This is a genomic window from Caulobacter sp. Root1455, from assembly GCF_001426905.1.
Classification (GTDB): domain Bacteria; phylum Pseudomonadota; class Alphaproteobacteria; order Caulobacterales; family Caulobacteraceae; genus Caulobacter.
This window is the reverse complement of the sequence record NZ_LMFQ01000001.1, coordinates 230,686-341,191: the sequence shown is the minus strand read 5'-3', so window position 1 is coordinate 341,191 and position 110,506 is coordinate 230,686. Positions and strand designations below refer to the sequence as shown.

The window sequence follows — 110,506 nt, the reverse complement described above, 5'->3', positions numbered from 1 at the left end:
GAGGCCAGGGCCTGGGCGCGGTGGGCGCGGGTCGAGTCGTCGTCGAGCAGGGCGCGCACCGCCTTGCCGTACCGCCACCCGCCACCGGTGTTCAGCAGGACCAGCAGCACCACGGCCAGCAGCAGGTGCGAGCCGAGCATGACGATCTCGACGGTCCGTAACGGGCTGTGCGGCGTCACATGGCCGCCGAAGAAGCTGCCCTGCCAGACGAAGAACAGGATCGAGAACACCCAGAGGATGCGGTTGCGCCGGCTTTGGGCGCGTTCGGCGATCTGGCTGTCGGAAAGGGCGGGGCTCATGTCTGAGGTCCTGGATGTCACCTATGGGTTACTTGTAACCTTGAGGTGACATTCCGTCAAGCCGACACCCAGACCGGGGTCTCGACCCGCATCGGCCGGCCGTCCGCCGTCAGCGCCGCGCCCTCGATGCGGTCCAGGCGCAGCAGGGCCATGGCCCGGCCGTCGCGGCCCGACAGCACCTCGCCGGCCCGAAGCTCGCCGGCCAGCACCTCGGTCCCGAAGGCGGGGGCGGGGCCGTCGAAGGCGATCGGCAGCATGCGGTTCTTGATCGTTCCCCGCCGCTTCATGCGGCTGGTGGTCTCCTGGCCGACGAAGCAGCCCTTCTTGAAGTCGATCCCGCTCAGCAGGTCGAAGTTCGCCTCGATCGGATAGGTCTTGTCCGTCCCCCAGTCGGCCGGGCCGGGGACGCCGAGCGCCAGGCGATGGGCGTCGTAGTCGTCTTCGGCGGCGTCGGCCTCGAGCTCATCGCCATAGGCGCGCCAGCCCAGTTCCGGCAGGCGGGGATCGGCGACGAAGCCGTCGATGTCGCGCGGATCGAAGCCGAAGAGCGCGCTCACCGGCATGTCCAAGGCCGTCAGCTCCACCTTGGCCCGCAGCTTGTACATCGTCAGGCGCATCACGATGGCGTCGCGACGCTCGGCGGCGACGTCCAGCAGCACGCCGTCCTCCACGCCCGCCACGAACAGGTCGTACAGCAGCCGGCCCTGCGGGCTCAGCAGGCCGGCGAAGCGCAGTTCGCCTCGCGCCAGCGTCTCGATCTCCTGGCTCAGCAGGCCGTTGAGGAAGCTTCTGGCGTCGGGGCCGGTCACGGCGATGACGGCGCGGCTGTCGAGGCGGGCGATGCGGGGCGTGTCCATGCCTGCACATGTGGCGCTAAGCACGCGCGCGCACCAGTCTCAATGAATGAAAAGCTGAGCCGCTATCGAGGGATGCTTCGACTCGCGACCGGCCTTATACAAGGACGGATGACACAGCGGGCCTTCCCGATTCTCTTCATCACCGCCACGCGGATCGGCGACGCCGTGCTGTCGTCCGGCCTGATCCGGCTCCTGGCCGACCAGATCCCCAACGCCCGCTTCACCATCGTCTCCGGACCCTTGGCCGCGCCCCTTTTCGCCCATGTGCCCGGGCTCGACCGGGTGATCGTCATGGAAAAGGGCAAGGGCAAGGGCAAGGGCCACTGGTTCAAGCTGTGGAACCAGGTGCGCCACAAGAAGTGGGGCCTGGTCGTCGACCTGCGCGGGTCGGGCACGGCCTATTTCCTGCGCCGCGAGAAGCGGGCCGTCTGGAAGCGCAACACCGGCGAGCCGATGCACAAGGTGGTCGAGGCCGCCAAGGTGCTGAAGCTGGAAGGCGATCCGCCCAGCCCGCACCTCTACATCACCCCCGAGGTCCAGGCCCTGGCCGACCAACTGCTGGTTCCGCGCCTGGGCGAGCCGACCGGGCCGATCCTGGCCGTCGGCCCGGCCTCCAACTGGGTGGGCAAGATCTGGCCGATCGAACGCTTCGCCCAGACCGCCCAGCAGCTGCTTGGCCCCGGCGGGGCGCTGGCCGGCGGGCGGCTGCTGATCCTGGGCGGTCCCGGCGACGGGCGAATGGTCGAGGAGCTGCGCATGGCCTCGGCCCGCGGCCGCTATGTCGACCTGACCGGCAAGGTCGACCTGCTGACCGCCTATGCGGTCCTCAAGCGCGCGGATCTGTTCATCGGCAACGACAGCGGCCTGATGCACATCGCCGCCGCCGCCGGTGTGCCGACCATCGGCCTGTTCGGCCCCTCGGACGAGCGCCGCTACGCCCCCTGGGGCCCCAACGCCCGCGCCGTGCGCGGCCCGCGCACGTTCGAGCAGTTCCTGGCCGTGGATCCGGACCTGTCCCAGGCCATCCGCCACATGAGCGACCTGCCGGTGGCCACGGTGGTCCGGGCGGCCAAGGCCCTGCTGGCCGAGGTGAAGGCGGCGAAGGACGCCGCGCCCGAAGTGGTGGTCGAGGAAGACGCGCCCGAAGCCACGGTCGAGGACGCGGCGGTGACGCCGGAACTTCAGGCGGTGGTGGAGGACGCGGCGCCGGACGCCGATCACGAACCCGCCCCGACCCTCGCCGCCGAAGACACGATCGAAGCGGATCGCACCTAAGGCGCGCTGTTCCGGTATTGAGATCTAGCCTTTAGATCCGCTCATCCCGGCGAATGCCGGGACCCAGATCCCACAGCGGTGTAGCGAATTGGAGAGGCTCAGCGCTCTTGGCGTCAGCCTCAAAGCCATTCCATCTGGGTCCCGGCATTCGCCGGGATGAGCGGAGAAAAGGGGGGCGTTCCTAGAACCTCGCCAGCCCGTCCATGATCGCCGTCAGGGCCAGCACGGTCTGCGCCTCCATGGCGCTGTGGCCGGCATTGGTGCGCACATAGGTCGCCGGTTTCGCGCCGACGGCCTCCAGGGCCGCGACCAGACGCGAGGCCTGGGTCAGCGGGCAGACCTGGTCGAAACGGCCGTGGACGATGTGGATCGGCAGTCCGGCGATCTTGTCGGCGTTGCGGGTGATGTAGTCCGGCTCCAGGAACAGGTTGTTGGCGAAGAAGTGGGCCTCGATCTGGGCGAAGCACAGGGCGAAGTCGGCCTCGCCGAACTTGCCGGGATCCTCCGCCTGCGGGATCATATTCGAGATCGCGCCCTCCCAGACCGACCAGGCCACGGCCGCGCGCAGCTGGGCCTGGCGGCCGGCGTCGTCGCCCGGCTTGGAGTCGAAGATCGCCTTGTAGGCCCCCATCATGTCGCCGCGTTTCTCCGGCGCGATGACCTCCACGAAGGCCTTCCACTCGTCGGGATAGGCCACATAGGCGCCCGGTTCGCTGAGGGCGTGGGGCGTCTTGTCGAACACCGCCGCGTTGCCCTGGTACATGTAGAGCAGGTCCTCGCGCGTCCCCAGGAAGATGCCGCGCAGGATCAGCGAGGCGACGTGCTCGGGATGGCGAATGGCGTAGACCAGGGCCAGGGTGCTGCCCCAGCTGCCGCCGAACACGTGCATCGGCCCGGTGATGTCGAGCGCGTCGCGCAAGGCGTTGATGTCGGCGACCAGATGGTCGGTGTCGTTGCGGGTCAGGGCGATCGCCGGGCCGTGCGAGGCCACGGTCGGCGTGCTCTTCCCGCAGCCGCGCTGGTCGAACAGGATCACCCGGTAGCGCTGGGGATCGAAGAACCGCGACATCACCGGCGCGCAGGCCCCGCCCGGTCCGCCGTGCAGGAACATCACCGGCTCGCCGTCCGGATTGCCGTATTCCTCCCAGTAGAGCTTGTGGTCGGGTCCCTGGTCGACCTGCAGCAGTCCCGTGCGGTTGGGCGCGCCTTGCGGATACTTCCACTCGCTCGTGACCTTGCTGGTGGTCTGGAGTTTGGAAAAGTCCATCGGGAGCCTCGTCGCGCTAAGGGAATGGCGGGGAGGTGCGCTCACCGCGCGCGGCGGTCAATGTCGGAAGCGGGCGATATTTGGTCTTGCGGCGGTTAGGGTGGGCTCCTAGACCGCCCTCCAACCCACAAAAGCCCCATCCGGAGCCGCCCCCATGACCCAGACCTTCGACCTGATCGTGCGCGGCGGCGAGGTGGTCAATCACGCGGGACGCGGCTTCACCGACATCGGCGTGCGGAACGGCAAGATCGTCGCGATCGGCGACCTGTCCCAGGCCAGCGCCGGCGAGATCTTCGACGCGAGCGGCCTGACCGTCCTTCCCGGCGTGATCGACAGCCAGGTCCACTTCCGCGAACCCGGTCTGGAGTGGAAGGAAGACCTGGAGAGCGGTTCGCGCGGCGCGGCCCTGGGCGGGGTGGTCGCGGTGTTCGAGATGCCCAACACCGAGCCGACCACCACCGATCCGGACGCCCTGGCCGACAAGCTGGCTCGCGCCAAGGGCCGCATGCACACCGACCACGCCTTCTATGTCGGCGGCACCCACGAGAACGCCACCTTCCTGGGCGAGCTGGAGCGCCTGCCCGGCTGCTGCGGCATCAAGGTGTTCATGGGCGCCTCCACCGGCACCCTGCTGGTCCAGGACGACGAGGGCGTCGAGAACGTGCTGCGGCACGTCAACCGCCGCGCCGCCTTCCACTCCGAGGACGAATACCGCCTGGCCGAGCGGCGCAGCCTGGCCCGTCCCGGCGACTGGACCAGCCACCCGGAGGTGCGCGACGCCCAGGCCGCCCTGCAGTCGACCCACCGCCTGGTCCGCATCGCCAAGAGCCTGGGCAAGCGCATCCACGTGCTGCACGTCACCACCCACCAGGAGATCGACTTCCTGGCCCAGAACAAGGACGTGGCCAGCGTCGAGGTCACGCCCCAGCACCTGACCCTGGTGGCGCCCGAGGCCTATGAGCGGCTGAAGGGCTTCGCCCAGATGAACCCGCCGATCCGCTCGGCCGAGCATGTGGCCGGGGTCTGGCGCGGCATCGAGACCGGTATCGCCGACGTTCTGGGCAGCGACCACGCCCCCCACACCCGCGAGGAAAAGGCCCGGCCCTATCCGGCCTCGCCGTCGGGCATGCCGGGCGTCCAGACGCTGGTGCCGATCATGCTGACCCACGTCGTCGACGGCAGGCTGTCGCTGGAGCGCTTCGTCGACCTGACCAGCCATGGCGTCAACCGGGTGTTCGGCCTGGCCGACAAGGGCCGCATCGCCGAGGGCTACGACGCCGACTTCACCATCGTCGACATGAAGGCCAGACGGACCATCACCCACGACTGGATGGCCACCCGCTCGGGCTGGACCCCGTTCGACGGCTTCGAGGCCAAGGCCTGGCCGGTGGCCACCATCGTGCGCGGGACCGTGGTGATGCGCGACGACGAGATCGTGGCCGAGGGGACGGGCGCGCCGGTGCGGTTCCTGGAGACCCTGGCGGGGTAGGCTCGCCCACTTGCCCCCACCTGGCGGCTTCGCCGCCTGTCCGCCCCCATAGGGGGCGGAGGACGCGCCTCTTCCCCCTGTGGGGGAAGACGATCGCGAAGCGATCCGTAGGGGGCAAGTGTTCACCGCACCGCCTCTCGACTTTTCCTCACGCCCCCTGTCGAATCCCTCCGACCTCGCGCGTCTTTCAGCGAGGGCGCGCGGCGCGCGTCGACGGAGGGTGCGATGAAATACCTGCTGATGATCTATTCCAGCGAAGCCGACTGGGCGCGGCCGGAGAACCAGGCCGCCCTGCCGGACATCATCGCGGCGCACGAGGGGCTGCAGGGCGAACTGCGGGCCGCCGGCATGGAATGGCTGGGCGCGCGCCTGGCCGACACGCCGGCCGCCCGCACCATCGCCCAGACCGCCGAGGGCCAGGTGGTCCACGACGGGCCGTTCGCCGAGACCAAGGAGCAACTGGCCGGCTTCTACCTGATCGAGGCGCCCGACATGGCCGCCGCCGAGGCCTGGGCGCGGAAGATCCCGCAGATCGTGGGCGGCAAGGTCGAGGTCCGGGCGGTGGTCTACAACCCCTGCTGAGCGCCGGCCAAAAAACTTGCGGGTGAATGTCGAGTCCGGCGAGGCTGCCCCGTCTCTGATCCGAGACCGAGGCGGCGCCTCCGCCGGCCTGGTCGTCGAGGAGGATCGATCCATGCAATACGCCCTGCTGATCTACGAGGACGAAGCCGTCTATCGCGACGAGAACGGCCGCGCCTGGCAAGACATCATCGCCCAGCACGAAGCTTTCGCCGCCGAGCTGGTCGAGAAGGGTCTGATGCGCGGTGGCGCGGGCCTGAAGACCGCCAACACCGCCACCACCGTGCGCCGGGCCAACGGCCAGTGCGGCCTGCACGACGGGCCGTTCGCCGAGAGCAAGGAGCAGCTGGGCGGCTTCTACCTGATCGAGGCGCCCGACCTCGACGCCGCCCTGGCCTGGGCCCGCAAGCTGCCGCTGTCGGGCGACGGCTCGGTCGAGGTGCGGCCGGTGATCGACGGGACGACGTAAGCATTTTCGAGGCAAGTGGACGCCGGTTCGCGTGAAGAAAATGCGCCAAGACAAAGCGCCGTCCATGGGCAAGGGTCTCCTCGACCAGGCGGCGCGGACGCACGGTGGGCGGGTGATCGCCGCCCTGGCCGCCAAGTTCCGCGACCTGGACCTGGCCGAGGAGGCGTTCGCCGAGGCCTGCCTGAACGCGGCCCAGGCCTGGCCGAAAGACCCTAAGGAAGGCGGGGGGGAGCCCCGCGACCCGGCCGCCTGGCTCTACAGCGTCGCCCAGCGGCGGGCGCTGGACATGCTGCGGCGGCGCGGCGTGCGGAGCCGGCTGGTCCCCGACCCGCCGCCGCCGCCCCCCAGCGCGGAGGACGCGATGATCGACGATGCGCGCCTGATCCCGGACGAGCGGCTGCGGCTGATCTTCGTCTGCTGCCACCCGGCCGTCGCGCCCGACGCCCGCGCGGCCCTGACCCTGCGCCTGGTCTGCGGGCTGTCGACCCAGGAGATCGCCCGGGCCTTCCTGGTGTCCGAACCGACCCTGGCCCAGCGCCTGGTGCGGGCCAAGCGCAAGATCGCCCAGGCCGGCATCGCCTTCGAGGTGCCCGGTCCGGAAGCCTGGCCCGAGCGGATCGGGGCGGTGCTGTCGACCCTGGAGATCGCCTACGCCAAGGCCCACGAGGACGCGGCCGGCGCGGGCCAGCACGCCGGCTACGCCCAGGAGATGCTGGACCTGACCGCCGTCCTGGCCGACCTGCTGCCCAATGAGCCGGAGTGCCTGGCCTTCGCCGCCCTGGTCCGCTACGCCGAGGCCCGCCGCCCGGCCCGGCTGGACGACAGCGGAGCGATGACGCCGTTGTCGGAACAGGATCCGGCCCTGTGGCGGTGGCCGCTGATCGTCGACGCCGAAAACCTGCTGCGCCGCGCCGCCCGCTGGCGGCGGCCCGGACCGCGCCAGCTTCAGGCGGCCATCCACGCGGCCTGGTGCTCGCGCGCCGGCCTGGACGAGCCGCCGCCCTGGCCCGCCGTGCTGGCTCTCTACGACGCCCTGCTGCGATGGCGCGACGACGCGGTGGTGCGGCTGAACCGCGCCGTGGCGGTGGCCGAGATCTCGGGACCCGCCCTGGCCCTGGCCGAGGTCGACTGGCTGGACTCGACCGCCTTTCGCGACTTCGGCCCGTTCCACGCCGTGCGCGCCGACCTGCTGGCCCGGCTGGGCCGCGGCGCCGAGGCCCTCGCCGCCTATGACCGCGCCCTGGCCCTGGACCCCGCCCCGGCCGAGCGGTTGTGGCTGGAGCGCAGGCGAGGGCAGGCGGCCCATCTCTAAAACCGCTCATCCCGGCGAATGCCGGGATCCAGATCCCGTAGCGGTGGGGCTGACGGGACGAGCTCAGAGCATTCTGGAGGCCATCTCAGCCTTTCCATCTGGGTCCCGGCGTTGGCCGGGATGAGCGGACAATGAGGGATGGTGGATTGCCACCCGCCACGGCCTGGTTAACACTTCGACTCATGGATGGGACGCAAGAGACCCAAGCGCCGTTCCGCGACGCCCGCTACGCGCCCCGGGCGCTTGACGTCGAACGACGCGGCGACGTCCTGATCCTGCGCAATCCCACGCCCTATTCCAAAACCGTCCAGACCGTGACCGCGCCGCTGGTCCGCTGGGCGTCGCAGACCCCGCACCGCGTCTGGCTGGCCGAGCGGCCGGCGGCCGGGGCAGAGGGCTGGCGAACCGTGACCTATGCCGAGGCGGCCGATCAGGTCGCCCGCCTGGCCGGCGGTCTTTCCAGGCTTGATTCGGGAAAGGGGGGGCTGTCGCGCGGCAAGCCCCTGCTGATCCTGGCCCGCAACGGGATCGACAACGCCCTGGTCGGCTACGCGGCCATGAGCCTGGGCGCGCCGATCGCCCCGGTCTCGCCGCAGTACGGCCTGAAGGGCGCGGACCTCTCCCGCCTGGCCTTCGCGGTCGAGCGGCTGAAGCCGGCGGCGGTCTATGTCGACGACGCCGAGGCCTTCGCCGACGCCCTGGCCGCGCCGTTCCTGGCCGGCCTGCCGGTCGTGGCCAGCCGCAACGCCCGCGATGGCGACGTGGGGTTCGAGACCTTGGCGGCCGGCGATCCGGTCCCGCCCGCCTGCCGGCCCGACGACGTCGCCAAGCTGCTGCTGACCTCGGGCTCGACCGGCCTGCCCAAGGCGGTGATCTGCACCCACGCCAATGTCGCGCTGAACGCCGCCCAGATCGCCGCCTGCTACGAGGACCCCGACCCGCCGGTGCTGGTCAATTCCGCGCCCTGGAGCCACAGCCTGGGCGCCAACGCCATCCTGCACATGGTGCTGCACCGGGGCGGGACCCTGTACATCGACGCCGGCCAGCCGGTGACCGGCCGCTTCGACGAGACGATCCGCAACCTGCGCGAAGTGGCGACGACCTATCACAACATGGTCCCGGCCGGCTGGGGCCTGCTGGTCGGCGAGCTGGAGCGCGACCACGCCCTGGCGGCCCGGTTCTTCGAGAAGGTGCGGGTGCTGCAGTACGGCGGGGCGTCGATGGCCCAGTCGATCCTGGACCGGGTCCAGGCCGTGGCGCTGCGCACGATCGGCTGCCGGGTGACCTTCGCGGCCGGCTACGGCGCCACCGAGACCGGCCCGACCGCCTGCAACATTCACTGGCTGAACGCCCGCTCGGGCATGGTCGGCCTGCCCACGCCCGGCACGGCGGTCAAGCTGGTCCCGGTCGCCGACGGTCCGCCCGACAAGTTCGAGATCCGGGTCAAGGGCCCGCAGGTCTCGCCCGGGTATCTGGACATGCCCGAGGCCTCGGCGGCGGCGTTCGACGAGGACGGCTTCTACCGGCTGGGCGACGCGGCCAAGCTGGCCGACCGGCTGAACCCCTCGGCGGGCCTGGTGTTCGACGGACGGCTGGTCGAGAACTTCAAGCTGGCCAACGGCACGTTCGTGGTGGCCGGCGCCCTGCGGGTGGCGGCGGTCTCGGCGATCGCCGGGGCGGTGTCGGACGCCGTGGTCTGCGGCGAGGGGCAGGCCGGCGTGGGGCTGATGCTGTTCCTCGACCCCAAGGCCTGTCTGCGGATCGGCGAGCCCGAGGCGGTGAAGGCGGCGGTCCGCGCCGGGCTGGAACGGCTGAACAGCCTGGCCAAGGGCGGCGGCAAGGTGACCCGCGCGCTGATCCTGGACGGCCCGCCCGATGCGGCGTCCGGCGAGCTGACCGACAAGGGCTACATCAACCAGGCCATGGCCCGGGAACGGCGGCCGGCGGAGCTGGCGCGGCTGTTCGCGGACGAGCCGGATGACGGGGTGATGGTGTTTTCCTGAATCAGGCCCTCCCCCTGTGGGGGAGGCGGCCGAAGGCCGGTGGGGGGAGTCTTAGGATCGTCGGTCCCGGACCCGGCCGTCATCCGACCGCTCCCCCCTCCGTCGGCTACGCCGACACCTCCCCCACGGGGGGAGGACCTTCCATGAGCGCCCGCACCACCCCCACGCAGATCAGCATCTGCCCGAAATAGTACAGCCCCCACACCGCCAGCCCGACCGTGAAGCTGTCCGGCCAGGGTCCGCCTCGGCCGAAGATCAGCAGGTCGGAGACCACGAACATCAGCGCGCCCGCGCCGACTCGATGGCGCGGGAACCGGCTGAGCCAGGCGGTCGCCGCCATCAGCGCCAGGCCCAGGCTGTAGAACGCCACGCCCGGCGCGCCAGCCCGGTCGGCGGGCAGCAGGAAGGCGACGGTCACCACGGCCGGAACCAGCACGAGCGCCAGGGCCAGTTGGCTGCGGGCGGGCTTCGGTCGCCGGTTGCGCAGATAGAGGCCGATGGCGACCAGGTGTCCGGCCAGGAAGGCCAGCGCCCCGACCGTCAGTCCGGCCGCGCCCAGCAGCACGTCGCCCAAGGCGCCGAAGGCCATCACCGCGACCAGCAGCCAGCCGTTCAGGCTTCTGGCGTTCAGGGCGGCGTAGACCGCCAGCAGTCCCACGCCCAGGCCCTTCCAGGTCAGTTCGACGACCTGCGGCAGGCCCCGGTCCCAGGCCGCGACATAGCTGACCCCGGCCAGGATCGAGGCGATCAGCACGGCCTTCGCCAGGCGTTCGGTCTGGTTGGTTGTTTGAGACATCGCTTCCCCCTGGGCCGGTCCGCTCTTCGGCGGCGCTTCGGCGCGGGCCAGACTGCGACAGGCGCCAGGGTCCGCGCAACCTTCCCTCACCGTCATCCTCGGACCAAGTCCGAGGATGACGGGGGTTTGGGTCGCGGATCTTCGTGCATCGAACCCGCAACCAGCGTTGGCGCGCCCGACGAAATGTCGGAAGCCACCCTGGCCGACAACGGCGTCACCGCCTGTTTCGCCAATCCCGGCACCAGCGAGATGCAGTTCGTCGCGGCTCTGGACCGCGAGCCGCGGATGCGCAGCGTGCTGTGCCTGTTCGAGGGCGTGGCGACCGGGGCGGCCGACGGCTACGGGCGGATGACCGGGACGCCGGCCTGCACCCTGCTGCATCTGGGTCCCGGCTACGCCAACGGCGCGGCCAACCTGCACAACGCCCGCCGCGCCTTCACCCCCACGGTCAACGTGATCGGCGACCACGCGACCCATCATCGCCAGTACGACGCGCCGTTGAATTCAGACATCGCCGCCCTGGCCGCGCCCAACGCCATCTGGGTCAGGTCGGCCGACAGCGCTGATTCGGTCGGGCCGCTGGCCGCCGAGGCCGTGGCCGCCAGCTTCGGCGCGCCGGGCGGCGCGGCCTGCCTGATCCTGCCCGCCGACAGCGCCTGGAACGAGACCGACACCGCCGGGCCGGTGATCGCGCGGCCGCGCTTCCGCGCCCCGGACCCGGCCGCCGTCGCCGCCGTCGCCAAGGCCCTGAAGGCCGCCGCCAAGCCGGTCCTGCTGCTGGGCTCGGGCGCGTGCGGCGAAGCCGCCGTCGCCGCCGCCGGACGGATCGCGGCCACCGGCGTCCGCGTGCTGACCGACACCTTCACCGCCCGCCAGGCGCGCGGCGAAGGGCGCTTCCGGCCCGACAAGCTGCCCTATTTCGGCGAGCAGGCCCTGAAGGACCTCGACGGCGTGGACCTGATGGTGCTGGTCGCCACCACCGAACCGGTGGCCTTCTTCGCCTATCCCGACCGGCCCAGCGTGCTGGTTCCCGACGGCTGCGCGACCTTGACCCTGAGCGACCGCGGAACCGACGCGGCCGCCGCGTTGGACGCGCTCGCCGAGGTGTTGGGCGCGCCGGCCGCCGGGGCCGTCGAGCCCTACGCCAAGCCGCCGGCCCCGGCCGGAAAGCTGGACGCCTGGGCGATGGGCGCGGCCATCGCCCGCCACATGCCGACGGGCGGGATCATCTCCGACGACGCGGTGACCGCCGGCTTGCCGATCTTCACCCAGACCCGCAACGCCCGGGCCCACGACTGGCTGTCCCTGACCGGCGGGGCGATCGGCCAGGGCATCCCGTTGGCCATCGGCGCGGCCGTGGCCTGCCCGGACCGCAAGGTGTTGAGCCTGAACGGCGACGGGGCGGGGATGTACACGGTGCAAGGGCTCTGGACGATCGCCCGCGAGAAGCTGGACGTCACCGTGGTGGTGTTCGCCAACCACGCCTACCGCATCCTCGGCATCGAGATGGTCCGCACCGGCGGCGGCGAGCCGGGCCCGGCGGCGTCGCGGCTGCTGGACCTGTCGGACCCGCGCATCGACTGGGTGTCGGTGGCGGGCGGGCTGGGCCTGCCGGCCGAGCGGGTCGAGACGGCCGAGGCGTTCGACGAGGCCATGGCGCGGGCGATGCGCGAGCCGGGGCCGCATTTCATCGAAGCGGCGATGCGGTAGGACGCCCCCTCCGTCGGGCTTTGCTCGCCACCTCCCCCGTTTCACGGGTGAGGAGAAGTGATCCGCGCCGTCCTTTCCTCACCCGTGAAAACGGGGGAGGTGGCGCGATGCGAATACGCATCGTGACGGAGGGGGCGTCCTGCTCTGCCCCGATCTAACCCGGCAACCTCAGCACCGCCCTCAGCCCGCCCATCGGCGAGCGCTGCAGCGTCAGCTCGCCGCCCAGCCCCCGCGCCATGTCGCGGGCGATGGCCAGGCCCAGGCCCACGCCCTTCTCGTTCTGGTTCCGCGACTCGTCCAGGCGGTTGAACGGGCGGAAGGCCTCCTCGTGGCGGTCGTCGGGGATGCCGGGGCCGTCGTCGTCGACGAAGATCCACACCCCGCCGGTCGGGGCGGCGGTGGAGGACACCCGCACGGTCTCGCCATGCGAGGCGGCGTTGTCGATCAGGTTGGCCAGGGCGCGCTTGAAGGCCTGGGGCCGAAGGGTGGCCGACAGGTCGTCGCCGATCGACACCTCGACCCTGGCGCCGGCCCGCTGAGCGCCCTCGCAGACGCCCTCGATCAGCGGCCGCAGCATGACCTGCCGCGCTTCCTCGCCGCCCTCGCCGCGCGCGAAGGCCAGGTACTCGTCAATCATGTGCTCCATTTCGGAGAGGTCGCGGGCCATGGCCTCCAGCTGCGGGCTGGGTTCGGCCAGGGCGATCTCCAGCTTCAGCCGGGTCAGGGGCGTGCGCAGGTCGTGGCTGACGCTGGCCAGCAGGGCGGTGCGCTGCTCGATATGGCGCTGGATGCGGGCCTTCATGGCCAGGAAGGCCGTCGCCGCCTGGCGCACCTCGCGCGCGCCGTGCGGCTTGAAGGCCGCCTGGTCGATGCCGCGCCCGAAGGCGTCGGCCGCGTCGGCCAGGCGCTCGATGGCCCGCACCTGGTTGCGGATGAACAGGATCGCCACCGCCGTCAGCAGCAGGGTGGCCACCACCATCCACAGGATGAAGATGTGGCCCTGGGTGGCGAAGGCCCGGTCGCGCGGGGCGATGATCCGCAGCACGCCCTCCTTGACCTGCACGCGGATGTCGACGTGGCCGGGATAGCGGGTGGTGTCGAACCAGAACGGGTCGTCCAGCCGGTCGTCCAGGGCCGTGCGCAGCGAGCGGTCCAGCGAGGCGAACAGCGACGGCCGCTGGCCGGTCGGCAGCTTGCGGCCTTTCTGCAGGGCGATCGACAGCGACATCGACTCCTCGGCCCGCTCGGCCATCTTGTCCAGCGCCTCGGGCGAGGGGTCGTCCTTGTAGGTCTGCACCGCCCAGGCGACGTCGCCGGCCAGGCCCTCGGACAGGCGGCTGGTGACGGTCTCCCAGTGGGCGTCGAAGAACGCCCAGGTGACGGCGATCTGCATCACCGCCACGGGCAGGACGATGATCAGCAGCGAGCGGCCGAACAGCGAGGTCGGCAGCCACCGCTTGATCTGGCGGGGAATGAAGAGGCGCGTGCGGAGCCGGAACATGACTAGGTCCTCCCCCCGTGGGGGAGGTGGCGCGCCTGTTCAAGAAGCCTGTCATCCCGGACGTAGCGCAGCGAAGATCCGGGACCGCCGGAAGCGCTGAGTTCACGCGTCGGTCCCGGATCGGCGCGCTGCGCGCTTGTCCGGGATGACAGGCTTTCTCGTGCGAAAACTATGTGGGGTGCTCCCATCAGTCCGGCGCCAGCCGATAGCCGATCCCGCGCACCGTCTGCAGATAGCGCGGATTCTTTGGATCCGGTTCGATCTTGCGGCGCAGGCGGGTGACCTGGACGTCGACGGCGCGGCCGGTGGCGTCGACGGTGTCGCGGGCCAGCTCCAGGCGGTCGACCGCGGCGTGGGCCGCCTTGGCCAGGCGGCGCAGCAGGGCGACCTCGGCCTCGGTCAGGCGGATCGGCTCGCCGTCACGGGTCAGCTCGCCGCGCTCGGGCTCGAAAGCGCAGGCCCCCAGGCTGAGCGCGCGCGGACCCGACGGCTTGGGCGCGGCGCGGCGCAGGATCGACTCGATGCGCAGCAGCAGTTCGCGCGGCTCGAACGGCTTGGCCAGGTAGTCGTCGGCGCCGTGGGTCAGGCCCTCGATCCGGTCGTTGGTCTGGTCGCGGGCGGTCAGCATCAGGATCGGCGTCTTGCCGGCCTCGCCGCCCCGGGCCCGCAGCCGCCGGGTGAACGAAAAGCCGTCCTCGCCGGGCATCATCACGTCCAGCACCAGCAGGTCGAAGTCCATCGCCCCGGTCAGCCGGTCGGCGTGGGCGGCGTCGGCCGCTGCGCTGACCCGGAAGCCGGCGCGGGTCAGGAACTCCTTGAGCAGGGTGCGGATGCGGTCGTCGTCGTCGACGACCAGCAGGTGGCGCTCGGCGCGTTCGTCTGGGGTCATAGCCCGTCCCGGCGGTTGAGACCGACACCTTGGCGCGGTCCGGCCAGGGCCGCCAGGATTCGGCGCGCCCCGGCCACCCCGTCCAGGCCGCCGGTGCGATAGGCGCGGCCCAGCAGGGTGCGCAGGCGCTCGGCCACCCGGTACTCGAAGGCGATCCCCTCGGGGGTCAGCTCGGCCGGCCGCCGGCGGGCGTCCAGGTCGCCGGCCGCCTTCTGGGCCAGGTTCAGGCGCTGCAGGTCCGACAGGGTCTTGCTGGCTGCCTGTTTGGACAGGCTGGTCAGCCTGGAAAGGTCCTGCACGCCGATGCCGGGCCGGCGGCGCAGCAGAAAGGCGGCGCGCCAGTGCGAGCGGCCCAGGCCCGGTCCCTCGCCCTCCAGCGCCGCGTCGACCGCCGCCCACAGGCCCGCCTCGGCCAGCAGCAGCAGCTCCAGGCCGCCGTCCAGCTGCTCTTCGCCGAGGATCAGGCGCGGATCGGTGGAGCCGCCTGCCATTCCGCCGGGCGAGACGCCCCCCATTGGGGTCCCCGGCGGGCCCGATGAATGCGGCCCGGCCATCAGCTTGCGTCCATTTTATTTGACCTTCCGCGGCTCGGAGCGTCTAAGAACCGGGTTCCAAATAAGGAGGTCTTGGACCGATGTCTCTCGTTCCCTTCGACGATCGCGATGGTTGGATCTGGCTGGACGGCCAGTTCGTCGCCTGGCGGGACGCGAAGGTGCACGTATTGACCCATGGCCTCCACTACGCCTCGTCGGTGTTCGAGGGCGAGCGGATGTATGGCGGCGAGATCTTCAAGCTGACCGAGCATACCGAGCGCCTGTTCAAATCGGCCGAAATCCTCGATTTCAAGATCCCCTTCACGGTGGAGCAGATCGATGAGGCGTGCAAGCAGACCGCGGCCAAGAACGGCCTGACCGACTGTTATGTCCGGCCCATCGCCTGGCGCGGCAGCGAGATGATCGGTGTTTCGGCGCAGCAGACCAAGATCCACGTGGCCGTCGCCGTGTGGGAATGGCCCAGCTATTTCGACCCGGCGACCAAAGCCAAGGGCATCCGCCTGACCTGGGCCAAGTACGACCGTCCCGCGCCGAACACGATCCCGACCGCCGCCAAGGCCGCCGGGCTCTACATGATCTGCACCATCTCCAAGCACGCCGCGGAGAAGGAAGGTTTCGCCGACGCGATGATGGTCGACTATCGCGGCTATGTCGCCGAGGCGACCGGCGCCAACGTGTTCTTCGTCAAGGACGGCGTGCTGCACACCCCGACCCCGGACTGCTTCCTGAACGGCATCACCCGCCAGACGGTGATCCAGATCGCCAAGTCGCGCGGGATCCAGGTGGTCGAGCGCCACATCGAGAAGCACGAGCTGGCCGACTTCACCGAGTGCTTCATCGTCGGCACCGCCGCCGAGGTCACCCCGGTATCGGAGATCGGCGAGTTCAAGTTCACCCCGGCGGCCCTGTCGCTGTCGCTGATGGACGAGTATGCGCGCCTGGTGCGGCGGGAGCTGGTGCCGGCGTAAGGCTGGCGGCTTTGGCTGAATGAAATGATCCCGGAGCGGCTTGGCTGCTCCGGGATTTTTTGTGTTTCGGCGGCTAACACTTGCCCCCTACGGGCCGCTTCGCGGCCGGCTTCCCCCACAGGGGGAAGAGGAGCGAGAGCGCGGCCTCCGCCCCCCATGGGGGCGGACAGACGGCGAAGCCGTCAGGTGGGGGCAAGTGGGTGAGCCTACCCCGCCACCTTCGCCTCAAGCTCCGCCAGCCGCGCCCGGGTCGAGGCCAGGTCCGCCCCGAACCGGGCCGGATCGGCCGCCGCCAGCCGGGCCGCCACGTCGTAGCTCTCGCGGTACAGGTCCAGGGCCCGCATCCGATGTCCCCGGTCCTCGCGCAGGTCGGCCAGGCGTTCCAGCGACACCGACAGAGCCCGGCGGGCGTTGGGGTCGGCGGCTTCGCGGCCGCCGTGCGAGCGGCGCAGGGCCAAGGCCTCCTCGAAGGCCGACAGGGCGTCGTTCAGGCGGCCCTCCATCTCGGCCACGTCGCCGACGCCCGACAGGGCGCTGGCCAGAAGTTCGTCGGCGGCGAAATCGTCAGGCTGGGCGGCGCGGACGGCGCGGGCGTAGCTGACGGCTTCGTCATAGGCCTCGGCGGCCTCGTCCAGCCGGCCCTGGCCGCGCGCGAAGTCGCCCAGGTCGCGGCGCGACAGGGCCTTCTCCCGATCATCGCCGGCCAGGCGCAGCAGGCGGTTCAGCGTCTGGGCGGCCTGGGACCAGGCCTCCTGGCGGCTCAACGCCACAAGGCGGGCGCGGAGGTCCTCGAAGGTCTCGACGGGCGCCGGCGCGGGCGTCGCCATGGCGGAGGCCGCGATGATGGGCGCGACGATAGGGGGCGCGACGATCGGCGCGTGTTCGGGTTCGGGCGCCGCAGCGGCCTCGACGGCCATGACCGGCGCGGCGACCAGGGACGGCTCCAGGTCGACCGGCGCCGGCTTGCGCCGCGACTTGCGCTTGGGGCGCGGGGTCAGGGCGGCGACGAGCAACACGGCCCCCGTGATCGCCGCCGCCCAGCCCACGAACGGGCGGTGTGGCTCGAAAGGCCCGAGATCGAGGTTCTGCGCCCAGTCCCCCAGGACGCCCAGACCCGCGATGACGTACCCCGATGTCGCCAGGATCACCCCGAGGATGATCCCTACGAGTCGAGCCATCATGTCACCCCCTTCATGACCGCGTTCGTAAGGAGCGGAAGGTCAGCCCAGCGCCGCCCCCGCGTCGAGGCGTCTCAACCGCCAGGGGAAGGCCCGGCGTGAAGCGACGCGTTTGCGGGCGCCACGCGACGTGGGCGCCTTGGAAACGGCCACGCTTAGCGGAAATGGGCGTCAGATCAACCAGGTGGTCGGCCGCGGATAGGCCTCGCCCTTCAGCAGATAGACCAGGCCCATGATGCAGCGGGCCGCGAAGAAGACGCCGATCGCGCCCATGATCGCGCCGCCGACCATCAGCATCGGGATGCCGATCAGCAGCACCGCCAGGATCAGGCCGAAGAAGAACATGGCCGCGCCGATCAGGAACCACCCGATCGACATCCAGAAGGTGCGGATGGCGAAGGTGTAGTGGCTGGCGTTGATCGGCCCGGCCGTCTCGCGATTGACGTAGGCGACGATCAGCCCGACCAGGAAGGTCAGGCCGTTGGTGAAGCCCAGCAGGTACAGGGCGTAGACCACGATCGGCAGGATCTTGTCTTCCTCGACCCGGTCCGAAGGCGAGGCGGGGGCGGTTTGGGCGGCGTCGCTCATCAGATCATCCAGTTGCGGGGCGTGGGATAGGGCTGAACCTTCAACAGCCAGGACAGGCCGAGGACGCATCGCACCGCGGTCCAGACCCAGACCGCCGGCAGGATCACGAAGCCTATCCCCACCGGGGTCAGCACCAGGCCGATCAAGCCGAACAGCAGCGACAGCCAGAACGTGCGGATCTGGAAGACGTAGTGGCTCCGCAGCCATTCGGGCGCGGCGTCCTTGCTGACATAGGCCAGGATCACGCCGACAAAGCCCGTCAGGCCGGCCGAGATCAGTCCGGCCAGATACAGGGCGTAGACCACCAGCGGCATGGTCTTGTCGTCCTGCAGGGCGGGCGGGACGGCGGGGTCGGCGGCGGGATCGGTCTGGCTCATGGAACGATGGTCGTCAATTCCGGCCCGCAACGCAAATGAAGGTGCTGTAAGGGGGGCAAAACGTTCGTCATCCTCGGCTTGTTCCGAGGATGACGGGTAGTGGGGAACGGTTGAGGAGCGCTACCCGCTGGGCAGCAGGTCGTCCGGCAGCGCGTGCGGGTCCAGGCCCTGGCCGCGCCCCAGCCAGGGCAGGGCGGCGGCCAGCAGGATCAGCAGGAAGGCCATGCGCGCGGCGATGGCGATGGCGACACCGCCCATGCCGGGACTGAAGGCGAACAGCAGCATCACCACCGTGCCGAAGCCCAGCAGCCCCATCACCCAGGTCAGGCTCTCGCGCGGGGCCATGACCCCGGCCAGTTCGAAACGGGCTCGCGGGGCCAGGTCGGCGGCCACCGCCGCCACGGCGCGGGCGAACAGCGAGAAACCGGCCAGCCGGTCGTCGAACCGGCCGGGGCCGAGATAGCTCTGGGCGGTCAGGATCGCCTTGCGGCGGCCGAACACCAGGGTCAGCACCCGGCGACGCCCGCCCTCGCGCGGCTTGGCCAGGCGGAAGGCGGTCAGGCCGGAAAGCGCGAAGCGCTGCTCGCGCGGGCCGCGGCGTTCGACCAGCTCCGCGCCCTCCAGGGTCCAGACCGTCTCGGGCTGGAACGGAGAAAGACGGGCGCTGTGGCCCAACCCGCTTTTTGGGGGCGCGCTCACCCCCGGACGGCGGTGATTTCCACCCCGGCCGCGGCGGCGTGGGGGGCGAGGGCCAGGGGCTTTTCGACCCGCACCCGGGCGCGGGTCACGCGGCTGTCGGCGAAGCTGGCTTGGGCCAGGCGTTCGGCGAAGGTCTCGACCAGGTCTATATGGCCCTCGGCGGCGATAGCTTGCGCGGCCTGCAGGATGGTCTCGTAATTGACGGTGTCGCCCAGCGCTTCGCAGTGGCTGGCGGCGACGTCGAGCTCGACATCGATGACCAGGGGCTGCTGGCGGCCGTGCTCGTGGTCATAGACCCCGATCCAGGCGTCGACCTTCAGGCCGCGCACGAACACCTTGGTGACGATCACCCGGGCCGAAGTTGGCTGGGGCGCTTCGTTCGGGGCTTTGAGGGGGTGAGCGGCCAAGGCGAGACTCTCAGGAACCGATGATGTCCGGCGTCCGCCAGCCCAGATGCTGACCCGCGTCGACCGCGATCATCTGGCCCGTGACCGCCGTGGCGTCAATGAGGTAGCGCAGCGCGGCCGTCAGGTCGTCCAGCGAAACGGGGCGGGCCAGGGGGGTGCCGGCCGCCTCGCGCTCGAACTCGCCGGGGGCCTGGTGGACCGAGGCCAGGGCCGGGCCGGGGGCAATGGCGTTGACGCGGATGCGCGGCGCCAGGTCCTGGGCCATCGTCCGGGTCGCCCACCAGAGGCCGGCCTTCGCCAGGCTGTAGCTGAAGAACTGGGGATTGGGCCGCAGCACGCGCTGGTCGACGATGTTGACGATCTGGCCGTCTCGGCCCTCCGGCAGGGCGGCGGCGAAGGTCTGGGCCAATACGATCGGAGCCCGCAGGTTGGCGTCCAGATGGGCGTCCCAGCTGGCGCGGCTGGCGGTGGCCAGACGGTCGTCCTCGAAGGTCGAGGCGCTGTTGATCAGCAGGGCGACGGGGCCCAGGGCCTGGGCGGCACGGCCGACCAGGGCGGCGGTCTGGGCCTCGTCCGTCAGTTCGGCGTCGAGGATGACGGCCCGGTGGCCCAGGGCCGAGATCTCGTCGGCGACGGCCTGGGCCTCGTCTTGAGCCGTGCGGTAGTGGACGGCGACGTCGAACCCGGCCCGCCCGGCCTCCAGGGCCAGGGCGCGACCGATCCGGCGGCCGGCGCCGGTGACCAGGGCCGCGCCGCGCGTGTCCATGGTCTTAGTCGAAACGGCCGAACTCGAACTTGTTGAGGGCCAGGATGACCACCAGGAAGATGGCGATGATGCCGATCGCGATCATGGGCGCGGGTCCGTATGTGAAGACTGAAAGATGATGCGGGCTTTAGCGGTGCGCGAGGCTGGCTGCAAGGTTGATCGAGGCCGGCGCCGTGCGTCCTTCGAGGCTCCGCTTCGCTTCGCACCTCAGGATGAGGGCATCAGCAGCGCCGCCCGCACAAAGTTCCTCATCCTGAGGCGCCCGCGCAGCGGGCCTCGAAGGACGCACGGCGCCGGCCTCGGGGATGACAGCCGAGGGGGCGAACCCTAAGCTCGACCCCATGCTCTGGCGTCGCCGTGTCGAACCGTTCACCCGCCCCCTGGTCTATGCGTGGTTCCGCTTCAGGCGCGGCCTGACGCTGGGCGTGCGGGGCGTGGTCACCGACGAGGAAGGCCGGGTGCTGCTGATCGAGCACACCTATGTCCACGGCTGGCACCTGCCCGGCGGCGGGGTCGAGCGCGGCGAGACGGCCGAGACCGCCGTGATCCGCGAACTCCAGGAAGAAGCGGGAATCCGGGTGATCGGGCCCATGACCCTGGTCTCGGCCCATAGCAACGAACGCCATCACCCCGGCGACCACGTGCTGGTCTACCGCGTCCACGCCTGGGAGCCCTGCGCTTCGAGCGCGCAAGGCGAGATCCACCGGGTCGGCTGGTTCGCCCTGGACGCCCTGCCCGACGACGTGACGCCGGGCAATCGGCGGCGGATCGCCGAGGTCTTCCACGCCGTCGACCGCGATCCCCAATGGTGAGATGAGAGATGACTCGACGATCAGGCCTTCCCCAGTGATCAACGATCATTAAAATGGATGTTTGAATGAGGGCCGCCGTCCGCCGGACGTGAACGGCCCCAGCCCGGAGGAGCACGGCATGCGCGACTACCTGAAGTTCTACATCGACGGTCAGTGGGTCCAGCCCAAGGGCTCCAAGACCGTGGACGTGATCAATCCGGCCACCGAACAGGTCGCCGGCCGGGTGACCCTGGGCACGGCCGAGGATGTGGACCTGGCGGTCCGCGCGGCCCGCAAGGCCTTCCCCAGCTACTCCCAGACCAGCCGCGAGGAGCGCGTCGATCTGCTCGAGCGGATCATCGCCGAGTACCAGAAGCGCTTCGAGGACATGGCCAAGGCCATCACCGAGGAGATGGGCGCTCCGTCGTGGCTGGCCCAGCGGGCCCAGGCGGCCATGGGCATCGCCCACGTCCAGACCGCGCTCCAGGTTCTCAAGGACTACAAGTTCGAGGAAGACCGCGGCACGACCCGGCTGGTCAAGGAGCCGATCGGCGTCTGCGCCTTCATCACCCCGTGGAACTGGCCGGTCAACCAGATCGCCTGCAAGGTCGCCCCGGCCCTGGCCGTCGGCTGCACCATGGTGCTCAAGCCCTCGGAAGTGGCCCCGTTCTCGGCCTGGATCTGGACCGAGATCCTGGCGGCCGCCGGCGTGCCGGCCGGCGTGTTCAACCTGGTCAACGGCGACGGCCCGACCGTGGGCGCGGCGCTCAGCTCGCATCCGGAAGTCGACATGGTGTCGTTCACCGGCTCGACCCGGGCCGGCATCGAGGTGGCCAAGAACGCCGCCCCGACCGTCAAGCGCGTGCACCAGGAGCTGGGCGGCAAGAGCCCCAACATCATCCTCGACGACGCCGACTTCCAGAAGGCGGTCGGCGGCGGCGTGGCCTCGGTGATGATGAACTCGGGCCAGTCCTGCAACGCCCCCACGCGCATGCTCGTGCCCCAGAAGCGCATGGACGAGGTGATCGCCATCGCCAAGGCCGCCGCCGAGGCTCACACGGTCGGCGACCCGAACGGCAATTCCAAGCTGGGCCCGGTGGTCTCCGAGGTGCAGTGGAACAAGATCCAGGGTCTGATCCAGAAGGGCGTCGACGAGGGCGCGACCCTGGTCGCGGGCGGCCCCGGCAAGCCGGAGGGCCTGGAGACCGGCTACTATGTCAAGCCGACGGTGTTCGCCAACGTCACCCCGGCCATGACCATCGCCAAGGAAGAGATCTTCGGCCCGGTTCTGGCCATCCTCGGCTATGACGGCGTCGACCAGGCGGTGGCGATCGGCAACGACACCGAATACGGCCTGGCCGCCTATGTCTCCGGCAACAACGAGGCCGAGGTGCGGGCCGTGGCGTCCAAGCTGCGGGCCGGACAGGTGATCCTCAACGGCGCCGGCCCCGACCTGATGGCCCCGTTCGGCGGCTACAAGATGAGCGGCAACGGCCGCGAATGGGGCGACCACGCGTTCGGCGAGTTCCTGGAGACCAAGGCCGTGCTGGGCTACGGAGCCAAGGCGGCGGCGGAGTAGCTTCCTTCTCTCCTTGCGGGAGAAGGTGTCAGCCGTAGGCTGACGGATGAGGGGGCGCACCGGCGGAAGCCGTGCGGCCCCTTCTTCGTCTGGCGTTTGAGAGACCCCTCATCCAACCTCCTTCGGAGGCCACCTTCTCCCGCAAGGGGAGAAGGGTCCTTCTAAAGCGCGTCGATCTGCTTCTGCAGGCGCTTGGCCCCGAGCTGGTTCAGCCACCAGACCCCGCCGAACACCAGGACGACGAAGGCGCTGGCCAGCAGGATGCCCAGGTGGTCCATGGCCAGCGACCGGCCCTCCACGTGCGACTGGAACCAGCGGCCCATCATCAGCAGCACCATGCCCGGCGCGAACGGCGCCATGTACCACCGGCCCACCGAGCGCAGGGCGTCGCGCTGGCGGATCAGCGTCTGCCGATGGAAGTCGCGCAGGGCCTCGCCGGCCTCCGGGATCGCCCCCATCCCGGTGCGCCGGTGCATCTGCCAGCCCACGAAGATCGTGGCCGCGATGATCAGCGCCGCGCCGGCCTGCATCATCCAGCTTTCGCGATGCAGCAGGACAGGCGCGAAGAACAGGATCACCACGACCGACGCGGCGTATTCCCGGACATTGCGCCAGAGAACCTTGCTTTTCAGGGTCCGCGCCTTCTGGTGGATTTCCGCGAGCGACATAGGTTCGTGCTCCTGAGCTTGGCTCTGCCACAGAGCCTGGGGATCAAAGGGGTCGAGGTCGGAGGGATCACCGCTCATCGGGATCTCCCTGGTTGAAGCGATTGGCCTGGTTGATGCGGCTGGCCAGAACGGCCTTGAGCCGGTGCAGCTTGGTGGCGACCGCGCCGGGCGACAGGCCGCAGACCTCGGCGACGGCCTTGGCCTCCAGGCCCTCGAGATAGAGCATCACGATCTGCCGGTCCGGCGGGACCAGGGCCCGGATCAGCGCCGTCAGCCGGGCCAGGGCGTGGCTGTCGGCGGCCCGCGCCTCGGGATCGGGCTGGGTCGGATCGCCCCGGACGGCCAGTTCGTCGAGGGTCAGCAGCTTGTCGGGCCGAGACCGCCGCCGCTTCTGGCCGTGCGAGATCGCCACGTTGTGGGCCACGCGATAGACCCAGGTCCGCTCCGAACAGCGCCCGTCATAGCGCGCGAAGCTGCGCCAGACGGCCAGGTGGATGTCCTGCAGCAGGTCCCGGCGCTGGTCCGCGTCGGCCTCGTAGGCCCGCGCCAGCCGCTCCAGCGCCGCGCCGAGGCTGGCCGCCGCGCGGGCGTAACGCTCGTCCTGAAGCGTCCGCGATGGGGGTTGGTTGGCGCCGTCCATATCCAGGTAGTCTCGGGCGGCGGACGGATCTTACAAGCCCGGCGTGGGTACAGGCGCATGCCGCCTGTCCCCGTTCCGTGATCGCTTTACGCTTGGGCACGCTTTACGCGGGCGTCAGGCCGCGTACGCTCTCGGTAAACAACGATAACCGACCGGGAGAGAGCGATATGGACGGCGTCGACAGTCTGGCGGCCGCGCGCGATCCGAGCACCGCGCCCTTCAAGCCCCTGCCGATGAAAGGCGCCGACATCAGCGTCGACCGCCGCGCCGACGGCAGCATCGTCATCACCTCCAACCATGCGCCCGGCGAGGGGCCGCGGACGATCAGCCACCTGCTGGCCGAAAAGGCCGCCGCCCATCCCGACCGGCCCTATCTGCGCCAGCGCGAGCCGGGCCACGGACCCTGGCGCGGCGTGACCTACGCCGAAGCCCTGCGGGCGGTCGAGGGCGTCAGCCAGTGGCTGCTGGACCGGGGCCTGACCGCCGACGACAGCGTGATGATCCTGTCGGGCAACTCGATCGAGCACGCCCTGATGACCTTGGGAGCCTACGGCGCCGGCGCGCCCGCCGCCCCGGTCAGCCCGGCCTACAGCCTGATGTCGGCCGACCACGGCAAGCTCAAGCACTGCTTCGACAAGGTCGCGCCCAAGGTGGTGTTCGCGCAGTCCGGGGTGATGTTCGAGAAAGCCATCGCCACGCTGCGCGCGCTCAAGCCGGATCTGCTGCTGGTCACCGCCGACGGAACCGGCGAGGGCGCGATCGCCTTCGACACGGTGGCCGCCACCGTGCCCCGCGACGTCGCCGCCAAGCGCGAAAGCCTGACGCCGGCCACCGTCGCCAAGTACCTGTTCACCTCCGGCTCGACCGGCATGCCCAAGGGCGTGCCCCAGACCCACGCCATGATGGCGGGCGTCATCGCCGGCCAGGAAGGACTGCGCGCCGACGAGCCCTCGGACGATGTGCCCAACAGCCTGGAATGGATGCCCTGGAGCCATATCTCGGCCGGCAACATCGGCTTCAACGGCGTGCTCTGGTCGGGGGGCACCCTGTGGATCGACGAGGGCAAGCCGCTGCCGGGCATGTTCGAGACCACGATCAAGAACCTCTACGAGGTCTCGCCCGTGGTGTTCGGCTCGGCGCCGATCGCCTTTTCGATGCTGGCCGGGGCGATGGAGGGCGACCCGGTGCTGCGCAAGGCGTTCTTCAAGAACCTGAAATACATGGGCTATGGCGGCGCCACCCTGTCGGACGACGTCTATACCCGCATGCAGGCCCTGGCCGTGGCCGAGACCGGCCATCGCGTGCCGCTGACCACCATGTACGGCGCGACCGAGACCCAGGGCGTCACCGTGGTCCACTGGCTGACCGAGCGGGTCGGGCTGGTCGGCCTGCCGCTGCCGGGCATCGCCCTGAAGCTGGCCCCGGCCGGCGCCAAGTACGAGGTGCGGGTCAAGGGGCCGACGGTGGCCAGCGGCTACCATAAGGATCCGGAGAGGACCGCGGCGGCCTTCGACGAGGAGGGCTTCTACAAGCTGGGCGACGCGGCGCGGTTCGTCGATCCCGAGGATCCGTCCAAGGGCCTGGTGTTCGACGGCCGGGTGACCGAGGACTTCAAGCTGGACAGCGGCACCTGGGTCAGCGTCGGGGTGCTGCGCCCCGACCTGGTGGCCGCCTGCAGCCCCTACATCCACGACGCGGTGATCGCCGGCCAGGACAAGCCGTTCGCCGCCGCCATGGTCTGGCCCTCGCCCGCCGGCCTGGCCGCCCTGGTCGCCGACGAGGGACCGGGCACGCCGCTCGAGAAGCTGACCGCGATCCTGCGCGAGCGGATCGGGGCGTTCAACGCCGCCGCCGGTGGCTCGTCGCGGCGCGTGGCTCGCGTGGCCATCCTGACCGAACCGCCGTCCATCGACGCCGGCGAGATCACCGACAAGGGCTATGTGAACCAGCGCGCGACGCTGGAGCGGCGGGCCAAGGTGGTCGAGGGGCTGTACGCGAAGGAGCCGGGCGAGGGCGTGATCGTGATCTAGCCTTCCGCCCTAACCACCGCTCATCCCGGCGAATGCCGGGATCCAGATCCCAAAGCTGGGTGGCTGATGGGATGAGCTCAGAGTTCGTGGAGCCCACCACACCGCCATTCCATCTGGGTCCCGGCATTCGCCGGGATGAGCGGATTTATTATTGGGTCTCGCTGTCCGTGAACGCCGGCCAGGCCAGCGCCCCGCGATCCAGCACGATGGTCTTGTCCGAATAGCCGCTGGCCATCAGGCCCGCCGGCTTGGCCGGGATCGTCGAGACGCCGCGCGGCCAGCCGTCGCGGATCTCGATCACCGCCACCTCGACCTTGCCGGCCGGTCGGGCGGTGAAGCTCAGCGTGACGCCGTTGGGATCGGGGGCGTGGTAGGACAGGCTGGTCCATTCGCCGGCCTGGGTCGGCAGGGCGATCGGGCGGCCGTTCAGGCGCGGTTCGTCAAGGTCTATGCTGGACCGCAGGCGCAAGGTCAGGACCTCGGCCCCCGCCGTCGGCACGGCGCGGACCAGCAGGCGGTCGCCGGCCCGGTCGATCGACAGCACCGGCCGCTCGACCGGCAGCACGGCGGTCGGGGCCATCCACACCGGTTCGCGGAACAGCGGCGGATAGGCCTGGCGCACCGGCTTGGCGTCATTGTCCGACAGCACCACCGTCGACCAGGGGTCCAGGCGCGGCGCGGGCGAGACCCGCCAGGCCGTGCCGGTCGACAGATCCGCCAGGTGGCTGGCCTCGGCCGGGCGCGGCCGGGTCGGGCCGCCGTCGCCCAGGCCCGCATAGGCCAGCAGCCCGATTCCCGCCGCCACGGCGACGCCGGCGAAGGCCGGGGCCCAGCGATAGGCGGCGAAGTCGAAGGCCAGGGGCAAGAGGGCCGGGGCGGCCAGGATGGCGAACGCCGCCAGCACCGCCGGCTCGGTCAGGCCCACCCCGGCGAAGGTCCAGGCCCCCCAGGCGCCCAGCTGGGCGACCACGGCGACGGCCACGACGCAGACGACCAGGGTCAGGGCCCAGGCCACCCGGCGGTCGCGGGTTCCGCCCACAGCCATGACCAGGGCGGCCACCAGGCTGGCGGCCAGCAGCGGCCAGGCCAGCATCACCGAGCCGCCGGGCGCCAGGACCTGGACCGTGACCGCCAGGGCCAGCACCACCAGCAGCGCGCCCAGCCAGGCGCCGAACACGCCCACGCCCTTGCCCAGGCTCAGCCAGGCCAGGACCACGACAGCGACGCCCAGGCCCAGTCCGACCTGATCGAAGCCGCCGACCAGGCTGCAGGCGCCGCCGGCGAGGAGGGCGGCCACGCTGATCCAGATCCGGCCCCAGATCCCGGCCAGGCCCCGCGCCTGCAGGGTCAGCACGGTCAGGCACATCCCGATCAGCAGGATCCCCGCGCCCGCCAGCAGGGCGTTGAACTGGCCCAGCACCGCGTAGTAGCGCTGCATGTCGGCGATGCCGATCAGCCGGCCGGCCAGGTGCAGGGCCAGGACCGCGCCGGCGGCCAGCAGCAGAAAGCCGGCGATCCCGCGCAGGATCTCGACGGCGGTCACGGCCTTGCCGCGCAGGGCGCGATAACCGGTGAAGACGATCAGCAGCCCGGCCACCGCCAGGATCGCCCAGCCGACATTGACCGGATAGGCCACCAGGCCCCGGGCCAGGACGTCGGAATAGATCAGGTCCGGCGACTTGGCCGGCAGGGTCGCGGCCATGGCCAGGGCCCGGACGGCGGACAAGGCCTGGTCGCCCAGGTTCTGCAGGCTGCCCTGGTTCAGGTGCTCGGGCGTGGCCAGCGGCGTGTGATAGGCCAGCTGGTCGTCGATGAAGGCGAAGTTCAGCCCCGGCAGGCCCTTGCGCAGGGCGTGGCTGAAGTCGGTGTCGTTGGGCATGCGCCGGTAGACGGCCGCGGCCAGCGAGTTGGCGGTCGGCTGGCGGGCGCTCGCGGCATAGAGGCGGATCAGTTCGCCGCTGTCGGCGCCGGTCTGGAACATGGCCGCGCGGCCAGCGTCGCCCCGGGCCTCCATGTTGACCACCACCCCGACGTGGTCGCGCAGCGGATCTCGGGCGAAGAACGCCTCGGCCCCCAGCAGGCCCGGCTCCTCGCCGTCGGTGAACAGGAAGATCACGTCGCGGGCCGGGGTCGGGCCGGCCTTCAGGGCGCGGGCGATCTCCAGGGCCGCGGCGACGCCGGCCGAGTCGTCGGCCGCGCCGGGCGAGTTGGGGACGGTGTCGTAATGGCTCATCACCAGCACGGCCGGGGCGTCGCGGTAGGTCCCGGGCAGGGTGGCGACGATGTTCTGCACCGCGCCGACGGCCATCGAGCGCGGCGCCCACTTGGCCGCGTCGCGCACGCCTTCGCCGGGCCGCACCAGCACCTCCAGCCCCAGGCCGTTGACCCGGCCCAGCAGATGGTCGCGAACCCGGACGATCTCGGCCGAGCCGATCGGATGGGGCTTCTGGCCGATGGCGCGGACGTCGGCCATGGCGCGCGTGGCCGAGAACTGGTCGGCGGGGGCGTTGGCCGGCAGCGGCGGGGGCGTTCGCAGGGCCAGGTTGGCGATCGCCAGGCCCAGCAACAGGCAGACCCACACGCCGAGCAGCCGGACGGTCTTCATGATGCGCCTCCGCAACGAATCCCCCGCCGCAGGGTGGGACGGTTCGGGATTCGTTGAAAGCTTGGCCGGGAACGAATTGGGCCCAAACGAAAAGGGCGACCCGGTCGCCCGGATCGCCCTTCAGGTCTGGACGGCGACGGCGGTGAGGCCGTCGCCGATCACATGCCGGCCTAGAACTTGGCCCGCAGGGTCACGCCGTAGGTGCGCGGCGCGCCGAGGAACGCATCATAGGTGATGGTGTCCAGGGCCGGCTTGTAGACCTTGTTGGTGGCGCTCAGGCCCGACGAGCCCTGCAGGGTGCCGTTGAAGGCGACCTGCTTGTATTCCTCGTCGAGCAGGTTCTGGGCCCACAGTTCGGCCGTCCACTTGTCGTCCGCGTCGCCCAGGCTGACGCGGGCGTTCACGACGGTGTAGGCGTCCTGCATCTTCGGCGGGAACAGGTCGGAGCCGGTGTTGTATTCCGACGAGTACTTCGCGCCGATGTTGAAGCGGGCCTTCAGGGTGTCGCCGACCGGGTGCTCATAGCTGAGCGATCCCGACAGCGAGTACTTGGGGGCCAGCGACAGGTTGCTGCCCGGCAACAGGGCCAGGGCGTTGCCCGGGTCGTTGGGGATCGGCTGGTCGCCGTACTTGGTGTCGGCGTAGGTGAAGCCGCTCTGCACCGACAGGCCGTGCACCGGGGTGAACCAGATGAAGTCGGCGTCGACGCCCTGCGAGGTCACTTCCGGGATCGAGCGCACCACGAACGAGGTGCCCAGGAAGGTGTTCAGCTGGAAGTCGCTGTATTCCTGATAGAACGCCGTCAGGTTCAGCAGCACCGTGCGGTTGAACAGGGTGTTCTTCATGCCGACTTCGTAGCTGTCGACGAATTCGCCCGGGAACGAGGTGTCGTGGATCGGGATGACGCCGTTGCCGCCGCTTTGCTGGCCGTTCGACGACTGGGTGCGGTCGAGGTTGAAGCCGCCGCCCTTGTAACCGCGGGCGTACGAGGCGTAGGCGAACACCTCGGGCGAGAAGCGGTACGAGCCCTTGATGGTGCCCGACCACTCCTTGTCCTCGCGGTTCTGGGTCGTGCCGCGGCCGTTGAACAGCGGGTTGGCCCAGGGCAAGCACATGTTGCCGGCGACGGTCGACACCAGGCTGGCGCCGGTCGGGTTGCCGGGGGCGAACAGTCCGGCGGGAACGCCGCGGGCGACCAGGGCGCCGGCGATCCGGGCTTGGCCGGCGGGGGTCAGCGCCGTGCCGCAGGCCACGCCGCCGTCGGTCGTGGACTGGTAGGTGTCCAGGTCCTTCTTGTCGATGCTGTAGCGCAGGCCGACGGTCAGGTCGAAGGCGTCGGTGACATGCCAGGTGTCGTTGGTGAACAGGGCGACGGTGGTGGCGCGCTGCTTGTACTGGTCACGCAGGCCTTGGCCGCCGGTGTAGCTGGTGCCGTAGGGACGGCCCGTGGCTTGCGAGATGAAGCCCGCGCTGCCGGCCTGGTTCAGCGTGATGCCGGCCGGGGCCAACGAGTTGGCGATGCCCGACAGCAGGATCGTGCCCAGATAGGCCTCGTAGTCGTTGCCGTAGAGGAAGTTGGCCTTTGAATCCAACCGCTCGTCGGCCAGGAACGCGCCGACCAGCCAGTCGAACCGGTCGGTCTTGCCGGCCAGGCGCAGTTCCTGGGTGAAGGTCGTGAACTCGCTGTAGTTGGTGCCGTCCTTGTTGCGATAGACCAGGTCGGCCGTGGTGAAGTCGGCGTCCTGGCCGTTGTCGGTGCGCCATTGGCGGATGGCCGAGATCGAGGTCAGGGCGCCGATCGGCAGGTCGATGTTGCCTTCCAGCGAAACGCCCTTGTCCTCGACCGACGACGGCGCGCCGCGGTTCGAATAGGCGACCCGGTCGTAGGGGTTGTCGGTCGAAGCGCCCACGCCCTTGCCGCCGGCCAGGGCGTTGATGATCGCCGTGGTCGGGCCGGGACGGATCTGCACCGCGCCGCAGCAGTTTTCGTCGCGCTTGCTGTAGTCGCCGATCAGCTTGAAGCTGGACTTATCGTCCGGGACGAACAGCAGCTGGCCGCGGACGGTATAGAAGCCCTGGTCGGCGTCCTGGTCGCGCGTGCTGGGACCCTTGCCGGTGACCACGTCGTTATAGCCGTCACGCTCGCGGGCGGCGACGTACAGGCGGGCGGCCAGGGTCTCGCTGCCGAACAGCGGCCCGGTCACCGACCCGGCCAGGCCGTGGGCGTTGTAGTTGCCGAGCGTCGCCTCGGCCTCGGCGCCGAAGCCGAATTCCGGCTCCTTGGTGATGATGTTGATGACGCCGGCCGAGGTGTTCTTGCCGAACAGCGTGCCTTGCGGGCCCTTCAGGACCTCGATGCGCTCCATTTCGCCCAGGTCGCCGAAGCCGACGCCGTTGCGCGGGCGATAGACGCCGTCGATCACCACGCCGACCGAGCTTTCCAGGCCGGGGTTGTCGCCGACCGTGCCGACGCCGCGGATGCGGGCGGTGGTCGAGGCTTCCGACGAGGTCGAGGTCACGGTCAGGCCGGGGGTCAGGATCGTCAGATCCTTGATGTCCTTGACGCCCGTGTCGCGCAGCAGCTTGGCGCCGACCGCGGTGACCACCACCGGCACGTCCTGCAGGTTCTGCTCGCGCTTCTGGGCGGTGACGACGATGCTGTCGACGGTTTGGGTCTCGGTATCCTGGGCCTGGGCCGCGATGGGGGTCAGACCGGCGAGCACGACGGCGGACGCCGTGCCGCAAAGCACCTGAGTAAAGCGCATTTCCTACCTCGGTTCGTTTTATGACGAGAGCGCTTGCATCGCCCCCGTCTTTTGATTTGGTCCTAACCCGAACATTTGTTCGAATTGACAAGCAAGGGTTACGGCCCGGCTGGGGGCTGGGCAAGGAAAAACCTTATGGTTTAAAGGTTCGAGCAGGCCTGTTGCGCGGATGCGACAGCGTTCGGCCGCCATCCCCGACCTTCCGACGCCTCGAAAGCGTCCCGGCATGCTTGCGCCCGCGCGCCCGGCGGCTCATGTCGAGGACATGCCGATCTCCGCCGCCTACCGTCCCGACCCGGTTTTCATGCGCCTTGGGCCGGAGTTCGCCGATCCTGTCGCCCCCGCCGACTTCCCCCAGACGATCCTGCGGTTCCGAAACGACCGCGCGGCCGCCAGCGTGGGGCTGGAGGGGTTGAGCGACGCCGAATGGCTGGAACGCTTCGCCCGCTTCAAGCCGTTGCCGGACAACCAGCCCGGGCCGCTGGCCGTGCGCTATCACGGCCATCAGTTCCGCACCTACAACCCCGACCTGGGCGACGGGCGCGGCTTCCTGTTCGCCCAACTGCGGGAACGGGGCACGGATCGTCTCCTCGACCTGGCCACCAAGGGCTCGGGCCAGACGCCGTGGTCGCGGGCCGGCGACGGGCGGCTGACCCTGAAGGGCGGGGTGCGCGAGATCCTGGCCGCGAGCATGCTCGAGGCCCTGGGCGTTCCCACCTCGCGGGCCTTCTCCCTGGTCGAGACCGGCGAGGACCTGGTGCGCGGCGACGAGCCCAGCCCGACCCGCTCGGCCGTGCTGACCCGGCTGTCGCACAGCCACATCCGGTTCGGGACCTTCCAGCGTCAGGCCTTCCTGCAGCGGCCCGACAACATCGCCGTCCTGGTCGACCACGCGGTCGAGACCTATTTCCCCCAGGCGGCCGACGAGCCGGATCGGCCCAAGGTCCTGCTGGAGCAGGTGGTCGCCGCCAGCGCCCGGCTGCTGGCCCGCTGGATGGCGGCCGGCTTCGTGCACGGGGTGCTCAACACCGACAACATGGTCGTCACCGGCGAGAGCTTCGACTACGGCCCCTGGCGGTTCCTGCCCCAGAACGACCCGAACTTCACGGCCGCCTATTTCGACCATTCGGGCCTCTACAGCTTCGGCCGCCAGCCGGAGACGGTGTTCTGGAACCTGCAGCAGCTGGCGGGGTGCCTGGCCCAGGTCACCGACGACGCCGGGCTGATCGCCGCCCTCAACGGCTTTTCCGACCTCTATCGCGACTCCCTTCGCGCGGCGATGCTGGACCGCCTGGGCCTGAAGAGCCGCTCGGCCGACGAGGACCTCGCCCTGGTGCAGGCCGCGTTCGTGGCCTTGGCGTCGGGCGGCGAATCACTGCGCTGGGAGCCGTTCTTCTTCGACTGGTTCGGCGGCGAGGCTTCGCGGGCCCGCGCCTTGGCGGGTCCGCGGGCCGACCTGTACGGACAGGAAGCGTTTCTCGACTTCCGCCGCCGGCTGGCCGGGTTCGAGACCGATCGCCCCGAGCGCCTTGAAAGCCCGGTCTTCGCCCGGTCCGAGCCCGAGGAAATGCTGATCGACGAGGTCGAGGCCCTGTGGGCGCCGATCGCGGAGGCCGACGACTGGTCGGCGCTCGAGGCCAAACTGGGGCGAATTGAAGCCGCTCGTGTCGCCTATGCGTTGGGAGACTGACATACGGGTGAGACAAATCTGCCGCACGCTGAGCTTTTCCGACGTGGGCGGGAACGAACGTCAAGCTTCAGCCTTATCTGGGTTGAAGCTCGCCCTACGAACGAAGTGGCCTGTGGAGAATTTCGCATGCGTTTCTTCCAACCCGTGATGCTGGTCTGCGCGGTCGCCATGTCGTTCATCGGCGCCCTGGGCTTGCCCGGCTGCGCTCGCGCCATCGGCGAGTGCCTCAGCGACAAGCACGAGATGGCTTGATCCAGTTCGGCTAGGTCGAACGGATGCGCCGTTTGGCGCGCCGCATTTCTCGTCACCCTCATTAAGCGCCGTCATCCCGGGCCTTGTGCCCGGGACCCCTCTTGCCGCCGCAGGTGCGGGGGTGTGGCGCGCCGGCGCGCCATTTCACTTCACCGTCAGCTGAACCAGGGGTCCCGGGCACAAGGCCCGGGATGACGGTTGAAGGGGGGGCGGGTCGGCCTTGTCACCCCAACCACGGCGCGGCCGCCATCCGCTTGGCCAGGAACGCGATCAGCGCCTCCACCCGGGCCGGCCGGATCGTGCTGGGCGGGGTGACCAGGTGCAGGGCGATGGGCGGCGGGGCCCAGTCGGCCAGGACCTCTTCCAGCAGGCCCGCCTTCACGTCCGCCCAGGCCAGGAAGTCCGGCTGCATGGCCAGGCCCAGGCCGGCCAGCAGGGCGGGCCGCAGGATGTCGGCGTTGTTGACCCGCAGCGGCGAGGGCACGCTGACCGCGTATTGTCCGTGCTCGGCGTGCTGGAACCGCCAAACGTCCTTGGACCGGCCGCCCGTGTAGAACAGGCCGCGATGGGCGGTCAGGTCCTTGGGGTGGCCGGGCCGGCCGTGCCGGTCGAAATAGGCCGGCGAGCCGACCAGCATCACCCGCACCGGACACAGGCGTCGGGCCAGCAGGCTGGAATCCTCCAGGGCCGAGATCCGTAGGGCCAGGTCGAAACCCTCCTCGACGATGTCGACCAGTTGGTCCGACAGCGACAGCTCGACCGACACCTCCGGATAGAGGGCGAAGAAGTCCGGCAGGGCCGGGCCCAGATGGGCGATCCCGAACGACATCGGCGCGGCCGCTCGCACCAGGCCGCGCGGCGTGGCCGACTGGGCCGAGGCCTCGGCCTCCAGGGCCTCGGCCTCCTGCAGCAGGTGGGCGGCGCGGTCCAGCGAGGCGCGGCCGGCCTCGGTCAGCGACAGGCGCCGCGAGGTGCGGTGGAACAGCGTCGTTCCCAGCCGCGTCTCCAGCCGGGTGACGGCCTTGGAGACCGTGGCCTTGGACAGGTTCAGCTGCTGCGCCGCCCCGACGAACGAGCCGGTCTCGACCACCTTGGCGAACACGGCCCAGGCCTCGAAGTCGGGGAGTTTCATGGGTGCGATTTCCGAAACGGTTCGTTTCGATCATTTCCATTTCGGCATAGGACGCAATACCCCATCTTCCCTCCAACAGAGACGGCCCCACCCCTCCTCCTCAGGGGGCTCGGTCTCCCGGAGACAAGACATGATCGACGTCAGAACCTTCGACAGCCTGGGCGGCGCCAACCACGGTTGGCTGGACGCCAAGCACCACTTCTCGTTCGCCGACTATCACGATCCCAGCCGCGTCCATCACGGCGCCCTGCGGGTGTGGAACGACGACACCATCGCGGCCGGCACGGGCTTTCCGCCCCACCCGCACGCCGACATGGAGATCATCACCTATGTCCGCGAAGGCGCGATCACCCACCAGGACAACCTGGGCAACAAGGGCCGCACCGAGGCCGGCGACGTCCAGGTGATGAGCGCCGGCACCGGCATCCGCCACTCCGAGTACAACCTCGAAAGCACCGCGACCAAGATCTTCCAGATCTGGATCATCCCCAACAAGCGCGGCGAAGGTCCGGCCTGGGGCGCCAAGCCTTTCCCCAAGGGCGACCGCTCGGGCAAGTTCGTGGCCCTGGCCAGCGGCTTCGAAGGCGACGCCGACGCCCTGCCGATCCGCACCGACGCCCGCGTCCTGGGCGCCACGCTGAAGGCCGGCGAGACCACCGAGTACGCGTTGGGCGCGGACCGCAAGGGCTACCTTGTGCCGTCGACCGGCAAGGTCGAGGTCAACGGCGTGACCCTGAACACCCGCGACGGCGCGGCCATCCAGGACGAGGCGGTCATCCGCGTGAAAGCGTTGGAAGACGCCGAGCTGGTGCTCGTCGACGCCGCCTAAAGGCTGATCGACATTCACGCTCTGTGCGTGGTCCTCGTCCTTCGACAAGCTCAGGATGAGGACCATTTACAGGCCTGGGCTGTCGAGAAACCTCATCCTGAGCTTGTCGAAGGACGAGGTTTCCGCCCCAGACGCGGGTGTCGGTGCGCCCCAATCGCTCTCTCTCTCTCTAAAGGTTCGGTTTCTTCAAGCCCGAACCTTCCCCCGAAGTCCAAGATCCAACCTCAAGTTCCCAAGGAGGCCGTCATGGCCAAGGTTCTCGTTCTCTACTACTCCGCCTACGGCCACATCGAGACGATGGCCAACGCCGTCGCCGAGGGCGCCCGCGCCGCCGGCGCGACCGTCGACGTCAAGCGCGTGCCGGAGCTGGTCCCGCAGGAGGTCGCGGTGAAGTCGCACTACAAGCTCGACCAGGCCGCCCCGGTCGCCACGATCGCCGAACTGGAAAACTACGACGCCATCATCGTCGGCACGGGCACCCGCTTTGGCCGCATGAGCTCGCAGATGGCCAACTTCCTCGACCAGGCCGGCGGCCTGTGGGCGCGCGGCGCGCTGAACGGCAAGGTGGGCGGCGCCTTCACCTCGTCGGCCACCCAGCACGGCGGCAACGAGACCACCCTGTTCTCGATCATCACCAACCTGCTGCACTTCGGCATGACGATCGTCGGCCTGCCCTACAGCCATCAGGGCCAGATGACCCTGGAGGAAATCGTCGGCGGCGCGCCCTACGGCGCCACCACCATCGCCGGCGCCGACGGCTCGCGTCAGCCCAGCGAACTAGAGCTGGCCGGCGCCCGCCACCAGGGTGAACTGGTCGCCAAGACCGCCGCCAAGCTGTTCGGCTAAGCCAAGCCGGGCTCGGATCGTCCAAGCCGGACGGTCCGATCCAGGGTCTAGTTCTCCTTACGCCTTCCCCTGCGCCTGTCGGCGCCTGGAAGGCCCCGCGGCCGGTTCTCCCTCCCCCCAGGAACCGCGCCGCCGACGGCCGGCTGGCTCTCCCCCCGGGGAGCCAGCCGGCTTTCCTTCCGCTCCGCCTTTCCAGCATCTCAAGGAGCACGTCATGCGCCGTCGTCGGGCCGGCATCCTCGCCGAAGCCTGGAAGCTTCTCGTCCTGATCGTCACCGTCCGGATCATCGCGCGTCACGGGTGCGCCGGCCGCGGCCCGGGTCTCGCGGGCTGGCGCTGAACCCGCCGCCCACGGCGGAGTTCGATCGGGAAGTTCGAAGAAAGGTTCGAATTCACTAACCGAAACCCGGAATACCTGCGCTCATGGCTCGCTTGCTAATTTAGCATGCCGTGTGAAGTCGTTAAACTTGTGGGGTTTGACGGGTCGTGAATCGTGGGGAGGGCCGCGCTCGGCCAGAAGAAGCGCGCCCGTCGGGGGTCTGTACATGTCGCCTGTGGATTGGCTGCTAAATCCGTCTGGACTGACTCCCCACGGCTTTTGTCTAAGCTGGGCCCCGGGTCTGGTCGCGCTGCACGCCGGGTCCGACGCGGCCATCGGCCTGGCCTACTTTTCCATTCCGCTGGCCATCGCGGCCTTCGTCAAGCAACGGCCGGATATCCGTTATGGATGGGTGGCCTATCTCTTCGTGGCCTTCATATTGGCCTGCGGCGCGACGCACCTGATGTCGATCTTCACCCTGTGGGTTCCGGCCTATGGCGTGGAAGGTTTGATCAAGCTGGCCACGGCGATCCTGTCGATCGCCACGGCGGCCATCCTTTGGCCGTTGACGCCCAAGCTGCTGGCCGTGCCGTCGGCGGCGAATCTTGAACGCCTCAACGCCGAGCTGGCCGCCACGGTGGCCGCGCAAGGCCGCACCGCCGCCCTTCTGCGGGAGAGCGAGGCCCTGGTGCGCTCTTCCAACGTGGAGCTGGAGCGGCGGGTCGAAGAGCGCACCGCGCAGCTGCGGACGGCCAACATCCAACTGACCGAGGCCCTGGCGGAGCGGGCGCACGCCGAGCAGGCCCTGGCCCAGAGCGAGGAGGCCTTTCGCGCCAGTTTCGAGGCCGCCGCCGTCGGCAAGGCCCAGAGCGACCCCATGACGGGGCGGATCATTCGCTCCAATCGCGCCTTCGCCCACATGCTCGGCTACGAGCCGGAGGAGATCGTCGGCCGCTCGGGCTGGGAGTTCACCTGGCCCGAAGACCGCGAGGCGGAGGTGGCGGAGTACGAGCGCGTGGTCAACGAGGAAATCCCCGCCTATGTGCGGGAGAAGCGCTATGTGCGCCGCGGCGGCGAACCGTTCTGGGGGCGGGTGTCCGCCAGCATCGTGCGCGACGCCCAAACGCGGGAGCCGGTGCTGACGGTCGCCGTCATCGAGGACATCGACGAAACCTACAAGGCGCAGGGCGCGCTGCGCGCCGCGACGCGCGAGCTGGAGCTCCTGGTCGAGGAGCTGACCGCCACGGTCAGCCAGCGCGACCTGCTGCTGCGCGAGGTCTATCACCGCGTGAAGAACAACCTGCAGATCGTCGACAGCCTGCTGGTCATGCAGGCGCGCAAGCTGACGGATCCGCAGGCCAAGCAGGCGCTGCAGGGCCTGCGCGGGCGGATCTACGCCCTGGGCCTCGTGCATAGCCAGTTGATGGGGTCGAAAGACCTCAAGACCTTCGACATCACGCCGTTCCTTCAGGAGCTGTCGTCCCATATCGTCGAGAGCGTGGCCAGCAAGGACATCAAGCTCACCGTGCGGGCCATCCCGATGGACGTGGGCCTGGATTTCGCCATTCCGTTGGGGTTGCTGGTCACCGAACTGGTGACCAATTCGCTCAAGCACGCCTTTCCAACGGGCGCCGGGGTTATCGAGGTCAGTCTCGACCGGACCGAGGGCGGCGATGTCCTGCTCGCCGTCGCCGACGACGGCGTGGGCCACGACGGGAGCGAAGCACCGGCTCCCGGCGGGAGAACCACGCTCGGCGTCACCATCATCGAGGGGCTCGCCGCGCAATTGAAGGGAACCATCATGGTGCGAAGAGACAATGGAACGCGAACCGAAATTCGCGTCGCCGCGCCGGTGCTGTCGTGAAGGCCCTGAACGGGACGCTCGTCCTGGTGGTCGATGACGAGTTCCTGATCGCCGAGGGCCTGAGCATGCAGGTCGAAGACATGGGACTGACGGTCTGCGGCACGGCCCCTTCGGCCGACGAGGCCGTCGCCCTGGCCCAGTCGTGTCGCCCAGGCGTCGTGCTGATGGACATGCGGCTGCAGGGCGACAAGGACGGCGTGGACGCCGCCCTGGCGATCTACGACACGGTCGGTTCAAAGGTGATCTTCGTCACGGGCTCGCGCGAGCCGGCGACCATGGATCGCATCCGCCTGGATCATCCGGCGGGGGTGTTGTTCAAGCCGGTCTCCGACCATCAGCTCAAGGCCGCGATCGAGGCGGCGCTGGCGGGATAGGCGATCCAGCCGCCTAACCCCAACCTTCGTTCTCACGCCCTGCGGCGCACCCTCTGGTTCAGCCGACGACGAGAGCCTTGCCGCGCTGGCGCGCCACACCTCCGTCTCTCGTGGCGAACGGAATGGCGGACGGCGAGGGGGTAACGGAATACGGACGCCTAGACCTCGAACGTCACCCCCTGCGCCAGCGGCAGGGTGGTCCCGTAGTTCACGGTGTTCGTCGCCCGGCGCATGTAGGTCTTCCAGCTGTCGGAGCCCGCCTCGCGGCCGCCGCCGGTGTCCTTCTCGCCGCCGAACGCCCCGCCGATCTCGGCGCCGGAGGGGCCGATATTGACGTTGGCGATGCCGCAGTCGCTGCCCTCGCCCGACACGAACAGCTCGGCCTCGCGGACGTTCAGCGTGAAGATCGACGACGACAGGCCCTGGGCCACGTCGTTCTGGGCGGCGATGGCGTCGGCCAGTTCGGCGTAGCGCATCACGTAGAGGATCGGCGCGAACGTCTCGGACTTCACGATGTCGGCCTGGGCGTCCATCTCGACCAGGGCGGGGGCGACGTAATAGGCGTCCGGCCCGGCCACCTCGACGCGGTCGCCGCCGATCACCCGGCCGCCGGCCGCGCGGGCCGCCTCCAGGGCGCTCTGCATGGCGTCGAACGCGGCCTTGTCGATCAGCGGGCCGACCAGCACGCCGGCGGCGCGGGGATCGCCGACCGGCACCGAGGGATAGGCGCTCTTCAGCCGACCGACGAAGGCGTCGTAGACGCTGTCGTGCACGAACAGCCGCCGCAGGGTGGTGCAGCGCTGGCCCGCCGTGCCCATGGCCGCGAAGGCCACGCCGCGCAAGGTCAGGTCCAGGTCGGCCGACGGGGCGACGATGGCGGCGTTGTTGCCGCCCAGCTCCAGCAGGGCGCGGGCGAAGCGGGCGGCCAGCCTCGGGCCCACCGTCCGGCCCATGGCCGTCGAGCCGGTGGCCGAGACCAGCGGGACCTTCGGATGGTCGACCAGGACCTCGCCGACCTCGCGGCCGCCGATCAGCAGGGTCGAGAGGTTGGCGGGCGCGTCCGGCCCGAACCTGGCGACGGCGCGTTCGAACAGCGCCTGGGTGGCCAGGGCCACCAGCGGGGTCTTCTCCGACGGCTTCCACACCACGCTGTCGCCGCAGACGAAGGCCAGGGCCGCATTCCACGACCAGACGGCGACCGGGAAGTTGAAGGCGCTGATCACCCCGACCACGCCCAGCGGATGCCAGGTCTCCATCATCCGGTGCGCCGGGCGCTCGGTGGCGATGGTCAGGCCGAACAGCTGGCGCGACAGGCCCACGGCGTAGTCGCAGATGTCGATCATCTCCTGCACCTCGCCCAGGCCCTCGGAGACCACCTTGCCGGCCTCCAGGGTGACCAGGGCGGCCAGGTCGGTCTTGGCCGCGCGCAGCTCCTCGCCCAGCAGCCGGACCAGCTCGCCGCGACGCGGGGCGGGGACCTTGCGCCAGGCCAGATAGGCGGCGTGGGCGGCGTCGATGGCGGCCCTGGCCTGGGCGGGGGCGTGCTCGGGCAGGCTGGCCAGCACCTCGCCTGTCACCGGCGAGCGCGCGGCCAGGGTCCCGCCGTCCAGGACGGCGGGGTCGACGCCCAGGCGGCCGAGAAGGGCGCGGGCTTCGGGGACGGCGGAGGGCAGGGTGGTCATGGGGCGGTCCTAAGGAATTCGGGTCTCGATCGATCCGCTCGTCCTGGCGAAAGCCGGGACCCGGATCCTGTGGCGGCGTGTCTGACGGGATTCGCTCATAGCCCGAGGCGCCAACCGCCCAGCCATTCCATCCGGGTCCCGGCATTCGTCGGGATGAGCGGCCGAAGTAAAGCGGTATTCATTCGGACGCCAGCCGCGCGCGAACGTCCCGGTAGGCCGCGGCGATCAGGGCGTTCAGCGCCTCGGCGTCGACCGGCCGGCCCCACCGGACCTTGACGTGCCGCATGCGCTTGCCCGAGCCTTCCAGCAGGCCGACCGGATCGTCCAGCGCCGCGCCGTGGAAGAAGCCGACGTTCACATGGGCGCTGAACGCGTCGACATAGGCGAACGCCGCGTCGCCCACGCACGCCGTGGGATGTCCGTCGTGCACCAGCTCGCGAACGTCGGGCCCGAGGGCGCGCAAGGCTTCGAACCACGGCTGGGCCAGGCGCCGCAGGTCGTGCTCGGGGGCCGCGAACCAGGCGTCGACCTCCGGGTCTCCGCGCAGGGCGCCGGCAAGCCGGAAGAGCTGGGTCATCGGGCCAGAATGCCAGCGCGGCCGCCGGATGTCGAAGCCCGTCGAATAGGGGTTCCCGCATCCGTTTCTCAGGTCTGCGCTGGATGGCTCCGGGGTTCGGCCGACCGGCAGACTCCCCGCGGCGCGCGCGATCCGTCGCGGCGTCCGTCCGCGGGAGAGCGCCCATCTCGATCTTCGTCGAAGCCCTGGTCCTGACGATCGGCGGGCTGTTCCCGATCATGAACCCGTTCAGCACGGCGCCGCTGTACGTGTCGCTGACCGCCGGCTTCGACGCGAAGAAGCGCCGGCGGCAGGCCATCATGGCCTGCGTCTACGCCTTCGGCATCCTGGCGACCTTCCTGTTGCTGGGCTCGGCGATCGTCGAGTTCTTCGGCATCTCGATCCCGGGGATCCGCGCGGCCGGCGGGCTGATCATCTCCAGCGTCGGGTTCGGCATGCTGTTTCCGCCGCCGCCCCAAACCCCGACGGCGACCGAGACCGCCGCCAGCCAGAGCCGCGACCAGGCGCTGGACGTCGCCTTCACCCCGCTGGCCATGCCCAGCCTGGCCGGACCGGGATCGATCTCGGTGGTGCTCAGCGCCGCGGCCCAGATCCGCGGCGACCACCCGCACAATTGGGAGATCATCTATGTCGGGGTGATCCTGGGCATGGCGGTGACCCTGGTGATCGCCTTCATCATCCTGCGGGCCGCCGAGCTGATGGTCCGGTTCCTGGGCAAGGGCGGGATGGACGCCATGACCCGCATCTTCGGTTTCCTGCTGATCTGCATCGGCATGCAGTTCCTGCTGACCGGCGTGGGCGATTTCTTCGGATTGAGCCGAGGGTAGGGGCGGTCCCGCGTTCGCGCCGGCGAGTTCGGGGCGCTCGCTATCGCGGGGGCTGTCACAAAGTGTCGCATCCCCCGTTGTCAAATCTTTGGGAAACACTGTTGAGACTAATCGGACGGTGCAGTTTGTGGGCTTCTCGACTTGGTAAGGGAAGCGAGGGAGCGTCTTGCGGAAAACAACGGATCTCGCGGCGGCCAAGGCCGAGGCGCCCGAGCAGGGCGCTCGCGGGGCGCGGCTGGGCTACGCCGACCTCAGGCTGGAGGCGGCGATTTTCCTGCTGGTGGCCGTGTCGTTCGCCGCGGTGCTGGGCAAGAGCGCCATCACCACCCAGAAGCTCGTCCTCTCGCCCGAGTCCGGCCAGTTCGAGGGCTACACCTATTCCGACGCCGAGAACGGCGGGCGCTCGATCATCTCCGCCGATCCGCGCAGGCCGCTGTCCTGGTCCTGCGAGATCCGTGAAGGCTCGCCCTATCCCTATTGCGGCTATGGCCTGCAGCTGGATTCGGGGAAGGCCCGGGGCCTGGATTTCTCGCATGTCCAGACGATCATCCTGCGCTTCTCCTACCGGGGCGAAGACGACCGCCTGCGACTGGTCTTGAAGACGACGCCCGGACCGGCGGCGCGGGACAAGCTGAAGGGCGAGCCTATGTCTCTGGCGGCGGACATTCCCGTCGTCAACGGCCGCAACGAAATCCGCCTGCCGCTCGGCAAGCTGGCGCCGGAGCAATGGTGGGTGACCAGCCATGGCCTTTCGACGGCGGAGGCCGCGCCGGTCTTCGACGACGTCCGCTCCGTCTCCATCGCCACCAGCGACGCAAAGGCGGGCGCCAAGCTGGCGGTGGCGGTCGACGACCTGACCTTCGAGGGCTCGTACCTCTCGACCGAACAGTTCTACCTGATCATCCTCGGCGTCTGGCTGGTTTTGTCGGCCGGGTTCCTGGTCTTCCGCTTCCTGCGGATGCGCCGCGACTACGAGGCGCGGCAGCAGCGGCACACGCTGGAGGCGCGGCTGCTGGCCGAAGCCCACGCCGCGTCCGAGGCCGCCAGCAGCGCCAAGTCGCGGTTCCTGGGCAATATGAGCCACGAACTGCGCACGCCGCTCAACGCCATCATCGGCTACACCTACTGGCTCAACCGCACCGAACTGGACGCCAAGCAGCGCGCGGCGGTTCAGACCGTCCAGGCCAGCGGCGAGCACCTGCTGGGCGTCATCAGCGACCTTCTGGACGTGGCCAAGATCGAGGCGGGCAAGTTCGATCTGCTGGCCGCGCCCTTCGACCTGCACGACTGCGTGGCGGGCGTGAGCGAGATGTTCCGCCTGCCGGCCGAGGAAAAGGGCCTGGACTTCACCGCCACCGTCGGCCCGGACGTGCCGCGCGGGGTCGAGGGGGACGAGAAGCGCATTCGCCAGGTGCTGATCAACCTGGTCGGCAACGCGGTCAAGTTCACGTCGGCGGGCCGGGTCGATCTGCATGTCTCGGTCGTCGAGGTCGCGGGCCGGACGGCGAGGCTGCGGTTCGCCGTGGATGACACCGGTATCGGCATTCCGCCCGACCAGTTGGAAGGCATCTTCCATCCGTTCGAGCAGGCGGGCGAGGCCGCCGACCGAAGCAGCGGCACGGGGTTGGGCCTGAGCATCAGCGGCCAGATCGTCGCTCTGATGGGCGGAGACCTGCGGGTCGAAAGCACGCTGGGCCAGAGCAGCCGCTTCACGGTCGAGATCGCGGTTCCGATCGTCGAGGGCGGTCTGGATGGGCCGGCCGTTCCCCGATTCCGGCGTCTGAGCGCGCCCTGAGGCTCTAGGCCAGCATCGTTGGCGATATCCCGGCCGGCGCTTCGAGCGAACGGCGGTCGGTCGACTTGACGCGAGCATTACCTGTGTGTCATACAGTGTATGTCACACACCAAGTGGCGCACACCATGTGATGCACACCATGCCAGCGGACGCCGACATTTTCGAAACCCTGCGCCAGGAGTTGCGGCGTGGAACCCTGATCCTGGCCGTGTTGGCCCAGCTGAAGGTCGAGCGCTACGGCTACAGCCTGCGCCAGGCCCTGGCCGAGGTGGGGCTGGAGATCGACGAAGGCGCTCTCTATCCGATGCTGCGCCGCCTCGAGAGCCAGGGTCTGCTGACCAGCGAATGGCGCGAGGAAGACAAGCGTAAGAAGCGTTTTTACCGCCTGTCGTCCGAGGGCGAGGCCGTGCTGGCCCGCCTGTCCGCCGAGTGGCGGGCGATGAACGACACCCTGCAAAACCTGATCTGAAGAGGGAGCCAGTCATGGACCTGCTCGATCGCTATCTGGCCGCCGTCGCGGCCCTGCTGCCCAAGGCCCAGCGCGAGGACATCGTCGCCGAGCTGCGCGACACCCTGCTCACCCAGATGGAGGAGAAGGAGGCGCAAGCGGGCCGGCCCCTGACCGCCAAGGAGCGCGAGGCCCTGCTCAAGGCGTTCGGCCATCCGATCGCCGTGGCGGGCCGGTTCGGAACGACCCACGCTCTGATCGGGCCCGAGCTCTATCCGTTCTACATGTTCGCGGTGAAGGGACTGCTGGTGGTGGCGGCGATCGTTTCGGCGATCCCGGCCGTCATCACGGTGATCACCAGCCCCGCCGGCTCGGCCGGCGCCCTGGCGCAGTTCCTGTCCGGCTTCATCTCCATCGGCTTCACCATGATCGGGGTCGCCACGGTGCTGGGCGTGGCGTTCGAGCGCGGTTGGCTCCCCGTGGCCGGCATGACCGACTGGAAGGTCGCCGACCTGCCCGTGCTGGACACCCTGGGATCGTCCAGGAAGGGCTTCCCGCGCGAGAAGGGCCCGCAGCGGAAGCGCTTCGAGGCCCTGCTGGAGGTGATCCTCACGGTGTTCTTCATTCTGTGGTGGACAGGCCTGGTCTCGGCGCCGTGGTCCAATCAGGTGGCCAACAGCCAGCTGTTCCTGGAGCCGGCCGCGGTCTGGACGACCCTGCACCTGCCGATCCTGGGCTGGGCGTGCGTGCAACTGCTGTCGAGTCTGACGGCGCTGGCGCGCCCCGGCTGGGTGCGGGCCCATGCCCTCCTGGAGGCCGTCTGCGGCGCGGCCGGCCTGGCCGTCACCGCCGCCCTCTGGCGGGCGGGCCGGCTGGTCGAGGTCGTCTCCCACGGGGCGAGCCCGGCCGAGACGAGCGCCTTGCAGGACGCGCTCGACCTGAGCTTCCACCTGACCGTGATCGTGATGGCCGTGGTGTTCAGCTGCAGGATCGCGGGCGAGCTGTGGCGGGTGGCGCGGGGCGCGCGTCCCATCCTGTCGCTGGCCCTCTAGGGGGCGGGCGGATCGGAGCGGTCGAAACGGCCAGAAAGGCTCGTGCCATCGTCATCTCGGAGGCCTTCGCGAGGCTTCCGGGATGACGAGATTCCGACGGACTTGGGCAAGGGCGAGCCGAACGCTTGCGTCCCGAACGCCTGCAAGTCCAGGCCAGGCTTCGGGGCAGGTTCTGGGGAAAGTCCCTACTTCGAGACCTTGTCGACCACGGCCCCGGCGCCGGCCCCCACGGCCGCCCCCACGGGCCCCGCGACGACCGCCCCGGCGATCGCGCCGGTCGCCGCCCGCTGCTCCATGTTGTGACCGCAGGCGGACAAGGTTAACGCCGCCGTAACCGCTAGCGGAACCAAGCGCAGAGCAGACATTATGTCCTCCGAGACAATTACACCGACCGCTAGAGTAACGGTGTCACATAAGCCGGGTTCCGTTGAGAGCGGCGGGCCGGAAATCTATCCCGGGGGTTGAATATTCGCCTCGAAGCCGATTCTCGGGACTGTCGCGTTTTTTCCTTGTAATCAAAGCATTAACCATTGGGTCTCGCGCGCTGGCGCTCAAAATTCAAGCGATGGCGCCTGGTCCGCTTGCGAGTCGGTCACGGATGCGTCATAAGGCGAACCGTAAGTAGGACTTCGGCCACGATCGTGAACCGGCCGAGCCTCCGCTTTCAGAGCGGCCCTACAGTATTTTTCCGGGCTTTTTTGAGGGCGTTTTTGTCGGGGGGCGGTACGCCCTCGCCGCGCAGGACACGAGTTTTGAATATCAAGTCGCAGACGTGCGCAGACGCGCGCGCGCTGATCGGCGCCGTATTGGTCGGATCCGCCACGGGTCTGGCTCTGGGCGGCGTTTACCTTGCGGGGGGCATGGCCCAGACCGCCAGTCAGCACGCTCGCGTATCTCGCCTGGCCGACGGCGCCGAGGGGAACTTCTCCGACGCGGCGCTGTATCAGGCCGCGTCGCGGATGGACGCCGGGGCCCTGGCCATCGCGCGCCGTCACGATCCCTACACCGTCGCCGGCGGCGCCCAGCGCGACCGGCAGTCGGCGCTCCTGGTCGAGCGTCTCGAACAGCGCCAGCAGTCCGCTTCGGAACGCCAGCCCCTGATGCTGCGCGCCAGCTTCGGCGGCCCGTTCAATCCGGCCGTCGCGCCCTTCCGCCTGACCAACGCCCTGGAAAGCTCGCGTGAACTCGAGTGTCTTTCCGAGGCGGTCTATTACGAGGCCCGCGGCGAGACCCCGAGCGGCCAGGCGGCCGTGGCTCAGGTGGTTCTTAACCGCGTACGCCACCCTTCGTTCCCGAAATCGATCTGCGGCGTGGTGTTCCAGGGCGCCTACACCCACAGCGGCTGCCAGTTCAGCTTCGCCTGCGACGGCTCGATGCGCCGCTCGCGCGAGGCCGGCGCCTGGAAGCGCGCCCAGAAGGTCGCCACCCGCGCGCTCTCGGGCGCGGTGATGTCCGAGGTCGGCGCCGCCACCCATTTCCACACCACCGGCGTCGCGCCGGGCTGGGGCCCGCGCCTGCTGCGCGTCGCCCAGGTCGGCATGCACGTGTTCTACCGCTTCGGCGGTCGCTCGGGCGCGCCGGACGCCTTCAGCCGCACGCCGCGTCCGTCGACGGCCGACGAGCTGCCGACCGTGACCCTGGCCGGCCTGTCGACCGGACAGACGGCTCCCCAGATCGGGACCACGACCGCCGACGGCAAGTCCGCGCCGATCCAGCTGGCCAGCGCCATGGTGATCGCCTCGCCCGACAAGCCCACCACCGTGCCGGGCGGCATGGGCGGCCCGCTGGGGCCGGTTTCCGAGCCGGCTTCGGCCCCCGCCATGCACCCGACCAAGACCTCCAACGTTTCGGGGTCCGGGGCGGGCGACGCGATCAAGGCTGCAGGATCGGCCGGGACCGGAGCTGCTTCCTAACCGCGCCGGGCATGTGGCTGCTGGCGAAGCGCATCTGCTTGGCCCGCTTGCCGACGAAATAGTGCAGGTCCTTGCCGTGGACGGCCCGCCAGATCACCTCGGCGGCGTCCTCCACCGGATAGACCGGCAGGCCGCCGCCGCGCAGGGCGTCGGCCATGTTCTGATTCGAGCCCGGCTGGCTGGCGTTGAGGATCGGCGTCTCGATGAACCACGGCATCACGCAGGCCACGCCGACGCCGTAGGGCTTCCACTCGACGTCCAGCGCTTCCGACAGGCCCCGCACCGCGAACTTGGTGGCCGAATAGACCGCCAGGCTGGGTGAGCCGTACAGGCCCGCGCAGGACGAGATGTTGATCAGCCGCGCGCCGGGCGTGGCCTTCAGCCAGGGCAGGGCGGCGCGGGCCCCGCTGATCACGCCCTTGATGTTGATGTCCAGCTGCAGGTCGATCTCGGCGTCGTCGTGGCTGTCGAACGGCCCGAAGCGCGCGACCCCGGCGTTGTTGAGCAGCACGTCCAGCCGCCCGTCGGTCAGCTTGGCGAAGTCGGCCAGGGCGGCGGTCCAGGCGGCGCGGTCGCGCACGTCCAGCCTGAAGGTCGCGCCGTTGTCGGGGCCGACCGCGGCGAGGGCGGCCTTCAGGCCCGCCGCGTCGATGTCGGACAGGCCGACGAACCAGCCCTCGGCGGCGAAGCGCCTGGCGCTGGCCAGGCCGATGCCGCTGGCGGCCCCGGTGATGAAGACGGCCTTGCGGCCTCCTGCCTTGGCGGTCATGGCGTCCCTCCCGTTTTGTTTGTTATCGTTGATCAGACGCCCGGGAGGCGGGGGCGGTCAAGCGCGGAAGGTCATGTGTCTTGCGCCCGACGCCGGAACGCGCATCTTCCACCGATCCTTCGCCGTGCGAGCGCCCATGACTCCTGAGCAACGCCTCGACCAGCTGGCCCGCGATCTGCTGGCCACGCCCTATCCCGAACTGACGGACGTGCAGAGGAGCGTCATCGACCTGATCGCCGCCGAGGCCCCCACGGGGTTGAACAAGGCGCTGGTGGCCGACGATCGGACCTATTGGGACAGGCTGGCCGACTCGGTCGCGGCGGTCGGCGGCTCCTGGACGTTCATCGGCGGCTTCAGCCTGGGCCTGGTCCTGTGGATCGGCCTGAACGTCGCCCTCAGGCCATGGCGCCTGTCGTTCGACCCCTATCCGTTCATCTTCCTCAACCTGATCCTGTCGACCGTCGCCGCGATCCAGGCGCCGGTGATCATGATGAGCCAGAACCGGCAGGCCATGAAGGACCGCCTGAACGCCGAGCACGACTATCTGGTCAATCTGCGCGCCGAGCTGGAGATCATGCGCCTGCACACCAAGCTGGACGCTCTGCGCGAACAGGAGATGGTCGAGATCCTGCGCTGCAACACCGAGGCCCTGGAGATCCTGAAGGCCCAGGTGGCCCGGATGGCGGAAGAGCGCGGCTGATAGAACCCTCTCCCATGGGGAGAGGGAGGGGCCCAAGCGAAGCTTGGGAGGGTGAGGGGGTAAGACGTCGGACGGCGTGCCGGCGGAGCGCCGACCCTGGAGCGCATATCGATCCCCAAGAGCGTCACCCCCGAACAGGTCGGGGGTGACGCGTGGCTTCGGCGAAAAGGCCTCTAGAACGCGAAGCGGACGCCGACCAGGCCGCCGGGGCCCGTCATGTTCAGCTTCTGCTCCTTGTCGCCCGCGCCGCTGGTGGTCTTGACCTTGATCGCGCCGGTGAACTGGTAGCGGCCCTCGGCGAACAGCGAGACGCGCGGCGAGACCGCGACGCTGGCGCCGGCGATGCCTTGCAGGGTCAGGGCGTCGCCCTTGTCGTCCAGCATGCCGTCGTCGATCTTCACCTGGGCCACGCCGACGCCGGCGCCCAGATACGGACGCACCGGCCCGGCGACCGGGAAGTCGTAATAGCCGTTCAGGTCGATGCTGAAGGTCGTGACCTTGCCGCCGTCGAAGTCGAACTGGGCGCCGCCGTTCGTGGTCAGCACGCCGCTGGACTTCTGGCTGCGGTAGCCCAGGGCCACCTCGCCGCGCCAGCCGTTGCCGAGCGCCGAACCCCAGGCCACGGCGCCCTGGCCGCCGGCGTCGACGTCGCCCTCGAAGCGATAGCCGTTGGCGAAGCCGTAGTCGTAGTCGGCCTTGCCGATAAAGCCCCCGGAAACAGAGATGTACTGGCCGCTGGCGGGCGCGGCCGGAGCGGCGGCCGGAGCGGGAGCCGGGCCGGCGGTTTGGGCCGCGGCGGCGCCGGCGATGGCCAGGGCGGCCACGGCGGTGGTGATGAACAGACGCATAAGCATTTCCCCCGAAATCGGTACTGGTCCGTGATGGACCCGGTCCCGGTAGAGGGGTTCACCGGCGTCGTAAATCTGGGGTTGTTCAAGCTTGACCGTTTGTAGCGGCCTATGGCGCCGATGCAACATGTGGTTGCGAGACGCGGGCCGCGCGCCGCAACGCCTGGGGCGGCTGGCCGAAGGCGCGTAGGAAGGCGCGGCGCATGCGCTCCGGGTCGCGAAAGCCGGTCTCCAGGGCGACGTCCTCGACCTGCAGGGGCTGGCTGTCGAGCAGGGCGCGCGCCGCCTCCACGCGCAGGCGTTCGATCGCCTTGGCCGGGGTGCTGCCCGTCTCGACCGCGAACAGCCGGGCGAAGTTGCGCGGACTCATCGCCGCCTGCTCGGCCAGCTGCTCGACGCTCAGGGGCAGGGCCAGGTTCTCGCGCGCCCAGGCCAGCAGGCCGTCGAACCGCCCGCCCTTGATCTCCAGCAGGGCCGAGAACTGCGACTGGCCGCCGGGGCGGCGATGATAGACCACCAGCTGCTGGGCGGTGCGGCGGGCGACGTCCTCGCCCAGGTCCGCGCCGATCATCGCCAGGGCCATGTCGATGCCGGCGGTGATCCCGGCCGAGCTCCACAGCGATCCGTCCTGGACGAAGATGCGGTCGGGCTCCAGCCGCACGGCCGGATAGCGGCGCTGGAAGTCCTGGGAGCGCTGCCAATGGGTGGTGGCCCGGCGGCCGTCCAGCAGGCCGGCTGCGGCCAGGACATAGGTCCCCGAACAGACGCTGGCCGTGCGGCGCGCGGTGCGGAAGGTCCGGCGGGCGAAGTCCAGGGTTGCCTCGCAGATCGCCGGCGACCGCGTGCCCTCGCCGCCCGAGACGATCAGGGTGTCCAGCGGCGGGGCCTCGGCGAAGGCCTCGGCGGTCATCGCCACGCCCGAGGAGCTACGCACCGGGCCCGGCTCGCGGGCCAGCAGGCGTAGGCGGTAGGCGTCGGGGACGAAGCGCCCGGCGATCTCGAACGCCGCGATCGGCCCGGCCGCGTCCAGGATCTGGAACTGGGGGAAGATCAGGAAGCCGATGTCGCGGGTCATGATTCTGCCTGTCCGGATGGGTTTGGCGGATATCGAGGGAAGTCTGTCATTCCTGTCGGACGCTAGGCGGGCGATGCTGCGGCGTCAACAGGAGCCCGCCCATGCCCCAATCCTCGCGTAAAGAGCCCGCGCCGTTTCACATCGTCTTCGCTCTGTTCCCCGGTGTCACCCACCTGGACTTCACCGGCCCTCACCAGATCCTCTGCCGGCTGCCCGGCGCCCAGGTGGTGGTCGCCAGCGAGGCGGGCGGCGAGATCGAGGCCGACGGCCTGGTGTTCGCCCGCCTGGCGCGGCTGGCCGACATCGACCACTGCGACCTGTTGTGCGTGCCCGGCGGGTTCGGCACGACCCAGGCGATGGCCGACCAGGCCTTCCTGGACCAGATCCGGCGGCTGGCGGCCGGGGCGCGCTACGTGACCTCGGTCTGCACCGGCTCGCTGCTGCTGGGCGCGGCCGGGCTGCTGAAGGGCAGGCGGGCGGCCTGCCACTGGGCCTGGCGCGACCAGCTGGTCCTGTTCGGCGCGACGCCCGACCCGGCGCGGGTGGTGCGCGACGGCGACGTCATCACCGGCGGCGGGGTGACGGCGGGCGTCGACTTCGCCCTGACCGTGGCGGCCGAGGTCGCGGGCGAGGAGACGGCCCAGGCCATCCAGTTGGCCGTGGAATACGCCCCCGCCCCGCCGTTCCACGCCGGCCGTCCCGAGACCGCCCCGCCCGCCGTGCTGGAGCGGGTGCAGGCGATCTACGGCCGGGGCATGGACGAGCGCTGGGCCGCGGCCCGGGCGGCGGCGGAGGTGTTGAGGGTCGAGGCATGAGATTGCTGAGATCGCCGTTCCTGCCGCCGTCATCCCGGGCCTCGCGTCCGGGACCCCTCTCTCCGCCGCGGGCGCGGGAGAGCGGCGCGCCGGCGCGACAAGAGGCTCCACCGTCCGCTGAATCAGGGATCTCGGGCCCCAGGTCCGGGATGATGATCGGGACGGGAGAAAGGCCCGGCTCCGTCGGGGCGTGAAACCGCCACGACTTGATCCGAACGCAAACCTGCCTCAAAACGCATGAGGTTGGAGAGATCACGCATGCGTCGGATGAAGTCGTTTCTCGTCGGGCTGACCGCGGCCGCCGGCCTGACGGCGGGTTTGGCGACCGTCTCGCCGGCCTCGGCTCAGGACGCCTTCACCTATGGCGTCTGGCGCAACCCCAAGAACACCGTCCATGTCGAGATCAAGCCCTGCGGCGGCGGCCGGGCCTGCGGTAACGTCATCTGGGCCACCGCCGACGCCCAGGCCGACGCCAAGAAGGGCGGCACGGCCAACCTGATCGGCCTGCAGCTGCTGCGCGACTTCCAACTGCAGAAGAACGGCAGCTGGAAGGGCAAGGTCTTCGTGCCCGACCTCAACATGACCCTCAGCGGCACCGCCGACTTCCCCGACGCCAGCACCATGAAGGCCAGGGGTTGCCTGCTGTTGTTCTGCAAGTCGCAGACCTGGCGCCGCGTCGACGTGGTGGCCAGCGGGACGCCGTCCAGCTGACAACCCACGACCGTCATCCTCGGACTTGTTCCGAGGACCCCTCTGTCGGCTGGTTTGCCGTTGGACAGTTCGGTCGCGATCCCACCGCTCCACGGATCGCCCTTCTTCGCGGTTGAAGCAGGGGTCCTCGGAACAAGTCCGAGGATGACGGAGGTGGGGGATGAAGGCCCGGGTCCCTACCTCGGATCCAGCTCCGGATAGGCCCGGAAGATCCCCTCGGTGCTGAACGGAATCCGCCGCTCCGACTTCAGATAGGCGGCGATGTTCGGTCGTTCCGCCACCGCGTCCCTCACGGCGATCACCCGGGTCAGCCTGGGCTCCAGCCGTTTCATTGCGTGCGGGAAGGCGTAGCGCAGGCCCTCCACCGCCTGGAACAGCGACAGGTCGGCATAGGTCAGGGCCTCGCCCGTCAGCCACTGTCGCCCCTCGGCGCCCTTCGGCGCGCGCTCCAGCACCGTCTCGAACCACCCGAGGTACTTCTTCATCCGCTGGGCGCGGAACTCCTGGGCCCGCCGGGCGGCCTCTTCCTTCTGGTCCTCGTAATAGAGGCCCATGCCGACCGGGTGGTGGACGTCGTGGGCCTCGGCGACCAGGTCGGCGATGGTCAGCTGCAGCTGGTTGACCCACAGCCGCCCGCCCTCGGCCCGGGGCGCCAGGCCGTGGCGCAGGCCCAGGTGCAGCAGGATGTTGGCCGTCTGGCCGATCACCAGGTCGCCGTCGACCAGATAGGGCGGGGCGAAGGGCGGATGGTCGCCTTCCGCCATGTGGGCCATCAGGGCCCGCTCGCCGCCGCCGTCGTCCGGATCGCCGCGCGCCACGTCGACATAGGCCGCGCCGGCCTCCTCCAGCGCCAGGCGCACGAACTCGCCGCGTCCCTGGATCGTGGGCCAGTAATGCAGTTGGTAGGTCATGCGAGGAAGAACAGATGAGGGGGCGGAAAGGATGCGGGCGGCGCGCCTCTAACCTCCGTCATCCTCGGACTTGTTCCGAGGACCCCTTTGTCGGCTGAGCTGTCGCTCCAGGTTGGTCGGCGACCTCACAGCTTCACGGATCATCCTTCTTCGCGGTTGAAGCAGGGGTCCTCGGAACAAGTCCGAGGATGACGAGCGTGGGGGATGAGCGGAGTTTTTAGCCCTACCCCACCCGCACGCTGGTCATCGAGATCGCCGCGAAGACGTCGTCGGTGAAGAACGACACCGGCTCGCCCGGCTCTTGCGCGCCCAGCACATAGAGCAGGGGCAGGTAGTGCTCGGCGCTGTTGATCGACGCCGCGGCGTCCGGGCCCAGGCCGCGCCAATCGATCAGCGGGTCGTGGTCGCCGGCGGCGATCAGGGCCTTGGCCTTGTCGTTGAAGCGCGGCGCCCAGTCGGGAACCTCGCCGGTGCGGAAGTCCGCGGCCCGCAGGTTGTGGACGATGTCGCCGCTGCCGATGATCAGCACGCCCTCGTCGCGCAGGGCGGCCAGGCGCTTGCCGGCCTCGTAGTGCCAGCGGTCGGGGCGGCCGCGGTCCAGGGAGAGCTGCACCACCGGCACGTCGGCGCGCGGATACATCGGCCGCAGCACGCCCCAGGCGCCGTGGTCCAGACCCCGGGTCGGGTGCTGGACGACCGGGTCCGGCGACAGGATCTCCGCCACCCGCCGCGCCAGGGCCGGATCGCCGGGCGCGTCGTAGCGCACGTCGAACAGCGCCTGGGGGAAGCCGCCGAAGTCGTGGATGGTCTCCGGACGCTCCGAAGCGCTGACCGCGCTGGCCCCGCGCGTCTCCCAATGGGCGCTGATCATCAGCACCGCCCTGGGGCGCGGCAGGTCCCGGCCCAGGGCCGCCCAGGCGCGGCTCCAGGCGTTGTCCTCGATGGCGTTCATCGGCGAGCCGTGGCCGAGGAACAGGACGGGTTGGCGGGCGGTCATGGGGGCGATCCAATTAGATACTGTACAAGTTACAGATAGGATGCGGCGCGACCGTTTCAACGGCGGCGGGGTGGATGGACAGCAGGGGGATGGAGAGAGGGCGGCCATTTGGCCACAGCCGGGCGGCCGCGTCGCGGTGTCGCGTCTTCGTCCGCCGCGCGTGCTTTCCCCCGAGGCCGGGCTTTGTTAAGCCACGAACGTTGTGAACGTACCCGTCCTTCCCCCTGTCCCGACCGACGAGGTCTCGTCCTCGATCGTTCCGTCGGCCGTATCCGCCCATGGGCATGGAACGGCGCTCGCGGCGCGGATCGCCACGCGCGGCGGCGCGCTGGATCTGCTGCGGCTGCTCGCCTCGCTGCTGATCGTCATCTACCACTACGGGGCCGAGGGCCCGATGCGCATCGAGCGCTTCGGCCAGGTGTTCTCGCGCGGCTTCCTGGCCACCGACTTCTTCCTGATGCTGTCGGGCTATGTGCTGGGCCGGGCCTACGGCGCCTCGACCCTGACCGGGCGGATCAGCCACGGCCGCTTCTGGGTGCGCCGGGTCGGGCGGGTCTGGCCGGGGCACCTGATCGTGCTGGCCATGATGGCCGCCCTGGTGCTGGTGCTGAACGCGATCGGCACCGACGCCCACAAGCCCTCGCGCTTCGCCTGGGACCAACTGCCGGTCCAGGCCCTGCTGGTCCACGCCTGGGGCTTCAACAGCGACGGCTGGAACCTGCCCAGCTGGTCGCTGTCGGCGCTGGTGGTCTGTTATGCGGTGTTCCCCTGGCTGTGGCGGGCGGCCGACAAGGTTCGCCATCCGTGGATCCTGCCGCTGGTCGGGGCCCTGGCCTTCGCCGCCTGCGAGGGGGTGGCCCGCGTGGTGTTCCACCACGCCCTGTCGGACCTGCAGTTCCGGTTCGGCGTCGTGCGGGCCCTGCCGCTGTTCCTGCTGGGCGTCTGCCTGGCGCGGGCGGTCGAGATGAACTGGCCGTCGGAGCGGGCGGCCAAGGTCCTGCTGATCGGCGGCTGCGTCGTCCTGACGGCCATGCAGCCGCTGGACCGCTACGCCCTGCCCGACGAGCTGATCTTCGACATCCCCTGCCTGATCGCCATCGCCGCCATCGTGCTGGGAGCGGGCCGCCTGCCGGTCCACCATCCAAAGGCCTGGATCGAGGAGGGCGCCAAGCTGTCGTTCGCCCTGTTCATCACCCACATCCTGGTGGGGGTGATCTACTGGAGCGCGGTGCACAAGCTGATCGAGACCGTGCCGATCGGCATCGGCTGGCAATGGCTGATGTGGCTGGCCTCGTTCCCGATCGCCATCGGCGCGGCCTGGCTGTTCCATACCTATGTCGACCAGCCGCTGCAGGATCGGCTGGCGCCGTGGCTGCGGGGGAAGCGGTAGGGCCTACGCCCCTCTCCATTTCACATCGTCATCCCGGGCCTTGTGCCCGGGACCCCTGGTTCAGCCCGCAAGTGAAGAGCAATGGCGCGCCGGCGCGCCACCCTCCCGCACCTGCGGCGGACAGAGGGGTTCCGGGCACAAGGCCCGGAATGACGGATGAATTGGGAGGTGAGAGGGCCAGACTAGCCCGAGGCTCAATCCCGCAAGCCGCTGAACACATAGTCCCGCGCCTGGACCCGCTCGTGGCACGCGTGGCAGGCGGCGGCCATTCCGGGGCGGGGCGCGCGCTCGCCGGCCGCGAACTCGGCATAGCCCCAGCCGCCCGTCCGCGCGAACCGCCGGCTGTCCTTGACCATCACGTCGACGTGCCGCCGCGGGCCCTGGGCGGTGACGTCGCCGCCGCGGTCGACCGCCTCGAACAGGTCGTAGACCAGCACCGCGCCGTCGGGGAACCGCCCGGCCTTGTAGCCTCGCAGCGCCGCCGGATTGGCGTAGATGTGGTGAAATCCGCCGTTGGCCGCGTAGGCCGGGGCGTGAGGGCCGATCAGACCGGTGGAGACGTGCCGCCAGTCGCGATAGCCGTCGGGAAAGTCCGGGATGGGCGCCGGCGCGTCGGCGCCCATCAGGCCGAACGCCGCCAGGGCGATGATCAGGCGGCCCATCCGAACGCTTGGCGTCCTCATGCCGGGTTCCTCCGCGTCGACAGGACGGTCGCACGGGCCGGCCCGGCCCGCGACCGGCCGTCTGCGAAGCGCGGTCGGGATGCGGCGAAACGCGGCGGCGCGGACCTCGCCTGTCAGGCGGCGGCGCCGAGGATCAGTCGTCTCGGGAGGCGGCGTTTTGCGCCGCGTTTTCGCCGCGATGCTTTTCCAGCACGCTGGCCAGACCCTGCAGGATGGGGGTCTGGAGCGTGGGATCGGCGGGCGCGCGATGCAGCAGCTTGATCGTGGCGATGTGCACCTTGATCCCGGCCAGGACCGAGGGGGTCAGGCTGTCGGCCTCGTCGAGCAGGTTGCACAGCGACCAGGCGGCGATCTGGACGGCCTCGTTGCGCTCGGCGCCGCTGAGGCTGACGATGTCGCCGGCCCGAGCGTACAGGTTCTCGAGCAGGCCCGCCCCGTCGAGACCGGAGGCCAGCAAGGTGTCGAAGGCGGCGATATAGTCGTCGATCCCGACCAGCGATGGTTCGCGCAGGGTCTCCATCGTCGCGTCGGCGCGCTTGAGGGCCTCGGCCACGTACATGCCGCCCTTCCGGGTCATCAACTGGCCCAGGCGGGGTTTCATGCGGCTTTTTTTGACGTGGCTCATGCGATCGACTTCATAGGCTTAATCAAGGCGTCCAACTCATCCTGGGACATATTCTGGCCGTCGGGCTGGCCCAGTTCAATCGACTGATCGTCGCGGCGCCGGCCGTCCGGGAACTCCACGGGCGGGCCCTGATTGCGCCAGCGCCGGTCGGGGCCGATGTAGCTGTCGCACTCGATGAACATCCGGTCGCCCCGCGCGACCCAGAGGATGCGCTCCAGCATGATGGTCGGCGAGATCGGCTTGGTGACGATGAAATTGGCGCCGCAGTCCCGGGCCTTCTCGACCTGGCTCTGACGGGTGTGGGAGGTGACGATGATCACCGGCGTCATGCGATTGGCCTCGTCGGCCTCGCGGCGCAGCCAGCGGGTCAGGTCATAGCCGTCCATCTCGGGCAGGGCGCCGTTGGCCAGGATCAGGTCGAAGGCGTGATGCTTCAGCTCTTCCTGGGCTTCCTTGCCGTCGGTCTTGCGCACGAGATTGCGCAGGCCAAAGCTGGTCAGCACGCCGACCAGGATGTCGAGCGACTGTTGATTGTCGTCGACGACCAACGCCTTGGCCTTGTCCAGATTGATGTACTGACTTGGCAGCAAGACCCCGACGCGCTCCGCCCCTGTCCCGCGACGTGCTGGGACCGTCAAGCTATGCCCGAGGACGGTTAAGAAACCGCTGTCGACCGGCCTGTTGAGGCGGAGTGTCGCGGCTAGGGCCGAGGCGTCGCGGACCAGACTCGCAGGTTCTTGGCGGCCGAGCCGAACGGGCCCAACTGATAGACCGCCCCGCCGGCCGGCGAGAACGCGAAGGGCTCGAACGGTTCGGCGATCATCGCGTCGAGATAGGCGGTCGGGGCGACGCCGGTGCTGACGTGCGGATTGAAATGCTCGCCGGCCTGCTTGGGCACGAAGGTCCCGACATAGTCGATCAGCAGCGCGTCGCTGGCGGCGTCGTCATGCGCGGCGGTGAACGCCGCGATTGTCCCCGTCTCGACGGTGAACGGCGCGACGGCCGCGATCAGGCTCCGCTGCAGCGCCTTTAGCTCCGGGCTCGGCTCCACGACGATGCCCGCCACGCCGACCTGGCCGCCCGGCGCGTAATAGCACCTGACGGCCCTTAACCGCATGGCCGACACGTCGGCGTCCGCGAAGACCTTGCCGGCGGCGGCGTAGACGCGGGGCAGGTCCTTCGTCCGCACGAAGCGCTGCACCAGCGTGATATGCGGTCGATGCGCCTCATCCAGCGCGAAGCTCTTCGGGAAGGTTTGCCGTAAACGCGCGTTGTCGGCTTCCGCCCGCCGGACCATCGTCGCGTCCGGCTCAAGCAGGATATCGATCGCCGTCACCGACGGGGGCGTCGACGCCATAGCGGGGCCGGCGAAGGCCGCCAGCGCCAAACCGACCAGGCCGGCGCCGAGCATGACCGAGGGCTTCATCGGATCCCATTCCTGTTGCGCGGGAAGACCTGGCCCGCGGACGCGGTCACGGCGCTCGCGCGAGCAGGACGGTAGGGGGTCGGGTCGTGCGTTCCTATCCGCAGAAACCCTGGCGGCGGAGCCCGTCAGGCCGCGTCCAGGCCGATGTCCATGACCAGGGCCGAGTGGGTCAGGGCGCCGACGCTGATCACGTCGACCCCGGTCTCGGCGATGGCCCGCACGGTGGTCAGGTTGACCCCGCCCGAGGCCTCCAACACCGCGCGGCCCTTGGCCAGGGCGACGGCGGTCTTCAGGTCGTCGAGGCTGAAATTGTCGAGCATGACCACGTCGGGGTGGTGCCTGAGGGCGTCCTCCAGTTGATCGAGCCCATCGACTTCCACTTCGACCTTGACCAGGTGGCCAGCGAAGGCCCGGGCCCGGCGGACGGCTTCGCCCACCCCGCCGCAGGCGGCGACGTGGTTGTCCTTGATCAGGATGGCGTCGTCGAGGCCGAAGCGGTGGTTGATCCCGCCGCCGCAGCGCACGGCGTACTTCTCCAGGGCCCGCAGGCCCGGCGTGGTCTTGCGGGTGTCGACGATGGTCGCCCCCGTGCCCTCGACCAGGCGGACATAGGCGCGGGTCAGGGTGGCGATCCCCGACAGCTTGCCCAGCAGATTCAGGCCGGTGCGCTCGGCGGCCAGCACGGCGCGGGCGTTGCCCTCGGCGCGGGCCAGGATCGCGCCGGCGGCGGCGTCGGCGCCGTCGCGGGTGACGACCTGGAACCTGGCCGTCGGGTCCAGGGCGGCCAGGGCCAGGCGGGCGCAGGACAGGCCGGCCACCCGGCCGTCCTGGCGCGCGGCCCAGACCACCGACAGGCGGGCGTCGGCGTCGATGCAGGCCTGGGCGGTGATGTCGCCGGCCCGGCCGAGGTCCTCGGCCAGCGCCATCTCGATGATCGGGCGGACCAGCAGGTCGTCGAGGGGCGTGATCATTCGGCGGCGTAGCGGACCGCGCGGCCCGCTTCCTGGTCTTGCAGGGTGACGAAGGTTCTTTCCGGCAGGGCCGTGGCGGGGAAGTCGGCGCGGAAATGGCCGCCTCGGCTTTCCGGCCGGGCCAGGGCGGCGCGGACGATCAGCTGGGCGGCGACCAGGGTCGGGGCGGGGCCGTGGGCGGCTTCCAGGGCGTCCAGCACCCCGACCAGGCGGGACAGGCCCTCGGCGTCGCGGATCACCCCGGCGTCGCGGCTCATGGCCTGGCGCAGGATCTGGAGCGCGGCGTCGGGCAGGTCGGGCGTGGGCGTAGCCGCCAGCGGCGGCTCACCGCCAAGCTCAAGACCCCGCGCCGCGCGGCCGGCGCGGGCCCCGAACACGGCGGCCTCCAGCAGGCTGTTCGACGCCAGGCGGTTGGCGCCGTGCACGCCGGTGCTGGCGCACTCGCCGGCGGCCAGCAGGCCCGCCAGGCTGGTGCGGCCGTCCAGGTCCGTGGCCACGCCGCCCATGTGGTAGTGCACGGCCGGGGTCACCGGGATCGGCTGGACGCGCGGGTCGACGCCGGCGCTGATGCAGGCGGCGAACACGGCCGGGAACTCGTGCGGGAAGTGCGCGCCCACCGCCGCCGTGGCGTCCAGGAACGCCCCGCGGCCCGCCGCGCGCTCGGCGTGGATGGCGCGGGCCACCACGTCGCGCGGAGCCAGCTCGCGGGCCGGATGGTAGTCGGCCATGAAGGCGCGGCCGGTCTTGTCGCCCAAGGGGGCGTTACGAAGGATCGCCCCCTCGCCGCGCAGGGCCTCGGTGGCCAGGGGGGCGGGGTCGCGGCCGATGTCGATGGCCGTGGGGTGGAACTGCACGAACTCCGGATCGGCGATCTCGGCGCCGGCCAGGGCGGCCAGGCCCAGACCCTCGCCGCGCACCTGGGCCGGAGTGGTGGTGACGGCGTAGAGGCCGCCGACCCCGCCGGTCGCCAGGATCACGGCGGGCGCGAGGATCCGGGTCAGGACGCCGTCGATCTCGGCGATCAGTCCGACCACGCGGCCGGTCTCGTCCTGGAGCAGCCGTCGGGCGCGGGCGTTCTCGCGGATCTCGATGGTCGGCGCGGCGCGGACGGCGGCGATGACCGCGGCCATGATCGCCGCCCCGGCCCCGTCGCCGCCGACCCGGGCGACCCGGGCCTTGCCGTGGGCGGCCTCCAGGCTGAGCACGAACCCGCCGTCGGCCTGGCGGTCGAAGGGCGCGCCCAGGGCGGCCAGGGCGCGGACGGCGGCGGGGCCTTCGGTGGTCAGCAGCGCGACGGCGGCCGGATCGCACAACCCGGCGCCGGCCGCGATGGTGTCGGCGGCGTGCAGGGCCGGGGCGTCCTCGTCCGACAGGGCCGCGGCCATGCCGCCCTGGGCCCAGGCGCTGGAGCAGCCGGTGGCCAGCGGCGTCGGCGACAGCACCAGCGCCTTGCGCGGGGCAGCGGCAAGGGCGGCGGTCAGGCCCGCCAGGCCCGCCCCGAGGATCACGGGGCCGTCGAAGGTGATGCGGTCGGTCATTGCACACTCCACTCCCTTCCGGATACGCGGGAAGGGCCGGGAACTTGGGGACGCGAACGAGGCGAAAACGGGTCTAGATCAGCTCCACGTCCACATGATGCCTGGCCTTGACCAGGTCGTAGCGGGCGGGGACGGTCGGCGGCGGCAGGTCGATCATCCGTTGCACGGCCAGCTTGGCGCGGATCTGGACGCTGGGATCGACCGTCACCTCGTACTGGTCGTACAGCAGGGCGTCGTGGATGTTCCGCAGGCTGATCCGCTTCATGTGCGGACACAGGTTGCAGGGGCCGATGAACTGGGTGCCCGGCGACTCCGCCTGGACGTTGGAGGCCATCGAGCACTCGGTGATCAGCACCACCTGCTTGGGCTTCCTCAGCGCCACGTAGTCGTTCATCGCCGCGGTCGAGCCGGCGAAGTCGGCGGCTTCCAGGATCTCGGTCGGGCACTCGGGGTGGGCCAGGATCTCGGCGCCCGGATAGGCCGCGCGCATGTCGGCGATGTCGCCGGCGGTGAAGCGCTCGTGCACCTCGCAGCGGCCGGCCCAGGCGATGATCTTGACGCTGGTCTGGCGCGCGACGTTGCGGGCCAGGAACTCGTCGGGGATCAGGATCACCTTGTCGACGCCCCATTCGCGGGCCGCCCACTCCACCACCTGCACGGCGTTGGCGCTGGTGCAGCAGATGTCGGTCTCGGCCTTCACGTCGGCGGTGGTGTTGACATAGGTGACCACCGGGATGCCCGGGTGGCGGGCCTTGATCAGCCGCACGTCGGCGCCGGTGATCGAGGAGGCGAGCGAGCAGCCGGCCCGCAGGTCGGGGATCAGCACGCGCTTCTCGGGGGCCAGCACCTTGCTGGTCTCGGCCATGAAGTGCACGCCGGCTTGAACGATCACGGCCGCGTCGCACTTGGCCGCCTCGCGGGCCAGGGCCAGGCTGTCGCCGACGAAGTCGCCGACGCCATGGAAGATCTCGGGCGTCATGTAGTTGTGGGCCAGGATGACGGCGTTCTTCTCGCGCTTGAGCCGGTTGATCTCGGCGATCAGCGGCGCGTGGAGCTGCCATTCCAGAGGCGTCACGTGATGCTTCACCTTGTCCCACAACGGCGCGGTCGCCGCTTCGACGTCGGGGGTGAAGAGCAGAGGCGCCGGGGGGGACGCGAAGCCGTCGGCCATGTGATCCTCTCTTATGCTCAAACTGAGCATTTCCAGGGCCTCAAAAAACGCCGGAAACGGAGGATAAATCGTTAAGTCCCGCTCCGACGTCGCCCCTTATGCTGAAATTGAGCAAAAGGGATGGATCACATATAGACCTTCCGGGACAGATTGCAAAGCGGCGGCGTCAAATTCCGTGTTCGGCCTGGTGGAGCGGCCGGTCCGACGATGCGGCCTCGCTGTCCGCCATGCCCCCGGGCCATCGTCGCGGCCGGATGGGACTAAAGCCGCCGGTATCGTGCAAGTCCCATCGCCGCCGGGGGCGCAAAGTTGGCCCCTGATCGCCTGCATCAGCGGCGTCGGGCCTGCCGGATCCCGCCGGACGCCGACTCCCAGGCCCGGCGGACCCTCTCACGCCCAACCCCGGAGACACTCATGGCTTCGCCCCGCACCATCCGCGATCCGTTGACCGACCGACTGCTCACGCCGCACAACGCCGCCCTGGTGATCATCGACTTCCAGCCTGTCCAGGTCGCCTCCATTGTCTCCATGGAGCGGCGGCAGCTGGTCGCCAACGTCGTGGCCGTCGCCAAGGCCGCCAGCCTCTACGGCCTGCCGATCGTGCTCTCGACCGTCAACGTCGCCACGGGGCGAAATCAGCCGACCATCCGGCAACTGACCGAGATCCTGGGAGGCGTCGAGGCCATCGACCGCACCTCGATCAACGCCTGGGAGGACGTGGATTTCGTGGCCGCGGTGAAGGCAACGGGCCGGCGCAAGCTGATCATGGTCGCCCTCTGGACCGAAGTCTGCCTGGTCTTTCCCGCCCTCGACGCGCTTCGGGAAGGCTATGAGGTCTTCCACGTGGTGGACGCCGTGGCCGGCACGTCGGAGGAGGCTCATCGCGCCGGTCTGGAGCGAATTGCCCAAGCGGGCGGACAGCCGATCACATGGATTCAATTGGCGTGCGAGCTGCAGCGCGATTGGGCGCGGGAAGAGACGGTCGCCGGGTTCTCCGAGATCGTCTTCGCCTCCATCCATCCCTGAGCCTGGCGCGGCCGTCGAGGGGCGAATGGCGACCCGCCTAGACCTTCGCCTTGCCCTTCTTGACCGTCACCGGCGCGTGGCGGTCCCACGCGTCCGCCATCGCCTGGGCCAGGGCGTCCAGGGCGTAGGGCTTGCGCAGCAGGGGCCAGGGGGTCTCGTTGGCGCGCATCAGGTCCTGGCCCGTGTAGCCCGAGGTGAGCAGGATCGGCAGTTCCGGCCGCTCGCTGGCCAGGATGACGGCCAGGTCGACCCCGCTCTTGCCGCCCGGCATGATCACGTCGGTGATCACCAGGCCCAGGGTCGGATCGCCGCGGGCGATGGCCAGGGCCTCGTCGGCGGTGGCGGCGCGGCTGACCATGTGGCCCAGTTCGTCGATCATCGCCGCGATCAGGTCGCCGACCTCGACGTCGTCCTCGACCAGCAGCACGTGGGAGCTGGCGCGGGTGGCCGGCGGCCGGACGGCCAGCACCTCGACCGGCGAGAAGGCCTCGCGCACCGGCAGCAGCATGGACACGCTGGTGCCCTTGCCCAGCTCGGACTCGATGGTCACCTCACCGCCGCTCTGGCGCACGAAGCCGTAGACTTGCGACAGGCCCAGGCCCGTGCCCTTGCCGATCGCCTTGGTGGTGTAGAACGGCTCGAAGGCCCGCTCCAGGGTCTCGGCGTCCATGCCCTCGCCGGTGTCGACGACGGCGACGCGCAGATAGCGGCCGGCGGGCAGTTCGCGCTGGGGCTCGGCCAGATCGACGCCTTGCGAGGCGACGGTGATCTTGCCGCCGCCCGGCGTGGCGTCGCGGGCGTTGACCACCAGGTTCAGCAGGGCGGCCTCGAACTGGCCGGAGTCGGTCAGGGTGGTGCGGCCCCCGGCCTTCAGGTCCAAGGTCAGGTCCACGCCTTCCCCGACCGCGCGGCGCAGCAGGCTCTCGCTGTCGGCGATCATCGCGTCGATCCGGCAGATCTCCGGGTTCAGCGGCTGGCGACGGGCGAAGGCCAGCAGGTGCTGGGTCAGCTTCTCGCCGCGCCGGGCCGCCGACTGGGCCGCGTTCAGCATGCGGTCGCGCCGCTTTTCGTCGTCCGGGTTGCGCTGCAGGACGTCCAGCGCGCCGATGATCACGGTCAGCAGGTTGTTGAAGTCGTGGGCGACCCCGCCGGTCAGCTGGCCGATCGCCTCCAGCTTCTGCGACTGGGTCAGGGCGGCCTGAGCGGCGTCGCGTTCGGACAGGGCCTCCTGCACGCGGTCGGCCAACAGTTCGTTGAGGCCGGTCAGCTTGACCTCGGCCTCCTTGGTGTCGGTGACGTCGAAGGCGATGCCGATGAAGCCGATGAACTCGCCCCCGGGTCCCAGGCGTGTCTGCGAGAACGACTTGAGCCAGCGCATCTGGCCGTCGGCCCGACGATAGCGGCCCTCCAGGCTGAACGGCCTCCGCGACGCCTCGCCGGCGATCTGGCCCTTGAGGATCTGGTTCAAGTCGTCGGCGTGCAGCCGCGAGCGCCAGTCCAGCACCAGGGCCTCGTCATAGCTCACCCCCGCGAAGGCGACATAGGCGTCGTTGACGAAGATCCGCACGCCGTCCTGGCCGCTGATCCACATCAGGGCGGGCGCGCTGTTGGCCAGGGCGCGGAACCGGGCCTCGCTCTCGCGCAGGCTCTCCTCGGCGCGGCGACGCTGGGTGACCTCGAAATTGACGCCGAGCATCCGCACGGCGCGGCCGTTCTCGTCGCGCACGACCTCGCCGCGGCCGTGGATCCAGCGTTCGCCGTCCGGATGGTCGATCAGCCGGAATTCGACCTCGTAGAGAGGGCCTTTCGTGACCGCCTCGCGGACCTTCTCGCGGACCATCTCGCGGTCGTCGGGATGGACGGTGGCCAGCAGGATGTCGGCGTCGACCGGCCCCTCGGGGGGCATGCGCAGGTTCTCGCGGGCCGTGGCCGACATCTTCATGCGGCCGTTCAGAAGGTCCCACTCCCACGGCCCGACGCCGGCGGCGGTCTGGGTGACGCGCAGGTGGGCCTCGGCGTGGGCGTAACGTTCGCGGGCCTGGGCCAGCTTGATCAGGCTGGCGCGCAGGGCCGAGGCCATGGCGGTGGTGATCAGCACGGACACCCCGTACAGCACCAAGCCGGCGGGCTCGATCTCGCCCAGCGGCCTGCCGCCGTGGGAGCCGCCCCACAGCATCCAGGCGAAGATCCCGCCCGCCACGATCGGCAGCAGGCTCCAGCGCCAGCCGGCATAGAGGGTGACCACGATGACGGCGGGGAAGAAGGTCAGGGTCGCGCCGACGCCGCTGGTCAGGCCCAGCATGGCGATTCTCAGGGCCATCGCCGCCAGGATCGCCGCCACGGTCACCAGGGCCGCCCGCCAGGCCGGCGGGGGGGAGCTTGGAACGAGCCATGCGCTGATCGCGTCCGGCGACGCACGCCGACGACCCGTCGCCGGTGGTTCTTCTGTCGTCATGGGCTCCAACGCGCACATACGTCTTGCCAAGAACATGGACACGCTTACCTAGGACACGCAACACGGGAGATTGATGATGGCTGCGAACCTGAACACCGGCTTCACGACGAAACAGCGCGCCGACATCGTCGCCGGCCTGAACAAGGTTCTGGCCGACAGCTACGCCCTGTATCTGAAGACCCACGGCTATCACTGGAACGTACGCGGTCCGAACTTCCAGGCGCTGCACGTGCTGCTGGAAGGTCAGTACACCGAGGCGTGGACGGCGCTTGACGCGATCGCCGAGCGAATTCGTGCGCTGGGCGAGTTGGCCCCCATGGGCTACGGCGCCTTCGGCAATCTCTCCAGCATCAAGGACGGCGACGCCGAGAAGGCGTGGGAAGACATGTTCCAGGAACTGCTGGCCGACAACCAGACCGTGATCGCCACCCTGCGCGACGCCTTCGCGGCGGCCGACGAGGCCGGCGACGAGGCCACCGCCGATCTCTACACCCAGCGCCTGGCGGCCCACGAGAAACACGCCTGGATGATCCGCTCCACGCTCGGCGGAAAGTGATCCGCTGGGTCCGCGCGTGCCCGGCCTAGATCGATATACGGTCATCGCGGCCGCCCAGGTGGTCTTGGCGTCGGGGGCGGTGGTCGCCCTCGGCGTGTTCTCCGCGTACGGGGCGGCCCAAGCCCCGGCCGACCCGGGGCGGACCGGCGCCCTGACCACGGTCGTGGAGACGCTGTCGGACGCGGGCCTGGCCCCCGCCCTGGCCAAGATGGACCCGGCGATGCTGGCCCTGGCCCGCCGCCACGATCCCCGGCCGCACAAGGACTATTGGGGACGGGCGCCAGGCTGGGAAAAGCTGGACCTGCACCTGATCCCCCGCCTGGGCGACCGCGAGCCGGACTTCGAGGAGGCCCGGGCGATCAACGGCTTCAAGGCCGCCTCGCCGCTGGCGCTGGAGCCGTCCCGGCCGTTCAAGCTGACGGGCGCCCAGTCGGAACGCGACAAGGCCCTGCACTGCATGACCCAGGCGGTCTATTTCGAGGCCGGCTTCGAACCGCTGGCGGGCCAGCAGGCCGTGGCCCAGACCGTGATCAACCGGGTGCGCCACCCGGGCTATCCCAAGTCGATCTGCGGCGTCATCTACGAGGGCGCCGCCCGGGGCACGGGCTGCCAGTTCAGCTTCACCTGCGACGGCTCGCTGGAGCGGGCGATCAGCCCGGTCATCTGGGCCAACGCCGAGATCGTCGCCAAGCGGGCCCTGGCCGGCTTCGTGATGAAGGACGTCGGGTCCGCCACCCACTACCACGCCGACTACGTCTATCCGTACTGGGCGCCGACCCTGGTCAAGCTGCGCACCCTGGGCGCCCACGTCTTCTATCGCTGGACCGGACCGTCGGGCGCCCAGAAGGCGTTCAAGGGGCGCTATTCGGGCGACGAGACCCTGTCGGCCGACATCCTGATGGGCGCCGATCCGCGCACGCTGGAAGCCGCGCCGCCGGGCTCGATGGCCGCCATGGCCGCGACGGGCGGAATCCTGCCGGTGGCGACCGGCGAGCCGGCCAAGATCGTCAGCCCCGAGGGCGTGGTCGAGATCCTGCCGCCGATGACCGGCGACCCCGGCGCGGCCATGCGCGGCGGCCGCCGCCTGCCGACGCCGGAAGAGATCGAGAAGATCAACAAGGCGCTGGGCGCGCTGGAGGCCCCGGTGGTCGACACCACGGTCAAGCCCGTCGAGGCCAATCAGCCGCCGCCTCCGCCGCCCCCGCCGCAGCGCAAGCCCAAGGAGCTGGTCGAGCCGCTGAACTGGGGCTTCTAGGGTCTGGAGCGGACCGGCCCTACCAGACGCCGATCTTCTCGGCCTCGTGGTGGCTGATCGGGTGGTGGGCCTTCTTGTGGTCTTCCTCGGCCAGGAAGCGCACGGCCTCCAGGGCGGCCATGCAGCCCATGCCGGCCGCGGTCACCGCCTGGCGGTAGATGTCGTCGGTGACGTCGCCGGCCGCGTAGACGCCGGCCACGGCGGTGGAGGTCGTGCCCGGCTTGACCGACAGATAGCCGCCGGCGTGGGTCTCCAGCTGGTCCTTGAACAGCTCCGACGACGGGGCGTGGCCGATGGCGATGAACACGCCGTCGCAGGCCACGTTCGTGGTCTCGCCGGTCTTGACGTTCTTCAGCCGCACGCCGGTGACGCCCATCGGATCGGAGTCGCCCAGGACCTCGTCGATGGCGCTGTCCCAGATCACCTCGATCTTGGGGTGGGCCATCAGGCGCTCCTGCAGGATCATCTCGGCCCGCAGCTCATCCTTGCGGTGGACGAGCGTGACCTTGCTGGCGAAGCTGGTCAGGAACAGGGCTTCCTCCACGGCGGTGTTGCCGCCGCCGACCACGACCACGTCCTTGTTGCGGTAGAAGAAGCCGTCGCAGGTGGCGCAGGCCGACACGCCGAAGCCCTGGAACTTGCTCTCGCTCTCCAGGCCCAGCCACTTGGCCTGGGCGCCGGTGGCGATGATCAGGGTTTCGGCGAACCAGTCCTGGCCGCTGTCGGTGGTGATGTGGAACGGGCGCTTGGACAGGTCGGCCGACAGCACGATGTCGCCGACGAACTCGGTGCCCACGTGCTCGGCCTGGGCCTTCATCTGATCCATCAGCCAGGGGCCCTGGATGACGTCGGCGAAGCCCGGATAGTTCTCGACGTCGGTGGTGATGGTCAGCTGGCCGCCCGGCTGGATGCCGGCGATCAGCACGGGCTTCAGCAGCGCGCGGGCGGCGTAGATGGCGGCGGTGTAGCCGGCGGGACCCGATCCAATGATCAGGCAACGGGTGTGGCGGGGTTCGGGAGTCGACATAGGCGCAGATATAGGGCCGATTCCGCTCGGGCGCGATGGCGTCCGGACGGTTTTGCGGACGGTTCTGGAGGGGGAAAGCGGTTCACCCACTTGCCCCCACCTGGCGGCCTCGCCGCCTGTCCGCCCCCATAGGGGGCGGAGGACGCGCACCGCGTCGGCGGCGGGCTCCTCTTCCCCCTATGGGGGAAGACGGTCGCGTAGCGACCCGTAGGGGGCAAGGGCGTGAGCCACGAAGAAAGGCGATCAACGCCTCGTCCACGATTTCAGGGTTAATATGGGCAAAAGCCCCACGAGCCCCCGCCCATGACCGCCCCCTTCATCGAGATCGCCGGCCGCAAGATCGGCGCTGATTTCGAGCCCTATGTGATCTGCGAACTGTCGGGCAACCACAACGGCAGCCTGGACCGCGCGCTGGAGATGGTCGACGCCGCCGTCGACACCGGCTGCGACGCCATCAAGCTGCAGACCTACACCGCCGACACCATCACGCTGGACGTCGACCGCCCCGAGTTCAAGATCCACGGCGGCCTGTGGGACGGGCGCAGCCTGCACGAGCTCTACCAGGAGGCCCAGACCCCCTACGAATGGCACGCGCCGATCTTCGAGCGGGCCGCCCAGCGGGGGGTGACGATCTTCTCCAGCCCGTTCGACGAGACCGCCGTCGACCTGTTGTCCGGCCTGGACGCCCCCGCCTACAAGATCGCCTCGTTCGAGGCCGTTGACCTGCCGCTGATCCGCTACGCCGCCCGCCAGGGCAAGCCGCTGATCATCTCGACGGGCATGGCCAACCTGGCGGAGATGCAGACCGCGCTGGACACCGCCCTGAGCGCCGGCGCGGCGGGCGTGCTGCTGCTGCACTGCGTGTCCGCCTATCCAGCCCAATTTGAAGATGCCAATCTTCGCACCATCGTCGACATGGCCGCGCGCTTCGGCTGCCCGATCGGCCTGTCGGACCACACCCCGGGCACGGCGGCCTCGGTGGCGGCGGTGTCGCTGGGGGCCTGCGCGGTCGAGAAGCACTTCACCCTGGCCAGGGCCGACGGCGGTCCCGACGCGGCCTTCAGCCTGGAGCCGGCCGAGTTCCGCGCCCTGGTCGACGACACCAAGAACGCCTGGAAGGCCCTGGGCGGCGTCAATTACGACCTGCTGGGCTCGGAACGCGGCAACCGCCAGTTCCGCCGCTCGCTGTACGTCACCGCCGACGTCGCGGCTGGCGAGACCCTGACCAAGGCCAATGTCCGCTCGGTCCGCCCCGGCAACGGCCTGCCGCCCGCCGACTACGAAGCCGTGCTGGGCAAGCCCGCCGCCCGCGCCCTGAAGCGCGGCGAGCCGCTGGCCTGGGACATGGTGGGGTCGTAGCGACCCCTCCCCCTGTGGGGGAGGCGGCCGAAGGCCGGTGGGGGGAGTCTTAGGGGCGTCGATCCGGGTTGTGGCCGCTTGCCGATCACTCCCCCCTCCGTCGGCTTCGCCGACACCTCCCCCAAAGGGGGAGGACCTAGGGCAGCAGCCCCAGCCGCTTGCCGACGATCCGGTCCAGGGACCGCTTGGGCAGGAGGTCGGCCATCAGCATCTGCATCGGCTGCGGGGTGATGGTGTAGCGGACCTTGGGCCTGGCGACGGTCAGGGCGGTGTGGACCGCCTCGCCGATCCGTTCGGGCGGCAGGCCCGACTTGCCGATCGACAGCATGTAGGCGCGCAGCCGGTCCAGGGCCGGGGCGTAGACCGTGTTGGCGTAGGCGGCGGTGTCGGTCTCGTCGGCCTTGTCCCAGATCGGCGTGGCCACCGCGCCCGGAGCGACCACGATCACGTCGACGCCGAACGGCAGCAGTTCGCGGCGCAGGGATTCCGACATCCCCTCCAGTCCGAACTTGCTGGTGCAGTAGGGGGCCATGAACGGGTTGGCGTTGCGGCCGCCGACCGAGCCGATGTTGACGATCCGGCCGGGCTTGCCCCCGGCCGGCTTCCGCGCCCCGACTAGGGGCGCGAAGGCCTGGGTGGCGATCACCACCCCGGTCAGGTTGACCTCCAGCTGCTTGCGCCACTCGTCGATCGGCAGATGCAGCAGCGGGCCGGCCACGGCGATGCCGGCGTTGTTGACCAGGCCGGCCAGGGGTCGCCCGTCCAGCGTGGCCTCGACCTTGCGCGCCGCCGCGCGCACGGCGACCTCGTCGGTGACATCGAAGAGCAGAGGGGTGACCTTGTCGCCGAACGCGGCGACCAACCGCTCGGCGTCGGCCGCCTTTCGCACGCTGCCGAACACGTGGAAGCCGCGCTGGGTCAGCACCTTGACCACGGCCCAGCCGATGCCGGTGGAGGCGCCGGTGACGACGACGGATTGGGTCTGGCTCATGCGTTCGCTCCCCTTGGTTACAGCCAAGATGGGATAGGTGAACGGCGTTATCCAGCCTTCTCCCGCGCGATCAGGTCCAGGAAATGCGCCGCCACCCGCGCCGCGCCGCGGCCGTCGCAGACCGCCGCCGAGGCGGCCGACAGGCGGTCCCGCAGCAGCGGGTCGGCCAGCAGCCGGGAAAAGGCGTCCGCGAAGGCCGCCTCGAAGTCCGGATCGGCGACGTCCAGGGCCAGGACGGCGTCGGCCCCGGCCAGGGCCTGGCTGGCCTCGCCCTGGTTGGCGGCCAGCACCAGCAGCAGGGTCGGCAGGGCCAGGACGCAGCGCTCCCAGCTGGTCGAGCCGCCGGCCCCGACGGCCAGGCCGGCCTCCAGCGTCAGACGCGGCATGTCCTGGCTGTCGACGTGCAGGGCCAGGCGCGGCTCGCGGGCGGCCAGGTCGCGCAGGCCCGGCAGGCTGGGGGCGCCGGCGCCGAGAACGACGTCCAGCACGGCCTCGCCGGTCCCCCTTTCCGTGAGGAGCGACAGCATCAGGTCCACGACCCGGCCGGTGATCCCGCCCACGTCGGTCAGGCCCAGCGACACCAGGACGCGGCGCACGGGCGGGGCGCCGGCCCGGCGGGCCAGGGCCGCCTTGCGCAGGGCCGCGAAGGCCGGGCGGACGGGGGCGTGGCTGGGGCCCAGCAGCAGTTCGGCGTGGGGCGGGACCAGGCCGTCATAGTCCGTCGCCTTGCGGGCCGGGCCGGAGTCCAGCACCAGGTCGGCGGCCAGGGGACGGTCGGCCAGGTCGTCGATGACCAGGGTGGGGCGGCCGCCGGCGATGGCGCGGTGGTCGGGGGCGGACAGGCCGTAGTGGTCGATGACCACGGCGTCGAAGGCCTGGGCCTGTTGCGCCGCGAACGCGGTCAGCTCGGCGGGGGCGGCCTCGTCCGTTGCGATCCGTGCGACGTCGGCGCCGAACGCGTCCAGCACCGTGGCCACCGCTGGCGTCGTGACGAAGACGCAGTTCGCGCCCGCGTCCTGCAGCGCCCGAGCCAGGGTCAGGCTGCGCATGACGTGCCCGCCGCCCACGCTGGGGCCGGCGTCGGTGATGAAGAGGATGCGGGACGGAGGGCTCATCACGGCCGTCTCCCTGCCTTCAAAGCCGTCATTCCCGCCCTTGTGGCGGGAAACCCTCTGTCCGCCGCAAGGGCCGGAGTGTGGCGCGCCGGCGCGCCAAGGCGCTTCACCGTCAGCTGAACCAGGGGTTCCCGCCACAAGGGCGGGAATGACGGCTGAAAGGGTGGATGAAGATCGCTGACAAACACCCTCACAGCCGCCTCACCCCCCCGAACGTCGCCAGGTCCGGACGTCGCGCCAGCAGCGCCCGCACGTCGTCAGAGGTGAAGGCGCGGTTGACCGGATAGAGGGCGTCATAGACCGCCGCCACGAAGGCGTAGTCGGCCGGGCCCTCGACCGCCCAGCGCACCTCGCCCTGGTCGGGCTGGGCCAGCAGGGCCAGGGACGACCAGCGGACGGGCGGCGGCGGGGCCTCGGGCGCGTCGCCGGCTCGCAACCGCAGGGCCGCGCTCTCGGCCGCCAGGCGGCGCAGGCCGTCGGCGGTGATCACCTCGACCCCCTGTCCGGCCGGATAGGCCGCGCCGGGCGAGCGGTTGGTGGTGTGGTCGGCCTGTTCGGACAGGTGCAGGTCGACGGTCGCGTCGATCAGCTCGGGATCGATCAGCGGGCTGTCGTCGCCCACCCCCACCACGTGGTCGGCGGGATAAGCGGCCAGGGCCCCGGCCAGCCTGGCCAGCTCGTCCTGGGGCGGGCCGCGATGGACGGCGATCGCCTCGCGGCGGACCACGGCCTCCAGCACGTCGTCGGCGGGGTCGGTGGTGGTGGAGACGACGATTTCGTCAATGCGCAGGGCCCGCGCCATCCGCTCGATCTGGCGCACGATCAGGGGCGCCCGGGCCAGCGGCATCGACGGCCGCCCCGGCAGGCGTTCGGAACCCATGCGGGCCTGGAGGACGGCGAGGATCAAGGGAGCGGCGTCAGCGCCGAAAGAGCTTGCCGACGACCCAAGAGACCGCGACGGCTAGTCCAGCGCCCAGCAACGCGATCACGACCATGTAGATGACCGGATCCATGTTCAGTCCTCCACTCTGTTCAAAACATAGTGGGCGAGGGCTTGGAGCGCAATGAATCCGGCGAGGGCGCCCGGGCCCGCGAAGCCCGCGGCGCGCCCGGACAGCATCGGCTGCAGCCAGAGCGTGACCAGCAAGGTGATCGACAGCGCATTGGCCGTCGTCGCGATCGCCTTGCGCGCTTCGTTGCGCGCGGCTTTTCCAATGCGGGGCGTACGATCGATGGGCACGGTCATTCCGTGAACATAACAAGAACAACCATCGCGCGCAATGCGAGATTCAACTCGCCTTAGGCGCTTGTCGAACTCGTCTCGCCCCGCGCTTCCATCCGCGCCACGATCTCGGCCGCCGCCCGCCCGGTCTCGTCGACCGGCTCATAGGTCCAGCCGTGGAAGGCCCCGCCGTAGGGACGGGCCGCGCCCATGCTCTCCAGCTCCTGGTGGAACAGGCGGAACTTCAGGCTCTGGCCGTCCATCTTCAGGATGAACACCGGCTTGCCCGTCGAGGCGGCCTCGGTGGCCATGTTGGTGGAGTCCTCGGTGACCAGGATGTAGTCGGCCGCCGCCAGGAAGGCGAAATAGGGATTGGCCCCCGCGCCGTCCCAGATGATCCCGGGAAGATGTCGCAGGCGGGCGGTCAGCAGGGCCTTGGCCTGGTCGGGGGTGCGCCGCGAGAAGGTCATCAGCAGGCTGCCGCCCTCCTGCTCCAGCGGCAGCTGGATCTGGTGGGCCATCTCGGCCGCGCGCAGGGCCGACAGGTCGAAGGCCCTGGACCGGCCGCCCAGCAGCACCGCCACGCGGGGGCGGGGCAGGGCGTCGATCCGGTCCTTGAACTTCTCGTATTCCGTTTCGAGCCGCGCGGCCGTCACCCGATGCGGCGAGCCGGTGATCGGCAGGATGTTGTCGCCGGTCAGCCGGTCGTGCTTGGGCGGGATGACCAGGTCGAACATGTTGGCCGGGACGCGCGGGTCCTGGATCTGCACGACATAGGTCTTGCCGCCCGACCAGCGCTTGGCGCGGATCGACAGGGGCAGGGTGGCGCGGCCGGCGGCGATCCACAGGTCGGGCCAGGGCGCCTGAATGCCGCTCTCGGGCGTCAGCCAGCGGCGCGGCAGCCAGTTGGCCCACCAGGGCAGGCGGCCGATCCGGCCGTTCCAGCCCACGCGCTTGACGACGATCTCGGCCCGGACCTGGCGGCCCACGGCCTCGGCCAGGCCCACGGCCTGGGCCTCGATCCCGGCGCGGCCGTCCGAGATCGCCCAGATGACGATCGGCGGCTTTTCGGGCGCTTCGGGGGCGGGCGTCGCGGGCTGGAGCGGGACGACGGGTTCGGGCGCCGGCGCGGCGGCGGCCTTGCGGCGCGGCGCGGGCCTGGTCTTCGTCTCGGCGGGCGCCGGGGGCGCGGCCTTGGGCGTCCTGACGGCTTTCGAGGCGGCGGGCTTTTGGGCGGCGGCTTTCGGGGCGACGGCCTTCGGCGCGGCGACCTTCGAGGCCGTCGCCCTGGCGGGAGCCTTGCGCGCCTTGGCGGCCTCGGGCTCCGTCGCTCGCGATGTTTTCTTTTCAACCACGTCGGTGATCCCGGCCACGACAAAGCGGCGCGCCGGTCAAGCTAAGCTGTCCGGCGCTTCGTACGCAAATGTCCCTGGAATGGGGCTTAAGCTAGACCCACTCGACCTTGAGGATCTCGTAGGCCTTCACGCCGCCAGGCGTGTTGACCTCGACCACCTCGCCGACTTCCTTGCCGATCATGGCGCGCGACAGCGGCGAGCTCAGCGAGATGCGGCCCGACTTCACATCGGCTTCGTGCTCGCCGACGATCTGGTAGCGGGCCTCTTCCTCGGTGTCCTCGTCGACGACGCTGACCGTCGCGCCGAACTTCACCTGCTTGCCCGACAGTTTCGAGACATCGATGATCTGGGCGCGCGCGATCTTGTCCTCGATCTCGGCGATCCGGCCTTCGATCCAGCCCTGGCGTTCCTTGGCGGCGTGATACTCGGCGTTCTCCGACAGGTCGCCATGCTGGCGCGCCTCGGAAATCGCGGCGATCACCGCCGGCCGTTCAATCGTCTTCAAACGCTTCAGTTCTTCGTCGAGGGTCTGGTAACCCCCGGCGGTCATCGGCACTTTTTCCATTGCGGATTTTAGCTCGGTTCGCCCAAAGGGAGGAAGACTCCCGGACGTTGGCGCGCACGACCGGGGGCTGAGAGGATAGGCGCCGCGTTAGCGATAAGCAAGTACCCGCCCGTGAGGCGAAGCTTGACCCGGTTAGCGGCGGGGATCAAGCGCGCTGGCGCGATCCTTGTTCCGAATGATCGTCAAGGGGCTGATCGAGCGGGCCGAGCCGGCCTTGGTTCCACCTGTCGATCGTCATCCCCGGACTTGTTCCGAGGACCCCTGCTTCAACCGCGAAGAAGGACGATCCGTGGAGCGGTGAGAGCGCGGGCCCCTTTCGGTCGACAGCGCGGGCGGACAAGGGGGTCCTCGGAACACGTCCGAGATGACGGACGGGAAGGGGAGCGTTGGCGATCAGGCGTAGTTGTACGGCCCGCCGCGTTCCAGCGCCCTGAGATAGGCCGGACGGACGTGGATGCGGCCCAGGAACGCCTTGATCCTGGGGCGCGATCCGGCCCCGGCGCGGGCGGCGCCGGTCTCCAGGGGGAAGCTCATCATGATGTCGGCGGCGGTGAAGTCCGGGCCGGCGAACCAGGCGGTCTTGGCCAGCGCGGCGTCCCAGTGGTCGATGTGCAGCTTCAGCTGCGGATCGACGAAGCCGCTCTGGGCCCGGCCGGCGATGCTCTTGACCAGGCCCTTCAGCAGGCCGGGCGCGCGGGCGGGCAGGGCCGTGAACACCAGCTTCAGCAGCAGCGGCGTCATGGCCGAACCCTCGGCGTAGTGCAGCCAGTAGGTGTAGGCCAGGCGCTCGGGCGTCCCGGCCGCCGGGATCAGCCGGCCCTGGCCGTAGGTCTCCAGCAGGTAGTCGACGATCGCCCCGGTCTCGGCCAGGGTCTTGTCGCCGTCGGTGATCACCGGCGACTTGCCCAGCGGGTGGACGGCCAGCAGGTCCGGCGGGGCCAGCATGGTCTTGGCGTCGCGCTGGTAGCGCTTGACCTCGTAGGGAACGCCCAGCTCCTCCAGCAGCCACAGCACCCGCTGGCTGCGCGAGTTGTTCAGGTGGTGGACGACGATCATGGCGGGCTCCCTGCGAACCGTTCCAGTCGCCGAACGACGGCCGCGCTTGTCAATGCCCCGTCAACGTCCGCGCCACGCCATCGCCAGGAGCGCCGCGACCGTCGCGGCCTGCAGGAACACGATCAGCGTCAGCCAGGCGCTGAACGGCTGTTTGCGGGTCTTGTGGCGAAACACCGGGCGGGCCAGCAGGGCGCCGGGGCTGCCGCCCAGGGCGGCCAGGGCCAGCAGGGCGCGTTCGGGCACGCGCGAGCGCCGGTCGGCGGCGGCGGCCTTGTCGAACCCGAAGATCACGAAGGTCGCCAGGTTCAGGACGGCCAGATAGACGGCCGCGAAGGTGATCACGCCGGCAGGCTCACGGGCGCCTCCAACGGCTTCAGGTCCGGCTCCACCCAGCCCCGGCGGGCCGCGACGCTGAACAATCGCTCGCGCGACCAGAAGCCCAGCGGCCAGGCCTTGTCGCCCATCGGCGTGGCCAGCAGGCGCGCGGACGCCTCGCCGTCGCCGATCCCGGCCGGCAGGGCCGCGACGAAGGCGCGGATGGCGGCCAGGTAAGCCTGGGTGATGGTCTCGTGATAGCCGTTGTGGTCGTCGTTCACCCCGCCGACCGCGACGTTGTAGGTCTGGATGATGCGCGGCATGTCGCGCTCCAGGTCGTCGTCGCGGGTGCGGACCAGGCGCATCGTGGCGGTCAGGTGCGCGGCGTGGGTCCACTGGGCCTTGGGCAGGCTGTGGTCCAGCAGGCGCGCGGCCAGGTCGGCGACTTCGGCGTCGGAGTAGGGGGCGGTCATGGCTTGGGTTTAGCGTCTGGCGGGACGGGGCTCAATTGGCGGCAGAGCCGGCTCGCCATCAAGGTTTCAAGGCGCGGCCTCGCCGTCGCGGGCGGTCATTCAAAAACATCACCCACGTCCGTCATCCTCGGACTTGTTCCGAGGACCCCTGCCCCCGCCGGGAAGGCCGTGGGGTGGCGGGCTGGCCCGCCATGGAGCCGACAGCTCGGCTGAACGCGGGGTCCTCGGAACAAGCCCGAGGATGACGGGGATTATGGGCGCCGTCCGGTCCCCGTCACAACCGCCCGCGTCGGCCGCCCTTGAGCTTGTCCAGCGCGCGGCGGGCGTGCTCGGCTTGGGCTGCGACCGGCGCCGCCGTCGGCGGGGACATGGCGGCCATCATTTCCTGCACGGTCGCCACGGCTTGAGTGGTGGCCATTCCGGCGACCGCCTCGGCCATCTGCGGCTTGCCGCGCGGGGTCGGGACCATCTGCGCGACCTTGCGGGCCACGGCGGCCAGTTCGCCGCAGGCTTTCGCCTTGTCGCGGGCCCGGCGGATCTCGGCGGGGTCGTCGCTGGCCTCCAAGATCGCCCAGACCGCGTCGAGGGCGGCCATCAGCTTGAGCTGGAAGGTCAGGGACCAGGTGGGGATGTCTTGGGCTTGGGTCATGCCTCTAGGATGCGGCCGTCCTGGAGGGTGGGGATCGGAAACGTGCGTTTTTGTGTAAGGGGTTGGATTCCCGAGGGTTTGTTTTGCGAGGTGCGGGGATAGACCTCCGCTCGTCCCCTCTCGACCGTCATCCCGGGCCTTGTGCCCGGGACCCCTCTGTCCGCCGCAAGGGCGGGGTGTGGCGCGCCGGCGCGCCATTTCGCTTCACCGTCAACTGAACCAGGGGTCCCGGGCACAAGGCCCGGGATGACGGTGCTAAGGGGAAGGCCTGTGGATAACTTTCAAGCGCCGCCCAACGAAAGCCGCCGCGACCGGCCTTTCGGCTGATCGCGGCGGATCTGGTCTTCGAGCCCTCATCCGACCCCCTGGGCGGGCCACCTTCTCCCGCAAGCGGAGAAGGATTGGAGGTTACTGGTAGCTCTGCAGCGGCCGCACTTCCAGCATCTCGGCCGGGGCGCTGGAGATGGCCTGGGCCGCGGCCAGGGCGCCGGCCGAGGTGGTGTAGTACGGCACCTTCATCATCAGCGCCGTGCGGCGGATCTCGAAGCTGTCCTCCAGGGCCTGCTTGCCCTCGGTGGTGTTGAACACCAGCTGCACGCCGCCGTTCTTCATCACGTCGACGATGTGCGGGCGGCCTTCCAGCACCTTCTTGACCAGCTCGACCTCGACGCCCTGCTCGGCCAGGTAGCCGCGCGTGCCGACCGTCGACAGCACCTTGAAGCCCGCCGCCTGCAGCAGCTTGACCGGCTCGACGATCCACGGACGGTCGCTTTCCTTGACCGAGACGAACGCGGTCCCGGCGGTCGGCAGGTTGACGCCGCCGCCCAGCTGGCTCTTGGCGAAGGCGCGGGCGAAGGCCGGGCCCAGGCCCTGTTCGCCCTCGCGGATCCAGTCCAGGCCCATGACCTCGCCGGTCGAGCGCATTTCCGGGCCCAGCACCGTGTCGACGCCGGCGAAGCGGGCGAACGGGAAGACCGCTTCCTTGACCGCGATGTGGTCGTAGGGAACGTCCCTGAGGCCGAAGCTGGCCAGGGTCTCGCCGGCCATGATCTTGGCGGCGATCGCCGCGACGGGCTGCCCGATCGTCTTGGCCACGAACGGCACGGTGCGCGAGGCGCGCGGATTGACCTCCAGCACATAGATGCGCGGCTCGGCGCTGTGCGGCTCCTCGATGGCGAACTGCACGTTCATCAGGCCGCGGACGTTCAGGGCCAGGGCCATCTTCACGGTCTGGCGCTTCAGCTCCTCCACCGTGGCGGCGCTGAGCGAGAAGGGCGGCATCGAACAGGCGCTGTCGCCCGAGTGGACGCCGGCTTCCTCGATGTGCTCCAGCACGCCGGCCACGAACACGTCCTTGCCGTCGCACAGGGCGTCGACGTCCACCTCGGTGGCGCGGCTCAGATAGTGGTCCAGCAGGATCGGGTGCTCGAACGAGATCTCGCCGGTGTTGGCGATGTAGCGTTCCAGGTGCTCGTGGTCGCGGATGATCTCCATGCCCCGGCCGCCCAGCACGTAGGACGGGCGCATCACGAACGGGAAGCCGATCTTGTCGCCTTCGGCCCGGGCCTCGTCCCAGGTGCGGGCGATGGCGTTCTCGGGCTGGGCGATGGAAAGGCCGTTCAGCAGTTGCTGGAAGCGCTCGCGGTCCTCGGCCAGGTCGATGGCGTCGGGGCTGGTGCCCAGGATCGGGATCCCGGCCTCTTCCAGCGCGTGGGCCAGCTTCAGCGGCGTCTGGCCGCCGAACTGGACGATCACGCCGGCCAGCGTGCCGTTGCTCTTTTCGACCTCCAGCAGCTCCAGCACGTCCTCGGCCGTCAGCGGCTCGAAGTACAGGCGGTCGGAGGTGTCGTAGTCGGTCGAGACGGTCTCGGGGTTGCAGTTGACCATGATCGACTCGATGCCGATGGCGTCCAGCGCGAAGGCCGCGTGGCAGCAGCAGTAGTCGAACTCGATGCCCTGGCCGATCCGGTTGGGACCGCCGCCCAGGATCACCGCCTTCTTGCGGTTGGACGGCGCGCTCTCGCACTCGGGAACCTGGCCGAGGGCCCCGGTTTCGTAGGTCGAATACATGTAGGGCGTGGTGGCCGCGAACTCACCGGCGCAGCTGTCGATGCGCTTGAACACAGGGCGGACCTTGAGGTCCTGGCGGGCTTTGCGGACGGCCTTCTCGGTCGAGCCGGTCAGCTTGGCCAGGCGGGCGTCGGAGAAGCCCTGGGCCTTCAGGGCGCGGAACCCTTGCGCATCCGTCGGCAGACCGCCGGCCCGGACCCAGCCCTCCTGGCGGACCAGCTCGGCGATCTGGCGCAGGAACCACGGCTCGTAGCTGCAGGCGGCGTTGACCTCCTCGACCGACAGGCCGTGGCGGAAGGCCTGGGCGATCACGCGCAGGCGGTCGGGGGTCGGGGTGTTCAGGGCGCGGATCACCGCCGCGCGGCCGGTGTCGGGATCGTCGGCGCCGGCGATCTCGATCTCGTCGAAGCCGTTCAGGCCGGTCTCCAGGCCGCGCAAGGCCTTCTGGACGCTTTCCTTGAAGGTGCGGCCGATGGCCATGACTTCACCGACCGACTTCATGGCGGTGGTCAGCAGCGGCTCGCTGCCCGGATACTTCTCGAAGGCGAAGCGCGGGATCTTGGTGACCACGTAGTCGATGCTGGGCTCGAACGAGGCCGGGGTCGCGCCGCCGGTGATGTCGTTCTTCAGCTCGTCCAGCGTGTAGCCGACGGCCAGGCGGGCGGCGACCTTGGCGATCGGGAAGCCGGTGGCCTTGGACGCCAGGGCCGACGAGCGCGACACCCGCGGGTTCATCTCGATCACGACCATGCGGCCGTCGGCCGGATTGACCGCGAACTGGACGTTCGAGCCGCCGGTCTCGACGCCGATCTCGCGCAGCACGGCGATGCTCGCCGCGCGCATCCACTGGTATTCCTTGTCGGTCAGGGTCAGGGCCGGGGCGACGGTGATCGAGTCGCCGGTGTGGACGCCCATCGGGTCGATGTTCTCGATCGAGCAGACGATGATGCAGTTGTCCGCCGTGTCGCGGACCACTTCCATCTCGTATTCCTTCCAGCCGAGGACGCTTTCCTCGATCAGGACCTCGGTGGTCGGCGACAGGTCCAGACCCCGCGCGACGATCTCCTCGAATTCCTCGACATTGTAGGCGATGCCGCCGCCGGTGCCGGCCAGGGTGAAGGACGGGCGGATGATGGCCGGCAGGCCGACGAACGCCAGGCCGTCGCGGGCCTCGTCCATGTTGTGGGCGGCCTTGGACTTGGGGCTCTCCAGGCCCAGCTTGTCCATGGCGTCGCGGAACTTCTGGCGGTCCTCGGCCTTGTCGATCACCTCGGCCTTGGCGCCGATCATCTCGACGCCGTACTTGGCCAGGGCGCCGCTGGCTTCCAGGGCCAGGGCGGTGTTCAGCGCGGTCTGGCCGCCCATGGTGGGCAGCAGGGCGTCCGGCCGTTCCTTGGCGATGATCTTCTCGACCATGTCCGGGGTGATCGGCTCGATATAGGTCGCGTCGGCCACGTCCGGATCGGTCATGATCGTGGCGGGGTTGGAATTGACCAGGATGATCCGGTAGCCCTCGGCGCGCAGCGCCTTGCACGCCTGGACGCCCGAATAGTCGAACTCGCACGCCTGGCCGATGACGATCGGCCCGGCGCCGATGATCAGGATCGAGGAGATGTCTGTTCTTTTGGGCATGGAGAAACTCGCGCGCAGAGACACGGTCGCGCACATCCGCGCGCCCGCTGCCGACCATCTTGCAGGTTAAGCCGCCCGTTTAGAGAGGGAGTCGGTTTGGCGCAACCCTAGACTCTGAACGCGGCTTGGACGGTGATCGGCTGCAGTCCTTCAAGGTTCGTTGCGCCAACACCGTTATCTTTTCGCGGCCTCCTTTCAGCCCGGCATCCCGGGCCTTGTGCCCGGGACCCCTCTGTCCGCCGCAAGTGCGGGGGTGTGGCGCGCTGGCGCGCCAAGGCGCTTCACCGTCAGCTGAACCAGGGGTCCCGGGCACGAGGCCCGGGATGACGGTGGAAGGGGGCGATCTTGCTGACGCCTCACCGACCGCTGATCGCCGGCGGCGCGGGCACGGCGGGCTGGGCGGGCGGGACTTCGACGGGGGCGTCGGTCAGGCTCCAGGCCCAGCCGGCCTCGGCCCGCTCGAAGCCCATGCGGAACAGGGCCGCGCGGTTGTCGTTGGCGAAATCCAGCCCCGAGGTGTCCAGGTCGGCGCTGTCGGGAATGGCCGCGTAGAACAGCTGTCCGCCGTTGCGCCGGGCGAAGGCGCTGCTGGCCGCCAGGTGGGTGCGCATCAGGGCCTTGCTCATCGCGTCCCACGAGCGGCCGACGATCGCCCCGGCGTTGCCCTTGGTGAAGCCGAAGGTGCCGCCGACCTTGCCGTTGACGATCACGTAAAGCCGCCCGGGCCGGGCCTGGCCCTTGGCCGCGGTCCACAGCAGCAGCGACTCCGGGGCCACGAAGAACGGGATGGTGACGCCGCCGTCCACATGCATCTCCGACAGGCGCCGGCCCCCCTTCTCGCTATTGGGGCCCTGGATCTCGATCAGGGTGGGCGGCAGGACGCCGGGGATGCTGGCCGAGGCCACCAGCACCTCCTTGAACAGGCGGCGCGAGGCCGGATCGCCGCGGGTGGCGATGGCGCCCATGTCCCAGATCACCGTCTCCTCGGTGTCCAGGTTGGTGGTGGCGATCAGCAGGCGACGGCCGCGCTTGTGCTCGGCGGCGATGGCCGCCAGCAGGTCGTCGGTGACGTTGGCGTCGACCAGGGCCCGCAGGCCGCCGCTGCTGTAGACGCTGGTGTGGAACAGCAGGCCCAGGCCGCGCGGCTTGAGGACGCGGCCGGCCTCCTTGCCGGTGTAGGCTTCGGTCAGCCGGTCGTCCCAGCTGGGACCCAGGAAGGCGAAGGGCGCGGTCAGGGCGCCGGTCGAGACGCCGGTGACGATGTCGAATTCCGGCCGCTCGCCGCGCTTGGTCCAGCCGGCCAGCACGCCGGCCCCGTAGGCTCCGTTCGAACCGCCGCCCGACAGGGCCAGGACGTCGAAGGTGCGCTGGACCTGGGCGCGCTTGCGGGCCGGCTCGGCGAAACGGACGGCCGCGTCGCTGTCGCTGGCGTTGAAGCGCAGTCCGGCCAGGCCCTTTGGCGGCGGTCCGGCCAGGTCGCTGGCGGTGTAGAGGTCGCGCGACAGCGATCCGCAGGCCGAGAGGCTCAGGGCCGCCAGGACGATCGTCAGGAGGCGGGTTGGCGCCAAGAGGCGGGCTGGACGCATGGGCTCGTGAGCTCTCTGCCGGAACCCGCGAACCCTGTTACGTGCCCCGGTTGGGCGCAAGGGAAACGCGCAAGAAAAATGGGCCGGCGCCAGGGCGCCGACCCATTCCAAATCTCGTGAGCGTGAGGCGATTAAGCCTGCAGTTGGCCCGCCGACATCTTGCCCGAGCGGTTGTCGCGCTCGAGTTCGTAGGTGATCTTCTGACCTTCGTCCAGACCACGCAGACCGGCGCGTTCAACGGCCGAGATGTGCACGAAGACGTCAGCGCCGCCGTCGTCAGGTTGGATGAAGCCGAAGCCCTTGGTGCCGTTGAACCATTTCACGGTGCCGGTAGCCATAGTGGTAGTCCTTGCAGTCAATATTCGTCGGCGGAGTCGTTCCGCACGGCGATCAAATTTCGTTGGGGGTCGGTGGGCGCGTCCGGCGCTCTCACGAAGAGAGCATGGAAAAGCAGGCCGAACGTCAGCGAATTTCGATAATGCACCATGAGCCTCGAAACGGCTTAGGGCAAGTGAATTCGTGAATCGACTTGAATCGCAAATAGTTTTGGACCCCAAGCGCCGCCTTGAACGTTAAGGTACTTCTCTCGCCCTACTGCGGGAATTGCTGACTTTCGAGGAGCTAAGTATGACCCTGATCGAGCGGATTCCTCTGCTGAACGACCAGGAGCTGGTCACGCTCCTGGCCAATGCCCGTCGCCTGGACATCGTGGGCACGCCGGCCCAGCGCCGTGGCGCGGCGGAGGTGTTGCCCGTGCTCGAGCTTGAAGCCTCCAAACGCCGCCAGGTCGCCCTGGAAGCGGCGACCAAGAAGCGCGGCGCGACCGCCGCCGCCCGCCGCAAGGCGCCCGCCGTACCCGCCGAAGCCGCCTGACACCGAAGACCGCGCCCTAGACGCCTTGCCTTCGCCATTGTTGAGAGTCATTCTCAATAGTGACGAAGCGCTTCGGAGGCGATCATGGTGTTTCTGACGGCGGGCGCCGGCTGGCTGGCCCTGATGATGCGGGCGGAACGGACGCGGTCAGGCCGAGAACCCGACACCGAGTGGCTGCTGCACGGCCCGACGGACTCAGACGCGATCGAGGACGACGCGGCGCCGCTGCTGGCGGCCGAGTAGGGCGCGTCGCCTTTCCGTCCCCTCTGCAATTATCAACCGTCATCCTCGGACTTGTTCCGAGGACCCCTGCTTCAGCCGAGAAGAATGCTGACCAGCGCAACGGTGAGGTCGCGGCTCCATACCGACCGACAGCGCGGTTGACATAGGGGTCCTCGGAACAAGTCCGAGGATGACGGGCGGTGGAATGGGGAAGGAAGAGCTCCGCCCCTAAACCAGGGCCTTACGCGCCGCTTCCCAATACTGGGCGCCCGTGATCAGGGTCACCACCGCGGCCAGCCACAGCAGGCCGTGGGTGATGTAGGTGGCGGGGGCCACCACCGACGGCTCGGTCGGCAGGCCGAAGGCGGCCCACGAGACCAGGATCATCTCGGCGCCGATCGCCACCAGTTGCAGGGTGGTCTTCCACTTGGCCAGCACGGTGACGGGCAGCTTGATCCCCTTGCCGGCCCCGACCTCGCGCAGGGCGCTGACGGCGAATTCGCGGAACAGGATCAGGCCCGACGGCAGGATCACCAGCGGATTGGGGCCCAGGGCCATCAGGCCCAGCAGGGCGCCGCAGACCAGGATCTTGTCGCCGATCGGGTCGAGGATCGCGCCCCAGATGCTGACCGCGTCGAGTTTGCGGGCCAGCCAGCCGTCGAAGAAGTCGGTCACCGCCGCCACCACGAACGCCCAGAACGCCCAGCGCTGCAGCGACATCTGCTGCTCGCCGGTGAGGTTCTCGCTCAACCACGGCACGCCGCCGGCCGCCGCGGCCAGGGCCACGAACATGAACAGCGCGATGACGAGGCGCGAGGCGGTCAGGATGTTGGGGAGGTTCTTCATGGCGGAGTTCTAACGCATGAAAGGCGCGGAGGGCTATGGGGGCGATTGCTGGGGGTGCTATCAAGTGATATCGTCCATACATGGCTCAGCTCCTGGTCCGTGACGTTCCCCGCGATGTTGTCGAAGCGCTCAAGCGCCGGGCGAGCGCCCACGGCCGCAGCGCCGAGGCCGAGCATCGTCTGATCCTGGAGGCCGCTCTCAAGGCTGGACGGGCCGCCTTTCGCGAGCGCGCCGCGTCTCTGCGGGAACAGACCCAAGGTCGGATCGTCGGGGAGTCGGCGGATCTTATCCGGCTGGATCGCGACACGCGGTGACGCTGGTCGTCGACGCCTCTGTGGCGTTGAAATGGGTGTTGGCCGAGCCTGGCCAAGCCGCCGCAGACGCCTTGCTCGACGACGACCTGATCGCGCCTTCCTTGTGGCTGTTGGAGGCCGCCAATGCCCTGTGGCGGCGCAATCTGCGCGGCGAACTCAGCGTCGGCGAGGCCGAGGAGCGGCTGTCTGAGCTGTTCAACGCGCCAGTGACCTCCATCCCGATCGAGGAGGATTTGGCGGCGGCTGCCGCCCTGGCCCAGCGCTTGGGTCACCCCGTCTATGACTGCCTCTATTTGGCGCTGGCCATCCGCGAGCAGACCTATGTGGTCACAGCCGACCGGCGCTTCTGGAGGGTGGCGCAAACCGCCGGGGACTTGGCTGATAGAGTGCGGTTACTGGAAAAAGGCTGAGCGGTTCCTGTTCGGCAAGCTTCTACCGAAAATGCCTTGCGCCTCGAATAAAGAAGGTCGCGCTAGGTGCAAAAGTGAAACCGTCGGGGTCATTTTTCGCCCTATCGATTGACGCGGCGCCTTCCGCCCGCCAAGCCGTGGCCGAGTTTCTCGGGGGATGCGCATGAGCGGCGAAACCAGACAGACCGCGACCAACTCCAACCGCCGCGTCTTGACCGCCAGCCTGGTGGGCACGGCGGTGGAGTTCTACGACTTCTACATCTACGCCACGGCCGCCTCGCTGGTGTTTGGGCCGCTGTTCTTCCCGTCCAAGTCGGCCAGCCTGCAGCTGATGGCCTCCTACGCCAGCCTGGGCGTGGCGTTCCTGGCTCGGCCGCTCGGAGCCGTGGCGTTCGGCCACTTCGGGGACCGGGTCGGGCGCAAGTCGACCCTGGTGGCCTCGCTGATGCTGATGGGCGGCTCGACCCTGGCCATCGCCTTCCTGCCCACCTATGCCATGGCCGGCTGGCTGGCCCCGACCCTGTTGTGCCTGCTGCGGTTCGGCCAGGGCTTCGGCCTGGGCGGCGAGTGGGGCGGGGCGGCCCTTCTGGCCGTTGAAAACGCCCCTCCGGGCTGGAAGGCGCGGTTCGGCATGTTTCCGCAGCTGGGCGCGCCGGTCGGCTTCATCGCCGCCAACGGGCTCTTCCTGGCGCTGGGCGTCATCCTGACGCCGGAACAGTTCCAGGCCTGGGGCTGGCGCCTGCCGTTCCTGGGCAGCGCGGCCCTGGTGGCCGTCGGCCTTTGGGTGCGGCTGAAGCTGACCGAGACCCCGGCCTTCGCCGCCGCCATCGCCCACGAGGCGCCGCCGGCGGTGCCGCTGGGCGAGCTGCTGCGCGGCCACTGGAAGGCCACCCTCTGCGGGACGCTGGCGGCCATCTGCTGCTTCGCCGTCTACTACCTGATGACCGCCTTCGCGCTGGGCTACGGCGTCACCACCCTGGGCTACAGCCGCACCGCCATGCTGGGCGTGCAGTTGGGGGCGATCCTGTTCATGGCCGCCGGCATCGTCGCGGCCGGCTGCTGGTCGGACGCGACCAACCCGCGCCGGGTGCTGATGTCGGGCTGCGCCATGACCGTGGCGGTCGGGGCCCTGCTGCCGGTGATGATGGGGGCCGGCTCGCTGCTGGCCATCTTCGCCTTCTTGGCGTTGGGCCTGCTGGTCATGGGCTTCGTCTACGGCCCGCTGGGCGCCTTCCTGCCCGACCTGTTCCCGGCCCGGGTCCGCTACACCGGCGTCTCGACCGCCTTCAATGTCGGCGGCATCCTGGGCGGCGGCCTGGCGCCGATGATCGCCCAGGCCCTGGCCGACAAGGGCGGGCTGGTTCCGGTGGGGGCGTACCTGGCCGTGGCGGCGGGCTTGAGCTTCGTGGGGCTGCTGGGGTTGAAGCCGAAGGCTGAATAGGTACGCCTCACGAACGCTTGTTTGCCTCCACCGCCCATCCGCGCCACTCTGCCTCCAACGATAAGATCTCGGGAGGCGCACCCATGAAACCCAACGCGGAGTTCGACGTCATCGTCCACGGCGCGACCGGCTTCACCGGCCGGCTGGTGGCCGAGCATTTCGCCAGGCGTCACCCGAGCGTCCGCTGGGCGATGTCGGGCCGCGACGCCGACAAGCTGGCCGCCGTGCGCGACGAGATCGGCGCCCTCACGGGCGCTTCAATGGCCGACATCCCGCTGATCGTCGCCGACGCCGACAGCCCGGCCTCGCTGCGGCGCATGGTCCAGCAGGCCAAGGCGGTCCTGACCACGGTCGGCCCCTACCAGCTCTACGGCTCCGACCTGGCGGCCGCCTGCGCCGAGGCCGGGACCGACTGTCTGGACCTCTGCGGCGAGCCGGCCTGGATGCGCCAGATGATCGACGCCCACGAGCGGACGGCCCAGGGCAGCGGGGCGCGGATCGTCTTTTCCTGCGGCTTCGACTCCATCCCGTTCGAGCTGGGCGTCTGGTTCGTGCAGCAGGAGGCGGCCAAGCGGTTCGGCGCGCCGGTCGCCCGGGTCAAGGGTCGGGTGCGGGCCATGCGCGGCGGCTTCTCGGGCGGCACGGCGGCCAGCCTGAGGGCCACCCTGGCCGCGGCGGGCCGCGACCCGCGGATCCTGGAATACCTGAAGGACCCCTTCGCCCTGACCCCCGACTTCGCCGGCCCCAAGCAGCCGCACGGCGCGGCCGTGGCCTATGACGAGGACCTGGGCTCGTGGACCGCCCCGTTCGTGATGGCGGCGATCAACACCCGCAACGTCCACCGCTCCAACTGGCTGATGGACCAGCCGTACGGCGCCGACTTCGTCTATGACGAAATGATCCTGACCGGCCCCGGCGAGGCGGGCGAGGCCGCCGCCAAGGCGATCGGCGCGGCCAACGCGGCCATGGGCGCCGAAGGCGGGCCCAAGCCGGGCGAGGGCCCCAGCAAGGACGAGCGCGAGGCCGGCTTCTACGACCTGCTGTTCGTCGCCGTCGCCGACGACGGCCGTCAGGTCCGCGCCAGCGTCAAGGGCGACAAGGACCCCGGCTACGGCTCGACCAGCAAGATGATCGCCGAGACGGCCCTGTGCCTGATCGACACGCCGGACGTGGCCGGCGGGATCTGGACGCCGGGCGCGGCGCTGCGGGGCAAGCTGGTCGAGCGGTTGCAGGCCAAGGCGGGGCTGGTCTTCGCGGTGGAATAGGTTTCCGGGACCCGTCGGCGAACCGACGTTCAGATCGCTAAAGATTTCGACAGCGGACGACGGCCGTTCCAAGGCTCTCTGCGGCTCCAGTTTCTCGGGAGCGACGCAATGACTTGGACCATCAACACCGGCCGCGCCCTGGCGGCGGGCCTTGGGGGCGCGGCGGCCCTGCTGCTGGCCGGCGCCGGACCCGCGCGGGCGTCCGACCACCTCGACACGCCCAGCGTCATCGCCGATCCCCGGGCCGACATCGGCGACATCTTCGCCTGGACCTCGCCGGACAGCCGGCGGCTGAACCTGGTGATGGCGATCGTCGGGCACGGCTTCTCCAGGGACCTGGCCTATGTGTTCCACGTCGACAGCGGGGCGCGCCTGGGCAAGACCACGGCGACGACGACGATCTCGTGCCGGTTCAGCGGTCAGGAGGCCGACTGCACGGCCGACGGGGACGAGGCTCGCGGCGACGCCGGCCGTCCGGAAGGGCTGGTCTCCCGCCGCCACGGCTTCCGCGTCTTCGCCGGCCCGCGCGACGATCCGTTCTTCAACAACGTCAAGGGCACGCGCGAGGCCTACGATTTCGCCGCCGCCGCGCTCAAGGCCGGCGCGTCCCTGGACGAGGCGGGCTGCCCGGCCTTCGACAAGGCGACCTCGGCCGGCGTCCTGGAACGCTGGCGCCACACGCGCGGCGGACCGGCCCAGAACCTCCTGGCGGGCTGGACGCCGGCCTCGTTGGTGATCTCGATCGACCTGCCGGCGGTGTCGCGCGGCGGCAAGCTGCTGGCGGTCTGGGGCGAGACCGTCGGGCCCAAGGGACGCATCGACCGCATGGGCCGCCCGCTGACCGGCAACGCCCTGCTGGCCACGCTCGCGCCCGACGCCGTCAGCGACGCCCTCAAGGAAGCCTACAACCACGCCACGCCGGCGACCTCGGACGCCTTTGTCCCCGAGATCGAGAAGACCCTGGGCCTCTACGACGCCTTCGACGGCCAGTGCGGCAACGCGATGATCGCCGACCGTCGGGCCGGGGCGTCGCGCTACCTGAACCTGGCGATCCTGCTGGCCGACGACCGGTTGTGGATCAACAGCGCCGGGACCCGCTGCACGACCCTGTTCGCGGTGGAGCTGGCCGCCCTGGCCGGCCGTCGGGACCTGGCGGGCGACTGCGGCGGGCGGACCCCGAACTATGACGCGGTGGACGTCTATCGCTCGCTGCTGGCCACCGGCGCCCTGACCGGCGTGGACGACGGCGTCGACCGTGACGACCACGTGCATTCGGACACGGTGTTCCCGTTCCTGGCCGCGCCCGACGCCGCCGCCGAGTCCTCGCGCAAGGCCGACTGACCATGACCCTGTTCACGACTGGCCTTCGCCGGGTCCTGCCGGCCGCCGGCGCGCTGGCCCTGGCCTGCGGTCCCCAAGCCGCCGCCGCGCACGAGTTCTGGATCCAGCCCGAACGCTTCTGGCTGTCCGTCGACGCCGCCACGCCGATGGTCCTGCAGGTCGGGACGGGGGCCGAGCGCCAGCGCTCGCAACTGCCGATCCGCCGGGTCCTGCGGTTCGACGCCGCGGCGCCGGGCGGTGAAGCCCTGGACCTGCGCCCGGCCCTGACGCTCGGCGCCGAGACCGCCGACGGCGCCCTGGGCTTCTCGCGGCCCGGCGCCTATGTGGTGACGCTGCGCAGCGACGCCGCCGCCCAGAGCCACCTGTCGGCCGCCCGGTTCAACGCCTATGCCGAGGAAGAGGGCCTGACCCCCGCCCTGGAGGCCCGGGCCGCGCGCGGCCTGCGGGCGATCGACGCCTCCGAACGCTACAGCCGCCAGACCAAGGCCCTGATCCAGGTCGGCGAAGGCGGCGACCAGGGCGCCGTCGTCAAGCCCGTGGGCTTGACCCTGGAGATCGTGCCCGAGGCCAGCCCCTACGCCCTGCCGCGTCCGGCGACCCTGCCGGTGCGGGTGCTGTACGAAGGCCGGCCCCTGGCGGGCGCGCTGGTCAAGATCACCGACCTGGCCCACGACGCCGCGCCCCACGAGCAGCATCGCACCGACGGCGAGGGCCGGGCCGGCTTCGCCATGCCCGCCGACGGGGCCTGGATGATGGACGTGGTGTGGACTAGGCCGCTGACCGACGAAGGCGTCGACTTCGAGACGGTGTTCTCGAGCCTGAGCTTCGGTTTTCCCGCCGGGGCCCGTTAAGCCACTTGTCCATCAGGCGCACAGGCGCGGCGGTCTGACCGAACGTCGGAAGTCGGCCGGGGCGTGGCCATGGAGCTGGCGGAAGGCCGCCGTAAAATGGCTGTGGCTGGAAAAGCCGAGGTCGAGGGCCAGCGTCGTCAGGTCGTCGGACGAGGCCAGCAGGTCCAGGGCGCGCGCCAGCCGCAGCCGCAACTGGTAGCGATAGAGCGGCATGCCCTCGGTCTGGGCGAAGACCTGGGTCAGGTAGACGGGCGAGACGCCGACGTCTCCGGCGATCTGCGCCAAGGTCCAGCGCCGCGCCGGGTCGGAGGCCAGGACCAGCTTGGCGCGATCGGCCAGCTTGCGCCGGCCATGGCTGGCGGCGCGGGTCCGGGCTGTGCGCTCGCCCAGGGCGGCGCCGACCAGCGCCAGGGTCAGGGTCTCGGCCTGCAGCGGCTCGAACGCGCCGCGCGTCAGACCGTGCCTCAGCCGGGCGGCCAAGGCCTGGGCGGCCGGGGCGAGGCCGCGCGCCGGTCGACGGAACACCGCCAGGCCGCCGTCCTCCAGCTGCTCGGCGGGGGACAGCTCGGTCAGCAGCGCGTCGTCGATCGACACCGACAGGCAGGCGTCGCCGCCGCCTATCGGATGGCTGATCGCGTAGTCCTGGTCGCGGTTGAAGAACACCACCTGGTTGGCTTCGGCCACCACGTCCTGGCGGCCCACATGGCGCACATAGGCGCCGCGATAGGGAAAGACGAGATGGGTGGCGGCGGCGCACTCGCTGGGGCTTCTGTGGCGGCAGGCGCCGTCGCAGGCCACGTCGCGCACGCCGACCGTCCTGGTCTCCAGAAGCAGGGTGACGCTGAGCTCGTTCATGCCGACCGCTATCGGCGAGCGAATGCGCGGCGGCAATAACCTCGGAGGTCATGGGGACGGCGACCTCGTCGATCGGCGGGACGAGCCGCGCTTAGCATTTGCCAAGTCGCGCGCCAGCGGAGACCCTCTCCGCATGCTGGTCTTCGAATGGATCCTGGTCCTGCTGATAGGGGCGGTGCTGCTGTCGGCCCTGGCCCGGCGGGTCGGCGCGCCTTATCCGGCCCTGCTGGCCATGGGAGGGGCGGCCGTGGCCCTGATCCCCGGCGCGCCCCGGCTGGCGCTGGAGCCGGAGCTGATCCTGGCCCTGTTCATCGCCCCCGTGCTGCTGGACGCGGCCTACGACTCGTCGCTGCGCGACCTGAAGGACAACTGGCGGCCGGTGTCGTCCCTGGTGCTGGTCGCCGTGAGCCTGACCACCCTGGGCGTGGCCTGGGTCGCGCGGCTGCTGTTTCCCGAGATGCCCTGGCCGGCCGCGATCGCCCTGGGGGCCATCGTCGCCCCGCCCGACGCGGTGGCCGCCCTGGCCGTGCTGCGCCAGGTCCAGCCGCCGCACCGGATTCTCAAGATTCTGGAAGGCGAGAGCCTGCTGAACGACGCCTCGGCGCTGCTGATCTACCGCCTGGCGGTGGGGGCGGTCGGCGGCGGCTTCAGCCTGGCCCACGCCGTGCCGACCTTCGTCCTGGTGGCGGTGGGCAGCGTGGTGGCGGGCTACGGCCTGGCGCGGCTGAGCGGCCTGGTGTTCCACAAGGTGACCGACATGCCCAGTTCGGTGATCGTCCAGTTCGTCTCAACCTTCGGGGTGTGGATCCTGGCCGAGCGGCTGGGCCTGTCGGGGGTGGTGACCATCGTCGTCTACGGCGTGACCGTGGCCTGGCGGCCGGGCGCGCAGCTGTCGGCGCGGCTGCGCGTCCCGTCCTTCGCGGTCTGGGAGACGGTGACGGTGGTGCTCAACGTCCTGGCCTTCACCCTGATCGGCCTGCAGATCCGGCCGATCCTGGAGACCCTGTCGCCGCACGAACGGATGGACTATCTGCGCGCCGCCCTGGTGATCCTGGCCACGGTGATCGCCGTGCGGATCGCCTGGGTGATGACCTACAACACCGGGGTGAGGCTGAAGAACCACTGGTTCGGCCTGCACGTGGCGCGGTCCAGCATGGCCGCGCCGACCACGCGGGGCGGGCTGATGGTCTCGTGGTGCGGCATGCGCGGCATGGTCACCCTGGCCGCCGCCCTGGCCCTGCCCGAGGGCTTCCCCTATCGCGACTTCATCCTGCTGGCCGCCTTCGCGGTGGTGCTGGGCACGCTGGTGGTCCAGGGGCTGACCCTCAAGCCGCTGATGCTGTTGTTGCGCCTGCCCGACGACGATCCGGTGCGCAAGGAGCTGAAACTGGCCAGGGCCATGGCGCTGAAGGCCGCCCTGGCCGAGCTGGACGGCGACCAGTCCGAGGCCGCGGAGGCCCTGCGCCGCGAGTACGGCGCGGCCCTGCACCAGACCAAGACCGGGGCCGACGCGCGGGCTTCGACCGAGAACGCCCTGCGCCGCCGGGTGGTGGCGGTGTCACGCGAGGCGATCGCGGATCTGCGGAAGAAGGGCGAGATCGGGGACGACGCCTATCGGGCGCTGGAGGAGGAGTTCGATTGGCTGGAGCTGTCGGCGCGGGAGTAAGATCCTCCCCCCGTGGGGGAGGTGATCGCGTAGCGATCGGAGGGGGGAGTGGTCGGAAGGTAGCCGGATCCAGGATCGACGATCCCAAAAACTCCCCCCACCGGCCTTCGGCCGCCTCCCCCACAGGGGGAGGATCTGAGCTAGCTCTTCCGGAAGAACGCGTGGATCCGCTCGGCCAGCGGCTGGCTGACCCCGTCCACCTTCATCAGGTCCTCGACGCCCGCCCGTGACACGCCCTTGGCCGAGCCGAACGCGTGCAGCAGGGCCTTCTTGCGACCCGGGCCGACGCCCTCGATCTCGTCGAGCGGGTTTTTCTTCAGGTCCATCGAGCGCCGCGTGCGGTGGGCGCCGATCGCGAAGCGGTGGGCCTCGTCGCGCAGGCGCTGCAGGTAGTAGAGCACCGGCGACTTGGGCTCGAGCATGAACGGCGTCTTGTCCGGCATGAAGAACCGCTCCAGGCCGGCGTCGCGGTCCGGCCCCTTGGCCACGCCCACCACGGCGATGTCGTCGACGCCCAGGTCGGCCATCACCTCCAGGGCCGCGTCCAGCTGGCCCTTGCCGCCGTCGACCAGCACCAGGTCGGGGCGGTTGTCGCTGTCGCCCTCTTCCTCTTCCTTGACCAGGCGGGAAAAGCGCCGGCGCAGCACCTCCTTCATCATCCCGTAGTCGTCGCCGGGCGTCAGCTCGGTCGAGCGGATGTTGAACTTGCGGTACTGGCCCTTCATGAAGCCCTCGGGCCCGGCCACGATCATGCCGCCGACGGCGTTGGTGCCCTGGATGTGGCTGTTGTCATAGACCTCGATCCGCTCGGGCGGGGCCTCCAGGCCGAACGCCTCGCAGACCCCGGCCAGCAGCTTGGTCTGGGCCGAGCCCTCGGCCATCTTCCGGCCAAGCGCCTCGCGGGCGTTGGTCAGGGCGTGGCCGACCAGGTCCGCCTTTTCGCCGCGCTTGGGGGTGGCGATCTCGACCTTGCGGCCGCTCTTCAGGCAGAAGGCCTCGGCCAGCAGCTCGCGGTCGGCCGGCTCCAGATTGGTCAGGATCAGGCGCGGGATCGGCTTGTCGTCGTAGAACTGGCCCAGGAACGCGGTCAGGATCCGCTGCTCCTCGGTCGCGCCCTCGCCTTCCTCCTCGGCGTTGCCCGTGATCCGCGGGAAGTAGGCGCGGTTGCCCCAGTTCTGGCCGGCCCGGAAGAAGAACACCTGCACGCAGGCCTGGCCGCCCTCGACGTGCAGGGCGACGACGTCGGCCTCCTCCACGGTCTCGGGATTGATCTGGCTCTCCTGGGCCACCGAGGCCAGGGCGCGGATGCGGTCGCGCAGGCGGGCGGCGCGCTCGAACTCCAGGTCCTCGGCCGCCGCTTCCATCTGCTGGGCGATCAGGGCCATGACCGCGCGGGACTTGCCCCGCAGGAAGGCCTCGGCCTGGTCGACCAGGGCCTGGTAGTCGTCCTTGCCGATCAGGCCGGTGCAGGGGGCGGCGCAGCGCTTGATCTGGTGCAGCATGCAGGGCCGCGAGCGGGTGTCGTAGACGCTGTCGCTGCACGAGCGCAGCAGGAAGGCCTTCTGCAGGGTGTTGAGCGTGCGGTTCACCGCTCCGGCGCTGGCGAACGGCCCGAAATAGTCGCCCTTGATCGTGTGGGCCCCGCGGTGCTTGCGCAGTTGCGGCGCGTCATGATCGCGGCGGATGACGATCTCGGGAAAGCTCTTGTCGTCGCGCAGCAGCACGTTGAAACGCGGCTTCAGCTGCTTGATCAGGTTGATCTCGAGCAGCAGGGCGTCGGCCTCGGTGCGGGTGGTGACGAACTCCATCGACCGCGTGGCGTCGACCATGTGGGCGATGCGGTTGGTGTGGAAGCGGCCCTGGGCGTACTGCACGACCCGCTTCTTCAGGCTCTTGGCCTTGCCGACGTAGAGGACCTCGTCGTTCTCGCCGATCATCCGGTAGACGCCCGGCGCGTCGGGCAGGCGCGAGACCTCGTCCTTGATCAAGGCGGCGCCCTTCAGGGCGTTGGCGGGGGGAATGTCGATGGTCGTATCGTTCACGCCCGACATATAGGCGAGTCTGGGAGGTTCAGCGATCTTCGAGGCCGTGGAAGATGCGTAGGATGACGACCAACTCGCCCCGGACTTGGTACTGAACGACATACTGATTGGAATGGAACTGAACGAAGAGTTCCCGATACCGGTCGTCGCGACTTGTTGGGGAACGTTCGGGGTAGTGCTGGAGGCTATCGATGGCGGTTTCCAGCCGGGAACCGAGATCGGCGGCGTAGGCCGCTCCATGTTCCAGAAGCCAATGCTCGAGTCGGTCCGTATCGGCGGAGGCCCGCTCGGAAACGATAATCCGGATCATTGCTCAGCGGGGCTTGCCGAGGTTGCGCAACCTATCCCGAAATTGCTCCCATGGAATCCCGCCGGTGCGCAGCGTTTCCTCGCAAATGCGATCTAGCTCGTCGGCATAGGCGTCGGCGTCCTCGCCAAAGCCGTTGTCGTCCAGGGCGGGAACCGGCGTCCCGGTCCACTGGGCTTCATTCTCTCTGAAGCCTGGTTCTTCGACGGCGCGCCTGAGGATGCCGAGCGCATACGCCTCTACGCTCTGCCCCGCCGCCTCGGCGCGGGCGCGGAGGCGCTCGGCGAGCGCCGCGTCGATCGTGAGGGTCAGGCCGCCATCGGTCATGTTCTCATGATGTTCCATTCATGGTTTGTCGTCAACGCGGCGGGGCGGTATGACGCCCGCCATGACCCTGCGCCCGCTCTTCGTCACCCACCTCTATGAGGGCAGCCTCGCCGGCGACAAAGGCTTCGACGCCTTCAACCTTCAACTGGAGGACGCCTGCCGCGCCATCGCCGCCGACGACCGGGCCGGCCGGGCCTGGGCCAAGGAAAACGGCTATAACGGCTACACCTCCTACGCCTCGCTCGACGATCTGCCCCAGCGCGACAGCCTGTTCGCCGACCTCAAGAAGAAGCTCGACAAGCACGCGAGCGCCTTCGCCAAGGATCTGAAGCTGGAGCTGGCCGGCGGACGGCTGGTGATGGACAGCCTGTGGATCAACATCCTCAAGCCCGGCGGCGGCCACAGCGGCCACATCCATCCGCACAGCGTGCTGTCGGGCACGGTCTATGTCGTCACCCCGCCCGGCGCCTCGGCCCTGAAGCTGGAGGATCCGCGCCTGCCGTTGATGATGGCCGCCCCCACCCGTCAGGTCGACGCGCCGGAGGACCGCCAGACCTTCGTCTACGTCCAGCCCCAGCCGGGCGCGGTGCTGATGTGGGAAAGCTGGCTGCGCCACGAGGTGCCGGCCAACGCGGCCAAGCAGGAGCGGATCAGCATCAGCTTCAACTACGCCTGGCGTTAGGGGGAAGCAGATGGCGGATTCGGCTCCCGTTGAGACAACGATTCCGGCTCATGAACTTCATTGCCTTGCCGACTGTGGGTTCGTGCAGCCGCCCGGCATCGAGGCCTATGCGCTGATCCCCGCCATGGCCCTGGTCATCGCGGCGGTGCTGATCGTCCTGCGCCGGTCGAAGCGACGCAAGGCCGCCCGTTCCTCCAGCGACGATTGAAACCCCGTCCGCATCGACGGGTTTCCTCTTGAACCGCAGGAGAGCCCCCCATGCCCCACGCGCAGACCCCCGACCATTCCGGCGCGGCGATCACGATGCAGAAGGTCCAGCCGTTCGGCGAGATGAGCCTGATCCTCACCACGCCCGCGACCGACATCAACGGCCGACTGGCCGACCGCCACAGCGCTTACCACGACAACCTGTCGCCGCCCCTGATCTGGACCCAGGTCGAAGGCGCGGCCGCCTATGCGATCATCGTTGAGGACCCTGACGCGCCCCGCGAAGGGCCGTTCGTGCACTGGCTGATCTGGAACATCCCCGGCGAGGCCACCAGCCTGCCCGAAGGTCTGCCGAACGAGGCGAGCCTCGGCCTGATCGGCGGCGCGGTTCAGGGCCGCAACGACAGCGGTTCGGTCGGCTGGTTCGGCCCGCGCCCGCCCCTGGGGCATGGGCTGCACCACTACCACTTCCAGATCTTCGCCCTGGCCGAACGCCTGCCGTTCGATGCGGCCATGCCCCTGGCCGACCTGGTCAACGCGCTGAAGGGCGACGCCCTGGCGTCCGACGACCTGATCGTCACCTACGAGGCGGCGGGGGCGTAGTCGGACTCGGGCTTCGTTTCGGCCTCGGCGACGGGTAGGGGCGGTATCAGGTCCCGCGCGCGCCAGTGGCGGTCCAGGCAGAAGGCGGCGATGGCCAGCCACAGCAGGCCCAGGAACGCGTGGCCGCGCTGCCAGAAGCCGACGTCGCTGCCGGTCCGCACGTTCCACACCCCGGTCAGCAGGGCCAGGACCAGCAACAGGAAGAAGAACCAGCCTAGCGAGAACGCCGCCAGGCGGCGGTGCCCCGGCTTGCCCCAGAGGGCCCAGGCGGTGAACAGCGGGGCGAACTGGATGGCCAGGCCGACGCCGCAGGCGCGGTGCATCGGGTCGGGCCAGTGGAACAGGCCGGCGAACAGCGCCCCCAGCCCCGTCATCGCCACCCACAGCCCCGCGAAGGCCGAGACCTGGCGACGGCCGCCGGCGTGCTCCAGGGCGTGGGCGAAGCCGGCCCCGGCCGCGACGCCCGCCAGGCCGGCCAGGATCATGCCGATGTTGAAGATCGCCGGATTGGGCGCCTTGGGCCCGCCCAGCTCGCTGATGAACTGCGCGCCGGCGTCGAAGCCCGGAAAGAAATGCTGGGCCACCAGGACGTCGGCCGCCATGATCGCGGGGACGATCAGGCCGATCCTCAGCAGGTTTCCAACGCTTATCACTCGTCCCGTCTCCGGCTGATCGGACGTGGATAGATCGCGCCGGGCGGGGGCGGGGTCAAGGATGGATAGGCGGTCGAACGCCCCCTCCGTCCGCTTCGCGGCCACCTCCCCCGTCTGACGGGGGAGGAGAATGAGGCCGGATCCTCCTCACCCGCGAAGCGGGGGAGGTGGCGCGATGCGGATACGCATCGTGACGGAAGGGGCGTCCAGCGCTGTCGAAGCCTACTTCTTCCCGAACAGGTTCCCGAAGAAGTCGCCCTTGTTCCAGCTGGGACGGGCCGGCATGTCGGCCAGTTCGCGGGCGATCTGGTAGTTGACCAGGGCGAAGCGGGCCCCGGCCTGGTAGTTGATCGGCTGGTTCAGGTCGTCGTTGGGCTTGTGGTAGTGGGTGGCCAGGAAGTCCTTGAAGCCCTTCTCGCCGCCGTTCTTGAAGCCGGTCATCAGGAACACCGACGGCACGCCCTGCTCGACGAAGCGGTAGTGGTCCGAGCGGGTGAACAGGCCTTCTTCCGGCAGCGGGTCGGCCGACAGGCCGATGCCGACGCGGCCGGCGGCGCGGGCCACGGCCGGACCGATCGACGAGCGGTCGGCGCCGAAGGCGATCACGTCCTGGAAGTCGTACAGCAGGATCGGCATGTCCAGATTGACGTCGGCGGCGATGCCGGCCTTGGCCACGGTCGGGTTGTTGGCGAAATAGTCCGAGCCGATCAGGCCCTTCTCCTCGGCCGTGACCGCCAGTAGCACGATCGAGCGCTTGGGCTTGGTCTTGGCTTCCTTGAAGCCGCGCGCCACCTCCAGCATCGTGGCGACGCCCGAGGCGTTGTCGAGCGCGCCGTTGTTGATCTTGTCGGCGTCCTTGCCGTGGATGCCCAGGTGGTCGAGGTGGGCGCTGAGGATGATCGTCTGGGCCTTCAGCTTCGGGTCCGAGCCCTCGATCAGGCCGACCACGTTGCTGCTCCGGCGCTGTTCGATCTCGGTCTTCAGCTGGATGGTGACGTTGGTGGACAGGTCGAAGCCCTTGACCAGGCCTTCCGGCGTCTCGGCCGCGGCCAGCACGCTGTCCAGGCTGACCGGCGCGCCCGCGAACAGCTTGGCGCCGCCCTTCAGGCTGAGGGTGGCCAGGCCCGGCGCGCCGGCGCCGCGCACATTGGCCACGCCCTGGGCGTCGTTCCAGGTCATCCGCCATTCTTGATAGTTGCCGACTCCGCGCGCGAAGGGCCGGGTCTTCTCGCTGGCGGTGGTCGGCAGGGTCAGGACGCCGATCGCGCCGTGCTTGGCCGCCTCGACCCGCTTGGTGTTGACGTTGCTGTAGTGGGCGCGGATCTCGGTCTGCAGGCCGGTGGGGGCGCCGTTCAGGATCACGACGATCTTGCCCTTCACGTCCAGGCCCGCGTAGTCGTCACGGCCGCGTTCGGGGGCCACGATGCCGTAACCGACGAAGACCAGCGGGGCGGTGATCGAAGTCTCGGCCTGGCGGGCCTGGGCCGAGGGCAGGTAGTCCTCGCCAAAGATCAGGGCGCCCGACTTGCCGTCGGCGCCGGTGTAGGACACGCCGCCCTCGTTGGCCGAACGGAACGCCGTCAGCGGCACTTGCTGCAGGTAGGAGCCGTTGTCGCCCGCCGGCTTGACGCCCATCACCGCATATTGCGAGGCCACGTAGTTGGCGGCGATGTCGTAGCCGCGCGTGCCCGACTCGCGGCCTTCCAACAGGTCGTCGGCCAGGAAGCTCATATGCGCCTTGATGGCGGCGGCCGACGGGGTGAAGGCGGACGCGGCGGCCTTGGTCGCGGCGGGCTTAGCCTTGGCGGCGGGGGCGGCGAGGGCGGGCTGGACGGTCAGCAGCAGGGCGACGCCTGCGAGGGCGACGCGACGGGAGAACGGCATCAAGGCAGGCTCCAATTACGGGTCTAGCCCGCGAAGGCGCGAACCTTGGCCAGACGAGGGCGGCTTGTCGAGGTTTCGGAACCTGAACCTTTTGTAATCTTCGCCGAAAAACCGCGTCGAAAGAACGCGTTATCTCGAACGGGTCCCCCGTTTACCCTCTTTGATCAACCGCGCTTAAGGGTTCGGGACGAGATTGGCGGCGACCTCGGAGGAAGACGCCATGCAGATCGCCGCCGACCGTTTCAGCGCCGCCGTCCAGCGTCCCGCCGCCTCCGGCGCGGCCCAGGCCCAGAACGCCGCGACGGCCGACCTCACACAGCTGGCCGTGGCCCAGACCAACGTCAAGATGCAGGCCGCCGCCGGCGCCGCCCTCGGCCAGGCCACCGGCGAACTGACCGGCACGCTCGTCAACATCAGCGTCTAGACGCCCCCCGAACATCCCGAGCGAACAGCCGCGGAAGCAAGCGCCGGCTTTGGGCGCCGGAACTTTCGTTAATTAACCGTGTAACTTCACCTTTTTTGGTGAACACCGATTAACCGATGCATCCGACATTGGCCCGGCAACCAGGGAGAAGGTCGTGCAGGTCCTCAACACCGCCGCCGCGGGCATGTTCGCCGCCGCCGATCGACTCAGCGCCAGCGCTCAACGCACCGCCGCCTGGGGCCTGGAGCAGAGCCAGGCCGAACAGAAGATCGACCTGGCCCACGAGGCCGTCGAGCAGGTCTCGGCCAAGACCGATTTCACAGCCAACGCCGCGGTCGCCAAGACCGCCGACGAGATGACGGGCGCCCTTCTGGACATGAAGGTCTAGGTTACCGGGTAACACCGGAAGGCCCCGCCTCGAGCCGGTCCGAGCCCATCCCGCATTCCCCCCTGCGCGGGCTCGGGCCCGCCGCCCTCCGGTTTCGCCGGGGGGCGGCACCCATTATCGAGCGCCTTTGGTCGGCTTCCAGCCGGCCGCCTTGGCCTTGGCCTCGCCGGCCGGGTCCAGCGGCGGGCCGACGATCATCGCGTCGACAGCGGCCGGGCCGGCCCCGGCCGGTCCAACGGCTTTCACCCGCCAGGCGTCCGGGTCCCTGCAGGCGACGCCCGCCAAGGGCGTGCGGCCCGAGGCCTGGAAGGCGCGGCAATAGGCGCCCGACGCGGTCCTGAACGACAGGCTGATGCGCACGGGTCCCGCGCTGGGGCCCGAGGCCTGGGTGTTCAGCGCCTTGGCCAGCGGCCCGGCGGCCACCGGGGCCGGATCGTCCGCCCCGCTCAGGGTCGCGGGCGGCGGCGCGGCCAGGCGGCCGATCACCAGGCCGGCGACCAGGCAGGCGGCCAGGCCGACCCAGGCGGGAATGCCCTGGCCCGTCGCGTCGGCCGGCCTGGGCGGCTTGGGTTCGCGCGGCTTGGCTTTCTCCTTGGCCTTGGCCTTTGCCTTGGACTGGGGGCCGGGGAAGGCGATCACCTCGGCCGGCTTGGGCGCGGAGGGCGGCCTGGCGGCGGTCGCGCCCAGGGCCTCGGGCGGCGCCGCGCGCGCGACCCCGGCATGGGCGCTCGACAGCAGACGGCGCAGCGCGCGCTGGGTCTCGACCCGAAGGGCCAGCTGCGGATCGGTCGTCATGGCGGCCTCGATCCGGGCCATGGCCTCGGGCGACAGCTCGCCGTCGACAAAGGCGAAGACCTCTTCGTCGGGGATGGTCATGGCGGGTCTCCTTGGTCGATCAACGCAGTCTGCAACCAGATGCGGCCGCGGGCCAGATGGCCGGTCAGGACACGGTCAGCCTAGACTTATCTCACACGGCCCGCGATGCGGCCATTCCGGCGCCTGGCGTGCGGGAAACCCTGAGCGGCCACGGTTTCGGCCAGATCCCGCCCGGATCCCGACACCGGCGGCCGGAAAAATCGCGAGGGTCGGGAAGGAAAGGCGCGGTTTGAGCGTTGAACCGGACGGAAGGCGGCCGGAGCGTCGCCCCAAAGACCTGGAAAACACGCCTATAGGAGATATCCCATGCGTAAGTTCTCAATCCTGGCGACCGCCGCCGTGGCGGTTCTGGCGGCCGCTCCGATGGCTCAGGCCCAGATCCTGGGCGGTTCGGCCGGCGGTGGTCTTGGCGGCGGCTTGGGCGGCGGCTTGGGCGGCGCGACCGGTCAGCTGGGCGGCGCGCTGAACGGCTCCGGCCAGATCGGCGCCGACACTGGCGGCCTGACCTCGCAGCTTGGCCAGAGCGTCGAGCGCACCCGTCAGCGGGCCAGCGACGGCGTCCAAACCACCGAGGACGCCGCGGCCCGCACGACCGGCCGCGTCCGTTCGACCACGGCCAACACCGCCCACCGGAGCCGCGCCGCCGTCGGCTCGGCCGTCGACACCGCAGGCTCGACGACGGCGGGCGTCTCGGGCTCGGCCAACGCGGCCGGCGGGCTGTCCGCCGACGGCGTCTCCGGCTCGCTGAACGGCTCGAGCTCGAGCAGCGCCTCGACCGATCGCGGCGCGACCGGCGCCAACGGTTCGGTGGGCGTGTCGGGCTCGGCCGCCCGCAGCGGCGCCGGCGCCTCGGCCACCGGCGGGGCCTCGGCCGACCTCAAGGTCGGCAACTAGGCTCGACCGCCCAAAACGAAAAACGCCCGCCCCGGTTCTCCCGGGGCGGGCGTTTGACGTTGGAGCCTGTCGGACCGCTTACGAGTCCAGGAACGAGCGCAGCTTGCGCGACCGCGAGGGGTGCTTGAGCTTGCGCAGGGCCTTGGCCTCGATCTGGCGGATGCGTTCGCGGGTGACCGAGAACTGCTGACCGACCTCTTCCAGCGTGTGGTCGGTGTTCATGCCGATGCCGAAGCGCATGCGCAGAACACGTTCCTCCCGCGGGGTCAGCGAGGCCAGCACGCGGGTGGTGGTTTCCCGCAGGTTGGACTGGATGGCCGCGTCGATCGGCAGGATGGCGTTCTTGTCCTCGATGAAGTCGCCCAGGTGGCTGTCTTCCTCGTCCCCGATCGGGGTTTCGAGCGAGATGGGCTCCTTGGCGATCTTCAGGACCTTGCGCACCTTTTCCAGCGGCATGGCCAGCTTTTCGGCCAGCTCTTCCGGGGTCGGCTCGCGGCCGATCTCGTGCAGCATCTGGCGGCTGGTGCGGACGATCTTGTTGATCGTCTCGATCATGTGCACCGGGATGCGGATGGTCCGCGCCTGGTCGGCGATCGAGCGGGTGATCGCCTGACGGATCCACCAGGTGGCGTAGGTCGAGAACTTGTAGCCGCGGCGATATTCGAACTTATCGACGGCCTTCATCAGGCCGATGTTGCCTTCCTGGATCAGGTCCAGGAACTGCAGGCCGCGGTTGGTGTACTTCTTGGCGATCGAGATCACGAGACGGAGGTTGGCTTCCACCATCTCCTTCTTGGCCTGACGGGCCTCGCGCTCGCCCTTCTGCACGGTCTGGACGATGCGGCGATAGTCGTCGATCGGCACGCCGGTCTCGGTGGCCAGGGCGGCGATCTCCTGGCGGATGTCGCTGACCGAGTTGGTGTCGTTCTCGACGAACTTGGTCCAGCGCACGCCCATCGCCTTGACCTGGTCGACCCAGTTCGGGTTCAGCTCGGAACCGAAATAGGCCTTCAGGAACTCGCTGCGGCTGATGCCGTAGCTGTCGGCCAGGCGCAGCAGGCGGCCTTCCAGGCCGATCAGGCGCTTGTTGATCGCATAGAGCTGCTCGACCAGGGCCTCGATGCGGTTGTTGTTCAGCTTCAGCGTCTTCAGGTGCTGGATGATCGTGCTCGACAGGCCCTCATAGGCCTTGCGGTCGGCGTCGCTCAGATCCGCGCCCTTCAGGCGGCTGCCGACCAGCTTGTCCTGCAGCTTGCGGAAGGTCTCGAACTCGCTGGCGATCGCGTCGAGGATGGCCATCACGCCTTCGCGCAGCTCGCCTTCCATGGCGCTGACCGTCGGGCCGGCGCCGTCGTCGAAGTCGTCGTCGTCCTCGCCTTCGCCCTCGGCCTTGGCCTCGCCGCCGGCTTCCTCGTCGACCGGCTCGGCCGGCTCTTCCTCGGCGGCGGGCGCGGCGGCCACGCCGTTGATCGCGGCGTAGGTGCCTTCCAGATCGATCACTTCGCGCAGCAGGATGCGGCCGGTGCCCAGCTCCTCGCGCCAGACCATGATCGCCTCGAAGGTCAGGGCGCTTTCGCACAGACCGCGGATCATGGTGTCGCGGCCGGCCTCGATGCGCTTGGCGATGGCGATTTCGCCCTCGCGCGACAGCAGCTCCACCGAACCCATCTCGCGCAGATACATGCGCACCGGGTCGTCCGTGCGGTCGTAGGCCGCCGGCTTCTCGCTGGTGATGACCTGCTGGTTGTCCTCGCGGGCGACGACTTCGCCGCCTTCCGAGCCTTCGGCGTCTTCTTCGGCCTCGACCACGTTGACGCCCATCTCGCTCAGCATGGCGAGGGTGTCTTCGATGGCCTCGGAGGTCACTTCTTCCGACGGCAGGACCTTGTTCAGCTCGTCCATCGTGACATAGCCGCGGGCCTTGGCCTGCTTGATGAACTTCTTGACGCCGGCATCGGTCAGGTCGAGCAGGGGACCGTCGCCGCCGGTGGCTTCAGGCGCTTCCGTTTCGGCCGAGGAATTGGTGCTCATTCAGGTCTCCGAAACGACGCGGCGCCGAAACGCGGCGCGCGTCGAGAAATGTGTACGTGATGGGTCGCTCGCGCATCGCGCCCTGTCGTCCGTGCAAGCTTCCAATGAACCGCTGAAAATATTCTCAAGAAACGCCTGAGACACGCGAAAGAACCATAGGCTAACGCTCCGCGAGCCAGGCTCTTTGCGGAGGCGTTGTGTTCGCGCGCGATCAGCGTCGGCCCTTGAGGGGTTTCGGCAGCCACTGGGACCTGGCGGCGGCGAGGGTGACATCCTGTTTCAAGGAGGGCGCGCGCATGAAAATGGCGGCCCGAGCGATGTCAATCAGCAGCGTGGCAAATCCTTGAGTCGCCAGATGGCGTTGCATGACGCCGGAGTCAAGATGGGAACGGGAGGGATTGTCTTCTTCTTCCGTCTCCCCGGCCTTCGCCGGGGAGATGGTTCAGGAAGCCGCCTCCCAGAACTCCAGCCCGCTGATCTGGCGCTCCAGCACGCCGATCCGGGTGCGCAGGTCGCGCGTGGCGGTCAGGGTTCCAGCGGTGACGGCCTCGTGGCGCAGGGACTGGAGGGCGCGTTCGCTGTCGGCGATCTCGACCAGGGCCTCGTAGCAGGCGGCCCACAGGGCGCGGGCCCGGTGGGCGTCGGTCTTCGGGTCGAGGAACGGCGCGTTGATCCCCGAGGCCACGCGTTCGGCCTCGGCCAGCTGCGGACCCAGGCCCTTGCGCGTCAGGATGTCGCGGAACGGGACGTCGTCGCTGATTTCGTCGGACAGGGCCTCGAACAGCTCGACCGCCAGCGGGGTCAGGCGCGGATCGCCGAAGCCGATGCGCTCGATCGCCTCGTCATAGGGCCGGGCCCAGGCCGGGTGGCGCAGGGCGGCCACGGCCACGGCGGCATGGAACGGATTGAGCCGCGTGGCGATCTCGGCCCGGGCCACGCCCCGGATGCCGGGATCGGGCGGGCCGCGATCCCGGCCGCCCTTCCACTGGCCGCGCGGGACGAAGGGCCGGCCGCCGCCGTCGCCGAAACCGTTGGAGCCGCCTCCGCCGAAGGCGGGCTTGGGAAACAGCGCGTCCAGCTTGGCGTAGAGGTCGTCGCGATAGGCGGCGGCCAGGTCCTTGTCGGCGATCGTCGCCGCCGCCGCGCGCAGGCGCTGCTTGAGGCCGGCCTTGCGCTCGGGGGTGTCCAGCGGCTCCAGGTCGCGCTCGCGGGCGAACAACGCCTCGACGAACGGCGTGGTCTGGGTCAGCTGGCTCTTCAGCGCCGCCGCCCCCTGCTCGCGCAATACGTCGTCGGGGTCCTTGCCGCCGGTCACGATCGAGAACTTGAACGAGCGGCCGGGCTTCAGCAGCGGCAGCGCGCGGTCGATGGCCCGGGCGGCGGCGCGCTGGCCGGCCTTGTCGCCGTCGAAGCTGAGGGTGGGCTCGGGATGCAGGCGCCACAGCACCTCCATCTGCTCCTCGGTCATGGCCGTGCCCATCGGCGCCACGGCCGGCAGGCCCGCCCGCTGGCAGGCGATGACGTCCATATAGCCCTCGACCACCAGCATCGGCGTCTGCTCGGTCGGCGCGGCGGCCTGGGCGGCGTGCAGCAGCTTGCGGGCTTCGTAGAGTCCGTACAGCAGCCGGCCCTTGTGGAAGAGCGTGGTCTCCGGCCCGTTCAGGTACTTGGCCCGGGCGGCGGGATCCATGGCCCGGCCGCCGAACGAGACCACCCGGCCCCGGGTGTCGGTGATCGGGAAGATGATCCGGTCGCGGAACCGGTCATAGGGCGCGCCGCCGTCCTCGGGCGCGATCAGCAGGCCCGCGTCGACCAGCTCGGCCGGCTTGGCGCCCTTGGCGATCAGATAGTCCTTCAGGGCCGTGCGGCCGTTCGGCGCGAAACCGATGCGGAAGCGGCTCCACTGGTCCTCGGGCAGGGCGCGGCGGGCCAGGTAGTCGCGGGCGGCCTGGCCGACCGGGCGGCGCAGCTCGCTTTCGAACCAGGCGGCGGCGGTCTCCATCCAGTCGGTCAGGGTGGAGCGCTTCTTGTCTTCCTGCGCCGCGCGGGCGTCGGGCTCTGGCAGGGACATGCCCGCCTCGGCCGCCAGCCGCTCGACCGCCTCGGTGAAGGTCAGCCGCTCGGTCTCCTGCAGGTAGGAGATGATGTCGCCGTGCTTGCCGCTGGAGAAGCAGTGGTAGAAGCCCTTGTCGTCATTGACGAAGAACGACGGGCTCTTTTCCTTGGTGAACGGCGACAGCCCGGCATATTCGCGCCCCTGCCGCCGCAGCTTCACCGACTTTCCGATCACGTCGGAAGGGCGAAGACGGGTCTTCAGTTCGTCGAGGAAATGGTCGTCGAAACGCATGGCGGGCGGCTAGGGGCTCTCAGGCGGCACCATGCAGACCCATCGGGCTTGAGCCCAGACCCCCTTGCGGAGGCGTTAACGGGTTTCCGATGTTGTCCACAGATGCGGAGATGGCGAGGACCCGCCGCCTCCGCAACGATCATCCGCCGATTCCCTTTGATCCGCTCATCCCGGCGAATGCCGGGATGAGCGGATCAAAGGGAACAGCTCAAACCGGAGCCAGAAACCGCATCCGCACCTTGGGCCACAGCATGTTGACCGCCAGGCCGGTCAGCACCAGCGCCGCGGCCAGCAGCTTCCACAGCGGCAGGCTCTCGTGCAGCAGGATCGCCGAGGCGCCCATGCCGAACACCGGCACCAGCAGGGCCATGGGCGTGACCGTGGCGGCCGGGTGCCTGGCCAGCAGCCAGCCCCAGGCGGCGTAGCCGAACATGGTGTTGCCCACCGCCTGCCAGGCCACCGCGCCCCAGGTCAGGGCGTCGGCGTGGGTCACCCCCGCCACCATGGCCGGCCAGCCCTCCAGCCACAGCGACATCAGAAACAGCGGCGGGATCGAGAACAGGCTGGCCCAGACCACATAGGCCAGCATGTTCACCGTGCCGGCTTGGCGCGCCACGATATTGCCGCCGGCCCAGCTGGCGGCGGCGCCCAGGATCAGGGCCACGCCCAGGGGCGTCGCCGCGCCGCCGCCGTGCGCGGCGATCAGCACGATGCCAGAGGCCGCCAGCAGCAGGGCGACGATCTGGAACGGCTGCACGCGCTCGCCGCTGATCTTCATGGCCATGCCGATGGTGAAGAACACCTGGGTCTGCACGACCAGCGAGGCCAGGCCCGGCGAGATGTGGCCCTTCATGGCCACGAACAGCAGGCCGAACTGCCCCGCCCCGATCAGCACGCCATAGGCCGCCAGGTTCTTCCACGACACCGCCGGCCGCTTGACCAAGAACGCCATCGGCAGCAGCACCAGGGTGAAGCGCAGCGTCGCGAACAGCAGCGGCGGCAGGTGGTCCAGCGCCACGCGGATGACCACGAAATTGGTCCCCCACACAGCCACCACGGCCAGGGCGAGCAGGAAGTGGCGCAGCGGCAGGGGGCTGTCGGTCATGGGCGGGTCCGATCGGACTGGACTGATCGCCCGGATTTGGAGTTTCAAGCTCGACGCCGCAACGAAAACATTGTCTCCGGTGACAATGAACGCGGCGAGGTCGCGGGCTAAGGCGGGGACACACACTCGCGGCAAGACCTAGCAGATCCTGGCTGGGCCTTGGGAGCGAGTGTGTGTCCCCCTCGTCGTCTACTTCGCCAGGTCCGCCGGCGTCGTCGGCTGCGAGATCACCGCCTCCATCCGCGTCCAGCGGGCGTCCTGCGACGGGCCGGCCCGTTCGACATAGGCGCGGACCATGTCCTGGCCGAGGTTGTAGTTGATCACGTAGCTTCGGTAGGTCTCGATGAAGCTCAGCGACTTCTCGGCCTTGGCGCGCGAGGTGAGGGCGTACTTGGCCAGGGCGGCGACGGCGGCCTCCTTGTCCATCTTTCCCGACAGATAGAGGTCGGCGACGGTGTTCTGGACGCTGGCCAGGTCGGCCTTCGCGTCGATCAGGGCGTCGTAGGTCTGGGCGGTGGCCGGATCCAGCCCGGCCAGCGGATAGAGCACCTTGCGCTCGAAGGCGACCTTCTCCTCGCCGGGGAAGGCCAGCTTGGCCCCGTAGTTGGCCGAGCCCTCGGCGATCAGCGACTGCGGGGAGAAGAGCGGATAGACGCTGAACTCGACCCAGCCCTTGGCCTTGGTCAGCTTCTCCTCCAGCAGGGCGTTGAGCACGTGGTGGCCGGGATAGCCCTCGTGGCAGCCCAGGTCGACCGCGCGGTCGATCTGGGTGGGCAGGTCGGTGTTGACCTCGATCAGGCTGTGGGCGTCGCCCTTGTACCAGTTGTAGCCGCCCCATGGCTTCTTGGTGACGAAGGCCAGGTCGAAGCGCTCGTTGGCGGGCAGGGCGATGTGGGCCTGGGTCCGCGCCTTGCACTCGGCGATCGCCGCCTTCATCACCGGCTCCAGCCGGTCGGTCGGGACCGTATAGCGGGCCTGGAAGGCGGCGACGCGGCCCGCCAGGTCGCCTTCGCCGGGCAACAGCTTGTCGATCCTGGCCAGGACGGGGTCGTAGGCGCTCAGCGGCTTGATCGGCGGGCGCACGCCGAACAGGCCCTCGGCCTCGTCCTGGAAGCTGAACTTCACGCCCGCCAGCATGGCCAGGCGGGTCTGGGCGGCCTTGACCTGTCCGGCCAGGAAGGCCCGGCGGCGGACTTCGTCGGGGCTCAGGGCCGCGCCGTCGACGGCCTTCAAGGCTCCGGCCAGCCGGTCGGCCTCGGCGCGCAGGGCGGGAACCTCGCGCGGCTTGGCCTTGGCGGCGGCCGCCCAGTCGGCGGGGCCGTAATAGGCGTCGACATAGCCCGGCTCGCGCTCGCCGGCCTCCAGCGTCAGGCGCACGAAGTCCCGGGCGATGACGTCCAGCTTGGCGCCCTCGGATGGCGCGGCCAGGGCCGGAGCGGCGAGCAGAACGAAGACGGCGGCCGTTGCGGCGAGGCGGAGGAGCATGGGGGGCGTCTCTGGCGAGGAAGACGGGCAAGCTGCCTGCCGGCGGCGGCTGGAGCAAGAGCTCTCCTCCTCAACCGCCGTCATCCCGGGCCTTGTGCCCGGCACGACGATTGAAAAGGGACCTACCCCCGCGCCGCCACCGCCAGGCCCGGGAAGTCGCTGAACAGGCCGTCGACGCCGGCGGCGTACAGGGCCTTGAACACCGCGGCGACCTCGCCCGGCTGGGACAGGTAGTCGGCGGCCGCCGCGTCGCCGCGGCGTAAGCTGGACGGCAGGAAATAGTTCTCGGCCCGCACGGTCCAGGGGTGGACGACCAGGCCGGCGGCGTGGGCGTCGTTCACCAGCGCGGTGGCCGGCAGCAGGGCGTCGGCGTCCTGCGGGATGATCTGGATCTTCTCCGGCCCCAGGCCGTCGGCGTAGAGCGCGACCTCCTTCAGGCCCGAGGGGCTGACCAGCTGGGAATAGGTCACGTTCGGCAGGTCGGCCGGCCCGCCCTCGCCGGCGGTCAGCAGCACCAGCCGCGCCTTGGTCCTGGCGCGGATGGTCTTCAGCGGCGTGACCTCGAAGCACTGGACGAAGACCGGGGCGGTCGCCGAGTCCAGGTCGTTCTTCTTGAGCAGGGTGACCAGGCGATCCTCGACCGGCAGGCCGATGCCGGCGAAAAAGGAAGGGTGCTTCATCTCGGGATAGACCCCGATCGTCCGGCCGGTGCGCCGGCTCCCGGCCCTGGCGATGGCCACCACCTCGTCGAAGGTCAGCAACTGGGCCTGGCCGTCGTATTTCGTGTTGCCGGGCCGCAGCCGCGGCAGCCGTTCGCGGGCCCGCAGGGTCTTGATCTCGGCCAGGGTGAAGTCCTCGGTGAACCAGCCGGTGACCTGTTGGCCGTCGATGGTCTTGGTCGTCTTGCGGTCGGCGAACTCGGAGCGGCCGGCGACGTCGGTCGTGCCGCCGATCTCGTTCTCGTGGCGGGCGATCAGGTGGCCGTCCCTGGTCGGGACCAGGTCGGGCTCGATGAAGTCGCAGCCCTGGTCGATGGCCAGGTCGTAGGCCGGCTGGGTGTGCTCCGGCCGCAGGCCCGAGGCGCCCCGGTGGGCGATGACGATCGGCTTGCGCGGCTTCGCGGCGGCGAAGCTGGCGCCGGACGTCAGGGTTCCCGCCAGGGCGGCGGTGGTGAGGGCGCGTCGGGTCAGCAGGGTCATGGCGGCCATCTAGCGCGCCGATGTGACGGTTTGACCAGCCCGACAGCCGTCCAGCCCTCGATCCTGATCGCCGCCTAATCCTTGCCCGAACGGTTCAGGATGGCGAGCAGGCCCTGCGACTTCTGCGGCAGGTCGGAGGCCAGGCGCGAGCACATCTCGCGCACGCCGACCGCATAGGCGTCGCCGCCCTCGGCGATCTCCTGGGCCCGGCGGGCCAGGTCTTCCAGGTCGCGGCCCATGGCCTCGATCTGCTCGCGGGCCAGCAGCCGCGCTTCGCGCTGCAGGCGCCGCACGCGCTGGGTGGTGGTCTCCGGGCCCCGGCTGAGATTGTAGACTTCGACCGGCTCGGCGTGGTCGGGAACAACGGTCAAGAGCGGACCATTCATGGCGTCTTCACTCCTCGGGCGGCGTCCAAACGCGGCGCCGGCCCTCGTGAATACAAGGCGGGTCCAAGCCCTGCCGTTCCCCCGGTTCGCGCCGGTTCGTGCGATCGGCCGGGTTAAGTGTCCTGCATGCCACAGCTTCGCCCGGACGGGGATTCCGGCGCCCTTTTTCGCGCCTATCGACCGGTCGACTTGCCCGTATTCTGGGCCCCGTCCCGACCCGCTTTCCGGCCGTCCGTCCGCCCCGGCGCGCCCTCGGGATCGCCCCCCGGCTCACAGGGGCCCTGATAGGTGCTGACCGCCTTCACACGCAGGGTCTGGCGTCGTCCGAAGGCCGAGACGACCAGTTCCAGGTCGGTGTCGGCGGTGGTGACGAAGTCGCCCCGGACCTGGCCGGTCAGGACATAGGTGATGTGCTTCTTCTCGCAGGCGAGGTCGAGCTGGAAGCCGTCGGCCGTGCGGGTCATCTGGGGATTGCCGCAAGGCGAGACCTTGCGGGCCGCCTCGGCGCCGGGGTCGTAGCCCTCGGCCACGCACTTGAGCGAGTCCTCGGGACCGGACGGGGTCTGGGTCACGGTCTTCCACAG

At 69.9% G+C, this 110,506-nt stretch carries 109 protein-coding genes and 1 pseudogene (2 of these 110 running past the window's edge); 47 read left to right on the top strand and 63 right to left on the bottom strand.

Features of this window, described 5'->3' with window-relative positions; all coding sequences use genetic code 11:
- A protein-coding gene (locus ASD21_RS01355; RefSeq protein WP_056435583.1) for a hypothetical protein crosses the window boundary here: on the bottom strand, positions 1 to 299 show its 5' portion. It extends 160 nt beyond the left edge of the window; only the first 299 of its 459 coding nucleotides appear in the window; the start codon lies at positions 297 to 299; its stop codon lies beyond the left edge, outside the window.
- 56 nt (positions 300 to 355) lie between these two features.
- Positions 356 to 1,156, bottom strand: a complete 801-nt coding sequence (ygfZ, locus tag ASD21_RS01350; protein WP_056435581.1) for a CAF17-like 4Fe-4S cluster assembly/insertion protein YgfZ — start codon at positions 1,154 to 1,156, stop codon at positions 356 to 358.
- A 108-nt stretch (positions 1,157 to 1,264) separates the two neighbouring features.
- On the opposite strand from ygfZ, the gene ASD21_RS01345 reads away from it, so the two are divergent.
- The gene (locus ASD21_RS01345) at positions 1,265 to 2,431 is read left to right on the top strand and encodes a glycosyltransferase family 9 protein (RefSeq protein WP_056435578.1); all 1,167 of its coding nucleotides are present in this window, start codon (positions 1,265 to 1,267) and stop codon (positions 2,429 to 2,431) included.
- 181 nt (positions 2,432 to 2,612) lie between these two features.
- On the opposite strand, the gene pip is transcribed toward ASD21_RS01345, so the two are convergent.
- A complete protein-coding gene (gene pip, locus ASD21_RS01340; protein WP_056435575.1) occupies positions 2,613 to 3,698 on the bottom strand; it encodes a prolyl aminopeptidase in 1,086 nt (361 codons plus the stop codon).
- Positions 3,699 to 3,852: 154 nt separating this feature from the next.
- Here pip and ASD21_RS01335 point away from each other — a divergent pair, with 154 nt between their 5' ends.
- The 5 genes from ASD21_RS01335 to ASD21_RS01315 all read left to right on the top strand — a co-directional run bounded on the left by ASD21_RS01335 (position 3,853) and on the right by ASD21_RS01315 (position 9,550).
- A complete protein-coding gene (locus ASD21_RS01335) occupies positions 3,853 to 5,187 on the top strand; it encodes a dihydroorotase (protein ID WP_056435572.1) in 1,335 nt (444 codons plus the stop codon).
- A gap of 225 nt (positions 5,188 to 5,412) precedes the next feature.
- Positions 5,413 to 5,769: a YciI family protein gene (locus ASD21_RS01330; RefSeq protein WP_056435569.1), complete on the top strand. Its 357-nt coding sequence runs from the start codon at positions 5,413 to 5,415 to the stop codon at positions 5,767 to 5,769.
- 112 nt (positions 5,770 to 5,881) lie between these two features.
- Positions 5,882 to 6,235 carry a YciI family protein gene (locus ASD21_RS01325; protein WP_056435566.1) on the top strand — a complete coding sequence of 118 codons (354 nt, stop codon included), beginning with the start codon at positions 5,882 to 5,884 and terminating at the stop codon, positions 6,233 to 6,235.
- 40 nt (positions 6,236 to 6,275) lie between these two features.
- Positions 6,276 to 7,547 (top strand): RNA polymerase sigma factor, encoded by a 1,272-nt coding sequence (locus tag ASD21_RS01320; protein ID WP_235523749.1) that lies wholly within the window; start codon positions 6,276 to 6,278, stop codon positions 7,545 to 7,547.
- Between the two features lie 182 nt (positions 7,548 to 7,729).
- Positions 7,730 to 9,550, top strand: a complete 1,821-nt coding sequence (locus ASD21_RS01315) for a feruloyl-CoA synthase (protein WP_056435562.1) — start codon at positions 7,730 to 7,732, stop codon at positions 9,548 to 9,550.
- Positions 9,551 to 9,656: 106 nt separating this feature from the next.
- Here the strand turns inward: ASD21_RS01315 and ASD21_RS01310 are convergent, their stop codons facing one another.
- A complete protein-coding gene (locus ASD21_RS01310) occupies positions 9,657 to 10,346 on the bottom strand; it encodes a lysoplasmalogenase (RefSeq protein WP_056435558.1) in 690 nt (229 codons plus the stop codon).
- Between the two features lie 183 nt (positions 10,347 to 10,529).
- Between ASD21_RS01310 and ASD21_RS01305 the strand changes: the two genes are divergently transcribed.
- On the top strand, positions 10,530 to 12,056 hold the full coding sequence (locus ASD21_RS01305; protein ID WP_056435557.1) for an acetolactate synthase large subunit: 1,527 nt from the start codon (positions 10,530 to 10,532) through the stop codon (positions 12,054 to 12,056).
- Positions 12,057 to 12,210: 154 nt separating this feature from the next.
- On the opposite strand, the gene ASD21_RS01300 is transcribed toward ASD21_RS01305, so the two are convergent.
- The 3 genes from ASD21_RS01300 to ASD21_RS01290 all read right to left on the bottom strand — a co-directional run bounded on the left by ASD21_RS01300 (position 12,211) and on the right by ASD21_RS01290 (position 14,937).
- Positions 12,211 to 13,557: an ATP-binding protein gene (locus tag ASD21_RS01300; RefSeq protein WP_056435554.1), complete on the bottom strand. Its 1,347-nt coding sequence runs from the start codon at positions 13,555 to 13,557 to the stop codon at positions 12,211 to 12,213.
- 187 nt (positions 13,558 to 13,744) lie between these two features.
- On the bottom strand, positions 13,745 to 14,446 hold the full coding sequence (locus ASD21_RS01295; RefSeq protein WP_056435551.1) for a response regulator: 702 nt from the start codon (positions 14,444 to 14,446) through the stop codon (positions 13,745 to 13,747).
- On the bottom strand, positions 14,443 to 14,937 hold the full coding sequence (locus ASD21_RS01290) for a MarR family winged helix-turn-helix transcriptional regulator (protein ID WP_442856937.1): 495 nt from the start codon (positions 14,935 to 14,937) through the stop codon (positions 14,443 to 14,445). The genes ASD21_RS01295 and ASD21_RS01290 overlap by 4 nt, the downstream gene beginning before the upstream one ends.
- Positions 14,938 to 15,080: 143 nt before the next feature.
- On the opposite strand from ASD21_RS01290, the gene ASD21_RS01285 reads away from it, so the two are divergent.
- Positions 15,081 to 15,968: a branched-chain amino acid aminotransferase gene (locus ASD21_RS01285; RefSeq protein ID WP_056435545.1), complete on the top strand. Its 888-nt coding sequence runs from the start codon at positions 15,081 to 15,083 to the stop codon at positions 15,966 to 15,968.
- 206 nt (positions 15,969 to 16,174) lie between these two features.
- On the opposite strand, the gene ASD21_RS01280 is transcribed toward ASD21_RS01285, so the two are convergent.
- The 6 genes from ASD21_RS01280 to ASD21_RS01255 all read right to left on the bottom strand — a co-directional run bounded on the left by ASD21_RS01280 (position 16,175) and on the right by ASD21_RS01255 (position 19,983).
- On the bottom strand, positions 16,175 to 17,149 hold the full coding sequence (locus ASD21_RS01280) for a tetratricopeptide repeat protein (RefSeq protein WP_056435542.1): 975 nt from the start codon (positions 17,147 to 17,149) through the stop codon (positions 16,175 to 16,177).
- Between the two features lie 168 nt (positions 17,150 to 17,317).
- On the bottom strand, positions 17,318 to 17,734 hold the full coding sequence (locus ASD21_RS01275; protein WP_056435540.1) for a DUF4870 family protein: 417 nt from the start codon (positions 17,732 to 17,734) through the stop codon (positions 17,318 to 17,320).
- On the bottom strand, positions 17,734 to 18,111 hold the full coding sequence (locus ASD21_RS01270) for a DUF4870 family protein (protein WP_056435537.1): 378 nt from the start codon (positions 18,109 to 18,111) through the stop codon (positions 17,734 to 17,736). The genes ASD21_RS01275 and ASD21_RS01270 overlap by 1 nt, the downstream gene beginning before the upstream one ends.
- Before the next feature lie 120 nt (positions 18,112 to 18,231).
- Entirely contained in the window at positions 18,232 to 18,786 is a 555-nt protein-coding gene (locus tag ASD21_RS01265; RefSeq protein WP_156390547.1) for a hypothetical protein, read from the bottom strand.
- Positions 18,787 to 18,806: 20 nt separating this feature from the next.
- Complete coding sequence (gene folB, locus ASD21_RS01260) at positions 18,807 to 19,217, bottom strand: dihydroneopterin aldolase (RefSeq protein WP_200941381.1); 411 nt, start codon at positions 19,215 to 19,217, stop codon at positions 18,807 to 18,809.
- Positions 19,218 to 19,227: 10 nt separating this feature from the next.
- Positions 19,228 to 19,983 carry an SDR family oxidoreductase gene (locus ASD21_RS01255; protein ID WP_056435531.1) on the bottom strand — a complete coding sequence of 252 codons (756 nt, stop codon included), beginning with the start codon at positions 19,981 to 19,983 and terminating at the stop codon, positions 19,228 to 19,230.
- Positions 19,984 to 20,324: 341 nt separating this feature from the next.
- Here ASD21_RS01255 and ASD21_RS01250 point away from each other — a divergent pair, with 341 nt between their 5' ends.
- Entirely contained in the window at positions 20,325 to 20,795 is a 471-nt protein-coding gene (locus tag ASD21_RS01250) for an NUDIX domain-containing protein (RefSeq protein ID WP_056435528.1), read from the top strand.
- Positions 20,796 to 20,913: 118 nt separating this feature from the next.
- Positions 20,914 to 22,353, top strand: coding sequence for an aldehyde dehydrogenase family protein (locus tag ASD21_RS01245; protein WP_056436283.1), 1,440 nt, complete (start codon positions 20,914 to 20,916; stop codon positions 22,351 to 22,353).
- A gap of 161 nt (positions 22,354 to 22,514) precedes the next feature.
- On the opposite strand, the gene ASD21_RS01240 is transcribed toward ASD21_RS01245, so the two are convergent.
- Positions 22,515 to 23,021 carry a hypothetical protein gene (locus tag ASD21_RS01240; protein WP_056435525.1) on the bottom strand — a complete coding sequence of 169 codons (507 nt, stop codon included), beginning with the start codon at positions 23,019 to 23,021 and terminating at the stop codon, positions 22,515 to 22,517.
- A 67-nt stretch (positions 23,022 to 23,088) separates the two neighbouring features.
- Positions 23,089 to 23,661, bottom strand: a complete 573-nt coding sequence (locus ASD21_RS01235; RefSeq protein ID WP_056435522.1) for an RNA polymerase sigma factor — start codon at positions 23,659 to 23,661, stop codon at positions 23,089 to 23,091.
- A gap of 167 nt (positions 23,662 to 23,828) precedes the next feature.
- Between ASD21_RS01235 and ASD21_RS01230 the strand changes: the two genes are divergently transcribed.
- On the top strand, positions 23,829 to 25,691 hold the full coding sequence (locus tag ASD21_RS01230; protein WP_056435519.1) for an AMP-binding protein: 1,863 nt from the start codon (positions 23,829 to 23,831) through the stop codon (positions 25,689 to 25,691).
- 148 nt (positions 25,692 to 25,839) lie between these two features.
- Here ASD21_RS01230 and ASD21_RS01225 read toward each other — a convergent pair whose 3' ends face one another.
- Together ASD21_RS01225 and ASD21_RS01220 are read right to left on the bottom strand one after the other, a co-directional pair.
- On the bottom strand, positions 25,840 to 28,296 hold the full coding sequence (locus tag ASD21_RS01225) for a M28 family metallopeptidase (RefSeq protein ID WP_056435516.1): 2,457 nt from the start codon (positions 28,294 to 28,296) through the stop codon (positions 25,840 to 25,842).
- A 170-nt stretch (positions 28,297 to 28,466) separates the two neighbouring features.
- The gene (locus ASD21_RS01220) at positions 28,467 to 31,061 is read right to left on the bottom strand and encodes a TonB-dependent receptor (RefSeq protein ID WP_056435513.1); all 2,595 of its coding nucleotides are present in this window, start codon (positions 31,059 to 31,061) and stop codon (positions 28,467 to 28,469) included.
- A gap of 265 nt (positions 31,062 to 31,326) precedes the next feature.
- On the opposite strand from ASD21_RS01220, the gene ASD21_RS01215 reads away from it, so the two are divergent.
- Entirely contained in the window at positions 31,327 to 32,751 is a 1,425-nt protein-coding gene (locus ASD21_RS01215; protein WP_056436280.1) for a protein adenylyltransferase SelO, read from the top strand.
- A 126-nt stretch (positions 32,752 to 32,877) separates the two neighbouring features.
- Complete coding sequence (locus ASD21_RS23720; protein WP_007667460.1) at positions 32,878 to 33,003, top strand: hypothetical protein; 126 nt, start codon at positions 32,878 to 32,880, stop codon at positions 33,001 to 33,003.
- A 223-nt stretch (positions 33,004 to 33,226) separates the two neighbouring features.
- Here the strand turns inward: ASD21_RS23720 and ASD21_RS01210 are convergent, their stop codons facing one another.
- Positions 33,227 to 34,135, bottom strand: a complete 909-nt coding sequence (locus ASD21_RS01210; protein ID WP_056435509.1) for a LysR family transcriptional regulator — start codon at positions 34,133 to 34,135, stop codon at positions 33,227 to 33,229.
- A gap of 130 nt (positions 34,136 to 34,265) precedes the next feature.
- Here ASD21_RS01210 and ASD21_RS01205 point away from each other — a divergent pair, with 130 nt between their 5' ends.
- The 5 genes from ASD21_RS01205 to ASD21_RS01190 all read left to right on the top strand — a co-directional run bounded on the left by ASD21_RS01205 (position 34,266) and on the right by ASD21_RS01190 (position 38,367).
- A complete protein-coding gene (locus ASD21_RS01205; protein ID WP_056435504.1) occupies positions 34,266 to 34,964 on the top strand; it encodes a pirin family protein in 699 nt (232 codons plus the stop codon).
- A 246-nt stretch (positions 34,965 to 35,210) separates the two neighbouring features.
- Complete coding sequence (gene wrbA, locus ASD21_RS01200; RefSeq protein ID WP_056435501.1) at positions 35,211 to 35,810, top strand: NAD(P)H:quinone oxidoreductase; 600 nt, start codon at positions 35,211 to 35,213, stop codon at positions 35,808 to 35,810.
- Between the two features lie 214 nt (positions 35,811 to 36,024).
- Positions 36,025 to 36,150 (top strand): hypothetical protein, encoded by a 126-nt coding sequence (locus ASD21_RS24995; protein ID WP_268761048.1) that lies wholly within the window; start codon positions 36,025 to 36,027, stop codon positions 36,148 to 36,150.
- Positions 36,151 to 36,355: 205 nt separating this feature from the next.
- Positions 36,356 to 37,993, top strand: a complete 1,638-nt coding sequence (locus tag ASD21_RS23150) for a sensor histidine kinase (protein WP_082554583.1) — start codon at positions 36,356 to 36,358, stop codon at positions 37,991 to 37,993.
- Positions 37,990 to 38,367, top strand: a complete 378-nt coding sequence (locus ASD21_RS01190; protein WP_156398250.1) for a response regulator — start codon at positions 37,990 to 37,992, stop codon at positions 38,365 to 38,367. The genes ASD21_RS23150 and ASD21_RS01190 overlap by 4 nt, the downstream gene beginning before the upstream one ends.
- Positions 38,368 to 38,525: 158 nt before the next feature.
- On the opposite strand, the gene amaB is transcribed toward ASD21_RS01190, so the two are convergent.
- Both amaB and ASD21_RS01180 read right to left on the bottom strand, forming a co-directional pair.
- On the bottom strand, positions 38,526 to 40,049 hold the full coding sequence (amaB, locus tag ASD21_RS01185; protein WP_056435498.1) for an L-piperidine-6-carboxylate dehydrogenase: 1,524 nt from the start codon (positions 40,047 to 40,049) through the stop codon (positions 38,526 to 38,528).
- Positions 40,050 to 40,227: 178 nt separating this feature from the next.
- A complete protein-coding gene (locus tag ASD21_RS01180) occupies positions 40,228 to 40,626 on the bottom strand; it encodes a DUF1801 domain-containing protein (RefSeq protein WP_056435495.1) in 399 nt (132 codons plus the stop codon).
- An 83-nt stretch (positions 40,627 to 40,709) separates the two neighbouring features.
- Between ASD21_RS01180 and ASD21_RS01175 the strand changes: the two genes are divergently transcribed.
- From ASD21_RS01175 to ASD21_RS01160, 4 genes are all read left to right on the top strand, one after another.
- On the top strand, positions 40,710 to 41,453 hold the full coding sequence (locus ASD21_RS01175) for a MarC family NAAT transporter (protein WP_082554582.1): 744 nt from the start codon (positions 40,710 to 40,712) through the stop codon (positions 41,451 to 41,453).
- Between the two features lie 166 nt (positions 41,454 to 41,619).
- Entirely contained in the window at positions 41,620 to 43,248 is a 1,629-nt protein-coding gene (locus ASD21_RS01170) for a sensor histidine kinase (RefSeq protein ID WP_056435492.1), read from the top strand.
- Positions 43,249 to 43,387: 139 nt separating this feature from the next.
- A complete protein-coding gene (locus tag ASD21_RS01165) occupies positions 43,388 to 43,717 on the top strand; it encodes a PadR family transcriptional regulator (RefSeq protein WP_056436274.1) in 330 nt (109 codons plus the stop codon).
- A 14-nt stretch (positions 43,718 to 43,731) separates the two neighbouring features.
- Positions 43,732 to 44,748, top strand: a complete 1,017-nt coding sequence (locus tag ASD21_RS01160) for an HAAS signaling domain-containing protein (protein ID WP_056435489.1) — start codon at positions 43,732 to 43,734, stop codon at positions 44,746 to 44,748.
- Positions 44,749 to 44,933: 185 nt separating this feature from the next.
- Here the strand turns inward: ASD21_RS01160 and ASD21_RS01155 are convergent, their stop codons facing one another.
- A complete protein-coding gene (locus ASD21_RS01155; protein WP_327019749.1) occupies positions 44,934 to 45,065 on the bottom strand; it encodes a hypothetical protein in 132 nt (43 codons plus the stop codon).
- Positions 45,066 to 45,500: 435 nt separating this feature from the next.
- Here ASD21_RS01155 and ASD21_RS01150 point away from each other — a divergent pair, with 435 nt between their 5' ends.
- Positions 45,501 to 46,661 carry a cell wall hydrolase gene (locus tag ASD21_RS01150; protein WP_056435484.1) on the top strand — a complete coding sequence of 387 codons (1,161 nt, stop codon included), beginning with the start codon at positions 45,501 to 45,503 and terminating at the stop codon, positions 46,659 to 46,661.
- Here the strand turns inward: ASD21_RS01150 and ASD21_RS01145 are convergent.
- Positions 46,621 to 47,430: an SDR family oxidoreductase gene (locus ASD21_RS01145; RefSeq protein WP_056435481.1), complete on the bottom strand. Its 810-nt coding sequence runs from the start codon at positions 47,428 to 47,430 to the stop codon at positions 46,621 to 46,623. The two genes, ASD21_RS01150 and ASD21_RS01145, sit on opposite strands and share 41 nt — an antisense overlap.
- Before the next feature lie 136 nt (positions 47,431 to 47,566).
- Here ASD21_RS01145 and ASD21_RS01140 point away from each other — a divergent pair, with 136 nt between their 5' ends.
- Positions 47,567 to 48,130 (top strand): DUF1003 domain-containing protein, encoded by a 564-nt coding sequence (locus tag ASD21_RS01140; RefSeq protein ID WP_082554581.1) that lies wholly within the window; start codon positions 47,567 to 47,569, stop codon positions 48,128 to 48,130.
- 173 nt (positions 48,131 to 48,303) lie between these two features.
- Here ASD21_RS01140 and ASD21_RS01135 read toward each other — a convergent pair whose 3' ends face one another.
- The gene (locus ASD21_RS01135; protein WP_056435475.1) at positions 48,304 to 48,978 is read right to left on the bottom strand and encodes a P44/Msp2 family outer membrane protein; all 675 of its coding nucleotides are present in this window, start codon (positions 48,976 to 48,978) and stop codon (positions 48,304 to 48,306) included.
- Between the two features lie 109 nt (positions 48,979 to 49,087).
- Positions 49,088 to 50,053: a GlxA family transcriptional regulator gene (locus ASD21_RS01130; RefSeq protein WP_056435472.1), complete on the bottom strand. Its 966-nt coding sequence runs from the start codon at positions 50,051 to 50,053 to the stop codon at positions 49,088 to 49,090.
- A gap of 101 nt (positions 50,054 to 50,154) precedes the next feature.
- Here ASD21_RS01130 and ASD21_RS01125 point away from each other — a divergent pair, with 101 nt between their 5' ends.
- Together ASD21_RS01125 and ASD21_RS01120 are read left to right on the top strand one after the other, a co-directional pair.
- Positions 50,155 to 50,868, top strand: a complete 714-nt coding sequence (locus ASD21_RS01125; protein WP_056435469.1) for a DJ-1/PfpI family protein — start codon at positions 50,155 to 50,157, stop codon at positions 50,866 to 50,868.
- 258 nt (positions 50,869 to 51,126) lie between these two features.
- Entirely contained in the window at positions 51,127 to 51,579 is a 453-nt protein-coding gene (locus ASD21_RS01120; RefSeq protein WP_056435465.1) for a DUF2147 domain-containing protein, read from the top strand.
- A 176-nt stretch (positions 51,580 to 51,755) separates the two neighbouring features.
- Here ASD21_RS01120 and ASD21_RS01115 read toward each other — a convergent pair whose 3' ends face one another.
- Both ASD21_RS01115 and ygiD read right to left on the bottom strand, forming a co-directional pair.
- On the bottom strand, positions 51,756 to 52,490 hold the full coding sequence (locus ASD21_RS01115) for a glutathione S-transferase (protein WP_056435462.1): 735 nt from the start codon (positions 52,488 to 52,490) through the stop codon (positions 51,756 to 51,758).
- Positions 52,491 to 52,713: 223 nt separating this feature from the next.
- Positions 52,714 to 53,487 carry a 4,5-DOPA dioxygenase extradiol gene (gene ygiD, locus ASD21_RS01110; protein ID WP_056435460.1) on the bottom strand — a complete coding sequence of 258 codons (774 nt, stop codon included), beginning with the start codon at positions 53,485 to 53,487 and terminating at the stop codon, positions 52,714 to 52,716.
- A 202-nt stretch (positions 53,488 to 53,689) separates the two neighbouring features.
- Here ygiD and ASD21_RS01105 point away from each other — a divergent pair, with 202 nt between their 5' ends.
- Positions 53,690 to 54,877 carry an acyltransferase family protein gene (locus ASD21_RS01105; RefSeq protein WP_056435457.1) on the top strand — a complete coding sequence of 396 codons (1,188 nt, stop codon included), beginning with the start codon at positions 53,690 to 53,692 and terminating at the stop codon, positions 54,875 to 54,877.
- A gap of 194 nt (positions 54,878 to 55,071) precedes the next feature.
- On the opposite strand, the gene ASD21_RS01100 is transcribed toward ASD21_RS01105, so the two are convergent.
- From ASD21_RS01100 to nadA, 7 genes are all read right to left on the bottom strand, one after another.
- A complete protein-coding gene (locus ASD21_RS01100) occupies positions 55,072 to 55,560 on the bottom strand; it encodes a cytochrome P460 family protein (protein ID WP_082554579.1) in 489 nt (162 codons plus the stop codon).
- A 133-nt stretch (positions 55,561 to 55,693) separates the two neighbouring features.
- Positions 55,694 to 56,161, bottom strand: coding sequence for a hypothetical protein (locus tag ASD21_RS01095; protein ID WP_235524817.1), 468 nt, complete (start codon positions 56,159 to 56,161; stop codon positions 55,694 to 55,696).
- A gap of 20 nt (positions 56,162 to 56,181) precedes the next feature.
- Entirely contained in the window at positions 56,182 to 56,775 is a 594-nt protein-coding gene (locus tag ASD21_RS01090; protein WP_056435448.1) for a response regulator, read from the bottom strand.
- A gap of 110 nt (positions 56,776 to 56,885) precedes the next feature.
- Entirely contained in the window at positions 56,886 to 57,596 is a 711-nt protein-coding gene (locus tag ASD21_RS01085; RefSeq protein ID WP_162250197.1) for a 2'-5' RNA ligase family protein, read from the bottom strand.
- A 140-nt stretch (positions 57,597 to 57,736) separates the two neighbouring features.
- Positions 57,737 to 58,582: a carboxylating nicotinate-nucleotide diphosphorylase gene (nadC, locus tag ASD21_RS01080; RefSeq protein ID WP_056435443.1), complete on the bottom strand. Its 846-nt coding sequence runs from the start codon at positions 58,580 to 58,582 to the stop codon at positions 57,737 to 57,739.
- A complete protein-coding gene (locus tag ASD21_RS01075; RefSeq protein WP_056435440.1) occupies positions 58,579 to 60,120 on the bottom strand; it encodes an L-aspartate oxidase in 1,542 nt (513 codons plus the stop codon). The genes nadC and ASD21_RS01075 overlap by 4 nt, the downstream gene beginning before the upstream one ends.
- A 73-nt stretch (positions 60,121 to 60,193) precedes the next feature.
- Positions 60,194 to 61,291, bottom strand: a complete 1,098-nt coding sequence (gene nadA / locus ASD21_RS01070; RefSeq protein WP_056435437.1) for a quinolinate synthase NadA — start codon at positions 61,289 to 61,291, stop codon at positions 60,194 to 60,196.
- 414 nt (positions 61,292 to 61,705) lie between these two features.
- On the opposite strand from nadA, the gene ASD21_RS01065 reads away from it, so the two are divergent.
- On the top strand, positions 61,706 to 62,317 hold the full coding sequence (locus tag ASD21_RS01065; protein WP_056435435.1) for an isochorismatase family protein: 612 nt from the start codon (positions 61,706 to 61,708) through the stop codon (positions 62,315 to 62,317).
- A 37-nt stretch (positions 62,318 to 62,354) separates the two neighbouring features.
- Here the strand turns inward: ASD21_RS01065 and ASD21_RS01060 are convergent, their stop codons facing one another.
- Complete coding sequence (locus ASD21_RS01060; RefSeq protein WP_327019748.1) at positions 62,355 to 64,664, bottom strand: hybrid sensor histidine kinase/response regulator; 2,310 nt, start codon at positions 64,662 to 64,664, stop codon at positions 62,355 to 62,357.
- Positions 64,665 to 64,848: 184 nt separating this feature from the next.
- Between ASD21_RS01060 and ASD21_RS01055 the strand changes: the two genes are divergently transcribed.
- Positions 64,849 to 65,328, top strand: coding sequence for a Dps family protein (locus ASD21_RS01055; RefSeq protein WP_056436271.1), 480 nt, complete (start codon positions 64,849 to 64,851; stop codon positions 65,326 to 65,328).
- 16 nt (positions 65,329 to 65,344) lie between these two features.
- Positions 65,345 to 66,583: a cell wall hydrolase gene (locus ASD21_RS01050; RefSeq protein ID WP_056435429.1), complete on the top strand. Its 1,239-nt coding sequence runs from the start codon at positions 65,345 to 65,347 to the stop codon at positions 66,581 to 66,583.
- A 19-nt stretch (positions 66,584 to 66,602) separates the two neighbouring features.
- Here ASD21_RS01050 and trxB read toward each other — a convergent pair whose 3' ends face one another.
- The gene (trxB, locus tag ASD21_RS01045) at positions 66,603 to 67,610 is read right to left on the bottom strand and encodes a thioredoxin-disulfide reductase (protein WP_056435427.1); all 1,008 of its coding nucleotides are present in this window, start codon (positions 67,608 to 67,610) and stop codon (positions 66,603 to 66,605) included.
- 303 nt (positions 67,611 to 67,913) lie between these two features.
- On the opposite strand from trxB, the gene pseI reads away from it, so the two are divergent.
- Positions 67,914 to 68,969 carry a pseudaminic acid synthase gene (gene pseI, locus ASD21_RS01040; protein ID WP_056435424.1) on the top strand — a complete coding sequence of 352 codons (1,056 nt, stop codon included), beginning with the start codon at positions 67,914 to 67,916 and terminating at the stop codon, positions 68,967 to 68,969.
- 136 nt (positions 68,970 to 69,105) lie between these two features.
- Here pseI and ASD21_RS01035 read toward each other — a convergent pair whose 3' ends face one another.
- Positions 69,106 to 69,960 (bottom strand): SDR family NAD(P)-dependent oxidoreductase, encoded by an 855-nt coding sequence (locus ASD21_RS01035; RefSeq protein ID WP_056435421.1) that lies wholly within the window; start codon positions 69,958 to 69,960, stop codon positions 69,106 to 69,108.
- Between the two features lie 47 nt (positions 69,961 to 70,007).
- Positions 70,008 to 71,075 (bottom strand): UDP-2,4-diacetamido-2,4,6-trideoxy-beta-L-altropyranose hydrolase, encoded by a 1,068-nt coding sequence (pseG, locus tag ASD21_RS01030; protein ID WP_056435418.1) that lies wholly within the window; start codon positions 71,073 to 71,075, stop codon positions 70,008 to 70,010.
- 26 nt (positions 71,076 to 71,101) lie between these two features.
- Here pseG and ASD21_RS25155 point away from each other — a divergent pair.
- Positions 71,102 to 71,227: pseudogene (locus ASD21_RS25155) on the top strand (hypothetical protein); the annotation flags it as partial.
- A 38-nt stretch (positions 71,228 to 71,265) separates the two neighbouring features.
- Here the strand turns inward: ASD21_RS25155 and ASD21_RS01025 are convergent.
- From ASD21_RS01025 to ASD21_RS00975, 11 genes are all read right to left on the bottom strand, one after another.
- Entirely contained in the window at positions 71,266 to 71,982 is a 717-nt protein-coding gene (locus ASD21_RS01025; protein WP_056435415.1) for a cytidylyltransferase domain-containing protein, read from the bottom strand.
- Positions 71,983 to 72,090: 108 nt separating this feature from the next.
- Positions 72,091 to 72,321, bottom strand: coding sequence for a hypothetical protein (locus ASD21_RS01020; protein ID WP_056435412.1), 231 nt, complete (start codon positions 72,319 to 72,321; stop codon positions 72,091 to 72,093).
- Between the two features lie 53 nt (positions 72,322 to 72,374).
- Entirely contained in the window at positions 72,375 to 73,355 is a 981-nt protein-coding gene (locus ASD21_RS01015; RefSeq protein WP_056436268.1) for a mitochondrial fission ELM1 family protein, read from the bottom strand.
- A gap of 388 nt (positions 73,356 to 73,743) precedes the next feature.
- Positions 73,744 to 74,217: a transcription elongation factor GreA gene (gene greA, locus ASD21_RS01010; protein WP_035035233.1), complete on the bottom strand. Its 474-nt coding sequence runs from the start codon at positions 74,215 to 74,217 to the stop codon at positions 73,744 to 73,746.
- Positions 74,218 to 74,610: 393 nt separating this feature from the next.
- The gene (locus ASD21_RS01005; protein ID WP_056435409.1) at positions 74,611 to 75,273 is read right to left on the bottom strand and encodes a glutathione S-transferase family protein; all 663 of its coding nucleotides are present in this window, start codon (positions 75,271 to 75,273) and stop codon (positions 74,611 to 74,613) included.
- A gap of 60 nt (positions 75,274 to 75,333) precedes the next feature.
- A complete protein-coding gene (locus ASD21_RS01000; RefSeq protein ID WP_200941380.1) occupies positions 75,334 to 75,615 on the bottom strand; it encodes a DUF1294 domain-containing protein in 282 nt (93 codons plus the stop codon).
- A complete protein-coding gene (locus ASD21_RS00995) occupies positions 75,612 to 76,061 on the bottom strand; it encodes a hypothetical protein (protein ID WP_056435406.1) in 450 nt (149 codons plus the stop codon). The genes ASD21_RS01000 and ASD21_RS00995 overlap by 4 nt, the downstream gene beginning before the upstream one ends.
- A gap of 274 nt (positions 76,062 to 76,335) precedes the next feature.
- Entirely contained in the window at positions 76,336 to 76,710 is a 375-nt protein-coding gene (locus tag ASD21_RS00990) for a hypothetical protein (protein ID WP_056435402.1), read from the bottom strand.
- A gap of 408 nt (positions 76,711 to 77,118) precedes the next feature.
- Positions 77,119 to 80,412, bottom strand: coding sequence for a carbamoyl-phosphate synthase large subunit (gene carB, locus ASD21_RS00985; protein WP_056436263.1), 3,294 nt, complete (start codon positions 80,410 to 80,412; stop codon positions 77,119 to 77,121).
- A gap of 356 nt (positions 80,413 to 80,768) precedes the next feature.
- On the bottom strand, positions 80,769 to 81,998 hold the full coding sequence (locus ASD21_RS00980) for a patatin-like phospholipase family protein (RefSeq protein WP_056435400.1): 1,230 nt from the start codon (positions 81,996 to 81,998) through the stop codon (positions 80,769 to 80,771).
- A 131-nt stretch (positions 81,999 to 82,129) separates the two neighbouring features.
- Positions 82,130 to 82,336: a cold-shock protein gene (locus tag ASD21_RS00975; RefSeq protein WP_007666377.1), complete on the bottom strand. Its 207-nt coding sequence runs from the start codon at positions 82,334 to 82,336 to the stop codon at positions 82,130 to 82,132.
- A gap of 289 nt (positions 82,337 to 82,625) precedes the next feature.
- Here ASD21_RS00975 and ASD21_RS00970 point away from each other — a divergent pair, with 289 nt between their 5' ends.
- Both ASD21_RS00970 and ASD21_RS24390 read left to right on the top strand, forming a co-directional pair.
- A complete protein-coding gene (locus ASD21_RS00970; protein WP_056435397.1) occupies positions 82,626 to 82,871 on the top strand; it encodes a hypothetical protein in 246 nt (81 codons plus the stop codon).
- An 84-nt stretch (positions 82,872 to 82,955) separates the two neighbouring features.
- On the top strand, positions 82,956 to 83,114 hold the full coding sequence (locus ASD21_RS24390) for a hypothetical protein (protein ID WP_200941379.1): 159 nt from the start codon (positions 82,956 to 82,958) through the stop codon (positions 83,112 to 83,114).
- Between the two features lie 207 nt (positions 83,115 to 83,321).
- Here ASD21_RS24390 and pgsA read toward each other — a convergent pair whose 3' ends face one another.
- Positions 83,322 to 83,939, bottom strand: a complete 618-nt coding sequence (pgsA, locus tag ASD21_RS00965; RefSeq protein ID WP_056435396.1) for a CDP-diacylglycerol--glycerol-3-phosphate 3-phosphatidyltransferase — start codon at positions 83,937 to 83,939, stop codon at positions 83,322 to 83,324.
- A gap of 80 nt (positions 83,940 to 84,019) precedes the next feature.
- Here pgsA and ASD21_RS00960 point away from each other — a divergent pair, with 80 nt between their 5' ends.
- The 6 genes from ASD21_RS00960 to ASD21_RS00935 all read left to right on the top strand — a co-directional run bounded on the left by ASD21_RS00960 (position 84,020) and on the right by ASD21_RS00935 (position 89,561).
- A complete protein-coding gene (locus ASD21_RS00960; RefSeq protein WP_056435393.1) occupies positions 84,020 to 84,253 on the top strand; it encodes a FitA-like ribbon-helix-helix domain-containing protein in 234 nt (77 codons plus the stop codon).
- Positions 84,250 to 84,663, top strand: a complete 414-nt coding sequence (locus tag ASD21_RS00955) for a type II toxin-antitoxin system VapC family toxin (RefSeq protein WP_056435390.1) — start codon at positions 84,250 to 84,252, stop codon at positions 84,661 to 84,663. Before ASD21_RS00960 ends, ASD21_RS00955 begins: the two co-directional genes overlap by 4 nt.
- Before the next feature lie 163 nt (positions 84,664 to 84,826).
- On the top strand, positions 84,827 to 86,104 hold the full coding sequence (locus ASD21_RS00950) for an MFS transporter (protein WP_056435387.1): 1,278 nt from the start codon (positions 84,827 to 84,829) through the stop codon (positions 86,102 to 86,104).
- Between the two features lie 83 nt (positions 86,105 to 86,187).
- Positions 86,188 to 87,369: a saccharopine dehydrogenase family protein gene (locus tag ASD21_RS00945; protein WP_056435384.1), complete on the top strand. Its 1,182-nt coding sequence runs from the start codon at positions 86,188 to 86,190 to the stop codon at positions 87,367 to 87,369.
- 108 nt (positions 87,370 to 87,477) lie between these two features.
- Positions 87,478 to 88,710, top strand: coding sequence for a DUF4331 family protein (locus tag ASD21_RS00940; RefSeq protein ID WP_056435382.1), 1,233 nt, complete (start codon positions 87,478 to 87,480; stop codon positions 88,708 to 88,710).
- Between the two features lie 2 nt (positions 88,711 to 88,712).
- Positions 88,713 to 89,561, top strand: a complete 849-nt coding sequence (locus ASD21_RS00935) for a DUF4198 domain-containing protein (RefSeq protein WP_056435379.1) — start codon at positions 88,713 to 88,715, stop codon at positions 89,559 to 89,561.
- Between the two features lie 12 nt (positions 89,562 to 89,573).
- Here ASD21_RS00935 and ASD21_RS00930 read toward each other — a convergent pair whose 3' ends face one another.
- Positions 89,574 to 90,416 carry a helix-turn-helix transcriptional regulator gene (locus ASD21_RS00930; RefSeq protein WP_056435377.1) on the bottom strand — a complete coding sequence of 281 codons (843 nt, stop codon included), beginning with the start codon at positions 90,414 to 90,416 and terminating at the stop codon, positions 89,574 to 89,576.
- Between the two features lie 133 nt (positions 90,417 to 90,549).
- Here ASD21_RS00930 and ASD21_RS00925 point away from each other — a divergent pair, with 133 nt between their 5' ends.
- A complete protein-coding gene (locus tag ASD21_RS00925; protein ID WP_056435374.1) occupies positions 90,550 to 92,082 on the top strand; it encodes a cation:proton antiporter in 1,533 nt (510 codons plus the stop codon).
- A 140-nt stretch (positions 92,083 to 92,222) separates the two neighbouring features.
- On the opposite strand, the gene uvrC is transcribed toward ASD21_RS00925, so the two are convergent.
- From uvrC to ASD21_RS00910, 3 genes are read right to left on the bottom strand one after another with little or no spacing between them, the layout of a single operon-like run.
- Positions 92,223 to 94,133, bottom strand: a complete 1,911-nt coding sequence (uvrC, locus tag ASD21_RS00920; RefSeq protein ID WP_056435370.1) for an excinuclease ABC subunit UvrC — start codon at positions 94,131 to 94,133, stop codon at positions 92,223 to 92,225.
- A 19-nt stretch (positions 94,134 to 94,152) separates the two neighbouring features.
- A complete protein-coding gene (locus ASD21_RS00915) occupies positions 94,153 to 94,434 on the bottom strand; it encodes a type II toxin-antitoxin system RelE/ParE family toxin (RefSeq protein ID WP_056435368.1) in 282 nt (93 codons plus the stop codon).
- A gap of 3 nt (positions 94,435 to 94,437) precedes the next feature.
- Positions 94,438 to 94,776, bottom strand: a complete 339-nt coding sequence (locus ASD21_RS00910; RefSeq protein ID WP_156398249.1) for a FitA-like ribbon-helix-helix domain-containing protein — start codon at positions 94,774 to 94,776, stop codon at positions 94,438 to 94,440.
- Between the two features lie 43 nt (positions 94,777 to 94,819).
- On the opposite strand from ASD21_RS00910, the gene ASD21_RS00905 reads away from it, so the two are divergent.
- The 3 genes from ASD21_RS00905 to ASD21_RS00900 all read left to right on the top strand — a co-directional run bounded on the left by ASD21_RS00905 (position 94,820) and on the right by ASD21_RS00900 (position 96,250).
- A complete protein-coding gene (locus tag ASD21_RS00905; RefSeq protein ID WP_056436260.1) occupies positions 94,820 to 95,440 on the top strand; it encodes a TIGR02466 family protein in 621 nt (206 codons plus the stop codon).
- Positions 95,441 to 95,522: 82 nt separating this feature from the next.
- The gene (locus ASD21_RS24990; RefSeq protein WP_268760911.1) at positions 95,523 to 95,648 is read left to right on the top strand and encodes a hypothetical protein; all 126 of its coding nucleotides are present in this window, start codon (positions 95,523 to 95,525) and stop codon (positions 95,646 to 95,648) included.
- A 50-nt stretch (positions 95,649 to 95,698) separates the two neighbouring features.
- A complete protein-coding gene (locus ASD21_RS00900) occupies positions 95,699 to 96,250 on the top strand; it encodes a YbhB/YbcL family Raf kinase inhibitor-like protein (RefSeq protein WP_056435361.1) in 552 nt (183 codons plus the stop codon).
- On the opposite strand, the gene ASD21_RS00895 is transcribed toward ASD21_RS00900, so the two are convergent.
- Positions 96,229 to 96,903, bottom strand: coding sequence for a DUF998 domain-containing protein (locus ASD21_RS00895; RefSeq protein WP_056435358.1), 675 nt, complete (start codon positions 96,901 to 96,903; stop codon positions 96,229 to 96,231). The genes ASD21_RS00900 and ASD21_RS00895 overlap by 22 nt on opposite strands.
- A gap of 222 nt (positions 96,904 to 97,125) precedes the next feature.
- Positions 97,126 to 98,787, bottom strand: a complete 1,662-nt coding sequence (locus tag ASD21_RS00890) for a M20/M25/M40 family metallo-hydrolase (protein ID WP_056435355.1) — start codon at positions 98,785 to 98,787, stop codon at positions 97,126 to 97,128.
- A 220-nt stretch (positions 98,788 to 99,007) separates the two neighbouring features.
- Between ASD21_RS00890 and ASD21_RS00885 the strand changes: the two genes are divergently transcribed.
- On the top strand, positions 99,008 to 99,211 hold the full coding sequence (locus ASD21_RS00885) for a hypothetical protein (protein WP_056436257.1): 204 nt from the start codon (positions 99,008 to 99,010) through the stop codon (positions 99,209 to 99,211).
- 154 nt (positions 99,212 to 99,365) lie between these two features.
- Positions 99,366 to 99,599, top strand: a complete 234-nt coding sequence (locus ASD21_RS00880; RefSeq protein WP_156390551.1) for a flagellar basal body rod C-terminal domain-containing protein — start codon at positions 99,366 to 99,368, stop codon at positions 99,597 to 99,599.
- A 114-nt stretch (positions 99,600 to 99,713) separates the two neighbouring features.
- On the opposite strand, the gene ASD21_RS00875 is transcribed toward ASD21_RS00880, so the two are convergent.
- Positions 99,714 to 100,475: an anti-sigma factor family protein gene (locus ASD21_RS00875; protein WP_056435353.1), complete on the bottom strand. Its 762-nt coding sequence runs from the start codon at positions 100,473 to 100,475 to the stop codon at positions 99,714 to 99,716.
- A gap of 306 nt (positions 100,476 to 100,781) precedes the next feature.
- Here ASD21_RS00875 and ASD21_RS00870 point away from each other — a divergent pair, with 306 nt between their 5' ends.
- On the top strand, positions 100,782 to 101,369 hold the full coding sequence (locus tag ASD21_RS00870) for a hypothetical protein (RefSeq protein ID WP_056435350.1): 588 nt from the start codon (positions 100,782 to 100,784) through the stop codon (positions 101,367 to 101,369).
- Positions 101,370 to 101,447: 78 nt separating this feature from the next.
- On the opposite strand, the gene rpoD is transcribed toward ASD21_RS00870, so the two are convergent.
- The 7 genes from rpoD to ASD21_RS00835 all read right to left on the bottom strand — a co-directional run.
- On the bottom strand, positions 101,448 to 103,400 hold the full coding sequence (gene rpoD / locus ASD21_RS00865; RefSeq protein ID WP_056435347.1) for an RNA polymerase sigma factor RpoD: 1,953 nt from the start codon (positions 103,398 to 103,400) through the stop codon (positions 101,448 to 101,450).
- 442 nt (positions 103,401 to 103,842) lie between these two features.
- Positions 103,843 to 105,747: a DNA primase gene (gene dnaG / locus ASD21_RS00860; RefSeq protein WP_056435344.1), complete on the bottom strand. Its 1,905-nt coding sequence runs from the start codon at positions 105,745 to 105,747 to the stop codon at positions 103,843 to 103,845.
- A 208-nt stretch (positions 105,748 to 105,955) separates the two neighbouring features.
- A complete protein-coding gene (locus tag ASD21_RS00855; protein WP_056435341.1) occupies positions 105,956 to 106,852 on the bottom strand; it encodes an EamA family transporter in 897 nt (298 codons plus the stop codon).
- A 189-nt stretch (positions 106,853 to 107,041) separates the two neighbouring features.
- Complete coding sequence (locus ASD21_RS00850; RefSeq protein ID WP_056435339.1) at positions 107,042 to 108,337, bottom strand: hypothetical protein; 1,296 nt, start codon at positions 108,335 to 108,337, stop codon at positions 107,042 to 107,044.
- Positions 108,338 to 108,459: 122 nt separating this feature from the next.
- The gene (locus ASD21_RS00845) at positions 108,460 to 109,545 is read right to left on the bottom strand and encodes a glycerophosphodiester phosphodiesterase (RefSeq protein ID WP_082554577.1); all 1,086 of its coding nucleotides are present in this window, start codon (positions 109,543 to 109,545) and stop codon (positions 108,460 to 108,462) included.
- A gap of 65 nt (positions 109,546 to 109,610) precedes the next feature.
- Complete coding sequence (locus tag ASD21_RS00840) at positions 109,611 to 109,907, bottom strand: hypothetical protein (RefSeq protein ID WP_235524816.1); 297 nt, start codon at positions 109,905 to 109,907, stop codon at positions 109,611 to 109,613.
- A gap of 188 nt (positions 109,908 to 110,095) precedes the next feature.
- A protein-coding gene (locus ASD21_RS00835; protein ID WP_056435332.1) for a hypothetical protein crosses the window boundary here: on the bottom strand, positions 110,096 to 110,506 show its 3' portion. It continues 174 nt past the right edge of the window; 411 of the gene's 585 nt are visible here — the last part of the coding sequence; the start codon falls outside the window, past its right edge — the gene reads right to left on this strand; the stop codon is at positions 110,096 to 110,098.

Bases quoted from the DNA above. Each gene is read 5' to 3' on its own strand.
- ygfZ (WP_056435581.1), bottom strand. From the start codon at position 1,156: ATGGACACGCCCCGCATCGCCCGCCTCGACAGCCGCGCCGTCATCGCC.
- ASD21_RS01345 (WP_056435578.1), top strand. From the start codon at position 1,265: ATGACACAGCGGGCCTTCCCGATTCTCTTCATCACCGCCACGCGGATC.
- pip (WP_056435575.1), bottom strand. From the start codon at position 3,698: ATGGACTTTTCCAAACTCCAGACCACCAGCAAGGTCACGAGCGAGTGG.
- ASD21_RS01335 (WP_056435572.1), top strand. From the start codon at position 3,853: ATGACCCAGACCTTCGACCTGATCGTGCGCGGCGGCGAGGTGGTCAAT.
- ASD21_RS01330 (WP_056435569.1), top strand. From the start codon at position 5,413: ATGAAATACCTGCTGATGATCTATTCCAGCGAAGCCGACTGGGCGCGG.
- ASD21_RS01325 (WP_056435566.1), top strand. From the start codon at position 5,882: ATGCAATACGCCCTGCTGATCTACGAGGACGAAGCCGTCTATCGCGAC.
- ASD21_RS01320 (WP_235523749.1), top strand. From the start codon at position 6,276: ATGCGCCAAGACAAAGCGCCGTCCATGGGCAAGGGTCTCCTCGACCAG.
- ASD21_RS01315 (WP_056435562.1), top strand. From the start codon at position 7,730: ATGGATGGGACGCAAGAGACCCAAGCGCCGTTCCGCGACGCCCGCTAC.
- ASD21_RS01310 (WP_056435558.1), bottom strand. From the start codon at position 10,346: ATGTCTCAAACAACCAACCAGACCGAACGCCTGGCGAAGGCCGTGCTG.
- ASD21_RS01305 (WP_056435557.1), top strand. From the start codon at position 10,530: ATGTCGGAAGCCACCCTGGCCGACAACGGCGTCACCGCCTGTTTCGCC.
- ASD21_RS01300 (WP_056435554.1), bottom strand. From the start codon at position 13,557: ATGTTCCGGCTCCGCACGCGCCTCTTCATTCCCCGCCAGATCAAGCGG.
- ASD21_RS01295 (WP_056435551.1), bottom strand. From the start codon at position 14,446: ATGACCCCAGACGAACGCGCCGAGCGCCACCTGCTGGTCGTCGACGAC.
- ASD21_RS01290 (WP_442856937.1), bottom strand. From the start codon at position 14,937: ATGGCAGGCGGCTCCACCGATCCGCGCCTGATCCTCGGCGAAGAGCAG.
- ASD21_RS01285 (WP_056435545.1), top strand. From the start codon at position 15,081: ATGTCTCTCGTTCCCTTCGACGATCGCGATGGTTGGATCTGGCTGGAC.
- ASD21_RS01280 (WP_056435542.1), bottom strand. From the start codon at position 17,149: ATGATGGCTCGACTCGTAGGGATCATCCTCGGGGTGATCCTGGCGACA.
- ASD21_RS01275 (WP_056435540.1), bottom strand. From the start codon at position 17,734: ATGAGCGACGCCGCCCAAACCGCCCCCGCCTCGCCTTCGGACCGGGTC.
- ASD21_RS01270 (WP_056435537.1), bottom strand. From the start codon at position 18,111: ATGAGCCAGACCGATCCCGCCGCCGACCCCGCCGTCCCGCCCGCCCTG.
- ASD21_RS01255 (WP_056435531.1), bottom strand. From the start codon at position 19,983: ATGGACACGCGCGGCGCGGCCCTGGTCACCGGCGCCGGCCGCCGGATC.
- ASD21_RS01250 (WP_056435528.1), top strand. From the start codon at position 20,325: ATGCTCTGGCGTCGCCGTGTCGAACCGTTCACCCGCCCCCTGGTCTAT.
- ASD21_RS01245 (WP_056436283.1), top strand. From the start codon at position 20,914: ATGCGCGACTACCTGAAGTTCTACATCGACGGTCAGTGGGTCCAGCCC.
- ASD21_RS01240 (WP_056435525.1), bottom strand. From the start codon at position 23,021: ATGTCGCTCGCGGAAATCCACCAGAAGGCGCGGACCCTGAAAAGCAAG.
- ASD21_RS01235 (WP_056435522.1), bottom strand. From the start codon at position 23,661: ATGGACGGCGCCAACCAACCCCCATCGCGGACGCTTCAGGACGAGCGT.
- ASD21_RS01230 (WP_056435519.1), top strand. From the start codon at position 23,829: ATGGACGGCGTCGACAGTCTGGCGGCCGCGCGCGATCCGAGCACCGCG.
- ASD21_RS01225 (WP_056435516.1), bottom strand. From the start codon at position 28,296: ATGAAGACCGTCCGGCTGCTCGGCGTGTGGGTCTGCCTGTTGCTGGGC.
- ASD21_RS01220 (WP_056435513.1), bottom strand. From the start codon at position 31,061: ATGCGCTTTACTCAGGTGCTTTGCGGCACGGCGTCCGCCGTCGTGCTC.
- ASD21_RS01215 (WP_056436280.1), top strand. From the start codon at position 31,327: ATGCCGATCTCCGCCGCCTACCGTCCCGACCCGGTTTTCATGCGCCTT.
- ASD21_RS23720 (WP_007667460.1), top strand. From the start codon at position 32,878: ATGCGTTTCTTCCAACCCGTGATGCTGGTCTGCGCGGTCGCCATGTCG.
- ASD21_RS01210 (WP_056435509.1), bottom strand. From the start codon at position 34,135: ATGAAACTCCCCGACTTCGAGGCCTGGGCCGTGTTCGCCAAGGTGGTC.
- ASD21_RS01205 (WP_056435504.1), top strand. From the start codon at position 34,266: ATGATCGACGTCAGAACCTTCGACAGCCTGGGCGGCGCCAACCACGGT.
- wrbA (WP_056435501.1), top strand. From the start codon at position 35,211: ATGGCCAAGGTTCTCGTTCTCTACTACTCCGCCTACGGCCACATCGAG.
- ASD21_RS24995 (WP_268761048.1), top strand. From the start codon at position 36,025: ATGCGCCGTCGTCGGGCCGGCATCCTCGCCGAAGCCTGGAAGCTTCTC.
- ASD21_RS23150 (WP_082554583.1), top strand. From the start codon at position 36,356: ATGTCGCCTGTGGATTGGCTGCTAAATCCGTCTGGACTGACTCCCCAC.
- amaB (WP_056435498.1), bottom strand. From the start codon at position 40,049: ATGACCACCCTGCCCTCCGCCGTCCCCGAAGCCCGCGCCCTTCTCGGC.
- ASD21_RS01180 (WP_056435495.1), bottom strand. From the start codon at position 40,626: ATGACCCAGCTCTTCCGGCTTGCCGGCGCCCTGCGCGGAGACCCGGAG.
- ASD21_RS01175 (WP_082554582.1), top strand. From the start codon at position 40,710: ATGGCTCCGGGGTTCGGCCGACCGGCAGACTCCCCGCGGCGCGCGCGA.
- ASD21_RS01165 (WP_056436274.1), top strand. From the start codon at position 43,388: ATGCCAGCGGACGCCGACATTTTCGAAACCCTGCGCCAGGAGTTGCGG.
- ASD21_RS01160 (WP_056435489.1), top strand. From the start codon at position 43,732: ATGGACCTGCTCGATCGCTATCTGGCCGCCGTCGCGGCCCTGCTGCCC.
- ASD21_RS01145 (WP_056435481.1), bottom strand. From the start codon at position 47,430: ATGACCGCCAAGGCAGGAGGCCGCAAGGCCGTCTTCATCACCGGGGCC.
- ASD21_RS01140 (WP_082554581.1), top strand. From the start codon at position 47,567: ATGACTCCTGAGCAACGCCTCGACCAGCTGGCCCGCGATCTGCTGGCC.
- ASD21_RS01135 (WP_056435475.1), bottom strand. From the start codon at position 48,978: ATGCGTCTGTTCATCACCACCGCCGTGGCCGCCCTGGCCATCGCCGGC.
- ASD21_RS01130 (WP_056435472.1), bottom strand. From the start codon at position 50,053: ATGACCCGCGACATCGGCTTCCTGATCTTCCCCCAGTTCCAGATCCTG.
- ASD21_RS01125 (WP_056435469.1), top strand. From the start codon at position 50,155: ATGCCCCAATCCTCGCGTAAAGAGCCCGCGCCGTTTCACATCGTCTTC.
- ASD21_RS01120 (WP_056435465.1), top strand. From the start codon at position 51,127: ATGCGTCGGATGAAGTCGTTTCTCGTCGGGCTGACCGCGGCCGCCGGC.
- ASD21_RS01115 (WP_056435462.1), bottom strand. From the start codon at position 52,490: ATGACCTACCAACTGCATTACTGGCCCACGATCCAGGGACGCGGCGAG.
- ygiD (WP_056435460.1), bottom strand. From the start codon at position 53,487: ATGACCGCCCGCCAACCCGTCCTGTTCCTCGGCCACGGCTCGCCGATG.
- ASD21_RS01100 (WP_082554579.1), bottom strand. From the start codon at position 55,560: ATGAGGACGCCAAGCGTTCGGATGGGCCGCCTGATCATCGCCCTGGCG.
- ASD21_RS01095 (WP_235524817.1), bottom strand. From the start codon at position 56,161: ATGAAACCCCGCCTGGGCCAGTTGATGACCCGGAAGGGCGGCATGTAC.
- ASD21_RS01085 (WP_162250197.1), bottom strand. From the start codon at position 57,596: ATGCTCGGCGCCGGCCTGGTCGGTTTGGCGCTGGCGGCCTTCGCCGGC.
- nadC (WP_056435443.1), bottom strand. From the start codon at position 58,582: ATGATCACGCCCCTCGACGACCTGCTGGTCCGCCCGATCATCGAGATG.
- ASD21_RS01075 (WP_056435440.1), bottom strand. From the start codon at position 60,120: ATGACCGACCGCATCACCTTCGACGGCCCCGTGATCCTCGGGGCGGGC.
- nadA (WP_056435437.1), bottom strand. From the start codon at position 61,291: ATGGCCGACGGCTTCGCGTCCCCCCCGGCGCCTCTGCTCTTCACCCCC.
- ASD21_RS01065 (WP_056435435.1), top strand. From the start codon at position 61,706: ATGGCTTCGCCCCGCACCATCCGCGATCCGTTGACCGACCGACTGCTC.
- ASD21_RS01055 (WP_056436271.1), top strand. From the start codon at position 64,849: ATGGCTGCGAACCTGAACACCGGCTTCACGACGAAACAGCGCGCCGAC.
- trxB (WP_056435427.1), bottom strand. From the start codon at position 67,610: ATGTCGACTCCCGAACCCCGCCACACCCGTTGCCTGATCATTGGATCG.
- pseI (WP_056435424.1), top strand. From the start codon at position 67,914: ATGACCGCCCCCTTCATCGAGATCGCCGGCCGCAAGATCGGCGCTGAT.
- ASD21_RS01035 (WP_056435421.1), bottom strand. From the start codon at position 69,960: ATGAGCCAGACCCAATCCGTCGTCGTCACCGGCGCCTCCACCGGCATC.
- pseG (WP_056435418.1), bottom strand. From the start codon at position 71,075: ATGAGCCCTCCGTCCCGCATCCTCTTCATCACCGACGCCGGCCCCAGC.
- ASD21_RS01020 (WP_056435412.1), bottom strand. From the start codon at position 72,321: ATGACCGTGCCCATCGATCGTACGCCCCGCATTGGAAAAGCCGCGCGC.
- greA (WP_035035233.1), bottom strand. From the start codon at position 74,217: ATGGAAAAAGTGCCGATGACCGCCGGGGGTTACCAGACCCTCGACGAA.
- ASD21_RS01005 (WP_056435409.1), bottom strand. From the start codon at position 75,273: ATGATCGTCGTCCACCACCTGAACAACTCGCGCAGCCAGCGGGTGCTG.
- ASD21_RS00995 (WP_056435406.1), bottom strand. From the start codon at position 76,061: ATGACCGCCCCCTACTCCGACGCCGAAGTCGCCGACCTGGCCGCGCGC.
- ASD21_RS00990 (WP_056435402.1), bottom strand. From the start codon at position 76,710: ATGACCCAAGCCCAAGACATCCCCACCTGGTCCCTGACCTTCCAGCTC.
- carB (WP_056436263.1), bottom strand. From the start codon at position 80,412: ATGCCCAAAAGAACAGACATCTCCTCGATCCTGATCATCGGCGCCGGG.
- ASD21_RS00980 (WP_056435400.1), bottom strand. From the start codon at position 81,998: ATGCGTCCAGCCCGCCTCTTGGCGCCAACCCGCCTCCTGACGATCGTC.
- ASD21_RS00975 (WP_007666377.1), bottom strand. From the start codon at position 82,336: ATGGCTACCGGCACCGTGAAATGGTTCAACGGCACCAAGGGCTTCGGC.
- ASD21_RS00970 (WP_056435397.1), top strand. From the start codon at position 82,626: ATGACCCTGATCGAGCGGATTCCTCTGCTGAACGACCAGGAGCTGGTC.
- ASD21_RS24390 (WP_200941379.1), top strand. From the start codon at position 82,956: ATGGTGTTTCTGACGGCGGGCGCCGGCTGGCTGGCCCTGATGATGCGG.
- pgsA (WP_056435396.1), bottom strand. From the start codon at position 83,939: ATGAAGAACCTCCCCAACATCCTGACCGCCTCGCGCCTCGTCATCGCG.
- ASD21_RS00960 (WP_056435393.1), top strand. From the start codon at position 84,020: ATGGCTCAGCTCCTGGTCCGTGACGTTCCCCGCGATGTTGTCGAAGCG.
- ASD21_RS00950 (WP_056435387.1), top strand. From the start codon at position 84,827: ATGAGCGGCGAAACCAGACAGACCGCGACCAACTCCAACCGCCGCGTC.
- ASD21_RS00945 (WP_056435384.1), top strand. From the start codon at position 86,188: ATGAAACCCAACGCGGAGTTCGACGTCATCGTCCACGGCGCGACCGGC.
- ASD21_RS00940 (WP_056435382.1), top strand. From the start codon at position 87,478: ATGACTTGGACCATCAACACCGGCCGCGCCCTGGCGGCGGGCCTTGGG.
- ASD21_RS00935 (WP_056435379.1), top strand. From the start codon at position 88,713: ATGACCCTGTTCACGACTGGCCTTCGCCGGGTCCTGCCGGCCGCCGGC.
- ASD21_RS00930 (WP_056435377.1), bottom strand. From the start codon at position 90,416: ATGAACGAGCTCAGCGTCACCCTGCTTCTGGAGACCAGGACGGTCGGC.
- ASD21_RS00925 (WP_056435374.1), top strand. From the start codon at position 90,550: ATGCTGGTCTTCGAATGGATCCTGGTCCTGCTGATAGGGGCGGTGCTG.
- uvrC (WP_056435370.1), bottom strand. From the start codon at position 94,133: ATGTCGGGCGTGAACGATACGACCATCGACATTCCCCCCGCCAACGCC.
- ASD21_RS00915 (WP_056435368.1), bottom strand. From the start codon at position 94,434: ATGATCCGGATTATCGTTTCCGAGCGGGCCTCCGCCGATACGGACCGA.
- ASD21_RS00910 (WP_156398249.1), bottom strand. From the start codon at position 94,776: ATGGAACATCATGAGAACATGACCGATGGCGGCCTGACCCTCACGATC.
- ASD21_RS00905 (WP_056436260.1), top strand. From the start codon at position 94,820: ATGACCCTGCGCCCGCTCTTCGTCACCCACCTCTATGAGGGCAGCCTC.
- ASD21_RS00900 (WP_056435361.1), top strand. From the start codon at position 95,699: ATGCCCCACGCGCAGACCCCCGACCATTCCGGCGCGGCGATCACGATG.
- ASD21_RS00890 (WP_056435355.1), bottom strand. From the start codon at position 98,787: ATGCCGTTCTCCCGTCGCGTCGCCCTCGCAGGCGTCGCCCTGCTGCTG.
- ASD21_RS00885 (WP_056436257.1), top strand. From the start codon at position 99,008: ATGCAGATCGCCGCCGACCGTTTCAGCGCCGCCGTCCAGCGTCCCGCC.
- ASD21_RS00875 (WP_056435353.1), bottom strand. From the start codon at position 100,475: ATGACCATCCCCGACGAAGAGGTCTTCGCCTTTGTCGACGGCGAGCTG.
- ASD21_RS00870 (WP_056435350.1), top strand. From the start codon at position 100,782: ATGCGTAAGTTCTCAATCCTGGCGACCGCCGCCGTGGCGGTTCTGGCG.
- rpoD (WP_056435347.1), bottom strand. From the start codon at position 103,400: ATGAGCACCAATTCCTCGGCCGAAACGGAAGCGCCTGAAGCCACCGGC.
- dnaG (WP_056435344.1), bottom strand. From the start codon at position 105,747: ATGCGTTTCGACGACCATTTCCTCGACGAACTGAAGACCCGTCTTCGC.
- ASD21_RS00855 (WP_056435341.1), bottom strand. From the start codon at position 106,852: ATGACCGACAGCCCCCTGCCGCTGCGCCACTTCCTGCTCGCCCTGGCC.
- ASD21_RS00850 (WP_056435339.1), bottom strand. From the start codon at position 108,337: ATGCTCCTCCGCCTCGCCGCAACGGCCGCCGTCTTCGTTCTGCTCGCC.
- ASD21_RS00845 (WP_082554577.1), bottom strand. From the start codon at position 109,545: ATGGCCGCCATGACCCTGCTGACCCGACGCGCCCTCACCACCGCCGCC.